The following is a 115,343-nucleotide window of genomic DNA, read 5'->3' as shown; positions in this document are numbered from 1 at the left end:
GATCGAAACCACCACCAGCAAGGACGTGGCGGGGATAATCATCCAGCACCTGGAGAAAAACGGTGGTCCGAACATGACCCGGACCAAAGGGAAAGGGTAAACGACAGCGGCAAGAGAGGACCTATGCCGCTCCTCTCTTGCCGCTTGAAGCTTGAAGCTTGAAGCTTGAAGCTGCGCCTATACCGCGTCCCGAGGCAGCATCAACCCCAACGGCAACCGCACCCGCGCTTCCAGGCCGCCACCGGAACGGTTGCGCAGCTCGACATTGCCGCCATGCATCGACGCGATGCGCTTGACGATGGCCAACCCCAACCCAGTGCCCTTGCCGCCCCGGGCACGATCGCCCCGGGTGAACGGGTTGAAGATCGCCTCCAGCTCTGCGGGGTCGATGCCGGCCCCGCGATCCATGACGCTCAGCACCACGTAAGGCGCACTGACATCCCCCGAGACGTAAGCCGCCACCTCCACATCGCTGCCCGCGTGATGCAAGGCATTGCCGATCAGGTTGTTCAGCAGGCGCTTCATCGACACCCGACGCAGCGGGAATGGCTGGATCGGCTCCAGGCGCAGGCGCACGCGTTCTTCGTTCTGGTTGTAGGGCGCCGCCACTTCACGCACCAGGTCGCTCAGGTCGACCTCCTCCACCGACTCGTCGCGACCATCACGAATGAATGCCAGGAACTGGTCGAGAATCGCGTCCATGTCCTCGATGTCGCGCACCATGTCGTCCGTCAGGTCGTTGTGGCCACCCATCAGTTCCAGCGACAGGCGCAGGCGGGTCAAGGGCGTACGCAGGTCATGGGACACTCCCGCCAGCATCAACTCACGCTCACGCCCCGCCTGCTCGACATCCTCGGCCATCTGGTTGAAGGCCCGGTACACCTCGGCCATCTCGCTGGGTGTGTCGCTGATCGGCAGCCGCACGCTGCGGCCCTGCCCCAATTGCCGGGCGGCATCCACCAGGCGCTTGAGGGGCTGGTTGAGCTGGCTGACAAAAATCCACGCCGAGGCGGTGGATAAGAGTCCGATGGCGAGGAACCAGCCCAGCACGCTCCAGATTTTCTGGCCCCGCAGCGGATGCGGGTACAGCGGCACTTTCAGCCAGCCATCGCCCAGGCTCGGCGCCCGCACCCAGAGCGCTGGCGGCGCGTGCATGCGCAGGCGCACCTCGGTGTCGCCGCCCAGTTCGGCCTGCATCTGTCGTTGGTAGATTTCACTGTAGGGCCAATGCTGCTCGCCGTCGGGCACGCCAGCGCCCACCACGCGGATCAATCCCACGGAATCGGCAATTTCAGCTCGGTTGGCTTCGTCGGCGGCCCAATACGCGCGCAGTGTCAGGGCGACACCGTGGCTGTATTGACGATCCACCAGCACGTCCTCGTTCATCAGTAGATAAACCAGGGTCAGCGCCTTGGAAAAAAGCACGACGATCAGCACCAGCCAGAGGGTGCGGGAGAAGAAACTCTGGGGGAACCACACAGGGGTTTTCATAGGAGACAGCTACACACTTTGCAGGAGCGAGAGAGACTCGCAGAGTTGCGGATCACGAATCAACCGGATAACACACTATCCGGCCGATTCGCTCCTACAAATGACAGATCACTTGGTCGCAGTGCCGTCCGGAACGAACACGTAGCCCACACCCCAGACAGTCTGGATATAACGCGGCTTGGAGGGATCAGGTTCGATCATCCGGCGCAGGCGGGAGATCTGTACATCGATGGAACGCTCCAGGGCATCCCATTCGCGGCCACGGGCCAGGTTCATCAGCTTGTCGCGGGTCAGCGGTTGGCGCGCGTTCATCACCAGCGCCTTGAGGACCGCGAACTCACCGGTGGTGAGCATGTGTACTTCATCGCCGCGCTTGAGTTCGCGGGTAGCAAGGGACAGCTCGTAGTCGCCGAAGCTCACGCTTTCGTCTTCGCTGCCCGGCGCGCCCGGCACCGGAGTCGATTGACGACGCAGGACGGCCTTGACGCGAGCCATCAGCTCGTCCGGGTTGAACGGCTTGGCCAGGTAATCATCGGCGCCCAGCTCCAGGCCCTTGATGCGGCTCAGCTCGTCGCCCTTGGCGGTGAGCATGATGATCGGGATCTGGTTGTTTGCGCCACGCAGGCGGCGGCAAGCGGTCAGGCCGTCTTCGCCGGGCAGCATCAGGTCGAGGACGACCAGGTTGAACACTTCACGGGCCAGCAGACGATCCATCTGTTCGGTGTTCGGTACGGCGCGAGCACGGTAGCCCTTGCTGACGAAAAAACGTTCCAGCAGGCTGCTGAGCCCCGGATCGTCGTCAACGATTAGAATTTTTTCGCCTTCAGCAGTTTGTGCAGTGCTGCTCATTGGATGCTCCTTTGATCTCGGCGCGCATTATGGCGTAGCTGTCGTTATACGCACCGTGTGCATTGTTAGCAGATTTTTCCTCTACCGCCAGCAATACAGGCATTGTGCCTACAGGTTGCTTTAGCCCCCGAAGCACGGAACGCTGGTTATAATGCGCGGCCTTTTGTGTCAGGCAACGTCAGATCGTTACCGTCTGCGGCGGCTTATTATTTTTCCGCGCCGGGCAGTAATTTTTCGATTTCACGGGTCAATGGGATGCCTATTGATCCAGGTAGCGGCGCAGGCCAGGCCGCTCAACCAGACTCGCCGGGCCTAGTCACTGCGCCCGCGAGCCTGCTTTCACAATTTGTCAGGTGGTTTTATGGACAGCATCAACAGCCGCATCGCCGAGGAACTCGGTGTCCGCCCACAACAGGTCGAAGCGGCCGTCGCGCTACTCGATGAAGGCTCCACAGTGCCCTTCATCGCCCGCTACCGGAAAGAAGTGACCGGCAGCCTCGATGACATCCAGTTGCGGCACCTGGAAGAGCGCCTGCGCTACCTGCGAGAACTCGACGAACGGCGCATCAGCATCCTGGCCAGCATCCAGGAGCAAGGCAAGCTGACCCCGGCACTCGAGCGTGACATCAAGCTCGCCGACACCAAGACCCGCCTCGAAGACCTGTACCTGCCGTACAAACAGAAGCGCCGCACCAAGGGCCAGATCGCCCTGGAAGCCGGCCTCGGCGAGCTGGCCGACGGCCTGTTCAACGACCCGACCCTCACGCCAGACGCCGAAGCCGCGCGCTTCGTCGATGCCGAGAAAGGCGTGGCCGACGTCAAGGCAGCCCTCGAAGGCGCCAAGTACATCCTCATGGAACGCTTTGCCGAAGACGCCAACCTGCTCGACAAGTTGCGCAGCTACCTCAAGCAGGAAGCCACCCTCAGTGCCCGCGTGATCGCCGGCAAGGAAGAGGAAGGTGCCAAGTTCCGCGATTACTTCGAACACGATGAACCCCTCAAGAGCATGCCGTCGCACCGCGCCCTGGCGATTTTCCGTGGCCGCAACGAAGGCATCCTGAGCTCGGCGCTGAAAGTCGGCGACGAACTGCCGGGCACCATGCACCCGTGCGAAGGCATGATCGGCCAGCAATTCGGCATCGCCAACCAGAACCGCCCGGCCGACAAATGGCTGGGCGAAGTGGTGCGCTGGACCTGGAAGGTCAAGCTCTACACCCACCTGGAAACCGACCTGCTGGGCGAGCTGCGTGACGGCGCCGAGACCGAAGCCATCAACGTCTTTGCCCACAACCTGCACGACCTGCTGCTGGCCGCCCCAGCCGGCCCGCGCGCCACCCTGGGCCTGGACCCGGGCCTGCGCACCGGGTGCAAGGTCGCGGTGGTCGACTCCACCGGCAAGATGCTCGACCACGCCACGGTCTACCCGCACGTGCCGCACAACAAGTGGGACCAGACCATCGCGGTGCTGGCGGCCTTGTGCGCCAAGCACTCGGTTGACCTGATCGCGATCGGCAACGGCACCGCCAGCCGGGAAACCGACAAGCTGGCCGCCGACCTGATCAAAAAATACCCAGCGATGAAAATGACCAAGGTCATGGTCTCCGAAGCGGGCGCATCGGTGTACTCGGCCTCGGAGTTGGCCTCCAAGGAATTCCCGGACCTGGACGTGTCGATCCGTGGCGCGGTGTCGATTGCCCGGCGCCTGCAGGACCCGTTGGCGGAGCTGGTGAAGATCGATCCGAAGTCGATTGGCGTCGGCCAGTACCAGCACGACGTCTCGCAGCTGAAACTGGCGCGCGGCCTGGACGCGGTGGTCGAAGACTGCGTGAACGCCGTCGGGGTCGACGTCAACACCGCCTCCGTGGCGCTGCTGGCGCGCATCTCCGGTCTCAACGCGACCCTGGCGCAGAACATCGTCAGCCACCGCGACGAACACGGCGCGTTCAAGACCCGCGCCGCACTGAAGAAGGTCGCCCGCCTGGGAGAAAAAACCTTCGAACAGGCCGCAGGTTTCCTACGCGTGATGAACGGCGACAACCCGCTGGACTCCTCGGCAGTACACCCGGAAGCCTATCCGCTGGTACAGCGCATTGCCGCTGAGACCGACCGTGATATCCGCTCGCTGATCGGCGACGCGAGCTTCCTCAAGCGCCTGGACCCGAAGAAATACACCGACGAAACCTTCGGCCTGCCGACCGTCACCGACATCCTGCAAGAGCTGGAAAAGCCTGGCCGCGACCCGCGTCCCGAGTTCAAGACCGCAGAGTTCCAGGAAGGCGTCGAAGACCTCAAGGACCTGCAGCTGGGGATGATCCTCGAAGGCGTGGTCACCAACGTGACCAACTTCGGCGCGTTTGTGGATATCGGCGTGCATCAGGACGGTTTGGTGCATATCTCCGCGCTTTCCGAGAAGTTCATCAAGGACCCACGGGAAGCGGTGAAAGCCGGTGACGTGGTCAAGGTCAAGGTCATGGAAGTCGACATCCCGCGCAAACGCGTAGGCCTGTCGATGCGCATGAGCGACACCCCGGGCGAGAAGATCGACGGCGCCCGTGGTGCACGTCCAGGCTCGGCCCCACGCCAGTCTTCGAACCCTGCACCGCGCAAGGAAACCCCGGCGGCCGCGCCAAGCAACAACGCCATGGCGTCGCTGTTTGCCAACGCCAAGCAGTTGAAGAAGCGCTGATGGAGGTCCCTGCCGGGTTGTCCGAAAGCGCCTTTTTCAAGCTCTTGGGTTGCCGTTTGCACGGCCTGGAAACCGGGGTGGCGCAAGTCGCCCTGGCCCTTGCGCCCGACCTGCGCAATCGAGGGGGCAAACTGCACGGTGGGGCTCTGTTCAGCCTGGTGGACATTGCCATGGGGCTGGCCTGTTCCAGCGTCCATGGCTTTGACCAGCAGAGCGCGACCATCGAGTGCAAGATCAACTACATCCGCGCCGTCTCAGACGGCGAGGTGCTGTGCACGGCCCGGGTGCTGCACCCGGGCCGGCGCACGTTGGTGGTCGAGGCCGACGTGATGCAAGGCGACAAACTGGTCGCAAAAGCACAAGGCACATTCGCTGTCCTATAGATGCCGCTCATCGATTTGGGTTAATTTCAGCGCAACGCAACCTGTGGGAGCGAGCTTGCTCGCTCCCACAGGGATTGTGCAGTTGCTGACTGACCGGCACATGGCCTGTGCAGCTCGAAAAACCAGGCGAAAACGCCAGTTTCCACTTCACCCTTGTAGACCGTCTTGCCCACCCCCATATTGGGGCGACTGACGCGTGAAGGAATCCAACTTGAGCGAACTTCTCAACCGCCGCCTGGCTCTGCTCGGTGAGCGCGCTAACCTCTCTCTGCTCGAACAGTGCCTTCACGGCATCGAACGTGAATGCCTGCGCGTGACCAGCGAAGGTCGCCTGGCGCAAACGCCGCACCCGGAAGAATTGGGTTCCGCGCTGACCAACGAACAAATCACCACCGACTATTCCGAATCGCTGCTGGAGTTCATCACGCCTGCCCTGCCGGACCCGGCAGATACCCTGGCGAGCCTGGACAGCATTCATCGCTTTGCCTACAGCAAGCTCGGCAACGAGTACCTGTGGAGTCCATCGATGCCGTGCCCGTTGCCGGCCGAGGAAGATATCCCGATCGCCTACTACGGCACCTCCAACATCGGTCAGCTCAAGTACGTCTACCGCAAGGGCCTGGCCCTGCGCTACGGCAAGACCATGCAGTGCATTGCCGGGATTCACTACAACTTCTCGCTGCCGGAGACACTCTGGCCGCTGCTCAAGGAATCCGAAGGGTTTGTCGGCACCGACCGCGACTATCAATCCTCGGCCTACATCGCCCTGATTCGCAACTTCCGGCGCTACAGCTGGTTGCTGATGTACCTGTTCGGGGCCTCGCCGGCACTCGACGCCGGCTTCCTGCGCGGGCGCTCGCACCAGTTGGAACAACTGGACGCCGACACCCTGTACCTGCCTTACGCCACCAGCCTGCGCATGAGCGACCTGGGTTACCAGAGCAACGCCCAGGCCGGCCTGACGCCCTGCTACAACGATCTGAACAGCTACACCGACAGCCTGCGCAAAGCCGTGGCCACGCCCTACCCACCCTACGTGGAAGTCGGCACCCACATGGACGGTGAATGGGTCCAGCTCAACACCAACATCCTGCAGATCGAAAACGAGTACTACTCCAACATTCGCCCCAAACGCGTGACCTACACCGGCGAGCGACCGATCCAGGCCCTGATGGCCCGGGGTATCCAGTACGTTGAAGTGCGCCTGCTGGACATCAACCCGTTCCTGCCGACCGGCATCGACCTGCCCGAAGCACGCTTCCTCGACGCCTTCCTGCTGTACTGCGCGCTGAACGACAGCCCGCTGCTGACCAGCAACACCTGCAGCAACGCCACCTCGAACTTCCTCAGCGTGGTCAAGGACGGTCGCCGTCCGGGCCTGCAACTGCAGCGCGATGGACAGCCGGTGGACATGAAGGAATGGGCCTTCGAGTTGCTGGAAAAAATCGCCCCCGTGGCCGCATTGCTGGACCAGAGCCATGGCGCTGACACCCACAGCAAAGCCCTCGATGCGCAACTGGCAAAGGTCAAGGACACGTCCCTGACCCCGTCCGCCCAAGTGCTGGCGGCGATGAACGAACACAAGGAAAGCTTCGCCCAGTTCTCCCTGCGCCAGAGCCAGGCCCACGCCGAGTTCTTCCGCAGCCAACCGCTGCCGGCTGCAGAGCAGACCCGTTTCGAAGCTGCGGCCCGCGCGTCCCTGGAGCAGCAAACCGAGCTGGAGCAGAACGAGGTCGGCGACTTTGATGTGTTTGTCGGCGCGTATCAGGCGAGTATTCTGGCGATCAGTAACTAAGCGACACCCCGGGAAAAAGATCGCAGCCTGCGGCAACGCCCACAGACTGCGATCTTTTGCCTCATAAGCTAATTCGAAAAAGTTATTTATTTTCGAATTCTTAGATCATTTAGTCTCATCACTCGCCGAAATCCCGGCCGCCTGATGAGGACTTGATGATGAAACTGCACTTCCCCCTACGCCTCCTGGCGGCCGCATCCCTGGCCGCGGCGAGCTTTTTCGCCCAGGCGGCCGACGTCACCGTCGCCTACCAAACCACCGTTGACCCGGCCAAAGTGGCTCAGGCCGACGGCGCCTACGAAAAAGCCACCAACGCCAAGATCGACTGGCGCAAATTCGACAACGGTGCCGACATCATCGCCGCCATCGCTTCCGGCGACGTGCAGATCGGCTACCTGGGTTCCAGCCCGCTGACTGCGGCAATCACCCGCAAAGTTCCGGTCCAGACGTTCCTTATCGCCACCCAGATCGGCGGCGCCGAAGCCCTGGTCGCCCGCGACGGTTCCGGGATCAAGACCCCACAAGACCTGGTCGGCAAAAAGATCGCCGTCCCCTTTGTCTCCACCGGTCACTACAGCCTGCTCGCCGCACTCAAGCACTGGAACATCGATCCGTCGACAGTCACCGTACTCAACCTCGCTCCGCCAGCGATCATCGCCGCGTGGAAACGGGGTGACATCGACGCCACCTACGTCTGGGACCCAGCCCTGGGCGTCGCCAAGGAAAACGGCAAGGTGCTGATCACTTCCGGCGAACTGGCCAAGTTCGGCGCTCCGACCTTCGACGCCTGGATCGTGCGCAAGGACTTCGCCGAGAAGCACCCGCAAATCGTCACCGCCTTCGCCAAAGTCACCCTCGACGCCTACGCCGACTACCGCAAAGACCCGCAAGCCTGGCTCGCCAATCAGGGCAACGTCGACAAGCTGGTGAAACTGTCCGGGGCCAAGGCCAGCGACATTCCGCTGCTGCTGCAAGGCAACGTCTACCCGCTGGCGGCTGACCAGGTGATCACCCTGGGCGCACCGACCACCAAGGCCATTACCGACACCGCCACCTTCCTCAAGGAACAAGGCAAGGTCGAAGCCGTGCTACCGGACTACGCGCCCTACGTCAGCGCCCAATACATCACCCACTGATCGGAGTGCATCGCGATGGCCTTGCTACAGCTGGAGCGCATCAGCGCACAGTACCCAGGCAGCCCGGAGCCGGTACTGGCGGATATTTCCTTGACCCTGGGGCCCCAGCAACTGCTGGTCGCCCTCGGCCCGTCCGGCAGTGGCAAGACCTCGCTGTTGAACCTGATCGCCGGTTTTGTCCAACCCAGCGCCGGGCGCATCACCCTCGACGGCGCCCCCGTCAAAGGCCCAGGTGCCGAACGCGGCGTGGTGTTCCAGGACGATGCATTACTGCCTTGGCAGGACGTGCTGGCCAACGTGGGTTTCGGCCTGGAACTGGCCGGCGTCCCCCGCGCCCAGCGTGAAGTCCGGGCGCGGGAAATGCTCGCCCTGGTCGACCTCGCCGGCTTTGACAGCCGACGCATCTGGCAGCTCTCGGGCGGCCAGAAACAGCGCGTCGGCCTGGCTCGCGCCCTCGCGGCCGACCCGCGAGTGCTGCTGATGGACGAACCCTTCGGCGCCCTCGACGCGTTCACCCGCGAACAGATGCAGGAGCTGTTGCTGCAAGTCTGGCGACGTACCGCCAAGCCGGTGTTCCTGATTACCCACGACATCGAAGAGGCAGTGTTCCTGGCCACCGACCTGATTCTGCTGGCGCCCAACCCCGGGCAAATCGTCGAACGCCTGGCATTGGATTTCGGTCAGCGGTATGCCGCCGGCGAATCGGCACGGGCGATCAAATCCGACCCGCGCTTCATCGAAACCCGCGAACACGTGCTTGCCCGTGTGTTCTCGCAACGCAGCGCCGCCCAGCGGCAGGAGCGCGCATGAGTACCTATGAGATTGCGCCTGCATCGACCAAGACATCCGGCCCGGCCAGCCCCCCGCCACTGCGGCGCCGCCTGGGCACCCGCTGGATCAGCGTCCTGACCCTGGTCAGCCTGATCACGCTGTGGTGGGCCGTGACCGCAACGGGCCTGATCGAGCCACTGTTCCTGCCGCCCCCCTCGGCGGTGCTGCAAAAGGGGTGGTTGCTGGCCACCAGCGGCTATATGGACGCAACCTTGTGGCAACACCTGGGCGCCAGCCTTGAGCGTATCGGCCTGGGCCTGGGATTTGCCGTGCTGACCGCCGTACCGGTGGGCATTGCCATCGGTCACAACCGCATCGCCCGGGGCGTGCTTGATCCGCTGATCGAGTTCTACCGGCCAATTCCACCATTGGCCTATCTGCCCCTGATCGTGATCTGGTGCGGCATCGGCGAGTTGTCCAAGGTCCTGCTGATCTACCTGGCGATCTTTGCTCCGATTGCCATCGCCACCGCCACTGGCGTACGCACCGTCGACCCGACCAAATTGCGCGCCGCGCAGTCGCTGGGCGCCACCCGGGGACAACTGATTCGCCACGTGATCTTGCCCAGCGCCTTGCCGGACATCCTCACCGGTGTACGCATCGGCCTGGGTGTGGGCTGGTCGACCCTGGTCGCCGCCGAACTGATTGCCGCCACCAGCGGCCTGGGTTTCATGGTGCAGTCGGCCGCGCAGTTCCTGGTCACCGACGTCGTGGTCCTGGGCATCCTGGTGATCGCACTGATTGCCTTTGCCATGGAGATGGGCCTGCGTGCCCTGCAACGCAAACTGGTGCCGTGGCACGGCCAGACCCATTGAATTGACTATGCCGACACGTCGGCACCCGGATTGAAGAGAGCCCCATGAGCCGCCTGACCATCACCCCTTTGAGCCATGCCCTCGGCGCGCAGATCAGTGGCGTCGATATTGCCCAGCCCCTGAACGTCGAACAGCGCGACGCCATCGAGCAAGCCCTGCTCAAGCATCAGGTGCTGTTCTTTCGCGATCAACCGATTACCCCAGAGCAACAGGCGCGTTTTGCCGCCAACTTCGGCGACCTGCACATTCACCCGATCTACCCCAACGTACCGGAACAGCCTGAAGTGCTGATCCTCGACACTGCCCAAACCGATGTGCGCGACAACGCCGTCTGGCACACCGACGTGACCTTCCTGCCGACGCCGGCCCTGGGCGCGGTACTCAGTGCCAAGCTGCTGCCAGCCTTCGGTGGCGACACCCTGTGGGCCAGCGGCATCGCGGCCTATGAGGCCCTGTCCGAGCCCCTCAAGGTCCTGTTGCAGGGATTGAGCGCCACCCACGACTTCGTCAAATCCTTCCCCCTGGAGCGCTTTGGCAACACCCCGCAAGCGCTCGAACAATGGGAAGCCACGCGCAAGAAAAACCCACCGCTGTCACACCCGGTGATCCGCACGCACCCGGTCAGCGGGCGCAAATCGCTGTTCGTCAATGAAGGTTTCACGACCCGGATCAATGAGCTCTCGGACAGCGAAAGCGAAGCCATCCTCAAGCTGCTGTTCGCCCACGCCACCCGCCCGGAATTCACCATCCGCTGGCGCTGGCAGACCGACGACGTGGCCTTCTGGGACAACCGCGTGACCCAGCACTTCGCAGTGGACGACTACCGCCCGGCCCGGCGGGTGATGCATCGGGCCACGGTGCTGGGGGATGTGCCGTTTTAACTGAATCGTTGCCGGGGCGGCAACGATTGGCTTTTTGCTCAGGCCGGCCCAGCGTTTAAACCGATAACTCACGTAAAGCCGCCGCGGCCAAAAAACCGGAACGCGAGCTGTAGCGCTGATCGCGCCTCACGGTCTGGTCGATGCGCTCAAGCAACTGCTCCGGCAACGTTGCGTTAAACCGCACTGATTTGCCGAAATACGGGGTCACGTCAAATTCCACCACCGCCCAAATCCCCCCAGCGTAATCCGGGTTCTGGAAGTGTTGGTCAATCTCATGCACCTGGGGTAACGGATCGCCATCGGCGACCAACCCTTCGTAATGCAGCGCCAGTGCCTCTTTGACGTTATCCAACGCCTGCGCAACCGTCTCACCCGCGGAGAAACAACCGCCGACATCCGGGATAATCACGCCGTAATCGGAGTCGGGATCCTTGTGTAGCACGACTGGGAATTTCATGGAGATAGCCCCTTCCAATCCGCCCTCATCGGGACTTTTATCGATAGATTGCGGGTTCATTTCAGGCCCGCCTGTTTCAAAACACTGTTAATTGTTCCCTTGGGCAGATCCGCGTCAGGGTGCTTGATCGTCACTCTCCCTGGTTTGCGCGGATGTTTGTATTGATGGTGGCTGCCTTTAGTTGCCACCCAATACCAACCGTCCTCTTCGATCATCCTGATCATTTCTCGACTGCGCATCACCTTCGCCCTTTGTCATCAGCGTCGATGACAACTGTACGCGACAGGCATACGGATCAATACACACGATACACACTAAGATATAGAACAGCCGGGCGCAAACCAGCGATTGTTTTCCAGACCACCGGCTAACGCGCCTGCGCGAACACCTCAGCCAACCAATCGACAAATACCCGAACCCGTGGCGCCATGTGTCGGTTGTGCGGGCACTGGATCAGGCTGGCGACACGCAGGTCTAAACCGCATTTGGGCGAAGCACGCCTATGCTCGATAGGACGCACAGGAGCGCACAACCATGCACAGCACCATCATTATCGCCTTCGGCCTGGCCCTGCTGGCGCTGATGCTGTTCATCGGCCAGCAGCTGGGCTTCAGCCCACAGACCCTGACCTACAGCTTTATCGTGCTGTGGCTGGCGCTGACGACGATCAACGGCGCCATCGGCGTGATGGTTGCCGGGCACTCAGTGATCCATGAGTTGATGGTGGGGTTCATGGTGTTTGCCGTGCCGGTGGCTGCCCTGGTGTTGTTCATGACCATGAGCAACACCTGAGCAGCCCGGCCCCGCTCAACGCACCAGATGCAGGAACTGCATGTGGCGCTCGTACTGGTCGAGGATGTCGTTGATGATCTGCTCCTTGGTGTAGCCCATCAGGTCGTAGTCCTGACTGCCCTCGCTCAAGTGCACTTCGGCGCGGTAGTAACGGCGGTTGCGCAGCTCCTTGGGGCCCATGCCGCCACGGGCGAACGACGGCGTGAAGTAGCCGCGCATCTGCACCTGGTAGATGAACGGGTGCTGGTCGCCATGACCGATTTCCAGGCTGACGCTGTCGTTGGCCGGGTCCGGCTGCGCGACCACGTTCACCCCTTTCTCGACGAACACCGCCGTCACTTCCTCGATCGCCGGGCGCACCGTGGTCTCGAGGAAGCGATACACCTCATCGCGGGACGGGAAGTGCACGGCCTGACTCAAGCGCTGGCGCCAGCCGCCCTTGCCACGGCGCGAGGTCGAGACCGGCGCCAGGGAGTGCATCTGCGCAATTTTCTTCTGCGACTCAAGGTAGAACGCCTTGTGCAGCCCCCACATCATCAACAGCAGAATCATCGAGAACGGCAGCGAGGTCAGGACCACCGCCGATTTCAACGAGTCGATGCTGCCGGCGAACAACAGCGCACTGGTCACCAGCGCGGTCATCGCCCCCCAGAACACCCGCAGCCATTTCGGCCCGTCTTCATCGGCATTGCCGCCCTTGGCCGACAGCGTCGAGAGCACCACGGTGCCGGAGTCGGCGGAGGTCACAAAAAACACGAAGCTGATGAACACCGTCACGGCGATCACCGTCTTGCTCCACGGGTAGGTTTCCAGCAGCAGGTACAGGGTCATCGACGGGTTTTCGATGGCCGACATGCCGAGCTCGCTCATGCCGTGGTTGAGCACCTGGTCGATGGCGCTGTTGCCGAAGATCGACATCCACGCCAGGGTGAAGCCAAGTGGAATCAGCAACACACCGAAGACAAATTCACGGATGGTCCGGCCACGGGAGATCCGCGCAATGAACAGCCCGACAAAGGGCGACCATGCAATCCACCAGGCCCAATAGAACACCGTCCAGCCGCCCAGCCAGTCGCTGGGTTTGTCGTAGGCGTAGAGGTCGAAGCTCTTCATCGGCAAGGCGCCGAGGTAGTCGCCAAGGTTCTGGATCAAGGTATTGAGCAGGTGCTGGGTGGGGCCGGCGAACAACACGAACAGCAACAGCGCGCAGGCCAGCAGCATGTTGATGTCGGACATCACCCGCACGCCCTTATCCACACCCGCGACGGCAACGATAATCGCCGCGCCCATCATCAAGGTGATCAGCCCGACCTGGACCCACTGGGTGTGCGCGACGCCAAACAGGTAATCGAGGCCGGAGTTGAGGTGCAGCACCCCAAAGCCCATGTCCGCGCCCAGGCCGAACACCGTGGCGATAATGCCAAAGCCATCCACCGCGTAGCCGATCGGGCCGTTGATGCGCTTGCCGATCAGCGGGTACAGCGCCGAACGCAGGGCCAGCGGCAGGTTGTGCCGGTAGGCGAAGTACGCCAGGGCCATGCCGACAAAGGCGAACACCCCCCAGCCGTGCAGGCCCCAGTGCAGGAACAGAATCTGCATCGCCTGGCGCGCCGCATCGGCCGTGCCGGCTTCGCCCTGGGGCGGTAGCGACAGATGCGTCAGGGGTTCGGAAACGCAGAAGAAAAACAGCGTGATACTGATCCCGGCGGCGAACAACATGCCGGCCCAGGACAGGTAACTGAATTCGGGCTCGTCGTGGTCGGCACCGAGCTTGATCTTGCCGTAGCCAGACAAGGCGGTGACCACCACGAAGACCAGATACAGGGTCATTGCCAGCATGTAGTACCAGCCGACCGTGTTGGCCGCCCAGTTTTGTGCCGCCAGGAGCCAGGCACCGGACTGCTGCGGGAAGGCGATCACCACCAGGCCGAACAGCAGGATGAAACTCGCCGCGAAATAAAACACCGGCGGATTCATGCGGATTTGACCGCTGGGAGGGGTAGCGGATGCACTCATGGACGGTGCACCTTCTGTGGGTAAAACATGGCTGTAAATTTCGGACTCAGCAAAGGCAAGCCTCCTGTTGTGAGCGGGCAGCGAACCACCGGTTTAACTTGAATGAACGTTCAAGTTAAACATGGATAGGGCACTAAGGACTAATTCCAAGGCTCGGCGGTACTGTCGTACGCTAGCTCAAGGAAGGGTATGACGTGAGGTTGAGCGGAATCGTTCAACGGATATTGAGCAAATGGCCATCCACGATTTAACGGGGATCACCCCCCCTGTGAAAGCGGGCTTGCCCGGGATGGCGGTGGGTCAGGGGTAAGGGCGGAACCCTAAGCCGCCATCACCGCAGCAGCGGATCCCCCCAAACCCAGGATCAAAAGACTCCGCAGGCTTACTTCTGCGTCCCATCATCATGCTGCAGATTGGCCTGGGTCAGGTTGCTCCCAGGCGGCACACTGCGGGTCAGCCAGACGTTGCCGCCGATGCTCGAGCCCTTGCCGATGGTGATTCGTCCAAGGATGGTCGCACCGGCGTAGATCACCACATCGTCCTCGACGATCGGGTGACGCGCATGCCCCTTCTGCAACTGGCCGTCCTCGTCCGCCGGAAAGCGCTTGGCGCCCAGGGTCACGGCCTGATAGATGCGCACGCGCTCGCCGATGATCGCGGTCTCGCCGATCACCACGCCCGTGCCGTGGTCGATGAAGAAGCTGCGGCCGATCTGCGCGCCGGGGTGGATGTCGATGCCGGTGGCCGAGTGAGCAATTTCCGAGCTGATCCGCGCCAGCAATGGCAGGCCGGCCCGGTACAGGTGATGCGCCAGGCGATGATGAATCACCGCCAGGATCCCCGGGTAGCAGAGCAATACCTCATCGACGCTGCGGGCTGCCGGGTCGCCGTGATAGGCGGCGAGCACGTCGGAGTCCAGCAGGCTGCGCAGCTCGGGCAAGGCCAGGGCGAAATCCTGGATCAGATTGATGGCCCGCGCCTCGACCTCGGTATCGACCTGGGCGGTTTGCCTGGCGACATAACGCAACTCCAGCCGCGCCTGGCCCAGCAGGGCATTCAAGGCCACATCCAGGGTGTGTCCGACGTAGAAGTCCTCGCTCTCCTCGCGCAAGTCCACCGGCCCCAGGCGCATCGGGAACAAGGCGCCACAGAGGGCTTCGAGGATCTCCGCCATCGCGGCGCGCGATGGCAGCTCACGACCACCCTGCTCACCGCTGCTGCGACCATTTTGCGCACGCCACTGGTCGCGGGCTACGCGCAGTTGGCTGACGATGGTCTGTAATTGCCAATGGCTGGAACGCTCACTCACGGTCAAAACTCCTCGCACGCAGCGGCCCCATGCCAGGCCGCCTGAATGGCAGTCACTTTACGGTATGGTCACAAACGGTAATTAAGAACGAATTGTGCGGGCCTCAGCACTTTTAGGAATAAGCGATTGGCGGTTGCCCGGGTAAAACGGCCTGCCTATAGTCCAGACACCTCTTACTACCCGTGCGGCCCCATGATCAAACAACAGCTCGCTCGCTTTCACCGACTGGATCTTCTCGTCAACGCCACCCCCCTGGAAAAGCTCGAGCGGCTGTCGACCTGGCTGGGGCGCGAGGTCTACGTCAAGCGTGACGACCTGACGCCGCTGGCCATGGGTGGCAACAAGCTGCGCAAACTCGAATACCTGGCCGCCGACGCACTGGCCCAAGGCGCCGACACCCTGATCACCGCCGGGGCCATCCAGTCCAACCATGTGCGCCAGACGGCGGCGATTGCTGCAAAGCTCGGCCTGGGCTGCGTCGCCCTGCTGGAAAACCCGATCGGCACGGATGACAGCAACTACCTGGGCAACGGCAACCGCCTGCTGCTGGACCTGTTCGATGCCAAGGTCGAGTTGGTGGACAACCTCGACAACGCCGACCAACAGTTGCAAGCCTTGGCCGAGCGCCTGCGCAGCAACGGCAAGCAGCCGTACCTGGTGCCGATTGGCGGCTCCAATGCCTTGGGTGCGCTGGGGTATGTGCGGGCGGGGCTGGAGCTGGCTGAACAGATCAAGGACACCGGCCTGCACTTTGCGGCCGTGGTCCTGGCCTCCGGCAGTGCCGGCACCCACAGCGGCCTGGCATTGGCCTTGAGTGAAGTGCTGCCGGAGCTGCCGGTGATCGGGGTCACCGTCTCGCGCACCGATGAAGACCAGCGCCCCAAGGTCCAGGGCTTGACCGAACGCACCGCCGAACTGCTGGGGATCCAGTTGCCGGCGAGTTTCAAGGTGCACCTGTGGGACGAGTACTTCGCCCCCCGTTATGGAGAGCCGAGTGCCGGCACCCTGGCTGCGGTCAAGCTGCTGGCCAGCCAGGAAGGCCTGTTGCTCGACCCGGTCTACACCGGCAAGGCCATGGCCGGTCTGCTCGACGGAATCGGCCGCCAGCGTTTCGATGAGGGTCCTATCCTGTTCCTGCACACCGGCGGCGCTCCGGCATTGTTTGCCTACACCGCATCGTTCGCCTGAAACCAGCCCCCCATCATGTAGGAGCGAGCTTGCTCGCGATCGTGCCCGACAGCCCTGCGCGAGCCAATCACATAGTTTTAAAAGGAATAACAAAGTTACTTTATATTATTTTCAAGTCTAAAAATCCCGCCCTATAGTCTCGCCGCAGGCGCAATTGGCGCGAGACGCATACGCTGCTTATAGGGCAGGATGTGGAATTCCCGATTTTGCCTGCTTCATAAAAAACGTCTTCATAAAAAACACAGGGGCTTGTCATGAATTTTTCCGCATTTCGTCGAAATCTGCTGGTGGGCTCGCTGGGCCTGGTACTCGGTGCCGGTCTGTTGGGGCAAGCGGTGGCCGGTGAGCAACTGCAAAAGATCAAGGACGCGGGCGTGATCAACGTCGGCCTGGAAGGCACCTACCCACCGTTCAGTTTTGTCGATGCCGACGGCAAGCTGGCCGGCTTTGAAGTCGAATTTTCCGAAGCCCTGGCCAAGGAGCTGGGGGTCAAGGTCAAACTGCAACCGACCAAGTGGGACGGCATCCTCGCCGCCCTGGAGTCCAAGCGCCTGGATGCGGTGATCAACCAGGTGACCATCTCTGAAGAGCGCAAGAAGAAGTACGACTTCTCCGAGCCCTACACCGTTTCCGGGATTCAGGCCCTGGTACTGACCAAGAAAGCTGCGGAACTGAACATCAACTCCGCTGCCGATCTGGGCGGCAAGAAAGTCGGCGTGGGCCTGGGCACCAACTACGAACAGTGGGTTAGAGCCAACGTGCCGACCGCTGACGTGCGCACCTACGAAGACGATCCGACCAAGTTCCAGGATCTGCGTGTCGGCCGCATCGACGCCATCCTGATCGACCGCCTTGCCGCGCTGGAATACGCCAAGAAAGCCAAGGACACCACCGCTGCCGGTGAAGCGTTCTCTCGCCAGGAAGCCGGCATCGCTCTGCGCAAAGGCGAGCCTGAGCTGCTGGCCGCAGTGAACAAGGCGATCGACAAGCTGCGTGCCGACGGTACGCTGAAGAAGCTTTCGGAAAAATACTTCAACGCTGACGTCACTCAGTAATGGGAGAGGCTTTCCAACTCGCGCTGGACTCCGCGCCCTTTCTGCTCAAGGGCGCGTATTACACGGTCATCCTCAGCCTGGGCGGGATGTTCTTTGGCCTGCTGCTGGGCTTCGGCCTGGCCTTGATGCGCCTGTCGCGCTTCACGCTGGTGAGCTGGATCGCCCGCATCTACGTGTCGTTCTTTCGCGGCACGCCGTTGCTGGTGCAACTGTTCGTGATCTATTACGGCTTGCCGCAATTGGGCGTCGAACTTGATCCGCTGCCAGCGGCCTTGATCGGCTTCTCGCTGAACATGGCCGCCTATGCCTGCGAAATCCTGCGTGCCGCCATCAGCTCGATCGAACGGGGCCAATGGGAAGCCGCGGCCAGTATCGGCATGACCCGCGCGCAGACCCTGCGCCGAGCCATCCTGCCGCAAGCTGCGCGCACCGCGCTGCCGCCCCTGGGCAACAGCTTCATCTCGCTGGTCAAGGACACCGCGCTGGCTGCGACCATCCAGGTGCCAGAGCTGTTCCGCCAGGCGCAGTTGATTACCGCCCGCACCTTCGAAATTTTCACCATGTATCTTGCCGCCGCGCTGATCTACTGGGTTCTGGCCACGGTGCTGTCGCACTTGCAGAACAAGTTGGAAGAGCGGGTCAATCGGCACGACCAGGAGTCCTGACCCCATGATTGTCGTGGAAAAACTGACAAAGCAGTTCAAGGGTCAAGTGGTGCTCAATGGCATCGACCTGGAGGTCAAGGAAGGCGAGGTGGTCGCCATCATCGGCCCCAGCGGCTCGGGCAAGACCACCTTCCTGCGCTGCCTGAACTTTCTCGAAGAGCCGAGCAGCGGCCGGATCAAGGTCGGCGACATCGAGATCGATGGCAGCCGCCCGTTGAGCCAGCAGCAGGGCCTGGTGCGCCAGTTGCGCCAGCACGTGGGCTTCGTGTTCCAGAACTTCAACCTGTTCCCTCACCGCACGGCGCTGGAAAACGTCACCGAAGGGCCGCTGGTGGTCAAGAAGATTCCCAAGGAGGAGGCCCTGGCGCTGGGCCGCAAACTCTTGGCCAAGGTCGGCCTGGCCGGCAAGGAAGATGCCTACCCGCGGCGTCTCTCAGGCGGCCAGCAACAGCGCGTGGCGATCGCCAGGGCGCTGGCCATGGAGCCGGAAGTCATCCTCTTCGACGAACCCACCTCAGCGCTGGACCCGGAACTGGTGGGCGAAGTGCTGGCGACCATTCGTGGTTTGGCGGAAGAAAAACGCACCATGGTCATCGTCACCCACGAAATGGGCTTTGCTCGCGATGTGGCCAACCGCGTGGTGTTTTTTGACAAGGGCGTGATCGTCGAACAAGGCGAAGCCAAGGCCTTGTTTGCCAACCCCAAGGAAGAGCGCACACGGCAGTTTCTCAGCAAGTTCCTTAACGCCTGAAGTTGCGCGCAACACGCAACTTCTCTTTTTTAACAGTCACTTTCCACGGAAGGAAGTGACACTTATCCAAATAACAATCGCCCTCCCCGCTGGTATTTACCCCTACGCGCACACGGAATAAATAGATACCTCCTCCCCTGTCCTCCTGTGGCGTACCTTGGCCCAGGCTCTGCGTCTCGCTGCCCGGAAAACAGCCTGTTTTATAGCTCGCGAGCGTTGATCAGCCGAGAAAAACCCCAATCACCTGTGCGCTGGAAACGCCTCTAAGGTAGGACATTTCTGATTGACCAAGGATCACCACCTTCCCAACTTTCATCTATTGACACCCCATCAGGCGCGCTCTTATCTAGACGCCAATTAACTGCACACCGGTATTAACCAATCGGCTATCACTTGAACTCGACACCCTGAATCAATGTGAACTAACGCAACTTCGAAACGGACTTCGCTGCGGTATTTCAAGGAGAACACTCATGACCTGCCTGTCGAACAAAGTAGAACTGACAGCACCGCGCCTGGCGCGATCGTCGGGATCCGCCATCAACGGCGTCTCGGCGGCTCATCTGCTGATCGAGATTGACCCCTACGCCAGCATGGACGAAGGCGACCTGATCGAGCTGTTCTGGGACAACTGCTACGTCGCCTCCAAGGTGCTGGGGGCCGATGACATCGGCGCCCCTATCCACCTGCGGGTGCCCGAGAGTTTCATCTGCAACGGCAGGTCCGGTATCCACTATCGGGTCATGCAAATCGGACAGGACCCGGCGCGCTCAGCGACCAAGCGAGTCCAGGTCAAGCTCGACTACCCCGGTGGGCAACCCCACAGCCAGTGCGCCGATGAAAACCAGGGGCTAGCGCCCTTGGGCATTCCAGAGATGATCCGCAAGCATGGGGTCAACCCGAACCAGATGAAACGCGGCGTGCCGTTGACCATCGAGCCTTACCTGAACATGGCCACTGCCGATGCAATTACCCTGCGCTGGGGCGATGTGCGCCTGGACCTGCCCAAGATCAAGCCGGGCGAGGTCGGTAAACCGATCAACCTGTGGGTGCCGCCGGCCGTGATTCTCGAGGCCGGCGAGGACAGTCGCCTGGAGGTGACCTACTGCATCCTCGATCGGGTGGGCAACAACTCACGCTGGGCGCCCGTGCGCCTGCTGCGAATCGGCTGCTGCCCCTCCGGCGCCAAGCTGCCCGCCGGCCACGAGGCAACAGGCCACAGACCTTCTATGTATATTCCTAAAAGTTAGTTTATTAATTTTTTATACGCGATTAGGGTATATGCACCGGACCACCGGACATTCTTGATTCTGATTTCGCCGCACAACGCGGCTTATCCATGAGATGTGAGGTAGGTATGGTCCGGAACACAATCACCCCAGTGCAGATCGCCAGGGCATTGCGTGCAGCCAAGGAGTGGCAGTGATGTCCAATCTGGCCGAAGCAAACATCCAGAGCGATCTGGACATCGCCCCGCCGCTGCTGCCCGCACAGGTCCTGGGCACTGACGCACAAGCCCTTGACGCCGCCCGCGAACTCGCGGCTGTCGCCCGCCAGCAGGCCGCGCGCCGCGATCAGCAACGCAAATTGCCCTGGACGGAAATCGAGCAGTTCACCCGCAGCGGTCTGGGCAGCATCACCCTGGGCAAGGCCTTTGGTGGCCCTCAGATTTCCCACGTCACCCTGGCTGAAGTCTTCGCGATCATTTCCGCGGCAGACCCGGCCCTGGGGCAGATCCCGCAGAACCAGTTCGGCATCCTCAACCTGCTGCAACACGTGGCCAGCGAGTCACAGAAACAGCAGCTGTTCCAGAGCGTGCTCAACGGCTCGCGCATCGGCAATGCCGGCCCGGAACGGGGCAGCAAGAACACCCTGGAACTCAAGGCCCGCATCACCGCCCAGGGCGATGGCTGGGTGCTCAATGGTCAGAAGTTCTACTCCACCGGCGCCCTCTTCGCACACTGGATCGCGGTCAAGGCCCTGAACGACGACGGCAAGCAGGTGATGGCGTTTGTTCGTCGCGGTACGCCGGGACTGCGGGTCGTGGACGACTGGTCGGGGTTTGGCCAGCGCACCACCGCCAGCGGCACCGTCTTGCTGAACAACGTGCAGGTCGACGCCGACCTGGTGGTGGAAAACTGGCGGCTCAACGAACACCCGAATATCCAGGGTGCCGTGTCCCAACTGATCCAGGCCGCCATCGACGCCGGCATCGCCCGCGGCGCCCTCGACGACGCCATTGAATTCGTACGCACCCGCGCCCGGCCGTGGATCGATGCCAAGGTCGACCGCGCCAGTGATGATCTGTACGTGATTGCCGACATCGGCAAATTGAAGATCGAACTGCACGCCGCCGAAGCACTGCTGCGCAAGGCCGGCAAAGTGCTGGATCAGGTCAGCGCGGCCCCCGTCACCGCCGCCTCCGCCGCCCGCGCCTCGATTGCCGTCGCCGAGGCCAAGGTGCTGACCACCGAGATCTCGCTGCTCGCCAGCGAAAAACTCTTCGAGCTGGCCGGCAGCCGCGCCACCCTCGCTGAATTCAACCTCGATCGTCACTGGCGCAACGCGCGCGTGCACACCCTGCACGACCCGGTGCGCTGGAAGTACCACGCCGTGGGCGACTACCGCCTCAACGGCACCCTGCCGAACCGGCATTCCTGGATCTGACCGACCAGACCTCTGGAGATTTACATGACGATTTCTCATTCCGTCGCGGTCATTACCAGCGATGAACAAGCCCTTATTGTCGCCAGCGACCTGGCCGAAGACTTACGCCGCGACAGCGCCCTGCGCGACCGCGAGCGCCGCCTGCCCTATCCGGAACTGGAAGTGTTTTCGCGCTCGGGCCTGTGGGGCATCAGCGTCCCCCGCGAATATGGCGGCGCCGGGGTGTCCAACGTCACCCTGGCCAAGGTCATCGCCCTGATCGCCCAGGCTGACGGCTCCCTGGGGCAGATCCCGCAGAACCATTTTTATGCCCTTGAAGTCCTGCGGGTAAACGGCAGCGAGGCGCAGAAAAAACGCCTGTACGCCGAAGTGCTCGCCGGCCAGCGATTTGGCAACGCCCTGGCGGAGCTGGGGACCAAGACCGCCCACGACCGGCTCACGCGCCTGACCCCGGAGGGCCAGGGCTACCGCATCAATGGCCGCAAGTTCTACGCCACCGGCGCCCTCTACGCCCAGCGGATTCCCACCTCGGTGGTCGATGACAACGGCGTCCAGCAACTGGTCTTCGTGCCCCGGGACAGCCAGGGCCTGACGGTGATCGACGACTGGAGCGGCTTCGGCCAGCGCACCACGGGCAGCGGCTCGGTGGTGTTCGAGGACGTCTATGTATCCGCCGACGACCTGGTGCCGTTTCAAAGTGCCTTCGAGCGGCCGACCCCAGTCGGCCCGCTGGCGCAGATTCTCCACGCCGCCATCGACACCGGCATCGCCCGCGCTGCCTACGAGGATGCGCTGCACTTCGTGCGGACCAAGACCCGCCCGTGGATCGACTCCGGCAACGACAAGGCCACCCAGGACCCGCTGACGCTCAAAAGCTTCGGCCACCTGAGCATCCGCCTGCACGCCACCGAAGCCCTGCTGGAGCGTGCCGGGGAACTCCTTGACCAGGCTCAGCACACCACCAACGCAGACACCGTGGCAGCCGCCTCGATTGCCGTGGCCGAGGCCCGCGCCATCAGCACCGAAATCTCCCTGGCGGCCGGCAGCACTCTGTTTGAACTGGCCGGCAGCCAGGCGACGCTGGCCGAGCATGGCCTGGACCGACACTGGCGCAACGCCCGCGTGCATACCTTGCATGACCCGGTGCGCTGGAAATACCACGCCGTGGGCAACTACTACCTCAACGATGAAAACCCGCCACTGCGAGGGACCATCTGATGAGCAGCCCCGTGCACGCGAAGAAAAAAATCCTCCTCAATGCCTTCAACATGAACTGCATCGGGCACATCAATCACGGCCTGTGGACCCACCCACGGGACAACTCGACCCAGTACAAGAGCGTCGAGTACTGGACTGAGCTGGCGCAGTTACTGGAACGCGGGCTGTTCGACGGGCTGTTCATCGCCGACATCGTCGGCGTCTATGACGTGTACCAGGGCTCGGTGGACGTACCGCTCAAGGAGTCAATCCAGCTGCCGGTCAACGACCCACTGCTGCTGGTTTCGGCCATGGCCGCGGTGACCCGCCACCTGGGCTTCGGTCTCACCGCCAACCTCACCTATGAACCGCCGTACCTGTTCGCCCGGCGCATGTCGACCCTCGACCACCTGAGCCGTGGTCGGGTGGGCTGGAACATCGTCACCGGCTACCTCGACAGCGCCGCCAAGGCCATGGGCCTGAGCGAGCAGGTCGAACATGACCGACGCTACGACCAGGCCGACGAGTACCTGCAGGTGCTGTACAAACTCTGGGAGGGCAGTTGGGAGACGGACGCGGTGCTCAACGACCCCAAGCAGCGCATCTACGCGCAGCCGGGCAAGGTGCACAAGGTCGAGCACCACGGCGAGTTCTACCAGGTCGAGGGTTATCACCTGTGCGAACCCTCGCCGCAACGCACCCCGGTGCTGTTCCAGGCCGGCAGTTCGAGCCGTGGCCTGCAATTCGCGGGGCAACACGCCGAGTGCGTGTTCATCAGTGGCCAGAACAAAACCTCGACCAAGGCCCAGGTCGACAAGGTGCGCGCCAGCGCCGTCAGCGCCGGGCGCAACCCGGACGACATCAAAGTGTTCATGGGCTTGAACGTGATTGTCGGGGCCAGCGAGGAGGCTGCCTGGGCCAAGCACGCCGAGTACCTGAGCTACGCCAGCGCTGAAGCCGGCGTGGCGCATTTTTCCGCCTCCACCGGTATCGATTTTTCCGAGTACGCACTGGACGAACCTATCCAGTACGTGAAAAGCAACGCCATCCAGTCCGCCACCCAGCACCTGAAAAACAATGACTGGACCCGGCGCAAACTGCTCGATCAGCACGCGTTGGGCGGGCGCTACATCACCTTGGTCGGCTCGCCCGAACAGGTGGCGGACGAGCTGGAATCCTGGATCGCCGAAACCGGCCTGGACGGCTTCAACCTGACCCGCATTGTCACCCCGGAAAGCTATGTGGATTTCATCGAGTTGGTGATTCCCGAGTTGCAGCGCCGCGGCTCGTACAAGACTGCCTATGACCACGGCACCTTGCGCGAAAAGCTGTTCCAGGGCGCCGCGCAATTGCCCGAACAGCACACCGGCTCGACGTTTCGCCGCTGACCGCTTCGCGAGCAGGCACACCCAAACACCCCACCTCTATGACTGGAAACCCATCATGAAAAACACCTTGTTCACCCACCCAGTCAAAGTACTGGCCCTGGCCCTCGGCCTCTTCAGCTCCGTGACCTTCGCCGCTGACGCGCCGCTGAAGGTCGGCACCACCGCCGCCTTCGCCATTCCCCTGGAAGCCGCGGTCGAGGAGGCCGGCAAGCAAGGCCTGAAAGTCGAGCTGGTGGAGTTCAGCGACTGGATCGCACCCAACGTCAGCCTGGCCTCGGGCGACATCGACGTGAACTACTTCCAGCACATCCCCTTCCTGGAAAACGCCAAGGCCGCCGCCGGCTTCGACCTGGTGCCGTTCGCCCCGGGGATCATCAACAACGTCGGCCTGTATTCGAAAAAATACAAAAGTTTCGCCGAGCTGCCCGAAGGCGCCAGCGTGGCCATCGCCAACGACCCGATCAACAGCGGTCGCGGCCTGCAACTGCTGGCCAAGGCCGGCTTGATCACCCTCAAGGAAGGGGTCGGCTACAAGGCCACCGAAGACGACATCGTCGCCAACCCGAAGAAGATCAAAATCCTTCAGGTCGAGGCCGTGCAACTGGTGCGCGCCTATGACGACGCCGACCTGGTGCAGGGCTACCCGGCCTACATTCGCCTGGCCAAGACCTTCGACGCCGGTTCCGCGCTGCTGTTCGACGGTCTCGACCACAAGGAATACGTGATCCAGTTCGTCATCCAGCCCACCAGCAAGACCGACCCGCGCTTGATCAAGTTCGTCGACATCTACCAGCATTCGCCTGCCGTTCGCGCCGCCCTGGATAAAGCCCACGGCAAGCTCTACCAAGCCGGTTGGGAAAGCTGAGCATGAGCGCCGCGAGCCCACTGCGACTGGAAATTCCAGAGCCCCACAACGCGGTCCGGACTGAACTGCACCCCGACCTCAATCACGCCCACGTCCGCTTCATTGGCCTGGGCAAGACCTACAACGGCCAGCAAGGTCCGGTCGCCGCGCTGCACGGCATCGACCTGGCGATCCAGCGCGGTGAGGTGTTCGGCATCATCGGCCGTAGCGGCGCCGGCAAGTCGTCGCTGATCCGCACCATCAATCGCCTCGAACAACCGACCTCGGGCCGGGTGCTGATCGATCAGGTGGACATCGGCGAGTTCGACGAAGAACGCCTGGTACACCTGCGCCGGCGCATCGGCATGATCTTCCAGCACTTCAACCTGATGTCGGCCAAGACCGTGTGGCAAAACGTCGAGTTGCCACTCAAGGTCGCCGGCGTGGCGAAACCGGCGCGCGAGCAAAAGGTCCGCGAACTGCTCGAACTGGTGGGCCTGCAGGATAAGCACAAGGCCTACCCGGCACAGCTCTCGGGCGGGCAAAAACAGCGCGTCGGCATTGCCCGCGCCCTGGTGCACGACCCGGCGATCCTGCTGTGCGACGAAGCCACTTCGGCGCTGGACCCGGAAACCACCCAATCGATCCTCGGCCTGCTGCGCGAGATCAACCGGCGCCTGGGCCTGACCATCATTCTGATCACCCACGAGATGGCGGTGATCCGCGATATCTGTGACCGGGTGGTGGTCCTCGAACACGGCAAGATCGTCGAGCAGGGCCCGGTCTGGCAAGTATTCGGCAACCCGCAGCACGAGGTCAGCAAAACCCTGCTGGCGCCGCTGCAACACAGCCTGCCGGAGGACCTGCAAGGCCGCCTGCAACCCCAACCCGCCTCAGCGCAGGACGCCGTGGTATTGCGCTTGCAGTTCACCGGCAGCCGCCAGGACGAACCGGACCTGGCCGCACTGTTCAGCGCCCTGGGTGGCCGGGTGCGTTTGCTGCAAGGCGGCGTCGAGCGAATCCAGGGGCATGCCTTGGGGCAATTGCTGCTGGCCGTGTCGGGCTCGCCTCTGGGTACCGAACAATTGCAACAACGCGCCGCGGCATGGGCGCAACAGGTCGAGGTGCTGGGTTATGTGGTTTGAACGTTTGCTGCAAGGTTTTATCGATACCTTCCTGATGGTCGGCGTGTCGTCGCTGATCGCCTTGCTGGCAGGTATTCCGTTGGCGGTGATCCTGGTCACCAGCGCCAAGGGCGGGATCTTCGAAGCCCCGGCGCTGAACCGCGCGCTGGGGGCCTTTGTGAACCTGTTCAGGTCGATCCCGTTCCTGATCCTGATGGTTGCGCTGATTCCCTTTACCCGGCTGATCGTCGGCACCACCTACGGCGTGTGGGCCGCCGTCGTACCGCTGACCATTGCCGCCACACCGTTTTTCGCGCGGATTGCCGAGGTCAGCCTGCGCGAGGTCGATCACGGCCTGATCGAAGCGGCCCAGGCCATGGGCTGCCGCCGCTGGCACATCATCTGGCACGTGTTGCTGCCTGAAGCGCTACCGGGGATTGTCGGCGGGTTCACCATCACCCTGGTGACCATGATCAATTCCTCGGCCATGGCCGGGGCCATTGGTGCCGGTGGCCTTGGGGATATCGCCTACCGTTACGGCTACCAGCGCTTTGACAGCCAGATCATGCTCACGGTGATCGTGCTGCTGGTGATTCTGGTGGCGGCGATTCAGTTGGGCGGGGATCGGTTGGCGCGAGGCTTGAACAAGCGTTGAACCCTCGGCCGCAAAGGGTATATTCGGCTCACTCCCCTTGCCTGCGCAGCCGATCATGAAACACACCCCCGACGACCTCCAACAGATCACCTCGACCACCCTGGATCACTACAACTCGGTGGCCGAAGGCTTTCGCGAAGGCACCCGCGATCACGATGTCAGCCAGAACATCGCGGCCTTGCTGCGGCACATCCAGGGGGAGGCGCCGCTGCAGATTCTCGACTTCGGCTGCGGCCCGGGACGGGATTTGCAGACGTTCACCCGCCTGGGACACACCGCGGTCGGCCTCGACGGCTCTGAGCAGTTTGCCCGGATGGCCCGCGAGGACAGCGGCTGTGAGGTCTGGCAGCAGGACTTCCTCAAGCTCGATCTACCGGCCGAACGGTTTGATGGAATTTTCGCCAATGCCGTGCTGTTTCATGTGCCGCGCCAGGAACTGCCGCGGGTGCTGCAACAACTGCACGGGACCTTGAAACCGGGGGGTGTGCTGTTCAGTTCCAATCCCCGTGGCGACAACCAAGAGGGCTGGAATGGCCCGCGATACGGGGCGTATCACGACCTTCAAGCGTGGCAACAATTGCTCACCGAGGCGGGCTTTGTCGAGCTGGAGCACTACTACCGACCCGCCGGGCTGCCGCGCGAGCAGCAGCCTTGGTTGGCGAGTGTCTGGCGTAAATCGGTGTAAACCGTTAGAACGCCATCGCGGGCAAGCCCGCTCCCACACGGATTGTGCGGTCCGCCGATCATGCCGCCTCTTTAGCCGGCTCCTGGATCTTGTACCAGGCCACGTACAGCGCTGGCAGGAACAGCAGCGTGAGCAAGGTGGCAACGATGATCCCGCCGATCATGGCGTAGGCCATCGGCCCCCAGAACACTTCCCGGGCAATCGGGATCATGCCCAGGCTCGCGGCGGCCGCCGTCAGCAGGATCGGTCGACGGCGGTGCTCGGTGGCTTGCACCACGGCATCCCAGGGGGAGTAGCCGTCGCGCTCGAAGGACTCGATCTGGGTCACCAGGATCACCGAGTTGCGAATGATGATCCCGATCAGCGCCAGGATCCCCAGGATCGCCACGAAGCCCATGGGCGTGCCCGTCGGGATCAGCGCCAGCACCACGCCAATCAGGCCCAGCGGCGCGACGCTGGCCACCAGGAACAGCTTCTGCACACTGTGCAACTGGATCATCAGGAACGTCGCCATCAGGAACAGCATCAGTGGCACGACCTTGGCAATCGGCCCCTGGGCCTTGCTGCTCTCCTCCACCGTACCGCCCGTGGCAACCTTGTAGCCCACCGGCAACGTCGCGGCGAATTTCTCGATGTCCGGCTTCAGCAGCTTGACCAGGTCCGTGGGCTGGATCTCGTCGCGCACCGCCGCCTTGATGGTGATGGTCGGCTTGCGATCGCGACGCCACACCAAGGGTTGCTCGAGTTCGTAGCGCACGGTGGCAAAGGCCAGCAGCGGGATCGAGGTCCCGCTCGGGGTGACGATCTGCAGGTTCTGCAGGGTGTTCGGCGAGCCCCGCTCGGCATCCACGGCGCGACCGACAACGTTGATCAGGTAGATGTCATCGTCGACCTGGGTCACCGTCGAGCCACTGACAATGCTGTTCATCAGCTTCGCCACGTCGGCGGACGACAGCCCGAGTTGACGCGCCTTGTCCTGGGCAATGTCGATGCGCAGGACCTTGCCCGGCTCGTTCCAGTCGAAAATGATCTCGCCGATATGCGGGTTCTTGTCCAACTCGCTGGCCAGGTCGATCGCGTGTTTGCGCACCTGATCGATGTCCTTGCCGCTGACCCGGTACTGGATCGGCCTGCCCACGGGCGGGCCCATCTCCAGCGCCTGCACATAGCTGCCGACGCCCACGAAGTCCTGGCGCAGACGTTCACGCAGGCGCTGGCTGAGGGCCGTGCGCGTTTCGAAGTCCTTGCTGACGATCACCAACTGGGCGTAGTACGGGTTCTGCAGTTGCTGGTCCAGGGGCAGGTAGAAACGAATCGCGCCCTGGCCGATATAGGTGCTCCAGCGCACGATGTCCGGGTCGCCCTTGAGGGTGGCTTCGAGACGGTCGACCACCTTGCGGGTTTCATCCAGCGAGGCGTTCTGTGGCAGGTTGAGGTCGACCAGGATCTCCGGGCGATCCGATGACGGGAAGAACTGGTTCTGCACAAACCGCATGGAGAACACCGCCAGCACGAAGCACAACACCGTGATGCCGATGGCCCACCAACGATTGCGCATGCACCACAGCAGGCCACCGTTGAAGGCCCGGCCAACGCGCCCGGGCTCCGCGGAATGCGGCTTCACCTTGCTGCTGAGGATATGCACGCCAATCACCGGGGCAAACAGCACCGCGACCACCCACGAGACCAGCATTGCCACGGCGATCACCGCGAACAGGGTGAAGGTGTATTCCCCCGCCGAGCTGCCGTTCAGGCCGATCGGCACAAAACCGGCGACGGTCACCAGGGTCCCGGTGAGCATCGGGAACGCGGTCGAGGTGTAGGCGAATGTGGCCGCCTGCTCCTTGGTCTCGCCCATTTCCAGGCGCGTGACCATCATCTCCACCGTGATCATCGCGTCATCCACCAGCAGGCCCAGGGCGATGATCAGCGCGCCCAGGGAAATCCGTTGCATGGTGATGCCGCTGTACTCCATGAACACAAAGACCATCGCCAGCACCAGCGGAATCGAGCAGGCCACCACCAGCCCCGCACGCAGCCCCAGGCTGATGAAGCTGACCACCAGGACGATGATCACGGCCTCGAACAGTGCACTGGTAAAGCCGCCAACGGCCTCCTCCACCACTTCGGCCTGATCGGAGACCTTGTGCACGCCGATGCCCACCGGCAGGTCGGCGGTGAGTTCTTCCATGCGCTGGTGCAGCGCCTTGCCGAATTCCTGGATGTTGCCACCCTTCTGCATCGCCACGGCCAGGCCAATGGCGGGCTGGCCGTTGAAACGGAACATCGGCGCGGCCGGGTCGACGTAGCCACGGGTAATTTCCGCGATGTCGGCCAGGCGGTAGAAACGATCATTGAGGCGCAGGTTGACCGTCGCCAGGTCTTTCTCCGAGGCAAACTGCCCCGAGGTCCGCACCGAAATCCGCTCCGGTCCTGCCTCGATCACCCCGGCCGGGGTCACGGCGTTCTGGGTCTGCAGGCTCTGCACCACCTGCTGTTGGTCAATGCCCAGCGCCGCCAGTTTGCGGGTGGAGAAATTCAGGTAGATGACTTCGTCCTGCTGACCGACCATCTCGATCTTGCCCAGCCCCGGCACATCACGAATCTCGGCACGGGCCTGCTCGACGTAGTCGCGCAACTGGCGCATCGACAGGCCATCGGCGGTGAAGGCGAACACCGAGCCGAACACATCACCGAACTCGTCGTTGAACGACGGGCCCTGGATGCCCTGCGGGAAGCTGCCTTGGATATCGCCGATCTTCTTGCGCACCTGGTACCAGATTTCCGGGATGTCCTTGGCGCTGGTGGTGTCGTGCAGGTACACGTAGACCGTGGATTCACCCGGACGGGTGTAGCTTTTCACGTAGTCGAGCGAGTCGAGTTCTTCGAGTTTTTTCTCGATGCGGTCGGTCACCTGCTTGAGGGTTTCCTCCTGGGTCGCACCCGGCCAGCGGGTCTGGATGACCATGGTCTTGATGGTGAACGAGGGATCTTCCTCGCGGCCCAGGTTGAGGTAGGAAAACACCCCCATCAACAAGGCGACGAACATCAGGTACCAGACAAATGACTGATGCTTGAGGGCCCATTCGGATAAGTTGAAACTCCCTTTCATCGCGGGCTGTCCTCATCGATTCTGATTTTTTGCCCCGGTTTGAGGCTGTTCACACCGGCACTGACCACACGTTCGCCATTCTTCACCCCGCCCCCCAGGATCACGCTGTCGGCACCACGGCCGAGCAGGGTGATATCCCGTGGGGAAACGGTCTGGTTCTGTGGGTCGATTACCCAGATCCGCGATTTGCCGTCGACATCCTGCACAGCGGCAAGTGGCAGCTCGATGCGCGGCTTGATGGCCGAGCTGAGGGTGACACTGATGGCCGTACCCAGGCGAAAGCCCGCTGGCGTCTCGGCCAGGGTCAGGCGTGCGCGACGAGTGCGGGTCGCGCTTTGGGCCTGGGGTTCGATTTCGCGAATGATCGCCGTGGTTTGGGTCGACGGATCGAGTTGCGCCTCGACCACAAACACCACGTCGGCCGGCAACTGCTCGGCAAGGTCCGCGGGCAAGTCGATCACCGCTTCCTTGATGTCGGGCCGGGCCAGTGTCACCACCTGCTGGCCGGCGGTCACGACTTGTCCGGCCTCGGCGTTCCAGGCCGTGACAACCGCGGGATGGTCGGTGCGCAACTCGGTGTAGGCCAATTGGTCCTGGGACTGCCTGACGGCGGCCCGGGCCTGGTCCAGTGAAGCCTGGGTGGTTTTCAGGTCGGTCTGGGCCGCGTCCAGTTGGGCTTGCGCGCCCACGCCACGGTTGAACAGTTCCTGCTGGCGCCGCGCATTGGCCTGGGCGTTGATCAGTTGCGCCTCGATCTTCGCCAGGTCGCCCTGGCTGGCGCGCAACTGGTTCTGTTGGTCGGTGGGGTCGAGGGTCGCGAGCAAGGTGCCCTTCTCCACTTCGCTGCCGACATCGACGTTGCGGCTGGCGATGCGCCCTGGTACCCGGAACCCGGTATTGCTTTCAAAACGCGCCTGGATACTCCCGGCGAAACGCCCGAGGTTTTCCTGGTCATAGGCGCGCACTTCGATCGACAGCACCGGGCGCACCGGTTCCGGCGGCGGCTCTTTCTTGGAACAGGCAGCCAGCACCACGCCGGCCGCCAGCAACATCACCAGGCGCTTCATGGCTGGGCTCCTGGCAATTGCGGTGAGCTTGCGCAAGGGGTAGCGATTTCCACCAACACATCGGGGTGCAACAACTGGCCGCCGGCGGTGACGACTTTCTCGCCATCTTTCAGACCGTCGCTGATGATCACCTTGCCGGACAGGTAGCGACCGACCGTGACGGTCTTGAGCTGGGCCTTGCCCTGGCCGTCGACCAGCCAAACAGCCGGATCGCTGAGGTTCTTGGTCAATGCCGACCACGGCAGTTCGACCGCCGCCTTGCCTGGCACATTGGCCGTGGCACTGACCACCGAGCCCAGGCGCATGCCTTCGGGCAGCTCACTGAGGGTGACCTTGACCTGCACCGTACCGGTTTGCGCCGACACCGCCGGGGTGATTTCGCGCACCGTGCCGGTGGTCTTGATCTTCGGGTTGTCGAGCAGGCTGACTTCCACCGTTCTGTCCTGCGGTGGTTCGCTCAACAGGGACTCGTAAATGTTGAACACCGCATCCCGCTCGCCATCGCGGGCCAGGCTGAAAATCGGCACCGTGGCCTGCACCACCTGGCCAACTTCGGCCTGGCGTGCGGTGATGATCCCCGGTGCGTCGGCAATCAGAGCGGTGTAGCTCAGTTGTTCACGGGCGTTGGCCAACTGCGCCTGCGCCGCGGCCAATGCGCTCTGGCTGCTGCGCAGCGCCGCCTGGGCCGTGTCATATTCGCTTTGGCTGGTGTAGGCCTTGGGCAGGAGTTTTTGCTGACGCACAAAGGCCGCAGCGGCCTGCTTGACCCGCGCCTGCTCGGCGACCACCTGGGCCTGGGCCGAATCGACGCTGGTCTGCAGGTCCTTGGGGTCGAGCCGGGCGAGCACCTGCTTGGCGGTCACCCGATCACCGACATCCACCATGCGCTGGATGATCTTGCCCGCCACCCGAAATGACAGCTCGGTCTGGACCCGCGCCTGCACGTCCCCGGTCAGGGTCACGGAAGGGGCGTGATCTGCCAGCTTGACCTCTTGCACGAACACCCTGGGGCGCTCCTTCTCGACCGCTGGCTTGTCGCCGCAGGCGGTCAGCAGCCCAAACACACTCAGGCCAACGATAAATCTCAATCCAGGACCAGCCATGCAGGCTCCTTTGCGTGTTGCGGACGAATGTGCGGTGAACGACTGCTGAGCTTAGATCAGGGTGGCTACGACGCATCCAACGGCACACATCAAATGGCGTCGCTTCCATGGACAGCTGGAAATCGGCGGGATTCAATCCATCGAATGGCGTCGGGGGCAGGCCACTTGGGCGCTAAGTGGCCGATATCCTGACACATTGTGTGGATAGTTTCGTGTCTGATCCGTCACACCCGCACACGTCCTGCACCGGCTGGCCGGCTTGCGCGATAAAGGCAAAAAAAAACGCCGACGCTGCATAAGCCGTCGGCGTTCAAACCTAGAAGGGGTTTATCGCGTGATCAGAACGCCGGCAGGACCGCGCCGCTGTACTTCTTGGCGATGAATGCCTTCACCTCAGGGCTGGTCAGGGCCTTGGCCAGTTTCTGGATCGCGACGCTGTCCTTGTTGTCTGGACGGGCCACCAGGAAGTTCACGTAAGGCGAATCCGCGCCTTCGATCACCAGGGCGTCTTTAGCCGGGTTGAGGCCCGCTTCCAGCGCGTAGTTGGTGTTGATCATGTCCAGGTCGACCTGATCCAGCACACGCGGGAGCATGGCCGATTCCAGTTCCTTGAACTTGAAGTTGTGCGGGTTCTTGGCGATGTCTTTTGGCGTGGCCAGGGCGTTTTTCGGGTCTTTCAATTCGATCAGGCCGGCTTTCTGCAGCAGGATCAGCGCACGACCGCTGTTGCTGCCTTCGTTCGGGATGGCGATGGTTGCGCCGTCCTTGAGCTCAGCCAGGGTTTTGACTTTCTTCGAGTAGCCGCCGAAAGGTTCGACGTGTACGCCGATCACGGTCACCAGGTTAGTGCCTTTGCCTTCGTTGAAGCTGTTGAGGTACGGCAGGGTCTGGAAGTAGTTGGCGTCCAGACGCTTCTGATCGACCTGTACGTTCGGTTGTACGTAATCGGTGAAGACTTTGATTTCCAGGTCCACGCCTTCTTTGGCGAGGGTTGGCTTGATCAATTCGAGAATCTCGGCGTGCGGTACCGGAGTGGCCGCAACCACCAGTTTCTCGCCGGCCTGGGCCAGGCCAGCCGTCAGGGCAGCCGCGAGTGCGGTAAACAACAGAACCTTTTTCATGCAGTGTCCTTATTTGTCGTTGTCGACAACGGCTTAAAAGTGAGGTGCCAGTAAAACGCTATTGCTGGCGTGAAGCGGACAATACCGGGATTTTTTATGCCGTAAAAATACTTTTTATCGAAGTACATATTCCTTAAGTGAATAACAAATGCGAGCCAGCCAGCAAAACACCTGCATCCGGCTGACACCCCTCGATCACACTTGCGCCAACAATTGCTTCAATCGTTCCAACGGTTCGCGGTTACCACTGTGTACCCACTGCTCCACCCAGCGCTCAATCAACTGCAACGGCGGCTCGGTGGCTGGCAGGTTCAAATGCTGCGGCGCAATCTCGTCACCGCTGCTGACCAGCAACGCAAAGTGAATGACGTTCTCCAGCTCACGGGTGTTGCCCGGCCAACTGTGTTGCTCCAGCACCTGCTGCGCCGCGTCGCTGATAAAGGGCACCGGCAGCCCCAGGCGCTGGCTGTAGATGCCGAGGAAATACTCGGCCAGCGATTGAATGTCGCCCACCCGCTCGCGCAGCGCCGGCAATTGCAACTGGCCTTCGCTGAGGTAGTGGTAGAGCCGCTCATGGAATTTGCCGGCGGCCACCGCCTGCGCCAGGTCGATGCTGGTGGCAGCCACCAGGCGCACATCGACCGGGCTTGGCTGCTGGGCACCGACCCGGGTGACTTCGTGATTCTCCAGGGCCGCCAGCAACTTGATCTGGATCGGCAACGGCAAGTCACCGATTTCATCCAGGTACAGGGTCCCGCCATTGGCCGACCCAAACCAGCCGGCGCGGCTGCTGGCCGAGCCACTGAAACTGCCACCGGCATAACCGAACAACTCGGCATCGGCATAGGTCGGACTGATGGCGCCGCAATTGACCGAGACGAACAAACCACCGCGGTCACTGGCCCGGTGAATGTGGCGTGCCAGCAACTCTTTGCCACTGCCGGTTTCCCCGTGAATCAACACCGATATCGCACGCGGTGCCAGTTGCTCAAGCTCCTGGCGCAAGGTGCGCGAACGTGGGTCGACGAACACCAGCGCCTTGGCACGAATGCTCAACGGACTTTTTTCTGCGTCGGGAAAGGTCAGCAATGGCTGACCGAAGGTTTCATGCAAACTCATGGCAGGCTCCCGCCCAAGACCGCCGGCGGACGGGGGCGTTGAATTGAAAGGGACGATCAGGCGCGACGCAGGGCGTGGTGTTCCATGCGGTTCTGCAGGCGATACAGGTAAGCGAACCCCTGCTCCCAACGATGGTGGCCGGACTTCACGTTGATGTGTCCGGCACCTGCCAGGATGCCTGCCTCGGCGCCCCAGTTACGCGCCAGCTCCAGCGCGCGCGGCGCACTCACGGCAGCGTCGTTGTCGGAGCTGACGACCTGGCTGGGAAATGGCAGCAGGTCCGTGGGAATCGGTGCGAAATTGCGCAACGCCGGCACGCACGCCGGGCGCTCGACATCGGCAGGCGCCACCAGCAGGGCCCCGCGCACCTGGCGCAGCGTCTGCAAGGGTGCGGTGGCCGCCCAATGGGCCACGGTGATGCAACCCAGGCTGTGGGCGATGAGGATCACCGGCGTGCTGTCGGCAGCAATGGCTTCGGCCAGCGCCGCCACCCAGTCTTCACGCCGAGGGGTGAGCCAATCGTCCTGCTCGACCCGTGCGCTGTTCGGCAGACTGTTCTGCCAGTGGGTCTGCCAATGATCGTCTGGCGATCCCTGCCAGCCCGGCACAATCAGGTAGCGGATTGATTCGTTGCGCATGGGGAGCTCTCCTGTGCGTGTCTGTTCCTGATCGAGTATAGGGATGAGACTTATATTCGCTAAGGAATAAGAAGCTATTTATTAAGACCGTAATGGAATATTAAATAGCGCAACGCCTGGCTCGCTGGCGTGAAGTGGCCCGACACGCCGCGATGGAGAGCGCCCAACGACCACTCAAGCCCGCACGGAACGCACCTCTTCCCCCGCCACCTGTTCCTTGCGGGTAAACCGGTTGGCGCGGCCGAAGGTCCCGAAATCATTGAACCGCACCCCCATCTCGCGCATCACCTTGTGGGCCACCGGCACGGTCATCTGGCGGATGTAGAACGGTTCCTTGACCACAAAATGGTGAATGCCGTGGCTGCTGCCGAAGTTGAAGCAGAACGCCTGCAACGGCCACATCCACCACGGGTTGAGCACCTGGGTCTGCTGGATCACGTTACCGGCCTCGATATCGCCGTAGTAGTGCATGTTCGAGCTGACGAAGTGCAGGCAGAAGGTGCGCAGCACGTTGGGGCCGATGATCACCACGGCGGCGATATCGATCATCTGCATCACCGCCAGGGTGTTCGCTGACCACGCCACCGAAGCGCCCATCAGCCAGGCGATGGCGTTGATCCCGTGAAACCCGAGGAACACATACCAGGCGCCCCAATGCAGCAGTGCCAACGGTGCATAGACCTTGAGGCTGCGCTGGACAATGCTCAGCTTGTGCGCCCAGGTCTTGGCCCGCAGCATGCGGATAAAGGCCGACATCAGGTTATCGCCGACCATCAGCAACCGGGCGATGCCCCACGGCTCACCGTTGGTGATGGCGCGCTCTTCCATGTCGGTTTCGGTGCCGGAGACCTTGTGGTGATTGAGGTGCAGGTGGCGGCGGATCCACGGGTTGATGGTGCTCGGACGCGCCAGCCAGACCAGCCCCATCATCAGGTTGTGGGGCAGGCGCTGCTTGCGAAAGTACATGCTGTGGATCAGGTCGTGCTCCAGCTCATGGGTCAGCGAGGCAAAAAACGCGTTGAGCAGCAGGCACACCCACCAGGCCATGTGCCCGCTGATGTACAGCGCCGCCGAACCGACCATCCCGGCCAGGGCAAAGGCCAGGATCCCGGCGCCCAGCGCATCCTGGTGCAGCAGGATCGGATAGCGCTGGCGCAGTTCGACGCCCTTGGCGAGCACCACTTCACGAATATGCGCCGATCGTTGTTGTGCATTCAGGCGTTCGGGACTTGCAGAAGTACCGTGCATGCTTCCATCCTCTGGTTATTGATGTTCGCATCCTGCCCTGTGCGGTCGCGTTGGGCGCTAGCTGTGAACGCCAACCCGTTGACCGGAAGCGCCAATCATCATGATTGAACCCACCTCACTCGCCAGCTGGACCCGCGCCCTGCGCAAACAACTCGATGCCCTGGGCTTCGACAGCGATGTGCTGTGCCGGCAAGCCGGGCTCGACCCGCAACTGATGGACGACCCCAACGCGCGGTATCCGCTCTCGGCCACCACGCGCCTGTGGGAACTGGCTGTCCAGGCCAGTGGCGACCCGGCGATCGGCTTGCGGGTCTCGCGGTTCGTCAGCCCGACCACCTTTCACGCACTGGGCTATGCGCTGGTGGCCAGTGGCAGCCTGCGCGAAGTGTTCGAGCGCATCGTGCGTTATCACCAGGTCGTCAGTGATGCCCTCGAACTGCACTTGAGCCGGGCAGAGGATCGCTACTGCTTCACCCTCAAAGTCCCCACCGGCAGCCCGGCACCGGCACCCGAAGCCCTCGATGCCTTCGCCGCGATCTATGTGCGCACCTGCCGCAACCGCCTGGGCCGCGAATACGCGCCGCTGGCGGTGTACCTGCGACGTGCGGAGCCGGCCGATCCCCATCCCTGGCACAAGGTGTTCCGCGCACCGGTGTACTTCGCCGCCGAAGAGGATCGCCTGGAGTTTTCCCTGGAGGATTTCGACAGTCACCTGGACGATGCCAACCCGGAACTGGCCGAGCACAACGAGACCGTGCTCAAGCGCACCCTGGCGCAACTCAAGCCGCTGACCTGGGAGCGTAAGGTGCGAGATGCCATCGAGGAGCAACTGCCCGAAGGCGAACCCAGCGCCGAACGCATCGCCCAGGCCCTGCACCTGAGCCTGCGCAGCCTGCAACGGCACCTGGCGGACGAAGGCTGTCGCTTCGACACCCTGCTCAATGAAAGCCGCGAGAACCTGGCCCTGCTGCACCTGCGTGACCCGCAGTGCTCGCTGAGCGAAATCAGTTATCTGTTGGGATTCGCCGACACCAGCAGCTTCAGCCGCGCGTTCAAGCGCTGGACCGGGATGACACCGGGGCAGTTTCGCGATGGGTTGCGCTGATCAGCCTTTCACCAGGCTGCGCTCAGTGCCAGCCTGCCATTGCTCGAGCATGGCCTTGCCTATCTCGGCAAAACCCCGATGGGTGCGGATGTAATCCCTCATCTCGACCATCGCCAACTCCATGCCATGAACCACTTGCTGCAACAGTTCATGGCAACGGCCCTCGGTCAGGTTGCAGGCCGAGCGCCCAAAGCGCATCAGCATTTTGTATTTGGGCCATGCTTTTGAGCCACCCAACAGCAACGCCATGCTATCGGTCTGGATATAGACCGAGGTGGTGACGATGTCATAGGCCGGGGCGAAGCTGATGGGAGCCGCAGCACTGCAGTCGGGATACAACACACCAAAGTTCTTCAGGTGTGCATCGCCATTTTTCAGGCCCGCCGACAACGCGACAATCTTGAAGAACGACTCCAGGGCCTGGCCCAACAAGTGCGGAGAAACGAACGCCTTGATCTGCTTGGCAGCCCCTTCATACGAGCCATCGTATTTGGCCCTGGAAGGCCAGGCGTTGAGTACACAGAAATCTTCGAAGCCCAGGTAGCCTTGGTCATTCAGATCAAAACGCTCGACGACCAGGAATTTCCCGCGCTCACTCAGTTCGAATCCAGGCACATCAAGCCCCGAATGCAGCGCTGCGCGCATGCAGAAGTACTCATTCGCCGCCAGCTCCGGGTATTCCTCCGGGCGAAAGGTCTTGACCAGATGGGTGGCCCCTCGATGGGTCAGCCGGTCTATAGGGGCAGCACTGTCGCGCAACAGCACTTTGGGCTGCACCCCGGAAACCCCCGAATACTGGCCATAAGTGTGCAACAGGTCTTCAAACAGGCCTTGGGCGCCATCATGCACCAGCAGGTCTGCAAGGCGAGTGTCTGGGAGTGGGGGAGTGGCACTGCCCATCTCGGAAAGTCCCAAGCGTCCCAACTGGTAAGGGCCAGTGATCGCCAACAGCGCGAAGTCATCAAAGCCGCGAATCGCCTTGCTGAATCGACGCACCAGTTCCTCACGCAGCGCGCCTTCCGGCAGGTTCATTTCAAACACCGGCGGCAATCCGCGCGCCCAGGCATAGCTCTCCAGGCGAACGGGCATGGTCAACGAGACGGCGTGGGTTTCCTGCGCGTCGTCGGCATAACTGAACACTGAATCATCGCGCAATTGACCGCGACCGAGGGTCCCTACCGGAGAACCGGACACACTGACATGCAAACGTTGCTTATCCAGCGCGTTACTCATGGAAGTTGACCTTTTTCAGGCTGTCCAATGTCGCACGCCGGGATTGTCTAGGTACCGCCGTGAGCTCGTAGCCAAAGCCGTTAAGGATGGCTTCGACCTTGCGGATACCGATTTCCGACAAGGAGTTGTTCTCGATGCCTGAGATAGTGGCACGGCTCATCCCGTACTGACTCGCCAGTGCCTGCTGCGTCAGTTTGCGTTCTTTGCGCAGCGATCTGATCAGTTCGCCAAGGTTTTCCATGGGCCTAACCTGCATCCTATACAGTGCATTTTTGCTAGAACTATACGTATGCATCGTATTCAATGCATTAATGAGACAGAGCTTAGCCTAATCCCTGAATAGAATGCGCCTGCCGCTGACCGGTGGCTTAACGCCCGCGATCGCGGCGCAGCAACTTGCGTACCCGCGCCACCAGGGCGCTGTGGGTAAACGGCTTGAGCAGGTAGTCATCTTCATGCAGTTCCAGGCCACGCAAACGGTCTTCGATGCCGTCTTTGGTGGTCAGGAACAACACCGGTGTCGCGCCAAGCTGGCGGATCTGTTGCAACAGTTGCCAGCCGTTCAGGCCCGGCAGCATGACGTCGAGAATGATCAGGTCGTATTCAACGGTCTCGATGAAACGCCGGCCGGCCATGCCGTTGTCGGCCACATCCACCGTGTAGCTGGCTTCGCTCAGGCCCTGGGCCAGCGCCTTGGCGATTTCCGGTTCATCTTCCACTAACAACAATCGCATGGCACACCTCGGTTATTCGTCGCTACAGGCTAGGCGCCTTGGCGGCCAAAGCCCATCACTAACGCTTATTTCGGATCAACCGGGCACGTCACGGCTGCACCAGCGCGCGCAACCGCGAGGCATCGAGGATTTCGATTTCACCGTAACCGAGGCTGAGAATGCCCTGGCTTTCCAGGTCCCGCAGGATCTGGTTGGTGGTCTGGCGCGACAGCGACAGCAGCAAGGCCAGTTGCTCCTGCGGCAATTGCAGGACCCGCCGCGCCGGCTCGATCTCGCCATAGCCATCGGCGATCATCAGCAGCCGGTGCGCCACCCGGGCCGGGGCCGCCAGCAGGGTCAATTGTTCAAGGTTGATGAAGGTCAGGCGCAGTTTGTGGCTCATCAACAGCGCCAGTTGCCGCCAGTGCTGCGGTTGCTGATCGAGATAGGCCAGCAACGCGGCCTGTGGCAACTGCAACAGGATGCAGGGACCCACCGCGTAGGCATCATGGGTGCGTGGCTGGCCATCGAACAGGCAGATTTCGCCGAACCAGTGCGGCGCTTCGATCAGGCTCAACAACGCCTCCTTGCCCTGCTCGCTCACCGCCCCCACCCGCACCGCGCCTTCGAGTACGGCGTACAGGCCACATGGCGGATCGCCACGGCCGAACAGACGCTGCCCCGCGGACAGGTGCCGCACGCGCGCCAAAGACAGCAAGCTATCCTGAAGACAGGATGGCAGGTGGCTGAACCACTGCCCCTGCATCAGGCAGGCACGCCAGGCCGCTATTTGCATGAAGTCTCCACAGTGATTGTCGTCTGGCTGACAGAGCAACGACGGGCCTCAGGGCATGATCAACATCCCTACAGGAGGAAATAACAATGAAAAGCCTGGTTGACCACCTCAGTCAATACGCCGCTTACCACCGTGACCCGCGCAATATCGCCAGCCACTTTATCGGGATTCCGTTGATTGTGGTGGCCGTCGCGGTGCTGCTGTCGCGGCCGTCCTGGTCGGTGGCCGGGCTCTGGCTGTCGCCGGCAGTGCTCGTGGCCCTGGCCTCGGCGTGGTTCTACCTACGCCTGGAAGTGCGCCTGGGCGTGCTGATGACGGTGCTGCTCGGCCTGTCCGTATGGCTGGGCCAGGTCCTGGCGGCGCAGAGCACCGGGGTGTGGCTGGGCAGCGGCATCGGCTTGTTTGTGCTGGGGTGGGTGATCCAGTTTGTCGGGCATTACTACGAAGGACGCAAACCGGCGTTTGTCGATGATGTCAGCGGGTTGATCGTCGGGCCGCTGTTCGTGGTGGCCGAACTGGCCTTCCTGCTGGGCCTGCGCCATGACCTCAAGGAGCAGATCGAGCAGCGGGCAGGCCCGGTGCGCACCCGGGCCCACGGCCGTGCCTGAAGTGGCACGGTGCCAAAGCGGATCGAAATGAACCCGCCTGCGTAGCTGTTACAGGTTGGCGACTTTTTGCCAGACCTTGGGTTTGAAGAACAGGGTCTCGCCCTTGGCCAGGCCGGTCAGGCTGTCGTGGTCCTTGACCACTTCGGCCTCGATCAACTCGCTCTGGCCTTCGACCTTCAAGGTCACCCGCGTGGTGGCGCCCAGGGGGCGAATGTCGCGCACTTCAGCGGCGTGATGGTCTTCCAGTTCATGGCGCGACAGCGACACTTCGTGGGGACGGAACAGCACATGGTTGTCTTCGCCCAGGTGCAGGCGGTTCGAGTCGCCGAGGAAGTGGTAGACAAAATCGCTGGCCGGATTTTCGTAGACCTCACCCGGTGAGCCGATCTGCTCGATCACACCCTTGTTCATCACCACGATGCGATCGGCGACTTCCATCGCCTCTTCCTGATCGTGGGTCACGAACACCGAGGTCAGGTTGATGTCTTCGTGCAAGCGGGCCAGCCAGCGGCGCAGTTCCTTGCGGACCTTGGCGTCGAGGGCCCCGAACGGCTCGTCGAGCAGCAGCACCTTGGGTTCTACCGCCAGGGCGCGAGCCAGGGCGATCCGCTGGCGTTGCCCACCGGACAACTGCTCCGGATAACGATCCGACAGCCAATCCAGTTGCACCATGCTCAGCAGTTCATGGACCTTGGCGGCGATCTGGCTTTCGCTCGGGCGCTGGTTTTTCGGTTTCATCCGCAGGCCGAACGCGACGTTGTCGAACACCGTCATGTGGCGGAACAGCGCGTAGTGCTGGAACACAAAACCGACGTTGCGATCGCGCACGTCATGGCCGGAGACGTCTTCGCCGTGGAACACGATGCTGCCCTGGTCCGGGGTTTCCAGCCCGGCGATGATCCGCAGCAGGGTGGTCTTGCCGCAGCCGGACGGGCCGAGCAAAGCCACCAGCTCGCCGCTCTGGATGTCCAGGCTGATGTTGTCCAGCGCCTTGAACGCGTTGAAATTCTTGCTGACGTTACGCACTTCGATCGACATGAATTATTCCTCCGCGGCGCTGGCGCGCAGGCGGTTAATACGGTTTTCGCTCCACTGCTTGAGCAGCAGGATGAAGAGCGCCAGGATCAGCAACAGGCTTGCGACGGCAAACGCGGCGACGTGGTTGTACTCGTTGTAGAGGATCTCGACGTGCAACGGCAAGGTGTTGGTCACCCCGCGAATGTGCCCGGAAACCACCGACACCGCACCGAACTCGCCCATCGCCCGCGCGGTACACAGCACCACGCCGTAGATCAGGCCCCATTTGATGTTCGGCACGGTGACATGCCAGAACATCTGCCAGCCGTTGGCGCCCAGCAAGCGCGCGGCTTCCTCTTCCTGCGTGCCCTGCTCCTGCATCAGCGGGATCAGCTCACGCGCGACAAAGGGCACGGTGACGAAAATCGTCGCCAGCACGATGCCCGGCAAGGCGAAGACGATCTGGATGTCATGGTCCTGCAGCCACGGCCCGAACAGGCCCTGGGCGCCGAACATCAGCACATAGACCAGGCCGGCGATCACTGGCGACACCGAGAACGGCAGGTCGATCAGGGTCACCAGCATGCTCTTGCCACGGAACGAGTACTTGCTGACGCACCAGGCGGCACTGACGCCGAACACCAGGTTCAGCGGCACCGAGATCAGCACCGCGATCACCGTGAGTTTCAACGCCGACAAGGCGTCGGGCTCGAAGATCGCAGCGAAGAACGCGCCCAGGCCAAGCTTCAGGCCCTGGGAGACCACGATGAACAGGGGCAACAACAGGAACAGGGCAAAGATCAGCCAGCCGAGGACGATCAGGATTCGTCGCGAGCTGGCACTGCCACGACGGGCAGCGTTGGCCGAGGAAGCGGCGCTAATAGACGATTGGGACATGGTTCGCGCCTCCTTATGGGGTTTCGATGCGCCGCTGCAACAGGTTGATCAGCAGCAACAGGACAAAGGAAACCACCAGCATCAACACGCCAATGGAGGTGGCACCGGTGTAATCGTACTGGTCGAGCTTGACCATGATCAGCAGCGGCAGGATTTCGGTTTTCATCGGCATGTTGCCGGCAATAAAAATCACCGAGCCGTATTCCCCGACACCTCGGGCAAACGCCAGGGCAAAACCGGTCAACCAGGCCGGCAACAAGGCCGGCAGCAGGATGTAGCGGAACACTTGCAAGGGCTTGGCCCCCAGGCATGCCGCCGCTTCTTCGATTTCACGCGGGATATCGGCCAGCACCGGCTGTACCGTACGTACCACGAATGGAAGGGTCACAAACGTCAGGGCAAGGGTGATGCCCAGGGGGGTGTAGGCGATCTTGAACCCCAGGTCCGCTGCAAACTGACCCACCAGGCCGTTGGGTGCGTACAGCGCCGTGAGCGCAATACCGGCCACGGCAGTGGGCAAGGCGAAGGGCAAGTCGATCATCGCGTCGATGATTTTGCGTCCCGGAAAGGTATAGCGCACCAGCACCCAGGCCAGCAGCGTGCCGATGATGCCGTTGATGATCGCGGCACAGAGCGCCGTGCCAAAGCTCAGCTGCAAGGCCGCCAGCACCCGTGGCGCGGTGATGATGGTCCAGAACTGCTCCCAGGTGAGTTGAGCGGCGTGGACGAACATCGCCGCCAGGGGTATGAGCACAATCAGGCTGAGGTACACCAAGGTGTAGCCCAGCGTCAGCCCGAAGCCGGGTATGACGGGGGAGATACGACGCGACATAAAAGTCCTTGGTCAAGAACACAACAAAGCCCCGAAGGTAAATCCGAGGCTCGTTGATAGCAATTTAAGATTACTGTGCCTGGTAAATCTGGTCGAACACACCGCCGTCATTGAAGAATTTCGGCTGGGCGGTTTTCCAGCCACCGAAGTCCTTGTCGATGGTGACCAGGTCCAGGGTCGGGAACTGCTTGGCGTACTTGGCAGCCACGTCCTTGTCACGTGGACGATAGAAGTTCTTCGCCGCAATTTCCTGGCCTGCCGGGCTGTACAGGTGCTTGAGGTACGCTTCGGCGATCTGCGCGTTACCCTTTTTCTCGGCGTTCTTGTCGATGACTGCGACCGGCGGCTCGGCGAGGATCGACAGCGAAGGCACGACGATTTCGAACTTGTCTGCCCCCCCCTCTTCCTTGAGCGCCAGGAAGGCTTCGTTTTCCCAGGCCAGCAACACGTCACCCTGACCATTGTTGACGAAGGTGATGGTCGAGCCGCGAGCACCGGTATCGAGCACTGGAACGTGCTTGAACAGGGTCTGTACGTATTCCTTGGCCTTGGCTTCGTCGCCACCATTGGCTTTGAGACCGTAGGCCCAGGCCGCCAGGAAGTTCCAGCGGGCGCCGCCGGAGGTTTTTGGATTCGGGGTGATGACTTCAACACCGTTCTTGGTCAGGTCGCCCCAGTCCTTGATGCCTTTGGGGTTGCCCTTGCGCACCAGGAACACGATGGTCGAGGTGTAGGGGGTGCTGGCCTCGGGCAGACGCTTCTGCCAGTCAGCAGGCAGGGTCTTGCCCAGCTTGGCGATTTCGTCGATGTCACCGGCCAGCGCCAGGGTCACTACGTCGGCCCGCAGACCATCGATCACCGCCCGCGCCTGCTTGCCGGAGCCGCCATGGGACTGCTGGATCTTCACATTGTCGCCGGCATGCTCCTGCTTCCAGAAGTTGATGAATTCTGCGTTGTAGTCCTGATACAGCTCACGCGTCGGGTCGTACGAAACGTTCAGCAACTCGTAATCCTTGGCAACCGCGGAACCGGCAAAAATGGCACTGGCCAGAGCGGCCAAAGCGTAACGGCGAATCGACGACATGGTGGAGCTCCTGAAATTTTTAGTGTTGGCTGTTCTTATGGATTTCTGGAAACGGGTTGCCCGCGACGCCGCGCCTCAGCTCGGCTTGTTGCCCGGGTTCTGCAGGCGGAATTTTTCCTTGCGCTCGATCTGAACCACCTGGGCGTTGTGCACGGTGATCTCTACCGCACCAAAGCGCAGATCACGCAGGGCGCTCTGGATCTCGCGCAAGATGGTGGCTTCGTCATGGCCGTCAACGCTACGTAGGGATGCGCTCATGGTGCTGCTCCTGAAATGAGAAGTGCCTCGCAGTGGCGGCACTGCTGGTGGCTTGGGAGCAATAGTAGATAGCCGTGGATATTCTTAAAAATACTATTTAAGAATGTTTATATAACTGAAAGGTATTTTTAGCCCGAGCAAGGACTTGCGCGGACCTGGCGGTTTTGTGGGCTGTGTTTCGAGCTGACGGCGCACACGCGTGCTGATCCGGGGCTGCAGCACAGCCCCGGACTCAGGCACCTGCGTCTTAATGGATCAGCGGTGCCCGCGCCCAATCCAACTCGGCTGCCGGCATGGGTCGCCCATACCAGTAGCCCTGGCCCAGGTCACAGCCCTGGTCGAGCAAAAACGCCGCCTGTTCGACGTGTTCGATGCCCTCGGCGTGCACCTGCATGCCCATGCTTTGCGCCAGGGCGATGATCACCCGCACGATGGCGGCGTCGTCGTCATCCCAAGGCAGTCCGGCGACAAAACCCTGGTCGATCTTGAGTTTCTGCACCGGCAAGCGCTTGAGCCGCAGCAGGGACGAGTAGCCGGTACCGAAGTCGTCGATGGCCAGGCGCACCCCCAGCTCGCGCAGCCGGTGCATCTGTTCCAGGGCCACTTCCGGGTCACCCATCACCGCACTTTCCGTCACTTCCAGCTCCAGGCAGGCCGGGTCCAGCCCGGTGTCGTGCAGCACCTGGGAGACGCGTTGGTACAGTTCGCGCCGGGCGAACAAACGCGTCGACACGTTCACCGCAATGAATGACAGCACCACGCCGGCGTCCTGCCAGGCGCACATCTGCTGACAGGCCTGGCGCATCACCCAGGCGTCGATTTCGTCGATCAGCCCGGTGCGCTCGGCAATCGGGATGAACTCGCCCGGCGGCACCAGGCCGCGCTGCGGGTGCTGCCAGCGCACCAGCGCTTCGACGCCGATCAGGCGGCGGCTGCGCAGATCGTGGACCGGTTGGTAGTAGACCCGCAGCTCCTGCTGCTCCAGCGCCCGGCGCAGCTCGAAGGCGGTCTCGACCCGATGCTGGGCATGGGCTGTCAGCTCTTCGGTGTACAGGGCGTAGTCGTTACGCCCGGCACTCTTGGCCTTGAACAAGGCCGAATCGGCGTTGCGCAGCAATTGCTCGGCGCTCAGCGCGTCGCTGGGGAACAGGCTGATGCCAACACTGGCATTGATGAACAACTGATCGGCGTCGATCACAAAGGGCTCTTTGAGGCCGTCGATGATCCGTTGCGCCAGGGCCGCGGCCTGGACCAGTTGCCCACAGCTCTCCACCAGCACGGCAAATTCGTCTCCCCCCAGGCGCGCCAGGGTCACGCCTGGGCCGAACATCTCGCGCAAGCGCGACGCCACCGCCTTGAGCAATCGATCGCCGACGTTGTGCCCCAGGCTGTCGTTGATCATCTTGAAATGATCGAGGTCGATCATCAGCAACGCACAGCCGCGCTTGTGGATTTGCGCCGACGCCAGCGCCTGCTCGACACGGTCGCCGAACAGCAGGCGATTGGGCAGGTCGGTCAGCGGGTCGTGGTGCGCCAGGTGCTTGAGCTCATGCTCGGAATCCTTGATCGCACTGATATCGGAAAACACCGCCACGTAATGGCTGAGCTGGCCGCAGTCGTCGCGGATCACCCGGATGGTTTGCCACTGGGGAAAAATCTCGCCGCTTTTGCGCCGGTTCCAGATCTCACCGCTCCACTGACCGCCTCGACCCAGATCCTGAAACATCTTCTTATAAAAATCGGGCGGATGATGACCCGACTTGAACAGGCTGGGCGTATGCCCCAACACCTCTTCAGGCTGGTAACCGGTGATTTCCATGAAGGCGCGATTGACGTGGACAATCTTGCGCTGGCGATCGGTCACCAGCACCCCCTCATGGGTGCAATCAAACACCGCCTGCGCCTGGCGCAATTGCGCACGATCCTCAGCGTGCCGGCTCAACCCGGCCCCCCGTCCGAGAAAACCCGGCCAGCCTCCCCGCACAAGAACGATCAAGCCGGCGCTGAGCACAACCCAGACGTAACCGTTGATCAGTTGCCAGCGGACAAGCTCAGGAGAATCATCGAATAAGTTGTTCAATAAACAACCAGTAATCCCCAGCCACACGCAGGAAATCACCAGATAAAGCAGCGCTGCACGCAATGCATCGCGGTAAGAGGCAAACATCCGGCTGTCCATGTCCCTAAAAAAGTTCCGGATTATAGAATAAAGAAACATCCCGCCACTCTTATCTGAAAGGGTGACTGGTTTTATCTGTGTCCTGAGTGATAATGCGCGAGCTGTTTTTTTCTTTATCGAGGGCCATATAGCCTATGTGGTACGAAGGTTTACTCGGCTTGTCGCCCTGGCAACTGGTGGCAGTCACCCTGTTAATGACCCACATCACCATCGTGGGTGTCACGGTTTATCTGCATCGCTACTCGGCCCATCGCTCGCTTGAGCTCAATGCCGGCCTGAAACACTTCTTCCGCTTCTGGCTGTGGCTGACCACGGCGCAGAACACCCGCGAGTGGACCGCTATCCACCGCAAGCACCACGCCAAGTGCGAAACCGTCGATGACCCCCACAGCCCGGTGGTCAAGGGCCTGTCCACGGTCCTGCGCAAAGGCGCCGAGCTGTACCGCGCCGAAGCCGAGAACACCGAGACGCTGCGCATCTACGGCAAGAACTGCCCCGAAGACTGGATCGAACGCAACCTGTATAGCCGCTACCCGTTGCTGGGCGTGGCGCTCATGGGGGTGATCGACCTGCTGCTGTTCGGCACCATCGGCATCACCATCTGGGCGATCCAGATGATGTGGATCCCGTTCTGGGCCGCCGGCGTGATCAACGGCCTGGGCCATGCGATCGGCTACCGCAACTTCGAATGCCGCGACGCGGCGACCAACCTGGTGCCATGGGGCATCCTGGTGGGCGGCGAAGAGCTGCACAACAACCACCACACCTACCCCAACTCGGCCAAGCTGTCGGTGAAGAAGTGGGAGTTCGACCTCGGTTGGGCCTGGATCCAGCTGTTCAGCTTCCTGCGCCTGGCCAAGGTGCAGCGCGTTGCACCCATTGCCCACCGCGTCGAAGGCAAGGGCAACCTGGACATGGACACCGCCATGGCGATTCTCAACAATCGTTTCCAGATCATGGCCCAGTACCGCAAGCTGGTGATCGGCCCGCTGGTCAAGCAAGAGCTGGAAAAGGTCGACCATTCGGTACGCCACCAATTCCATCGCGCCAAGCGCCTGCTCTCGCGGGAGACCAGCCTGCTGGATGAAAAACACCACGTGCGCATCCAGACCATGCTCGAACACAGCCAGGCACTGAAAGTCATCTACGAAAAACGCCTGGCCCTGCAGCAGATCTGGGTCAAGACCAGCTCCAACGGCCACGACATGCTGGCCGCCATCAAGGACTGGGTCCACGAAGCCGAGGCCAGCGGGATTCAATCGCTGCGCGACTTCGCCCACCAGCTCAAGACCTACTCCCTGCGCCCGGCCTGACGCCCCAAACCTGGATCCGTGGGAGTGGGCTTGCCCGCTCCCACAGGGTCTGCGCCCGATCAGGTCTTGCGCAGGCGCATCAGCTCCGGCAAACCGATCTTGAGCAAACGTGCCGTTCGGCTCTTCGCCAGCTCCTCAACGCCCTCATGCTCCGTCAGGCGCGCCAACTGGGCGGCCATGTTCATCACCAGGGCTTCCCTGGAATAAACCCCACCACCGAGCCGATACACCGCGGCAATCAGCTCTCGCAACTCCAGCGGCAGCCGCCAGCGGGTGCGCAGTGCCGAACCGTAGGCCGCTGCAAACGTCACCAGCGCTTCACCCACCTCCTGCTCGTCATCCAACTCGCCGCCGGCCTGCTTCCACTCCTGCAAACAGCGCAGCAACGCCAGGTCGCCCAGGCAATGGAGCATGCCGGCGCAGTAGCAACGCTCCTGATCCAGGTCGAGTAACCGTGCGAGCGTGCGGCCGTATTCAGCGGTGTGCAACGACAGCTCCCAGTAGCGCTCGGCGTAGTCGGCCAGGCACGGGTCGCTCAACTTCGCACTGCGCTTGAGAGCCAGGCCCAGCACCAGGTTCATGCTTTGCCCGGTGCCAAGTCGATGCAGGGCCTGGGACAGGGTCTGCACCCCCTCCCCCAGGTGCTGTGCCGCGCTGTTGGCCGCAGCGATCAGCACGGCGGTGATTTGCGGGTCCGTGCGCACTTCCTCTTCCAGCAGCCTCAAGTCGAGGCCATTGGGGTTCAGGCTGCGCTTGACCGCCAGCTGCACATCGGTCAGCAGAGGGGCGCCGTCTGCCAGCTCGCGTCGCCGCTCAAGAAAGGTCGCCAGGGTCATGCCTGGGGCCAGCGTCGGCACCTCGCAGGAAACCGTCTGCCCGGCGCTCAGCAACAGGCCCTGCAGGCGCAGCGTCAGGCCCTGCATGTTCAATGGCTTGGTCAGGTACGCCGTGGGCGCCAGCTGGACCGCCTCTCGCACGCTGGCACTGTCATTGCGGTGACTCATCAGGATAAACGGCAACGGCGGATGACGGCGGCGCTGGCGCACACTGCGCAGCAAGCCCAGGCCATCGACACCGGGCAGCTCACCATCGGCAATCACCAGGTCGTAGGACTGCTCGGCCAGCAGCTGCAGGGCCTCCTGACCATCGGCACACAGGTCCAGCCGTGCGTCGCAGCGCACGTTCAACAACACCTGCTTGAGCAGGTCCCGCGACCAGGGATCGGCTTCGGCAATCAGCACGCGCGGCACGGCAGGTAAATCAACAGTGCTCATCAGGACACTCCGGGACAATCCTTGCACCATAGACAATGCAGCTGATTCGATACAGGCCAAAAGCCAGCGATGTGTTGGCAACGACAAAAAAAACCCGCCTAGGCGGGTTTTTTTGTGGACCAATTCACACTCGGTGATCAGAGCTCAGAGAAGCATTCTTCAATGATCGCCAGGCCTTTGTCCAGTTGCTCGTCCGGCGCAGTCAGCGGAACCAGCACGCGCAGCACGTTGCCGTAGGTGCCGCAGGACAGCAGGATCAGCCCCTTCTCGCGCGCCTTGGCCACGACAGCAGCAACGGCAGCGGCGTTAGGCTTGTGGACGTCGCCGTCGTCGAACAGCTCGACCGCGATCATCGCGCCCAGGGCACGCACTTCACCGATCACCGGGTACTTGGCCTGGATAGCCTTCAGGCCAGTCACCAGACGCTCGCCCACTGCCTTGCAGCGGTCCAGCAGGTGCTCTTCTTCGAACACTTCCATCACGGCCAGGGCCGCGGCGCAAGCGATCGGGCTACCGGCGTAGGTGCCGCCCAGGCCACCTGGCGCGATGGCATCCATGTATTCAGCCTTGCCGCACACACCGGCCAGCGGGAAGCCGCCAGCAATGGATTTGGCGAAGGTGGTCAGGTCGGCAGCAACGCCCATCTGTTCCATGGCGAAGAAGGTGCCGGTACGGCCAGCGCCAGTTTGTACTTCGTCAGCGATCAGCAGGATGCCGTGCTTGTCGCACAGCTCGCGCAGGCGGGCCATGAACGCTTTAGGCGCGACGTAGAAACCGCCTTCGCCCTGCACCGGCTCGATGATGATGGCAGCGATGTCACGCGGCTCGGCGTCGTTCTTGAAGATGCGCTCGATGCTGGCGATCGAGTCGTCGATGCTCACACCGTGCAGTTCGTTCGGGTACAAGGCGCGGAACACACCGCCTGGCATCAGGCCCATGCCGGCCGAGTAAGGCACGACCTTGCCGGTCAGGCCCAGGGTCATCATGGTGCGACCGTGGTACGCGCCGGTGAAGGCGATCACGCCAGCACGGCCAGTGGCGGCACGGGCGATTTTCACGGCGTTTTCCACCGCTTCGGAACCGGTGGTGACCAGCAGGGTTTTCTTGGCGAAATCGCCTGGAACCTTGGCGTTCACTTTTTCACACACTTCAACGTACGGTTCGTAGGCCAGTACCTGGAAGCAGGTGTGAGTCAGCTTGTTCAGTTGCTCGGTCACTGCCGCGATGATTTTCGGGTGCACGTGACCGGTGTTCAGCACGGCGATACCGCCGGCGAAGTCGATGAACTCGCGACCTTCAACGTCGGTCACGGTGGCGTTCTTCGCGTGGTCGGCGAAGATCGGGTGAATCTGGCCAACACCGCGCGGTACAGCGGCTTCGCGGCGTTTCATCAGGGATGCGTTAGTCTTGCTCATGGTGTCCTCATTCACCGCTCATCGGGCGGCGTGGTTCAAGGAAAATGCGGCGGGGAGGCAACTGGGCAGCATGCGATGATCGACTGCCGCAGCTTTCCCGGCCACAGAGAAAATTGCGTGTGAAGCACGCAAAGGGACAGCGCTCTCGTGCCCTTTGCGGTTGAAGCAATGCCTTGCCGGGCTTAGATGCCCAGGCAGAGGTATTTGATTTCCAGGTAGTCTTCGATGCCGTACTTGGAGCCTTCACGGCCCAGGCCCGAGGCCTTGATGCCGCCGAATGGCGCGACTTCGTTGGAGATCAGCCCGGTGTTGACGCCGACCATACCGTACTCCAGGGCTTCAGCCACACGGAATACACGACCCAGGTCGCGAGCATAGAAGTACGAGGCCAGGCCGAACTCGGTGTCGTTGGACATGGCGATCACTTCGGCTTCGTCTTTGAAGCGGAACAGTGGCGCCAATGGACCGAAGGTTTCTTCCTTGGCCACGGCAGCGTTCTTCGGCACGTTGGTCAGGATGGTCGGCTCGAAGAAGTTGCCTTCCATGACCTTGCCACCGGCCAGGACGGTGGCGCCTTTGGCGATCGCGTCAGCAATGTGTTCCTGGACCTTGGCCACGGCCTTGCCATCGATCAGCGGGCCAGTGGTGGTGCCTTCTTCCAGACCGTTGCCGATCTTGAGCTTGGCCACGGCCACTTTCAGCTTCTCGGCGAACGCGTCGTAGACCGAATCCTGAATGTACAGGCGGTTGGCGCAGACGCAGGTCTGGCCGTTGTTGCGGTATTTGGAAATGATCGCGCCTTCAACGGCCTTATCCAGGTCCGCGTCATCGAACACGATGAACGGTGCGTTGCCGCCCAGCTCCAGGGACACTTTCTTGATGTCCTTGGCGCACTCAGCCATCAGCTGGCGACCGATTTCGGTCGAGCCGGTGAAGGACAGCTTGCGCACGATCGGGTTGCTGGTCAGTTCGCTGCCGATGTCGCCGGCGCTGCCGGACACCACGCTGAACACACCGGCCGGAATGCCGGCACGCTGGGCCAGTTCGGCCAGGGCGAATGCCGAGAACGGGGTTTGCGAAGCCGGCTTGAGCACCATGGTGCAACCGGCAGCCAATGCCGGGCCGGCTTTACGGGTGATCATCGCGGCCGGGAAGTTCCACGGGGTAATGGCAGCGGTCACGCCAATGGGCTGCTTGATCACGATCAAGCGCTTGTCGGGCTGGTGGCCTGGAATCACGTCACCGTAGATGCGCTTGGCTTCTTCGGCGAACCATTCGATGAAAGAGGCGGCGTAGACGATTTCGCCCTTGGCTTCGGCCAACGGCTTGCCCTGCTCGAGGGTCATCAGGCGGGCCAGGTCGTCCTGGTTTTCGATAATCAGTTCAAACCAGCGACGCAGCTTGTTCGCGCGGTCCTTGGCGGTCAGTGCACGCCAGGCCGGCAGCGCTTTGTCTGCAGCTTCGATCGCACGACGAGTTTCGGCAGCACCCATTTTCGGCACGGTGCCCAGAATTTCGCCCGTTGCCGGGTTGTTGACGTTGATCGTCTGACCATTGTCCGCATCAACCCAAGCGCCATCAATGAAGGCTTGCTGGCGGAACAACAGGGTGTCTTTAAGCTGCATGTCGGCTTTCCTTAACAGCACCGCGCGCGCGCGGAGCGAATTATGATTGTAGAAAGGCGCCTTGGAGGCTGCCGTCAGGGAAATCATTCACCGGGCTGAAGCACATAAATAACGCACTGATTGAAGCTCGTGCGGTTCAGCACCCAGACAAGAGCGTTTGAAATCTCAAACGAATCCTAGGATCAAAGGGGGTAAAGGACAATAGGTTGTTCGAAAAAAAGAACGAAAACCCCGTTTAACCTGAGGTTTTCTGATCAACGTCGCGAACACCCTCTTAACCGGCTGAAAACACCAGGCTATTCAGCAGCATGGACGCACGCTGTGCTTATGAGTATTATGGCGCCCGCATTGCACCAGTAGCTCAGCTGGATAGAGTACTGCCCTCCGAAGGCAGGGGTCGTGGGTTCGAATCCCGCCTGGTGCACCATATAAAACGAAAGGCCCGGGTGAAAACCCGGGCCTTTCGTCGTTTCAGGCATCCACTTCGTCGCCAGGGCTCGGCGCCCCATGCCTGGAATTTTGCACCAGTTGCTCAATGAAGAACTCCACGTGCCCGCCAGGGTGAGCCGGCAGTGGCCAGGCGTCGATTTTTTGCGCCATGTCGCGAAAGGCGTTGGCGAACCTGGAACGCGGATACGCCTCGACCACCACCTGCCGCTTGCGTAAGGCCCTGGGCACTGACTCGTCGTTCGGCACCGCGCCCAAGTAATGTAAGTGCACGTCGAGAAGCCGATCGGTGACCTTCTCCAGCTCGGCAAACAGCTTGCGCCCCTCCCGCGCACTCGCTGCCTTGTTGGCCAGTACCCGAAAGCGGTGAATGCCGTATTGCTGATGAAGCAATTGGATCAGGTTGCAGGTACCACGAAACGCTGCCGGCTCATCACACGCCACCACGATCACTTCCTGGGCGGCACGCAGAAAACTCATCACCGTCTCACCGATACCCGCCGCCGTATCGATGACCAGAACATCCAGCTCATCACCAATACTGCTGAAGGCATGGATCAGCGCATGAAATTGCGCCGGTTGCAGGTGGGCCATGTCCGGCGAACCGGAACTTGCCGCGGCGACACGAATGCCTCCAGGTCCACGCACCAACGCATCCGCCAGTTCGCAACGCCCGGCAATGACATCCGCCAGGCGGTACTTGGGGGTCAGCCCCAGCAAGGCATCAATGCTGGCCAGGCCGAGGTCGGCATCCAGCAATACCACCCGCCGACCAGCCCTCGCCAAGGCCAGGGACAGATTGACCGCCACCGTGGTCTTGCCGACGCCACCCTTGCCGCCACTCACGGCAATAACGCGCACACGATGCACACTATTCATCTATTTTTCTCTTGCACACGCCGCATGCACCCGCCCGTCAAAAAACAGTGCCTGACACGCGCAGGCCAACAACCTGGCCAACGCGGCCCTACGCCGAAGGTTATGAATGCTTAGTCTCTGTATGTTGGCGACCATCTAATGAACTGCCGAAGTACGCCGCGAGAAACCAACGAAAAAACGGCGAAACTTTCACAGTGAAGTTAATGCCATGAGGCGACACAACCTGACTGGGTAGATCACTCGCTTACTTTGCCAATGAGTTAGACCTAAGTACAGCGTTACAGGCCCACTCGCCGCCTGTTAGTCCACAAAGCCCAGTCAACCACCGACAAAAAACAGCGGATCAGACCCACGCCAAGTAGAAAACAAACAATGCTCCGCCGCGCCACCAATCCTACAGGCTACCGACACATGAAAAGTTGATTACTTAGGCCAAATTATAATTATCACTAAAGCATTAGCCTATGCTGATTTCATCCGAAAGGATGACCACCCGAACACCTAACTATCCGACTAATACAATGTTAATAAGATGTGCGCTGCATTATAACGTCAGCCTAGGAAGCCTTCTCCAGAGCCAGAAAGGCGAGCATGAGAGACCGTGATATTTTTTTGCCGCTAAAGTAGAAAAAGTTCATCAGTTGAATTAGAGTCCCTAGTGAGCTTTGGAGCCACCCTCTAAAGCCTTATATTTTATCGGGATATTGGAGAACCGTTCGCTGCAGAAGTAACAGCGGCGGAAGAGAAGGATCGCATATGCACAAGAAAACCGCGCGCCTAACTATATTGATCGATCTTCCGACTAAAAAGAAATTAGAGGACCTCTCTGAGACTGTCGATCTAACCGTGTCGCAGATTCTCAGAAAATTAATCAAGAACCACCTGAGCGAGTTCGACCAACCGATCAGCTTTTCACCGGAAGAAATAACCCGCGACGACACTTTCCCGCTCAATTAGAACGAAAGTACCAGTGTAAGTGTGACGCAGTTCACGCCAGCACTCCCTTATTACACCGCCCCTGCCGGGCGCGGGAAAACTGGATGAATTGCGTAGTGTTCGGTGACCGGACACAACAACGCTCATCCCCGGAATTCTGTGTTCATCTGACGTTGACAATGGATTTTCTTATGTCTTTGAAACAGCAATTAATCGCCTGTTACAACTTTTTTAAAGATCAGACAGCAGAGCCCATTGCCAGCACGGACACGCCGGCACCGTGCACCTTGTTTTTCTCCCTCAGCAACGGCACACAACGGGCGCGGGTGTTCCACAGCAGCGCCGACACCTTCGAGGCGGCGTGGAATCACGCACTGCTGAACTTCCCGCCACTATCGGCCGCGCCCCAGCAGGCTCAACCGCCCGAGCGGCTCTGGCTCAGGGTCGAGCGCGCGACCCAGGTGACGACGCTGTCGTGGGCCCAATTGCAGGAGCGCCTGCAGCGCCACAAACGCAATTACTTTCGCTACGGCATCGCCTTCGATCCGCAACTGAAGACCGCCCTGACCGAACAGGAAATCAACGCCAACGCGATCCTGTATGGCGGCTCCACCGTGCCGCTGGCCCGTTTCAACCTGGGCAATTTTTCGGTGTACGTGAAGAAACGCTTTGCCGATTCAGCAGCACTGGAGGCCGTCCAGCAGGCCCAATCCGACCCCCAGACCCCGGTGTACCTGTTCCAGACCCAGGGCGTTTTTTGTGCCGAAGACGGCGTCGCCCACGCCCTCACCAGCAGCGGGCCGGATGTCGGGCGACGCAAGACCTCGGCGCTGGACGCGGGCGAGATACGCGACAAAGTCGTCAGCGCCTCGGACTTTCTCGCCCGCCAGGTCAAGGCCAGCGGGGAATTTGTCTACGGCCAGTTCCCCTGTTTTAACCGCACCATCGAGAACTACAACGCCCTGCGCCACGCCAGCACGACCTATTCGATGGTCGAAGCCTGGGCGCTGACCAGGGACGACGCCCTCCTGGCATCGATAAAACGCGCCCTCGACCACCTCACCCTTACGCTGATCAGGCCCTACACCTTGCCCGACGGCAGCGCTGCCGCGTTCCTGGTGGACGTCGGCGACGAAATCAAACTGGGCGGTAACGCGGTCTGCCTGTTGGCCTTGGTGAAATACAGCGAAGTCACTGGCAATCGCGACTATCTGCCGCTGCTGGCGGCGCTGGCCAACGGCATTGCCTGGATGCAGGATCCGCAGACCGGCGGCTTCAACCACGTCCTGCACGCCCACGATCTGAGCGTCAAAGCGCCGTTCCGGATTATTTACTACGACGGCGAAGCCGCCTTCGGCCTGATGCGTCTCTATGGCTTGAGTGGCGAAGAACGCTGGCTGCACGTGGTCGAGAAAGCCTTCGACTATTTCATCGCCAAGGAACACTGGCGCGAGCACGACCACTGGCTGAGCTACTGCGTCAATGAGCTAAGCCGCTATCGGCCCGAAGAAAAATATTTCCGTTTCGGCCTGAACAACTTCATCGACTACCTGGGATTTGTGCAGCAGCGCATCACCACCTTCCCCACCCTGCTGGAGTTGATGATGGCCGCTCAGCAGATGCTGCAGCGCATCGAGCAAATGCCGGCGCTGCGCCACCTGCTCAACGAGGTCGACCTGCAGGCGTTCTATCGTGCCTTGCACCACCGCGCCGGACACTTGCTCAACGGCTACTTCTGGCCGGAAATGGCCATGTTCTTTGGGCATCCGGCGCGCATCGTCGGCTCGTTTTTCATCCGCCATCACGCCTTTCGCGTGCGCATCGACGATGTCGAACACTATCTCTCGGGACTGATTGCCTATCACCGCTACCTGCTCGACGGCGCACCGCAGGTCCGCGCCGTCCGGCCAGACGTGCAGCAGGATGGCGCCGGCTGGCAGTGGGATGCGGCCAAAGTGCTGCAGGCCACCGGCGGCACCTGGGCGGTCGCGCCCGAGGCGGATTGGACAGCCAGCGGGCTGGCCCCGTCCATGGCCTACTTCAAGGCGCAACGCATGTTGAGCCGCCACCCAAGTAAGGTTGGCGCCAACGAGGCCCGGCTTGCACGCCTGTGGGCCAAGGCCGATCCGCAGCAGCGCCCCTCGGCCCTGGTCTGCGTCGACCCCACGCCTTACCTGGGCAGTGGCCTGCCGGTGCTGCAAGTGCCGGACACCGCAGATGCCATGCTGCAAATGGGCCGTTACGCCCGGCAAGCCTTTGGCGGCCAGGTGTTCGGAGTCACCGGCAGCGCCGGCAAGACCACGGTTTGCGCCATGCTCACCCATGCCCTGGCGCAACTGGGCAGCGTGGCGCAGACCGAGGGCAACGCCAACCTGCCCCACGGGATAGCCTGGAACCTGGCCTGCATGACCGATCCGGCACGCTTCTGGGTCCTGGAAATGGCCGTCGGCCGGATGCCCATCAACTCCGAGCTGGTGCGCCCCCACGTCGCGGTCGTCACCAGCCTGGCCCCGGCACACCTGGAGTACCACGGCACCCTGGAGAACCTCGCGCGCAAGAAAAGCGCGATCTTCCGCTCCATGGCACCCGGCGGGCATGCGGTGCTGAACCATGACATGCCGTACTTCCAGGTGTTCGCCAATGCCGCCCGGCGCGCGCAATTGACGGTGCTCAGCTACGGCGAGCACGAGCACGCCGATCTGCGGCTGCTGGACTGCTGCACGACCCCTTCGTACCTGCAGGTCAATGCCAGCCTGCGCGGCACGCCCGTGCACTTCAAGTTGCGCGCCCGCGGCCACCACATGGTGCTCAACGCCCTGTCGGTGCTGGCTTCGCTGGTGTGTGCCGGCTTGCCCACGGCCCAAGCCCTGGCCGCGCTGGAGACATTCGCCGCAGTGGATGGCCGCGGCAATACACTGACCATCCCTTGCGGCGACGGTGACTACCAACTGATCAACGACGCCTACAACGCCAACCCGGGCTCGATGGGGGCGTCGCTGAAAATGCTCGCCGAACTGCCCGGCCGGGCCGATCAGCGCGTCGCCGTACTGGGGGATATGCTCGAACTGGGCCCCGACACCCAACGTTATCACCTGGAACTGGCCGAATCCCTGCTGGCCGCGGCCCCACGCCAGACCCTGCTCTGCGGACCGCTGATGCACGGCTTGTATGTGCAACTGCGCGATCAGTTGCCCATCGAGTGGTTCGAAGACGTCAAGGCCCTGCAGCAGCAACTGCCCCAACACGCCGCACGCTGGTTCCGCCCCGGTGATTGGGTACTGGTGAAAAGTTCGGGGGGCACCGGATTGTCCCAGGTGGTCGACTCACTGATGGCTAGCGAGCCCGCCGTCGCGGCGCTCTGACGCCATCCGGACTACGACTCGCTGACCCCAGCGAGTCGTCCCTTCAAGGTTGCGCGCACTGCGCCGCCGTCTTCAGCCCGATATCGTTGCGCAACTGATGAAACGCCGGTGCGATCGCCGGCGCTTCGATCAGTTGCGCCTGCAACCCGGCATCACGCAGCGCCTGGTAGAACTGCGCCTGCAACACAAAGGGGGCGACCTGGTCGTCGCGATTGCCCACCACAAACAAGCGCCGATCGGCCACCTGGGCAATACCGGCGACATGCTCCAGCGGATCATACGGGTGCAGCAGGCCATTGGTGTCGCGCCCCTCGCGGGACGGCAGGCCTTTGCTGCGACGAATCATCTGGGCCCGTTCGAGCAAGGCAAAGGCCCCCGAGGTCATGACCGCGCACTGCACATCGTTGCGCCCCAGCGTGAGCAGGGCCGCCACCACCGTCGCCCCGCCGCTGTGCCCGAGCAACACAAAACGGCCGATGCCGTAGCGCTGGCGCAACTGGTCGAGCGCCGCGTCCAGCGCCTGGAACTCGGCGGGCTGACGCCGCTGGCCGTGGTTGCCGCTGGAACCGTAGGTCCCCGGGCGCGCAACGATCACCACCGGCATCCCGGCCCGCCGACTCAGGGCCGCCGCCTGCCGATCCTTGGCGCGCAGGGTATTGCCGGCGATGGCTGCAGGCGCGCGGTGCATTTCGATATTGCGGTCACCATGAAACATCACGATCACCACTGGCGCGTGCGCAAGCGGCACGGCACTGAAGTAGCGGATGCAGGCCTGGCCGTTGGCGTACTCGACCCACAGGGCCGAGTCCTGATCGGTGCAGGCAGCCGGGTCTGCCGGGGTATTCCACGGCAGTGGCAGGTCCTCCGAGCCCCGGGCCCACAAGGGCGCACTGACCGCCAGAGCCGCGCACGCCAGCCACCTGGCGACGCTCACCGAGCGCATGCCTAGCGCTCGCGCAAGGCTTCGCGCGCCCGGTTCATCGGCTTGATCAGGTAATCGAGCACGGTCTTCTGGCCGGTCTTGATATCCGCCGCCGCGATCATCCCCGGCACAATGGAAAACGCCTTGCCGGCCTTGTTGTGCAGCTCATTGTCATTGGTGCGAATGAACACGCGGTAGTAGAAGACCTCGGGTTTGACTTCATCCTGAATGGTGTCCGGGGAAATGGTCACCACCTTGCCATCCATGCTGCCGTAGATGGAGTAGTCATAGGCCGTGATCTTGACCTTGGCGTCCTGGTCGGGATGGATAAAGGCGATGTCCCGCGGGGAAATGCGCGCCTCGATCAACAGCTGGTCGTCCATCGGCACGATCTGCATCAAGCGGCCATTGGGTGGAATGATCCCGCCGATGGTGGTGACCTCGATGTCCTTGACGATCCCCCGCACCGGCGAGCGCAACGTCAGGCGCGTGACCGAGTCGGAACGGCCCTTGAGCACCGAGGACAGGGTCTGCACATCGGAGTTGGCCTTGGCCAGCTCTTCGCCGGCCCGCACCATGTATTCGGAGCGCGACTGGGTGAGCTTCAGCTCCAACTCGGACTTCTGGCGCTTCAGGCGCAGGACCTCGACGTTACTCGCGGCGCCGACCCGGGCCAGGTTCTCGGTGATCTCCAGCTCACTGCGCACCAGCCCCAGGGAGGCCCGCACCCCCGCCTGCGACTCTTCCAGCCCCTTGCGCCGGGTCTGGTACAAGTCGGTTTCGGCGCTCATCAGCGCCGGGTAGGCCTTGAGCTCGGGCGGAAAGGCCAGCGCGGTGCCGTTCACTTCCGCCTGCAACCGCGCCACGCTGGCCAGGGAGGCGCGGTACTTGGCGGCGCTCTCGCCGAAGTTGGACTCGGTCTTGGTCGGGTCCAGCTTGGCGAGGATTTCCCCCTGCTTGACGATATCCCCCTCAGCCACATTGAGCTCGGCGACGATGCCGCCCTCCAGCGACTGAATGACCTGCTCACGGGAGGTCGGGATCACCTTGCCGGTGCCGGTCGACACTTCATCGATTTCAAACAGGTAGGCCCACACCCCGAACGCCAGCAGCATCAGCGCCACACACCAGACGACCCGCGTCGAGCGCACGACCGTGACGTCATCCAGGCTGTCGTCGGCGTTCGAGTGGTCACCCTGGGTATGGCTGGAGCCTGCCAGTGGCACCCGTGTCGGGTCCGGGTTCGACCCTGGGGAACGATTGTTGTTTTCCATCTGAGCTATCCTTTTGTGCAGTCAGTGGCTGGGAACAGCCGGCTCACTGCGCCGGGTTCCGAGGTTTGGAAAGACGGGCAATGGCGTTGTCCTTGGTGTCATCGATGACCACCGCGCCGTTGTCGACGACGATGATCCGATCCACCAGGCTCAACACACTCATGCGGTGCGTGGCGATGATCAGCGTGCGCTGCGCGCCCCACTGGCCCAGGCTCTGGATCAGCTTGCGTTCGCTGGCGTCGTCGAGGGCCGCAGTCGGCTCGTCCAGCAGCACAATCTGCGGCTGGCGAATGATCAACCGCGACAGCAGCAGCGCCTGGCGCTGGCCACCGGACAGACCGAGGCCACCCTCCAGAATCATGTGGTCCATGCCCAGTGCGAACTTACTGATGAACTCCAGCGCACCAGTCAGCGCCAGCGCTTCGAGCAGGTCCTGGTCGCTGGCGTGTGCCGCCCCCAGCATCAGGTTTTCCCGCAGGGTGCCGTGGAACAGCCGGGAGTTCTGGGTCAGCAGGCCAACATCGCGGCGCACATCGGCCGGATCGATATGGCTCAGGCCGACACCGTCCAGGGTCAGGGAACCCGAACTGAGGTCGATCATCCCGGCCATGGCCTGCAGCAGCGTCGACTTGCCCGCGCCGTTGCGCCCCAGCACCGCGATGCGCTCACCCGGGGCAATCTTCAAGTCCTTGACCGTGAGGGCCGGCATCGGCGCATCTTCGGCGTACTTGAACTGCGCCTGCTTGAACTCATAGTCGCCGCGCACCAGCGGCAAGTGCACACGCTTGCTGCCTTCGGCCTGGTCGACCGGCATCTGCATGATCCGGTGCAAGCCCTGCAAGGCCACTTTGGCCTGTTGCCAGCGGGTCAGCACCAGCGTGATCTGCGACATCGGCGCCATCATGCGTGAAGCCAGGATCGACGCGGCCACCAGGCTGCCGGTGGTCATGTCGCCCGCCATCACCATTGGCGCACCGAACACCACCACCACCGCAAAGACGCCGCCCTGCACGCTCTGGGTCCAGGTCACCAACCCGCTGGTCAGCGTGCGCGAACGCAGACTGGCCTCGGCGGCGGTCGCGTTGTAGTGGTTCCATTGCTGCTGGAAACGCTGTTCGGCCTGCAGCATCTTGATGTCGTCCAGGCCCTGCACGGTCTCCACCAGCATGGCGCTACGCAGCGAACTTTCGCGCATCGACTGGTTGGCCAGCCTGGCCAGTTTTCGTTGCGACAACAGCCCCGGGATGATCAGGAACAGCACCGCGCCCAGCGGCACGGCCACCAGTGGCCCGGCGATAAACCAGTAGATCACCACGAACATCAGGAAAAACGGCAGGTCGGCCAAGGCACTGGCGGTGCTTGAGGTGATCAGCTCACGCAGCTGTTCCAGTTCGCGCAACTGGGAAATGAACGAGCCGGTGGATTTCGGCCGGGCGCTGTTGCGCAGACGAATGGCATGGCCGAAGACCAGGTCCGAGACCCGCATGTCGGCGCGCTTGCCGAGCAGATCGGTGATCCGCACGCGCATCACCCGCAGGACAAAATCGAAAAACAGCGCCAGCATCACCCCGCCGAACAACACGTACAGGGTCGGCATCGACTCGGCCGGAATCACCCGGTCGTACACCTGCATGGAAAACAGCACCCCGGCCAGGCCGAGGATGTTGGCCGCCAGCGACGCCAACATGACATGGCCGTAAGGGCGCAGGTCGCGCAGGACGATGTTCCTGAACCAGCTTTTCTCGTAGGGCTTGATGTAGTCGTCGACCCGCGAGTCCCGCGCCGCCTGCACGGGGCGCAGAATCAGCGCCTTGCGCGCCGACAGCAGCAGCTCGGCACGGCTGATGCGGCTTTGCAGGCCTTGGTCGCCGCTGTAGACAATGCCCAGCTCATCATCGTCGCTGAGGGTCTGCAGCACACCGATTTGCCCATCGTCGAACTGCAGCACCAGGGGCAGGCGCCGCTGCACCAAGAGCGCGGGGCTGAAATCGACGACTTTCAGGCTCAGCCCGGCCTGGCGGGCCATTTGCCGCAGTACCTCGTCGACCCCGGTGCCCTTGCTCCACTGGGCGGCAATGCGCACATTCTGCGCCGAGCAATCCAGGCGATGGTGTCGGGCGACGGTGAGGATCGCTTCCAGCCAGCCTTCGTAATCGAGTGCACTGGCCGCCTCCAGGGTCTGGGGTTCGGTGGCGCCCTGGGGATCCAGGTTCACGGCGTCGTTCATGGTCGAATCTCCACACCTTGGATGGTGCCACTGTCCAGATTGAACGCCGTGCGCAAGGCGCTGCTGTTGTACAGGCAATCGATTTCCAGACGGTGCAGATCCGCGGCGGTGTTGGCCCGGTCCATGGCAGCCTGGTGGATTTCCTGCTCGGCGTTCAACAGATCGAGCAGTGGCCGCGTGCCCAACTCAAGGTATTGCTGGCGATACAAATCGCGGGTTTCAGAAATGCTGCGTTCACGAAAATCCAGGGTGGTCAGGCGCTGTTCGAGGCTGGAGGTCTGGTCCCGCGCCTCGAGCAAGCCCTGGCGTACCGCCAGGCGCGCGGCGTCGTTGGCCGCCTCGGCCGCCCGTAACGCCTGGGCCGCTGCCGATTTACGGGCATTGATCGCGCCGCCCTGGTACAGCGGCATCTCGACGTTGAGGAAGATCCCGTAGCGCGTGCGGTCGCGCCCGCCCACGCTGCCATCCTCGTCATTGCTGTCCAGGTACTGGGTGGCCGACGGATCCAGCGACACCGTTGGCATCGCTTCGGCCCGGGCCTGGGCGATCTGCGCCTGGGCGTCGACCTGCTGCGCCTGGGCGATCAACAACGAAGGCGTCAACACTTCATCGGCATTGATGCCTTGGCAGGACTGGCGCAGCGTGCTCGGCACCTCGGGGGCGACACTGACCGGCGTGCGCGCGCCGAGCAGACTGCCCAGGCTGCTGCGCCAGCGGTTGTACAGCGCGGTGTATTGCAACTGCGTGGCAACGGCAGCCTCGACCCGCGAGCGCGCCTGGATCAGGTCGGAACGGGTGCTGGCGCCCATGTCGCTGCGCTTTTGCGCCAGGTCGGCAATGGCCGTCAAGCCCTTGACCTGCGCGCGGGAGATGTTGAGCAACGCCTGATAGCGTTGCAGTTCGATCACCGCAAAGGCGGTATCGCGCGCCACCTGGTCGATGGCCAGCAACACCGAAGCCTGCTTGCCATTGACCCGGGCCACGGCACTGTCCACCGCACTGTCCACTTTGCCGAAGTCATACAGCATCTGCTTAGCCGACAGGGTGAAGGCCTGGCTTTGGCCGTTACCGGTCAGGCCGCTGTCGTACCCGGAGTTGAACCCGCCACGAATCTGCGGGTAATAACCGGCACGGGCCACGGTGACATTGTCGTGTTGCTGGTACAGCTGGCCGATCGACTCGGCGATCGCGGGATGCCAGGCGACAGCCAGTTGAATGGCGCGCGGCATGTCGAGGTTGTCGGGGACTGCGCGACTGGGGGCCGCCGGCTGGCTGGCACCGAACGAATCACCCGGTAAATTCTTGCCCACATCGTTGGGGCTGATGGTGTTAATACTTTCGGGTTCGTAGTCGCGTGTCAGCGCTACGGCCCGCTCTATCGTCAATGGCTGTACGGCGACGGCCAACAACGCCACAAACAGGAACTCGAACCGATCCTTAGGTCTCAAGTAATGCTCCACATCAGCTTGTGATGAAAAAGATAGACGCATATTTGCCCTGCTGCCGACTCAATTTCAGCGACCTGCACGGCTCACTCGAATTCGTGGTGTAACGCCAGGGCGGCGCAAGACTGCGCCGCCTGGATCGTTACGATTAATGGATGGAGGATCAAAGGAGAACGCCGGGCGCTGCGGCCCGACGCTCCCCGCCAGCAACGTGGTTAAACCACGTTGACCCCGCTTTGCACCCAGAGTTGATGGGTCTCATCTTCCTGGCTGGTGTACACCACGTACTCCTGCCCGTTCTCCAGTTGCGTACTCCCCACCGACCAGTTGCCCGTCAGGTGGACACTGTCCTGCTCGTCGCCCTGGATAAACAATCTATCCGTCTCGGGTGATGTCACAGCCACCAGGTCTTCCAGGCTCACGGTCAGGTCGACCGCACTGAAGTCGTTCAGGTCGATGCTCTCGATATCGCTGACTTTACCGACCAGCAAGCTCAAGTTAATCGCCGCATCGCCACCGTCCCAGACCAGGGTGTCGAAGCCGTCCCCGCCATCCACCGCTGCAAACTCGGTGTCATGGATCGCGATATGGTCAGCACCGTCGGCACCTTCGGTGATCGTGGCCGAAGACGGTTCCTGCTCGAACGAAGCTGCGGCGAAGCCTGGGGCTTCGGTGGCAGGATCGCCCGGGTTGGCATCGTCCCAGACCAGATCGAGATCCGGCGAGTCAAGGCGTATGTACAGCGTGGCGGTGTCCTCCTGGCCACCAGGGGTGGTGAGTTTGTAGCTGAAGCTGTCCACTTGGCCGACATCCGCCAGCGCCAGACCCGGGGTCGGCGTGTAGCTGTAGTCACCGTCTGCGTGCAACGTCAGCGTGCCGTATTGCCCTTGCACCACTGCTCCGGTTTGCCCCGGGATGACGTAGACCCCGTTGATCAACACACTCAGTACCGTCAACGTCGACGGAATACTGTCTGCCACGGAGTGATCGCTGATCAGCAGGACATTGCCCGTTGCGGCGGTCGCAGCACCCGTGACGAACTCCGTCGGATAGGTGGTGCTCAGCGTCTGCGTAACGGTCACTTCGGTACCCACCAGCGCCTTGGCCGTCGATGACGACAGTCGGTACTGACCTTCACCCAGCGTGAAGGTATGAGAGGCCGCGGTGGTGCTTTGCCCCGGCACGTTCACCCAATCAGTCCCATCGAACGTCTGCAGGACAATGGTTGTGACTGCAGTCGATCCAGAGCTATTGACCACAAGCTCTGCCGTCGTGCCACTGGCGACCGTGACGGTCTCCCCGACATGCGGGGTAACCGTGCCGAGCAACCCTGGCCCGAAGTACTGGATTGCCTCCAGGTCATCAACAACCACCCGGATATCGACATCTATCTGGGCAGTGCCGATGTCGTCGGTGGCAACCAGCGCCACCGTACCCGGTGCCGACGGATCCACCGCACTCCAGGTAACCCCCGAGTCGGCGCTGTCGATGCGCACGTACAGGTTGGCCGAAGCCGTCCCGCCCGCCGCTGTCGTCAGTTGATAGGCGAAGGTATCGACCTTGCCGATGTTCGCCGCATCGCCATTTGGCGTGTAGCTGTAATCGCCATTGGCAAAGATCGTCAGCACACCGTACAGGCCGATTATTTCGGTGCCGAGCACAGGATCGACAGTGATCCCGTTGACTTCCTCGACCGTCGCATCCGCGGCGGTACCAGGAGCGTCCGGCAGACCTGACACGCCCTCATCGGTAATCACATTGCCGGTGATGTCAGCCCCTTCTACGACAAACTCAGTCAGGCTCTCCTGCGTGACGTTGACAACTGCTGTCGCGCTGGAGAGTACTGCGACCAGGTTAGGGTCCAGGGTCAGCGTGACGCGGTACTCACCCGCCGCCAGGCCTTCGACCTTCGCCGTGGTAGTGGTCCCCATCAACCCAAGCAGATCGAGCAGACCGGAACCGTTGCTACCTTGCGCCACCGTGGTCCAGCCGCCAGCACCATCACTGACTTCAAGCTTGGCGGTAACCCCACCGCCGATCAGGGAGAGCAAGTCACCCTGGCTGAACGTCAGGCTCAACGTGCCTTCGGAGTTCTCAGCCACCGTGAAACTGCGCACCGCCGGAGGCGAGCCAATCGCGATACCCAGCACATCCAGGAGCCTTGAGACCTGCATATCCTGAAGTTGGGTCTCGGTGGTAACGGGTTTAAGGGTCAGATTTGCCGTGGTCAGATCGTCGTAGGCGGTTAGGTCGGCGTCAGCGTCAGCGTCAGCATCCGCATCCGCATCAGCGTCGGCATCCGCGTCAGCGTCGGCATCGGCATCGGCATCGGCGTCGGCATCCGCATCCGCATCCGCATCCGCATCGGCGTCAGCATCGGCATCAGCATCGGCGTCGGCATCCGCATCCGCATCCGCATCAGCATCAGCATCAGCATCAGCATCAGCATCCGCGTCAGCATCCGCGTCAGCATCCGCGTCGGCATCAGCATCAGCATCAGCATCAGCATCAGCATCAGCATCAGCATCAGCGTCGGCATCAGCATCAGCATCAGCATCGGCATCCGCATCGGCATCCGCGTCGGCGTCGGCGTCGGCGTCGGCGTCAGCATCCGCGTCGGCATCGGCATCGGCATCGGCATCGGCATCGGCATCGGCATCGGCATCAGCGTCGGCATCCGCATCCGCATCCGCATCCGCATCCGCATCGGCGTCGGCATCAGCATCAGCATCAGCATCAGCATCAGCATCAGCATCAGCATCAGCGTCGGCATCCGCATCCGCATCCGCGTCGGCATCCGCGTCAGCATCAGCATCAGCATCAGCATCAGCATCAGCGTCGGCATCGGCATCCGCATCCGCATCGGCATCGGCATCGGCATCGGCATCAGCATCAGCATCAGCATCAGCGTCGGCATCGGCGTCCGCATCCGCATCGGCGTCGGCGTCGGCGTCGGCATCAGCATCAGCATCAGCATCAGCGTCCGCATCAGCATCGGCATCGGCATCGGCATCGGCATCGGCGTCGGCGTCGGCGTCGGCGTCAGCATCCGCGTCAGCATCAGCATCAGCATCAGCATCAGCGTCGGCATCGGCGTCCGCATCCGCATCGGCATCCGCATCCGCATCGGCATCGGCATCGGCATCGGCATCAGCATCAGCGTCGGCGTCCGCATCCGCATCGGCGTCGGCGTCGGCATCAGCATCAGCATCAGCATCAGCATCAGCGTCCGCATCAGCATCGGCATCGGCATCGGCATCCGCATCCGCATCCGCATCGGCATCAGCATCGGCATCGGCATCGGCGTCGGCGTCCGCATCGGCGTCCGCATCGGCGTCAGCATCAGCGTCGGCATCAGCATCAGCATCGGCATCGGCATCGGCATCGGCATCGGCGTCAGCATCGGCATCAGCATCGGCATCGGCATCGGCGTCGGCATCGGCATCAGCATCGGCATCGGCATCCGCATCCGCATCCGCATCCGCATCCGCATCCGCATCCGCATCCCCATCAGCATCGGCATCGGCATCGGCATCGGCATCAGCATCAGCATCGGCATCGGCATCGGCGTCGGCATCGGCATCAGCGTCCGCATCGGCATCGGCATCGGCATCAGCGTCGGCATCGGCATCGGCATCGGCATCAGCATCAGCATCAGCATCAGCATCAGCATCGGCATCGGCATCGGCATCAGCGTCGGCGTCGGCGTCGGCGTCGGCATCGGCATCGGCGTCCGCGTCCGCATCGGCGTCAGCGTCGGCATCGGCATCAGCGTCCGCATCGGCATCCGCATCGGCATCGGCATCGGCATCGGCGTCAGCATCAGCATCAGCATCAGCATCAGCATCAGCATCCGCATCGGCGTCGGCATCCGCATCAGCATCAGCGTCGGCATCAGCATCAGCGTCGGCATCAGCGTCGGCATCGGCATCCGCATCCGCATCGGCATCCGCATCCGCATCCGCATCCGCATCGGCGTCGGCATCGGCATCGGCATCGGCGTCGGCGTCGGCGTCGGCGTCAGCGTCAGCGTCGGCATCGGCATCGGCATCCGCATCCGCATCGGCGTCGGCGTCAGCATCGGCATCGGCATCCGCATCCGCATCGGCATCGGCATCCGCATCGGCGTCGGCGTCGGCGTCCGCATCAGCATCGGCATCGGCATCGGCATCGGCATCGGCATCGGCGTCAGCATCGGCATCGGCATCGGCGTCGGCGTCGGCGTCGGCATCAGCGTCAGCATCGGCATCGGCATCGGCATCGGCATCAGCGTCGGCATCGGCGTCGGCGTCCGCATCGGCATCGGCATCGGCATCAGCGTCGGCATCGGCGTCCGCATCCGCATCGGCGTCGGCGTCGGCGTCGGCGTCGGCGTCGGCGTCAGCATCGGCATCGGCGTCAGCATCGGCATCGGCATCGGCATCGGCATCGGCATCAGCGTCCGCATCGGCATCGGCATCGGCGTCAGCATCCGCGTCGGCATCCGCATCCGCATCGGCATCCGCGTCCGCATCCGCATCCGCATCCGCATCAGCATCAGCATCAGCATCAGCATCAGCATCAGCATCAGCATCAGCATCAGCATCAGCATCAGCATCGGCGTCGGCATCCGCATCCGCATCCGCATCCGCATCGGCATCCGCGTCGGCGTCGGCATCGGCATCGGCGTCCGCATCGGCGTCGGCGTCGGCGTCGGCGTCGGCATCAGCATCAGCATCCGCGTCAGCATCAGCGTCAGCATCAGCATCAGCATCAGCATCAGCATCAGCGTCCGTATCATCGATATCCGGAGCAGTTACCTGGGACGGGCCTGAGACGTTTTCTGCAGCATCGGTCAGCGTTACCGTGATGGTTTCGCCGTTGACTTGAGGGGTGGTCAGTACGACTTCGAAGGTGCCATCGGTGCCAACCGTGCCGGTGCCAATGACGTTGCCGTCGGCATCCTTGAGGGTGACCGTGGTTTCTGGCTCGCCTTTACCGGTGACGGTGGTGCCATCGGCACTGACGACCAGGTCGGTGGGGGGCGCAGGAGCGGTGGAGTCGTGCGCGTCGACAGTCGCCGGGGCAGAGACGTTGCCGGCGCTGTCGGTGAGTGTTGCGGTCAGGGTTTCGCCGTTGGTTTGCGGCGTGGTCAGCACAACTTCGAAGGTGCCATCGGCGCCGACCGTGCCGGTACCAATGATGTTGCCGTCAGCATCCTTGAGGGTGACGGTGGTTCTAGGTTCACCTTTACCGGTGACGGTGGTGCCATCGGCACTGACCGCCAGGTCAGTCGGAGCATCGGGCGGGGTGATGTCCCGCTCTTCGACGACGATGCCGGGGGCATTGACGTCCGCTGGCGCGGACACATTGCCGGCGGCATCGGTCAGCGTCGCGGTGAGGGTTTCACCGTGGGTTTTCGGGGTGTCGAGCGTGACCACGAAGGTGCCATCGGCGCCGACTGTACCGGTACCGATCACGTTACCGTCGGCATCCTTGATGGTGACGGTGGTGTTGGGTTCGCCTTTGCCGCTGACAGTGCTGCCGTCGGTGCTGACGGCAAGATCGGTCGCGGCCGCCGGCGCGGTGGTGTCGCTGGCGTCGACGCTGGCCGGTGCCGAGACGTTGCCCGCCGCGTCGGTCAAGGTGGCCGTCAGGGTTTCGCCGTTGGTTTGTGCTGGGTTCAAGGTGACGACGAAGGTGCCATCGGCGCCGACCGTGCCGGTACCAATCACATTGCCGTTGGCATCCTTGATGGTGACCGTGGTGTTGGGCTCACCCTTGCCGCTGATGGTGCTGCCATCGGCACTGACGGCCAGATCGCTCGGTGCGGCGGGAGCCGTGGTGTCGCCAGCGGTGATGGTACCGGGAGCGGAGACATTGCCCGACGCGTCAGTGAGGCTGACCTCGACTGTTTCGCCGTTGGTTTGCGGGGTGTCCAGGTTGACCTGGAAGTTGCCATCAGCGCCTACGGTGCCCGTGCCGATGACGCGACCATTGGCGTCCTTGACCGTCACCGTCGAACCCGGCTCCCCACGACCACTGAGTAGCGTACCCGTGGGATCAAAAGCCAGGTCGGTAGGGGCGTCTGGAGGCGTCGAGTCGACGTCACTGCCGCCGCCACCGCTGCCCCCATGACCACCAAAGAATATTGCTGCAGCACCGCCGACTCCCAGCAGGCTCAGCCCCCACGCCAGCCAGTCTGGTGTGGTGCTGCCCGCCGCCGTGGCGGCCATCAGGTCTTCCAGGGTGCCGATTTCGCCAAAGGTAAAACCGGAATACGGCGAGGAGTAACTCCCCAGGAACAGGGTCCCGTCGTTGTCTTCCAGTACCAGTTGGTTGGGTTCGCCATCGCTGCCGACCACAAAGAAGTTCTGGACCGTGACCGTGCCACCGGACTTCAGGGTGATGACCAGATTCTTGCCCGATTGCTGCATCGACTGGACGCTGCTCGGGCTAATGGGCACTTTTACAATACTGGTTCCGTTCAGGGCGACATTACCGAACGCTTGTTCGGTCGCCGCCCCCGTCGCCTTATCGACAATTACAATATTCTTCATCGCACACCTGTTTTTTATTTCAGCTAGTCGAATCCCATAACAAAATCGACTCGAACGCGTGCGCAGCTTCTTAAACAGAGGCTGAGCATTCGAATAAGCGAAAGTTATGTAAAAGTTTTAATCCAGAAGTAGTAGTCAACCCACGCCGGAGCGCTCACTGGGTGCAAGGTGTTTAACCTGGCCCACACGTGGGAAGTTGGACTTGCACAGAGGAGTTGCAGCGCCATGCTGCAAAGACGTCAAGCGGAGGAACCAGCGCTTGCGGAGGGCTTTGATCACCGTAGACGCTCCCTGTCGTATGCCCGTCATCGGGGTTCGCATCCTTTCGTCAAACGTATCGAGCACGCCTGTGAAAAGCTGCAAGAAGTAAGCAAAAACCGTCGTGATAGAACTTCCCAACACACTGAAAACGGTTCGCTTACAAGGATACTAACCAGCAAAAAGTTGGCGTCAAAGAAAAAAGTTAACGCCGTCAATACCCACATTAAAACAACGGCAAAGAAGATTGGGCGCGGATGTTAGATGAATTGAAAACAGAACGTATCGGATGATAATTTCATTATCATAAAAGAATACTGAAGGCGGTTTTCAACACCTTTGAAGAGCAAAAGCATGTACAAAGCATTAAGCATTTAGGCTTGTTACATTTGGAAATATATTTGCCGAGAGATTCCCGGACAACACCGGACATACACTCGACCGTGCTGGCCGATCAGACCTCGAGCCGACTCACCGCGCCCGCCAAAAAAACCTTTCAAGCGGCACACGGAACAAAAACCGTTCGGCGACCACCAACACTAGAAGGGCTGCGCAGCTCAATGGAAGTAGCCGTCAAGCGCAGCAACAGGCGTCGTTTGCTTCGACCCTGGCCATGGAGTGCCCCAAGGGGCGACATGTCGGGGGCCATTCCCTGTATGGAGATAGAGAAACCATGAGAGTTCTGTCGTTGTTCGGCACCCGCCCCGAAGGCATCAAAATGGCCCCTTTGGTCCATGGCCTGGCCGGTACCAAAGGCATCGAGAGCATTGTCTGCACCACCGGCCAACACCGGCACATGCTCGACCAAGTACTGCAGTTGTTCGACATCAAGGTCCACCACGACCTGGACGTGATGCTCCCGGGGCAAACCCTCAATGGCCTGTTTGCGCGCTTGATGACGCGGGTCGATACCCTGCTCGAAGAGGTCAAGCCCGACTGTGTGCTGGTGCACGGCGATACCTCCACGGCAACCGCTTGCAGCCTGGCCGCGTTCCACCGGCGCATCCCGATCGGGCATGTCGAGGCAGGCTTGCGCACCGGCGACCTGACCCAGCCGTTTCCCGAGGAAATGAACCGCCGCGTGGTCGACGTCATGGGCAAATGGCTGTTCGCGCCCACCGTGACCTCGCGCAACAACCTGCTCAAGGAAAACCTCGAGGGCCGTATCTACGTCACCGGCAACACGGTGATCGATGCCCTGGAGCTGACGCTGCGCAAACTCGACCACAACCCGGACATGGAGGCCAACCTGGCCGCGCGTTATGCCTGGGTCGACCCGGCACAACGCCTGGTGTTGGTGACCGGTCACCGCCGCGAGAATTTCGGCGATGGTTTCATCCAGATCTGCTCGGCCCTGGCGGAGCTGGCCAAGCGTGAAGATGTGCAGATCGTCTACCCGGTGCACTTGAATCCACAGGTGCGCGACGTCGTGATGGCGACCCTTTCTGGCCTGCCCAACATCCACCTCATCGAGCCGCTCGATTACCTGGATTTCGTCTGGTTCATGCGGCGCGCCTACCTGATCCTCACCGATTCCGGCGGTGTTCAGGAGGAGGCCCCGCACCTGGGTAAACCGGTGCTGGTCATGCGCGACACCACTGAGCGCCCGGAAGCGGTAAGTGCTGGAACGGTGACGCTGGTTGGGACCCGCAATGAGCGCATCGTCAACGCCGTGCAAACCTTCCTCGACGACGCCGAGCACTATCAGCGGGTGGCCCACAGCGTCAATCCGTACGGGGATGGACACGCCACGACGCGGATCATTTCGGCCCTCACTGGCCGCCAATTTACCGAGTTTGATCCACCCATCCCGGCAATCCGCCCGTCCATCGGCTAAACTGAATAGTCAAAATTACGGCGCGCCAAAGCCAAGGCGCGCAAAAAGATAAAAATTACACCAAAATATTGACACATGACGCTGAGGCACTCCAAAGTGTGGGTGCCAATGCGGGGATGGATCCAAAGTTGCCACAGGGAAAGCTGATGGCTATTTGCCCCTCCTCCACTGTCAGTCATTGTTCGAGCTCATGCCGGCCCGTTTGTCAGGTCTGTATCCAGCTTGTGTCCAAGCTGAGCACCGTCACTGAGTTCGTGTACTTCGCCTGACCAGCACTCACGCACCTCCCCGAGGCCGTGAATGTGCAGGGCAGTCGTGAACTTTCACTTTTCAGATGCGGCCGATAACCACGCATGAATACTCTCTCGAATCGCCAGCAGTGCCTCACCCTCCTCAAGCAGGTCGTACTCGTCGCGCCTTTGGCCGCGCCGCTGTTCGCCATGGCGTCGCCAGGCAGCGATGCGTTGCGCACACTGGCCCAGGACGACTGGGTGCAACGCAGCGTTTCGCTGGCCGACATGGGCATCACCAACCCGGTGGTGCTGCAGGAAAGCGACAACCACCAGTCGTTCTTCCTGCCCGTGCCCAAAGGCGTTGCACTGGATGCGGCTTCGATCAACATCCAGGGCAATTTCATCAAGGGCGAAGCGGCACCCGCCGCTCTGCGCCTGTCCGTCGACGGGCGCCCGCTGTATGCCCAGAGCGTGACCGAGCGTACCGGAGACCTGGCCCGGATACTGCCAGTCGAAGCCCGGCGCCATGCGTCCGGGTTTGTCGATTTCACCATCGACTGGAGTTCGCCCAGCGGCCAACACTTGTGCGAACCCACTCGCCAGAGCAGCAATGTGCTGACCCTGTCGCCCGACACCGCGCTAACGTATCGCTATTCGATGCGCGGCCTGAACACCTTGGCCGATGCCTGGAGCACGCTGCCAGGCAAACCGGTGATCCTGATCGCCGCCGGCAAGCTGGAGCACGCGAGCTTCGACAGCGCCTGGCGCCTGGGCGTGGCCCTGGAACGCAATGCCAAACGGGCTCAGGTCAAGGCCTTCCCAGCCGTGGGTGACGTGGTTGCCGTCGATCAACTGAACATGCCTGCAGCCTTGAGCAGCGTCGCGCCGTTCTCCGCGCTGACCGGCAAAGACCGCCACACCCTGGCCAGCGCCGCCGAGGTGGGTGCCTTGCTGGTGCTCGACGCCCCTGCGACCCGGGCTGACCTGGCCATCGCCGACGCCGCGCTGGTCGGCCAGATCAACGCCGCACTGGATGCCCTGCGCGATCAATTGCAGAACGATGACGACGCGGTCAAGGCCCTGGGAGAGTGGCGTGGCCGGCATGCCAGCGCCGCCCAGAAAGTCCCCGGCAGCCAGCAGATTCAACTGGCCAGCCTCGGCCATCAGGCCGTGATCAGCGTGGCCGCCGACGCCGGGGCCAAGGCCGCCGGCGTGTTCGACTCACATTGGCGCAACGTGCTTGTTTCCTCCGAGGCAACCATTCACCAGGCCGGTGAAACCGGGGAAGGCAGCGACCGCGAATTGCGTGTCGGCACGCTCGGCGGCTCGACCACCGCGTTTGATGTGGTGACCCGTGGCGAGTGGAATGCCGTATTCCCACTGAGCGCGGTGGCCGTCCAGGGCCGGATGCCAGGCGAGCTGATCCTGGATGTGGCCGCCGCACCCGGTGCGTCGATCACCCTGCCGGTGGCTTCGGTGCTGTGGAACGGGGTCCTGCTCAGCGCCAAGCAACTGAGGGCCGACGGCAAGCCCGAGCGCCTGACCGCCCGCGTCCCAGGCTATGCCCTGGGGGTGACCAACAACCTGCAGGTACGTTTCCAGCGCCAACCGGTCTCGCCCAACTGCGCCGAAATCCCCCAGGGGTATCCGGTCAATGTGTTGCCGAGCAGCTACCTGCGCTCCTCCGATGCCGAGCCGGACGGCACCTTCGTCGGCCTGCTGCCATTGCTGGCAGGCAACGCACAGGTGATCGTGCCCAAGACCGTCCTCGATACCCCGGCGGCCAACCTGCGCCAGATCATTCGCCTGGCCAGCGCCGCGTCGATATCACCGGTCAATGCCGAACTGACCCTGGCCGACAGCAGCCAGCCGTTCAAGCCAAGCAAGCCGTTCCTGTCACTGGATGTGCCGCTGGAAGGGGCCAAGCCGCTGATCGATGTCAAAGACCTGCAGCGCCTGCGTGCCGGTGGTGACGACAAGCGCCTGCTCGACCTGACGGGCCCACAACCGCTGAGCGCAGCCTCGGTGGTCGATTCGAACAGCCAGCATGGGGTGATCTGGTATGCCCTCGGCGACCCAGTGTTGACCCCCGGGGTGCCGTTCGTATTCAACCAGGGCAATGCCGTGGTGCTGGGTGTGGAGGGTCCGCTGACCTGGGTCGATACCTCCGAGCCTGGCCTGATCGCATCGATGGGCCTTGGTGAAACGCCGTTCCATGAGTGGCGCAAGTACCTGGCGTGGGCCCTGCCGATGCTTGCTGCAGCCCTGCTCGGCTTGCTGGTGCTGGGTGTTCTGGCGCGTCGCCACAAAAAGAAAAAAGGCTTGTAACGACCTGGGGAACAGCTCATGTCCTCGCTCTACCTGCCGTATCTGCTTGCGGACTACTATCACATCCTGGAGATCGTGACGGTCATCGTGGGCGTGCTGATCATGTTCTCCAGCCTCGATGACCTGTTCATCGATGGCTGGTACTGGGCACGCCAGGCGTACCGTTCGCTGATGGTCAAGCGCCGCTACAAGGCGCTGACGGCCGAACAACTGCGCTCCAAGCGCGAGCAACCGCTGGCGATCATGATCCCGGCCTGGCTCGAGTACGACGTGATCGCGCCGATGCTCGAGAACATGGTCGGCTCCCTGGAGTACAAGAACTACTACATCTTCGTCGGCACCTACTGCAACGACGCACGCACCATTGAAGAAGTGGAACGCATGCGCCGGCGCTACAAACAGTTGATCCGCGTCGAAGTCCCCCACGATGGCCCGACCTGCAAGGCCGACTGCCTCAACTGGATCATCCAGGCGATCTTCGCCCAGGACCTGCGCCAGCCCGAGCCGTTTGCCGGGGTCGTCCTGCATGACAGCGAAGACGTGCTGCACCACCTGGAGCTGCACTACTTCAACTACCTGCTGCCGCGAATCGACTTCATCCAGCTGCCGGTCACGTCCCTGGAACGGGACTGGTATGAGCTGGTGGCCGGCACCTACATGGATGAATTCGCCGAGTGGCACACCAAGGACCTGGTGGTGCGGGAAAGCATGTCGAAAATGGTCCCCTCAGCGGGCGTCGGCACCTGTTTCTCGCGCAAGGCCCTGCTCCAGCTCTCGGCAGAAACCAACAACCAGCCGTTCAACACCGCCACCCTCACCGAGGACTACGACATCGGTGCGCGGCTGGCGCGGCGCGGCATGAAGCAGATCTTCGGCAAGTTCCCGGTCGACTACATCGCCAAACGCGCCAAGTGGTTCGGCCAAGGCGAAGCGAACATGGTCGCGATACACATGCCCCTCGGTGTACGCGAATACTTCCCCGACACCTTCCGCACCGCCTATCGGCAGAAGGCCCGCTGGACCCTGGGTATCGGCCTGCAGGGCTGGAGCCAGGTCGGCTGGGAAGGCTCGCTGGCCACCAAGTACCTGTTGTTTCGCGACCGCAAAGGCCTGGTCACCTCCTTTGTGGCGATTGTTGCCTACATCCTGCTCGCCCAGCATCTGCTGTTCATGGTGATGACCTCGATGGACTGGTGGACGACCTACTACCCCTCGGTGTTCAGCCCCCACAGCGGGCTGATGCAGTTGATGTGGGCCAACGGCATCCTGTTGAGCCTGCGGGTGCTGCAGCGCGGGTATTTTGTCGGCCGCCTGTATGGCTGGGAACACGCACTGCTGTCGGCGCCCCGGATGATCATCGGCAACTTCATCAATGCCATGGCCGCCGCACGCGCCTGGCGCCTGTACCTGGGCCACCTGTTCCTTGGCAAGCCACTGGTCTGGGACAAGACCATGCACGACTTCCCGTCCGCCGACCAACTGGTCCAGCAACGCCTGCGCCTGGGGGATCTGTTGATGTCCTGGCGAGCGATCGACCAGGAGTCCCTGAACAAGGCACTGCAAGCCCAGGCCGCCGAGCACAAGCCCTTGGGGCAGATCCTGCTCGAGCATGGCTACCTCGACCAGGCCACCCTGAGCGAAGCGATCTCCTTCCAGAACGACACGGGTCAGCCAACGGCTGCCAGCCCCACTGAACAACGCTCCTCAGAGACGCCATGACCCCTACTTCGCGCTTACTTGTGCTCACCGCAGCGTTGCTCTGCAGCTCGACGCTCCTGCCGCTGCCGGTGTCGGCCGCCGCCTATGAAGCGCCCCTGGAGGGCGAGGCCTGGCAACAGGCGGACCTGGCGTACAAGAGTTACCAGGCCGGCCGTTACCGCGATGCGCTGGAGCAGGTGAATGCCGCGCTGAAACTGCGGCCCGAGGTCGTGCGCCTGAATCTGCTGCAGGTCTATACCCTGCAAAAACTCGGACGCATCACGCAGGCCCGCCAGGCCGCACAGGCGGCAATCAAACGCGGCGTAGACGACCCGGCGCTGCGCGCCACCGTGAAAAACCTGCAACCCCAGGCAGCCGCCGCCACCGGCCGTGGACCGTCGGCGGCCTATCAGCGCGGTTTCCCGCTGGCGACCAAGGGGTATGCCGCCTACAACGCCGGCGACATGCCCGCCGCCGCCCGGGATGGCGAGCAAGCCTTCCGCGCCGACCCCAGCCAGGGCGCGTGGGCACTGCTTTGGCTCGACGCGCTGGAGGCCCAGGAAAAATGGCCCGAGGCAGTGAGCGCGGCCGACCAGGTGATCGCCCTGAACCCGCCGAACAAAAGTGACATCGAGGCCCGCCGCGCCATGTTGAAGCGGCGCATGGCCGTCCGGCCAACCCAACTGGCCTACCAGGCACTGATCACCAACCAGCCCGCCGAAGCGTCCAGGCTGGCCCGCGAGGCCGTGAACCTCGCGCCGGACCTCGACAGCCAGCGCCTGCTGCTGGTCACCGCACTGCTCCAGGATAAACAGCCCGCCGCCGCCGAGCAGGCGGCCACCGAGGCCCTGGAACAGAACGACGAAAACACCGTGATGCTGGTGATGCGTGCCTACCTGCGCCAGCTCCAGGGCAAGAAAGACGCGGCGCGTGGCGACTTCGACGAGGCCATCGCCCAGGACTGGCTCGACGACGATCAACGGCGCAACGTGCGCCTGATCGCGATCGACGGGGCGCTGGCCTCCGGTGACACGGCCCGCGCCGAACAACTGCTCGGGCCATTGGACGCCGCCGACGAAGCCGTGCTCAAGCGCCGGGAAATCCTCGCCGAGGACAACAAACCCGCGGCCAAGCTGACCACCACGCTTTACCCCGCGCCCGCCCAGTCGTGCCATGACACACCCTATGGCACCCAGTGCGAATTGTTGCCCTCCGATCAAGTCACCGGTCCGGCCGGCCCTGCCACCGAAGCCTATGCCGCCTATGGCCGGCAGGACTACCAGGAAGCGATCAAGCAATCGCGCCTGGCCGTGGAACAAGCACCGGACAACCCCGACTACCAGCGCCTGCTGACCACATCCCTGGCCTCGGGCAACGCGGCCCAGACCGCCGAGGCCGAGCAGCGCCTGACCCGCGCCCTCGCCGCCTCGCCAAACGACGCCGACCTGTTCATGCAGCGCGGCTACGTGCGCCAGCGCAATCGCCAGCCGGACCTCGCGCTCCAGGACTTCAGCGCCGCACGGGCCACCGGCAAGGCACCGCCCACGGTGATCCTCAACGAGGCCTATGCCCAGTCGGCCATGGGCGACAACCCAGGGGCCGTGAAAAAACTCAAGAAAGCCATCGACATGGCCGACGCCAACCAGCTCGAACTGGATGACCAGCAGCGCTACAACACCCGTGGCGCGATTGCCGGGATGGACCGTGAATGGGGCGCGACCGTGTCGCTTGGCTACCGTGGGGCACAGCCCACCACCAACAGCAGCGGTGCCGGCTTGAGTACCGCGGGTGATTCGGTTTTCAGCACCTCCGAACTGTACTGGCGGCCAACCCAGTTCAATGACCAGAACGGCATTCTCGAAGTCTACGGACGGCTGACCAACACCCTGTATGACGAGGGCAGCGAGTTCAAATCGGACCGATTTGTCGATCCCTGCAGTGGCCAACCTGCCCAGGAAACGGTTGAGAGTGATGATCGAACCAACGGTTCTAGTTCCGTGACCGGATTTCCTAGCACCATTGGCTCGCTGGGCGTTCGCTACATGCTGGCCGACACAGGCATTACCTTTGGCTTGGAGCGAAGATTTTTTCTCGGCACTGCGACACGCGAAGGTACTGCCTACCCCACCTCCCGTGATGATCAATGCCGGATTCAACAAGCGGTTGAGGCCGCGAACAACGCCAGTGGCCCCAACAACCCTTTGATCAACGGCATCCTCACGCGCTATCAACTCGACAGTGACGCCGGCGGTTGGCTCTCATACATCACCTACGGTTTCTACAAGGGCACCGAGTTGCGCATCAATGAATCCAACTGGTTCACCATGGATGGCTACGCACAGCTTGGTTATGCCTGGGAGGACAACAACGCTACTTTCACTGCCTATGACGTCGACAGTCAGGGTAAGTCTACCCGGCAACTGGCCAAGACCGATGGCCAGCTCAAGCGCCAGCAGGTATTCGCCAGCAGTGAAGTACGAGTCGGCCGCAGCCTGCGGTTCGACGAACTGGGGCCCAACGTGGTGGTGTTCCCGCACATCGTCGGGGCCGTGGACTGGATCTGGCAGAAGGACCAGGCCACCGGCCTGGATTTCGGCAAGAACGATCAGATCGACCTGAGCAACGTCAGCCAGGACTGGTCACTGACCAATGACGCCACCTCCTGGTCCATGGGGGTCGGCCCCGGCGTCGCGGTTCGCTACTGGTTCCGCGAAGACCACTACAACGCTCCACGCTCCTCCCTGAGTTGGTCCATGCAGTACCGCTACCCGATTGGCGGCGGTGCTACGGAACGGGCCAAAGGGCTGTTCATGAACCTGATTTTTTCCTATTGAGCCCACTCGTCATAAGGACCTTTGCCATGTCACTTGCACGCCTGGTCACCCACCCACTCAAACGCCTGGGCGCCCCCCTGCTCGGCATGACGCTGGCTCTGTCGATGGCCGGCGCGCACGCCGAAGACTCCACGCTGGTGATTCGCGGCAGCGACGGCTGGTTGTTTCCCGGCTGGGGCAGCCTGACGGTGGTCGATACCAAGGCCATCGACGCCAACACCGCGCTGATCAACGATGCACGCCAGGCCCTGGCCGCCCGAGGCGTGCATTTGCAGGTACTGCTGCTGCCGGACAAGACCCTGTTCTATCAGGACAAGCTGCCGGCCGACAAAGCCCTGAGCCCGCCAGTCAAACAGCGCTACCAGACGATTCTCGGCAAGCTCAAGCAGGCGGGTATCTCGACGTTCGACGACGCCGCCGTACTGAGCCAACTGAAAAACTCGGGCAAGGACGTGTTCTACCGCACCGACCAGCACTGGACCCAGCCGGCCGCCGACGCCACCGCCGTGGCCACCGCCGAGCAGATCAAGCGCGACGTGCCGAACCTCAAGGGCAATCCCGGCACCGGCATGGCCCTGGGCAGTGAGTTCAAGGAGCGCCGCTATGGCGACCTCGCCGAGCGCTTCCTGACCGAAGAGCAACGCAAGGCCACCGGCCGCGAAACCTTTGTCGTGCGCCGCCAGGACACCACCGGCGGCCTGCTGGATGCCACACCGGCACCGGTGCATGTCACCGGGCACAGCATGGTGCAGCCGTACTTCGGCTTCCCGCAGAAACTGTCCAATGCCCTAGACCGCCCGGTGTCGGTGAACTGGAAGCCGGGCAACATCGGCCACTGGACCATGCTCCTGGAATACCTGGAATCAGCCGATTTCAAGAAAAACCCACCCCAGGTGCTGGTGTGGCAAATGTTCGAGCCGAGCTATTCCTATGGCCCGCAAGCGTCGGGCATGTGGGACAACGCCTCGATCATGAGCGACAGCGCCTGGCGCCAACGCCTGCATGGCGCACTGGGACGCTGATCGATGGCAAACGAGCAAAAGCCGGTCTCGCACCGCATGAGCGCTGCCGCGATCATCGGCCTGTTAGTGGTCGGGCAGGCGGTCGGCATCTGGATGCTGCTGCACGCCAAGCTCGAACCAGGGCAACTCAAGCCCTCGGCCTGGGTCGACGGTTCGGCCGGGCAGGTGCTGGGGCACGTGATGAAACTGCCGCTGCAGGACGAGGCCGACACCCTCAGCTCGGCGGTACGTTATCGCTTCTTCGGTGACCTGGGTGCGCAGGTGGTCCAGGGCTGTCCGAACTGGTTGTTCTATCGCGATGGCCTGCGCGCACAACCCGGGGTACACGACGCCTATGAAGCCCGGGTGCGCCTGATGCAGCACTGGGTCGGCGACCTGCGCGCGCACGACCTGCAAGTGCTGGTGGTGACGGTGCCGGACAAGTCGCGGGTGCAGACCGAAGGCCTGTGCGGCCTGCAACAAAGCGCCCAACTGCAGGCTCGCCTGCAGGGTTGGCAAACCCGCCTGGCACAGGCCGGCGTGCCCCACAGCGACCTGTATCCCGCACTGGCCCAAGGCAACGAGCCGCGCTTTTTCCACACGGATGTCCACATGACGGCAGTCGGCGCTCAAGCGGCCGCCGAAGTGGTCGGGGCCCAGGCCGTGGCGTTGCTGGGCAGCAAGGGCAGCCAGGCGTTCAACGTCTCGCCCCCCGGCACCGCCGTGCCGCGCATGGGCGACCTGATCAGCCTGGCCGGCCTGGAAAAGGCCAGCCCGGCCTGGCGCCCCGCTCTCGACATGGCGCAACCCGTGAGTATCGAGCCGCTGCGCAGTGGCGGCCTGCTGGATGACACGCCGCCTGTGGAAGTGCTGCTGGCCGGTAGCTCCAACGGCCGGCGCAGTGAGTTTGCCGAACGCCTGGGGATGACCCTGGGGCGCCAGGTGTGGAACCAGAGCATGGACGGCGGCCAGTTTTCCGGCGCGTTGCTCGCCGCCCTGAAAAAACGCGACAAATGGCCTTCCAGCCTCAAGCTGGTCATTTGGGAGTTTTCCGAGATGGCCCTATCCCTGCCGCTGACGGCCGACGAACGCGCCGTGCTGGCCACATTGCCGAAGCAACAGGACGACCATGCTCTTTAACTCCTATCTTTTCCTCTTTCTGTTTCTACCGGTCACCCTGGCGGCCCACTACCTGTTCAGCGCCATCAGCCCGCGCATGGCCGCGGTGTGGTTGTGCATCACCTCGCTGGTGTTCTACGGCTGGTGGAACCCGCAATTTGTGATGCTGCTGATCGGCTCGATCGCCTTCAACTATGCGATCAGCCAGGTCATCCTCAGCACCGCCCACCGCCCGCGCCTGCAACTGGCGGTGGCCACAATCGGGGTGGCGGCGGACATCGCCCTGCTGATCCACTACAAGTACTTCGTCACCCTGATGAACTTCGCCCATGACTGGGGGTTTGGCAGCGGTCGCCTGGACGACATCATCCTGCCGCTGGGCATCTCGTTCTTCACCTTCACCCAGATCGGCTTCCTCCTCGATTGCCGCGCCGGCATCGTCAAGGAACGCAGCCTGCTCAGCTACGTGCTGTTCGTCACCTTCTTCCCGCACCTGATCGCCGGGCCGATCCTGCATCACAAGGAAATGATGCCGCAGTTCGCCAAGCGCGAAACCTACCGCTTCAACGCCGAGAACCTCAGTGTCGGCGGCATGCTGTTCGTCATCGGCCTGGCCAAGAAAGTGCTGTTGGCCGACCCGATCGCGCCCTATGCCGATGCCGGCTTCGCTCAACCCGGCGAGCTGCAGTTCTGGGCCGCCTGGGGCACGGGCCTGGCCTATGCGCTGCAGCTGTACTTCGACTTTTCCGGCTACTCGGACATGGCCCTGGGGTTGGCGAAGATGTTCGGCATCCGTTTCCCGCTGAACTTCAACTCGCCGTACAAGGCCAGCAGCATCATCGAATTCTGGGCGCGCTGGCACATGACCCTGACCCGCTACCTGACGGCCTACCTCTACTATCCGGTGGCCATGGCGGTGTCGCGCTACCGCACCCAACGCAACTTGCCGGTGGGCACCCAGGGCGTGTCGAGCCTGGGCGGGTTTGCGGCCACGATCGTCCTGCCGACCGCCTTCACCATGGGCCTGGCCGGCATCTGGCACGGCGCCGGGTTGCAGTACCTGATCTTCGGCTTGATGCACGCTGCCTACCTGTCGATCAACCACGCCTGGCGCATCTTCGTGGTGGGCCGCACACCGGTTGCCGAGCGCAAGAACAACCGCCTCAAGGAAGCCGGCTACGTCCTGTTGACCTTCGCCGTGGTGATCATCGCCCAGGCGTTCTTCCGCGCCGCCGACACCCAGGATGCGCTGCGGCTGGTAGAGGGCATGCTGGGTCTGCGCGGGTTCGACAGCCTGCCGAACGTGGTGTATCCGGCGCAGATTGCCTGGGGCGACGCCTGGCGGATGTTCATGGGCCGCCACCTTGATATCTTCCATATCATCGCCCTGCTGTGCGTGGTCTGGTTCCTGCCCAACTCGCACCAGATCATGGGCACGTTCTCGCCGGCACTGGCCAAGGCGCAGCCGACCGGACCGGCATTCCTGCGCTGGGCTCCAACGTTCAAATGGCTGGTAATCCTGGCCGCGTTGCTGTTCCTGTGCCTGATGAACCTGCACAAGGAAGCGCGCTTCCTGTACTTCCAATTCTGATCAATGACTAGCGGAGCATGACCTCGTGAGCACACCCAATGCAGCACTCGTAGCCAAACTCGGCGAGATCGTCGCCAACGTTATCCAGACCACTGTTGAGCCGGACGATCTGCTGATCGAGTCCGGCATGGTCGACTCGCTGACGGCCGTGGATATCGTGCTGGCCGTGCAGGCCGCCTTCGGTTGCAAGGTTCCACCGACCGAAATCGAAGAACACCTGGAGTCGGTCAACGCGCTGGCCGCCTTTGTCGAGGACAACCAGAAAGCCTGACGGCCCGCGCCGTCCCTCAATACTCAGGGGGCTGTATGTATTTTGACTTTGATCGATGTGATTTCGCCGAACAGGATCAGGCCACCACGGCGCCCGCGCTGAGCGACGCCCAGCGCCAGATCAGTTGGGCCGGGTTGCTGGCGGCCACCGATGCCTGGCAGGCGCGCGCACTGGCGGCTGGCGTGCTGCCGGGCCACGCGCTGGTGATCAGCGGACACAAGGAGATCGAGTTTGTGGTGGCCATGCTCGGCTGCCTGCGCCTGGGCATCACCTACGTGCCCGTCGACAGCATCAACCCACCTGAGCGCCTGAAGCTGATCACCGAACGGGTCGCCGCCGCCCGGTGCTACAACGCCACCCTCAATCGTTTCGAAGACGGCGCCGCCGTCTGCGCGCCGCTGGCGGAGCCGGGCATCGCCTACATCATGTTCACCTCGGGCAGTACGGGCGAACCCAAGGGCGTACAGATCGGTCGCGACAGCGTCGCACTGTTCGCCAGCTGGATCCGCGACTGCCTGGCACTGGGTCCGCGTCCGGCGTTCATGAACCAGATGCTGTTCAGCTTCGACTTCTCGCTGTTCGACCTGTGTGGCGCCCTGGCCCTGGGTGGCGCCTGCGTCCTCTGCCCACGGGAGACCATTGCCGCGCCCGACGCCTTCGTGCGTTACCTGGCCGATACCGGGGTGCAGGTCTGGGCCTCGACGCCGGCCTTCGTCCGCCAGCAGTTCCTCAATGACGATTTCAACCAGGCCCACCTGCCACAGCTGGGGGTCTTCGTGTTCGGCGCCGAGTCGCTGTCGCCGGCCATGGCCGAGCAGCTCTGGGCGCGCTTTCCCGACGCGCGCATCATCAACTCCTATGGCCCGACCGAAGCGACCTGCTCGACCACCTGGGTGGAAATCAAGCGCCCCCTGGACGGCGCACGCAATCCGCTGTCGATCGGCCGTGCCAAGCCTTATGCCGAGGTGTTCCTCGACGACGGGGAGATCTGCATCGCCGGCGACCACGTCATGCGTGGCTACCTCGGACGACCTGACCTGACCGCCAAGAGCCTGTTCCTGCACAACGGCAAGCGCGCCTATCGCACCGGCGACATTGGCGAAATCGACGAGCAGGGCCTGGTGTACTTCCATGGCCGGCGCGACGACCAGATCAAGCTCAACGGCTACCGCATCGAGCTGGGTGAAATCGATGCCGCGCTGGCCAGCCTGCCTGGCGTCCACGCGGCCGCCACCATTGCCCTGCGCCGTCCCGATGGCAGCCTGGTGCGCATGATCGGCTTCGTCTCCTCCCCCGAGACCCTGGCGCCGGGAGTGATCGGCCCCTTGCCGGAGCAGTTGCACAACTGGAAACAAGCCCTCGGCGAACGCCTGCCGCACTACATGGTGCCCTCGGAGCTGGTGGCCTGCGGACTGTTCCCCACCAACGTGTCCGACAAGGTCGACCGCAAGCGCCTGGAATCCCAATACCGGGAAACGCGCATGAAACCCACCAAGGAGCAACCATGAACCCGCGTGCCCTTACCCTTCGCGCCACCCTGCTGCTGGGCACTTGCCTGGCAGGTCCGGCCATGGCCGAAGGCGTCCTGGCCCAGCTGTACGCCCCCCGCCCTCCGGCGGGCTCGGCCTTTGTCCGGGTGGTCAACCCGAGCGCCGACAGCCTCAAGGTGCAAATCAGCAACGGTACCGTGCAAGCGATCGGCCCAAGCCAATTGGCCAGCAGCTATGCCACCGTCAAGGGCAACGAAACCTTCAGCGTGACCCTCGACGGCAAACCCGCCGGCCAACTGCAAGTGGCGCCGGACAGCTTCAACACCCTGGTGCCGCAAGACGGCAAGTTGCAGGTGCTGGACGACAGCGCCGGCAGCGATGACGCCCTCAAAGCCGAACTGCGCTTCTACAACCTGGCGAGCGATTGCCCCAAAGGCAGCCTGGCCGTGGCTGACGGCGGCCCGGTACTGTTTGCCGATGTCGCCGCCCACAGCACCACCGCGCGAGCCATCAACCCGGTGAGCGCATCACTGAGCGCCGGCTGCGGCAAGGCCACGGCCGAGAAACTGGCGTTGCCACAACTCAAGCCCGGCGATCACTACAGCCTGTTCCTCACCGGCAGCGCCACGGCCCCCGTGCTGCGCGGGCAACTGAGCAGCACCGACCTCTACGCGAAATAGGCCTCCCCATGCGCAAGATATTCCGCGAAGACCACCTGCAGTTCCGCGACCAGGTGCAACGCTTCATCGCCGAGCGCATCCTGCCGCGCTACGACCAATGGGAAACCGCCGGGGTGACCCCGCGGGAACTGTGGCGTGAGGCTGGCGAGCAAGGCCTGCTCAATTCAGCGCTGCCGGCCCCCTATGGCGCCGACGGTGACTTCGGCCACGCCGTGGTGGTCATCGAGGAACTGGCGCGGGCCAATTGCCTGGGTATCGGCTTCTCGATTCACTCGGACATGGTCTCGCCTTATCTCTGGAATCTCGGCACCCAGGCACAGAAAGACCGCTGGCTACCGGCGATGGCCAGCGGCGAGGTCATCGGCGCGATTGCCATGACCGAGCCCGGCGCCGGCAGCGACGTCAAGGCGATCCGCACCCGCGCGGTACGCGATGGCGAGGACTTTGTGCTCAGCGGGCAGAAGACCTTCATCACCAACGGGGTCAACGCCGGCCTGGTGATCGTCCTGGCCTGCACCGACCCCGAACTGGGCGCCCGCGGCCTGTCGCTGTTCTGTGTCGAAGAAGGCCTGCCCGGTTTCAGCAAGGGCCCGGCCATGCGCAAGATCGGCCAGCACGCCCAGGACACCTGCGAGCTGTTCTTCGATGAGGTGCGAGTCCCGGCTGACTGCCTGCTGGGCGAGCTGAATGCCGGCTTCGAATACATGAGCCACGAACTGTCCCGTGAGCGCCTGGCCATCGCCCTGCGGGCCGCAGCGTCGACCGAGGGCATGCTGGAACAGACCAAGGAATACACCCGGGGTCGCAAGGTGTTCGGCAAGCGCGTCATCGACTACCAGAACAACCGCTTTGTCCTGGCCGATGCCAAGGCACGCCTGACCATGCTGCGGGTATTTCTCGACGACTGCGCGCTGAAGCTGATGGAGGGCAACCTGGACCCGGTGATCGCAGCCATGGCCAAGCTCAATGCCACTGAAATGCAGGGGCAGATTCTCGATGAGTTGCTGCAGTTGTATGGCGGCTATGGCTACAGCGCCGAGTACGGCATTGGCCGCGCCTGGGCCGATGCACGGGCTCTGCGGATCTTCGGTGGCACCAGCGAAATCATGCGCGAGATTATCGGGCGCTCACTCTGAATCCGGATAGCGCCCACCTCAGGAGCGCGCCTTGAGCCACTGCTGGCGCAAGCGTTGCGCCTGAGGGTCGGTGCCGGTCGCCCAGGGGTCGACGGCAAACGCGATGATGCGTTCCGCGCCCGTGGTCTGGGCCCACTCCAGCTGGCGCTGGACCCGAGGGTAGTCCGCAGAGACGGCCTTGAAGTCCGTGCCGTCGTTACGCGCTGACGGCAGTTGCTCGAACAATTCGACAATCACCTCGAACTTCACCCCACGCTGGCGCAGGTACTGCAACAGCGGCTCGATCGCCTTGAGGTTGTTCCAGCCCGCCACGCCCACGCCATCCTGCACCATGGGCCGCAGTTGGGTGCGCGACAGCAGCGATTGCCACAGTTGCACCAGGCTGCCGTCGGTCTGCAGGGTGCTGTAGTAGGTGGAAATGGCCGGGACGCCATGGCCGGCGTTCTGCGACACCCCCGACAAGGCCGTCAGCCATTTGCCCAGCCGCTCCTGGCGGGCGGGTTCGGTCCAGTGGTACTGCTCGATCTCGTAAGGGATGTACCAGCCGGCAAACTGTTCATGGGCGGACCACGGCGCCTCGCGCATGTAGCGACTCGCCCCCTGCAACGACCCGCTGAAGAATGCCGCCTGGGTCGACTGGTCGGTCGCCGACAACGCCTTCCACCAGCCATTGTCGTAAGGCAGGCCGATGCGCACTTTCATTCCGTGCTCGCCGGCGGTGTCCAGCAGGTTCTGCATCACCGGGTCCGGCAGCATCCAGTCCGGCTCGTCCCCGCCCAGCAGCCCGACCCATTGCAGCACCAGCTCAGCGCAGCCCAGCTCAGCCATGGCCGCCATGCGCGTGGCCCACTGATCGCGACTGAGTTCGGCGTGGCTTTTCCAGATCTGCAGGAAAGTGGCGTCCATCTGCGGCTTGCGTGAGCAGCCTGCCAGCGGACCGAGCAAGGCCAACACCGGAGCACACGCCGCCAGCCGCAAGAGCTGCCGCCGACCCTGGCATGGCGGGTTCAATGGATTGGACATTGAGGTCTCATTGACTGGGACTGTAAATGCACTTGTATGCAGGGGGAGTCATCATAGCGTCTATCAGGCGGTTATGATTGGCCATCGCCAGACTTGCCAAGGGGCCAGGCAATCATCGCGCCTGAACCAGAACATGATGGTGAATCAGACACCTTTCAACCAAGAAGGATTGGCTAAGCGCCAATTGAGTGATTTTTGCACGGACGGTTTTTCGCAGTACTCATGGCCCTGACCTTGCTGGCCGGCTGTTCGACCACGCCGCCGCGGGACCAGGGCAACATTTGCAGCATCTACCGCCAGTACCCCGACTGGTATGAAGACACGCTGAAGATGGAGCAAGCCTGGGGCCTGCCGCCTCATGTGGCGATGGCGATCATCAAGCAGGAAAGCAGCTTCGTGGAGGACGCCCTGCCCCCTCGCGACTATTTCCTGTGGGTGATTCCCTGGGGTCGGGTCAGCTCGGCCTATGGCTATGCCCAGGCGCAGGATCCGGTGTGGGGCGAGTACAAGAGCGCCACCGGCAATGGCGGCTCGCGGGACAATTTTGACGACGCGGTGATGTTTGTTGGCTGGTACGCCGCCGGCACTCAGCGCCAGCTGGGGATTTCCAAGTGGGACACCTACAGCCAGTACCTGGCCTACCATGAGGGGCGCGGCGGGTTCAGCCGCCAGAGCTACCTGCAAAAACCCTGGCTGATGCAGGTGGCGCGCAAGGTCGAGCAGCAGGCGAAAAACTACGGCTGGCAACTCAAGCAATGTCGGTCCGAACTGGAGAACAATCGCGGCTGGTGGTAGGGCTCAAGCCTGGGGATCGGGATCATCGCCAGCGTCCGACTCGCAGGATGACTCGTCGTCATCCTCTTCATCGTCATCCAGCAGAGAGTCCTTGCGGGCTTCAGTAATTGCCCGGCGCATTTCTTCGCCCTTGACCGGGCAATTGAGCAATTGGGCAATGCGGTCGATACGTTGTGTCACAGCTGGCCTCCAACTCGCCAGGATTTGCCTCGATAGTGCGCGCTTTCACTGGTCGACGCCAATCCCTGTGCGCCCCAGTGCCGTAGCAGCGGCAGGCAACCCGGCCCTGGGTCAGTGCAGGCCGGGTGTTTTGCGTTGGCGGTGACGCTGATTTACTGAAGTTCGCCCGTGGCGCCCAGCTTGCTCATGACGAAGGCGACAAACTGTTCGACGGTCATTTTCTGGCCGTTGAACTCCACCTGGTTATTGGCGTAGTGCAGCTTGGACACGATGTTGTCGCCTTCCAGCGTCGCCAGTTGGGTGCCAACCGCCATGCTGCTGAACATATCGCTGGTGGCCAGGGCTTCTTCGGCAATGGCCTTGGCGTCTGTCTGGCCGTCGACCAGGGCCTGCACACTGACCAGGTCCGTGATCATCGGCTTGGAGACCTGCAGGTTGAAGTCCAGCAGGGCAATCAGCTCGCGCACCACTTGGTCGCTCGGCTGGTCCATCGACTTCGGCTTGGTCAGGTCGAGCACCAGGCTGACCTTGCTTTCACCGTTGGCGGTGGTGAACGAGAGATTTTCCAGGGCGATTTGTGGCTGGGCGGCCAGCAGTTTTTCCAGGTCGGCCTTGACCTGGGTTTCCTCGGCTTCGCTCAGTTTCAGCTCCGGCACGGGTTGCCCGGCCTCGGCAGCGGCGGCGGCAGCCTCTTCGTACGGCTGCAGTTTGGTTTGATAGATCTGCACCAGCGACAGCGTCGACGGGATGTCGAGGTTCTTCATGCTCCAGGCCATTTTGGCCGAGCCGAGCGCCTTGTCGTTGAGGGTGATCTCGGCAATCTTGTAGTCGGCACGGCCCGCCGCGTTGCTCCCGGATTCGCTGGTGGCGGTCTTCATTTCCAGTTTCTTCAGGTGCAGCACCGCCTGTTTGTCACCAAAGGTGGTTTTGCTGCTGCTGACCTCGACGGTGTTATCGCCCAGGTAATAGCCGTAGCTGCTTTTGGTCAGGTTGCTGGCCAGGGTCAGGCCGTTGATCTCGACTTTGACCGGCGACTGGTCCTCGGCGACGCTGGTCAGCGTCAGGCTGTCCATGTAGCCGTTGGCCTTGACCTTCTGGGCCTCGGCGCTGGCCGAGACCTCAAGGTTGAGACCGGAAAACTTCAGCGTCGACTGGTCGTCGAGCACCGTGTCGACGGGCGCCAACTCAAGGGTGCCGCTGGCGGCGCGGTCATAGCCAAGGTTGATCACACCCTTGAGCGGCGACACGTCCTTGGTGGCGGCGAACCATTTGGCGGTCAGCGGGGTTTTTTCCAGGGAGTAATGACTGGTGGCCATGACCGGCAGCCATTTCAGCGATACCAGTCGGGAGAATGGCAGCGGGCCGTGTTCGATACGGTCGGTGAACAGCAGTTCTACGCCATCGGCGTGTTCGCCAAACATCTCGCCCTGGCCCTTGAGGCGGTAATGGGCGGTGCTGCTGAACAGCTGGCGATCCAGCGACACCAGTTCCAGGGTCGCGGTGCCGTTGGAGCCAACCATGGCGGCTTGCAACTGCTGGTTGGCGTCGGCGATGGACGTCTGCAATACCCCTTCCAGCTTGGTGCCGGTGTACCACGCGCCACCGGCACTGATTGCACCCATGGCCACTACGATTCCAAGAAGCACACCTGCTGATTTATTCATGAATTACCTGATCATTGTCCGTGGTTGAAAGGGTCGTCTTCCCTGAACCCATGACAGGCCGTGGCGCGACTTCGTTCAAATTGCGCAGCAGATTAGCATTAGCGGTCGATGGCAACCCAATGAATAAGGGTTAAAGAGTGTCCAGTGACCACGACAAGGCGCGGCCACGCCCGCCCCGTTGAGGAGCGGTTTGCACCTCAGGAGTATTCCATTTCCATCTCGTCGAGCTGATGATCGAAACTTTTCAGGCGCGCGGTCCAGGTGTACACCAGCACCTCGAAGTCGCGATTGATCACCGTGCCGTCGGGTGAATCGAAACGTGGGTCGCAGACGTCCAGCTGGTAACGCTCACGGGCCATGGCAGTGGCAACGTCAGCCAGTTCCCGGGCGTTGTTCAGCCAATGCCAGCCTTCTCCGGTCACCTGCTGGTCGAGGGCCCGGCATTGCACCTTGAGCGCTTCGAGGCTTTTTTCCAGCGGGGTGCCGGTCAGCTCGCCCATGACTTCCTGGAACGTGCGGCCCGGCTGCCAGTAGCTGCCCCAGAAATACCGGTCGAACACCGTTTCGACCCGGCGCAGCGCCACCTTGGTGTCCCAGATCTGCACCAGGGTCTTACCTTGTTCGAGTTGTTTTTTCTTGATCCGCTGGCCTTGCAGCGAGGCCCAGGCGACCACCGCGATCGACAGCACGCCGATCATCGCGCTGGCACTGTCGAGAAAGAGCAGCGCCTTGTCGAGCTGGTGAGTCAGCATGACGCCATAAAAGTAGGTTGCAGACAGCAGTACCAGTGCGACGATCGCGCACCAGAAGCCGGGAGCATAAGGGTTTTTCATTATTGGAATCCCCATGACCTGTGCGAGCCTTGATCACCGGACCCGCCCGCGTGGATCCGACATGTCAAAGCATAGCAACGGCCTCAGGGTTTCGTCGGTTTTGCCGCTTGCGTTCGTCCGCTTTCCCAGCCGCCGCCCAGGGCCAGGAACAGATCGATCTGGCTCATGGCAACCTGGGTGTTGGCCAGGGCCACTTGCGCCCGTACGTCGGTGTAGGTGCGGGTGGCTTGCAGGTCGGCGAGGAACGATGCCCGACCGGCCTGGAAGAAGCGGTGTGTCTGGTCGGCCGCCACTTGCGCCGACTGCTCGGCGTCGGCCAGGGCATCGCGGCGCTGCAACAGCGCAGCGTACTGCGTGAGGCCGGTCTGGGTTTCGCGAATGGCGTTGAGCACCACGCCGTCGAAGTGCGCCAGTGCCCCCTGGCTCACCGCTTCGGCCTCATGCACCCGTGCCCGGGCACCGTTGGTCGGCACGCTCCAGGTCAGCAACGGGCCGAAGCCCCAGCGATTGGTCTGGGACTCGCCCAGGTGATCGAGGATGCCGACGGTGCCGACGGTCGCCCCGATGCTGATGTCCGGGTACAACTGACCGGTGGCCACGCCAATCTCCGCGGTCGCCGCCGCCAGCCGGCGCTCGGCCTGGCGCACGTCCGGCCGCCGCTTGAGCAGGGTGGCACCGTCGCCCACCGGCAGCAGTTGGGCGATCCTGGGCAGTTCATGGCAACTGGCAGTGCCGGCCGGCAACTGGTCCACCGGCTTGGCCAGCAGCATCGACAGGCGGAACAATCCGGCCTGGCGCGCCGCTTCATAGCGCGGCATTTCCGCGCGCAAGGACTTGAACTGGGTCAACGAGCGGGTGACCTGGGTTTCGTCGCCGCGCCCGGCATCGCGCAGGCGCTGGATCAACTGGGTGCTCTGGCTTTGCAGCTCGAGGGAATGCTCGGCGATCTCGCGCTCTTCGTTGGCCGCGCACACCTGGGTGTAGGCACGCACCACAGCGGCGACCACGGTGATGCGCGCCGTATCGGCCGCCGCCTGGGTAGCATCGGCATTGGCCTTGGCCGCTTCGATACCGCGCTGCAAGGTGCCGAACAGATCGAACTGATAGGACGTGGTCAAGGCCACGTCACCGACGTTGGCCACCGGGACTTTTTCCGGCAACAGGAAAGCTTCCCCGGATTCCTGCAAGCGTTGGGCGCCAAGCTTGACCCCGCCACTCCAGCCACCGGCCGATTCGGCCTGCTCGACTTGCGTACGGGCACGGGACAGGTTGGCCGCCGCCACCCGCAAGTCGGTGTTGGAGGCCATGGCCTGTTGCACCAACTGATCCAGGCGCGGGTCCCGGTACAGGCGCCACCAATCCGCCGGTACGGGCGCCGACACCACGTTGTGAGCATCGATCGGCAGCTCGCCCTGCAAGTCCGCACGCTGCACCGCCGCGTCCTTGGGCACCTGGTAATCCGGGCCAACCACCTGGCAGGCCGACAGCAGCAGGCCCAGGCCCACCGTGACCAATCCGCCAGCCGCCTTCATTGGGCCGGCTCCTGGGCGGGCTGGTCGGCGATGATCGACACGGTGGCGGTACGCCCGGCGATCATGCGGAAGTCCTCTGGCACCTCGTCAAAGGCAATGCGCACGGGAATCCGCTGGGCCAGCCGCACCCAGCTGAACGCCGGGTTGACGTTGGGCAGCAGGTTGGCGCCGCTGCTGCGGTCGCGGTCCTCGATCCCGGCGACGATGCTTTCGACGTGCCCACGCAGGCGCGCGTTGTCACCGATCACCCGGATGTCGACGCGCTGGCCAACATGAATGCCACCCAACTTGGTCTCTTCAAAATAACCGTCGATGTGGAACGAGTTGCCGTCGACCACCGACAACACCGGGCGCCCGGCCGTGACGAACTCCTGCACCCGTGGCGCGCGGTCGTTGACGTAACCGTCGACGGGGCTGCGGATCACCGAGCGGTCGAGGTTGAGCTGGGCACTGTCCACCGCGACCTGGGCCTCCATCAGCGCCACCTCGGCACGGGCCACGCGCGACTGGCTTTCTTCCAGTTGCTCAGCCGGCACCAGGTTGCCCAGGCCGCGGTTGCGCTTGGCTTCGCGCTGGGCCTGGGCCAGGGTTTCCTGACGGTCGGCAACAGCCGCCTTGGCCTGGCGCAGCGCCAGCTTGAAGCGGTCCGGATCAATGGCGAACAACACCTGGCCGCGCTTGACCGGCTGGTTGTCGCGCACGTCGACCTGCTGGATCAGCCCGGAAACGTCCGGGGCGATCTGCACGATGTCGGCGCGAATGTGGCCGTCACGGGTCCATGGGGCAAACATGTAGTACGCCACCATGCGCCACACCACGAACGCGGCCAGCGTCACGATCAGCAGCGTCAACACCACACGGCCGAGGGTCAAAAAAGGTTTTTTCATGTCATCAGGTATCGACTGAGTGAATCCACGGCGCCGAGCAGCAAGGCGTACAGACCCACGTTGAACAACGCCCGGTGCCAGACCAGGCGATAAAAGTGCAGGCGCGTCAGCACCCCGTGCACCAGCAGGTACAACACATAGGTAATGCCCATCAGCACCAGCAGGGTGGGCAGGAATACCCCGCTGACGTCCAGGTCACCGATCATAGAGGCGCTCCATCAATGCCATGGGGTAGCGGTTCTTCCTGCTCGCCCGCGCCGAGGAATTCCACGCCCGGCAGCAGCGCCAGGCGCAAGCCACTGAGGGCATGCAACAGGTTCAGGCGGGTGTCATCGTCGCCTTGCAGGCCCTGGCCATTGAGCGCGCGCCGGGCGCGGTCCATGGTCATCTGCAACGAGGCGGGCGCCGGCAAGCGTTCGCCGGCCTTCAGGCACGCCTTGAAGTACTCGCCGACTTCAGCCACCACCTGACGCAACAGCACATTGGGCACTCCCAGCACCCGTGGCGCGTAGGCCAGGATGTCCAGCAGATTGAGCCCCACCCGCACTTCGCGCAGGGCGATGCCGGTGTCCTGGCCGGTGATGGCCAGGCGTGGCAGGTGCTGCATCAGGCGGTCGAGCATTTGCACCCCCAGCTTGCGGCTTTCGGCCAGGTTGGCCGGCTCCGTCATGCCGACGATGTCGTGCCAACTGAAGCGGGTCAGGCGCTTGGCCGCCAGCTCCGAACCGAATGGCCGCGCCACCAGGGTCCAGACAAAGGCAAACAACAAGCCGATGGGGCCGGCCAGGTTGGAGTTGACGAAGCTCAGGAAGTCCGCGTCGTAGGCGCCTTGCAGGCTGATGAACGACGAGGTGTTGACGATGGTCAGCAGCATGCCCAGGTAAAACGCCGGCTGCACCGTCAGGGTACCGACGACGATGTAGGGCACGGCGAACGCCAGCACCAGCATCGGGAAGTCATGCAGGTTGGGCAGGATCAGGAACAGGTAGAGGCTGGCGAACACCACTGACAATGCGGTCCAGAAAAAGAACCGGTAGATCTGTGGCGCCGGGTCGTCCATCGCCGCAAAGAAGCTGCACGCCACCGCCGCGAGGATCACCGCGCTGCCGCCGTCGGGCCAGCCCAGCGCAATCCACAGCACCGAGGCCACGATGATCGCCAGCACGGTGGAGGTCGCCGAGTACAGCATCAGCCCCCGGTCGAGGAAGGGCGTCAGGCGACCGAGACGCCAGTGCCGGTAAACCGCCCGCCAGTTGTCCTGGTTGTCGGTGTGAATCGCGTATTGCAGGCTGCGCAGGTCCTGCCACAGGTCGATCCACTCGCCCAGGCGGTACAGCGCATTGGAAAACAGCAGTTGCTTGCGATCATCCAGGGCTTCGGCGTTGGGTTGCATGGCCTGCAGTTGCGCGCGCAAGGCCTCCCAGCGCTCGACCGAGGCATCGCTGTATTGGAGCCATTGCAGGGATGCGGTGAGGATCGGCGTAAACCGCTCGACCCACTCCGGGGTACGTCGCTGCAAGGCGTACAGCGCATCGTCCAGGGCATCGATCACCGGCAGCAGGTGGATCATTCGCCCGCGCAGTTCCTTGATGTTGCGCACGGTTTGCGGCCGGGACCCTTCATGGGGCAGTTGGCCGATCATCAGCTCCAGGGAATTGAAGGTGGCCACCATCGAAGCCTGCAGCGCGCTGATTTCCCCAGGCTCGACCTCACGGCTGAGGAAGCGCTGGCTGTAGGTCACGGCGCTACCGAACCACTTGCTCACCGCGTCATCGAACACCGGGGCCAGGCGCCGGGGCCAGAACAGACTGCCCACCACCGCCGCGCAGACAATGCCGAGAAAGATTTCCTCGGTACGCGCCTCTGCCACATCCCACACCGCCAGCGGGTTATCCACCACCGGCAGGGCGATCAGCGGCAAGGTGTAACCGGCGAGCATCAGCGCGTAGCTGTTGGCGGTACGCAGGTGCATGGAGAGGAACAACAGGGTGCCGGTCCACAACGCAATGACCACCACCAGCACATAGGGGCTCTGCACAAACATCGGCACGAACAGCAAGGCCGCCGCCGCGCCGGTAAAGGTACCGATGGCACGGTACAGGGCCTTGGAGCTGGTAGGCCCGACAAACGGGCTGGAAACGATGTAGACCGTGGCCATCGCCCAGTACGGCCGAGGCATCTGCATGAGCATGGCGATGTACAGCGCAATCATCGACGCCGAGAACGTCCGTACCCCGTAGAACCAGTCGCGAGCTGGCGGCATGCCAGAAAAAAATCCGCTCAAGATGGGCTCACCGCGGCCTGCTCGGCGGTCTCGAACGCGCGAATCACCCGCAGCGCCGCTTCCAGGTCCGCCGCATCGATCCCTTCGAGCACCTCGCGGCGCAGGCGCACCAACTCCACCTCCACTGCCTGCACCAGCTCGCGACCGGCATCGGTCAGGCTCAGGCATTTGGCGCGCCGGTCGTAGGCATCTTCGGTCCGGCAGACATACCCGGCATGGCACAACTGATCGAGCAGGCGCACCAGCGAAGGACTCTCCATCCCCGCGGCCTGGGCCACGGTCACCTGGCGCACGCCCTCACCCAGGCGCCCGATCATCAGCAACGGGACTGCACAGGCTTCGGAGATACCAAAGTTGACCAGCGTGGTCTGGCAGATTTTTCGCCAATGCCGCGCGGCCACCACCATGGCACTGCTGATGTTCATTTGAAGGGCGTCGAGGGTCTGGGGCACGGGAGCATTCGCACACTGTTAGTTTGCTAACTATCAATATCGCACCGGAAGGGAAATCCAGTCAAGTTTTGAAACAATTTGCTGATCGGCAGCGAATTCACTCGTCCGGCGCCCCCCCTCACCCTCACCTTTGCGTTCGCCTGTAGCAGCTGCCGAGCCCGCGAGGCGGCGTCCGAGGACAACGTCCTCGCGAGCCCTCAAACCTCGCTTTGTTTGTAGCTACACCTTAGTCGACTTCTGCGACGGCTTCGCGGGCTCGGCAGCTGCTACAGGGCTATACCCCGCGGCCTTTGCGCAACAGCACATTCAACTGGTCAACCACTTCTGCCCAGTCGGCGTCCTCGCGAATTTCTTCGCGCAGGAACTGCGCCTGGCTTTTGCTCCAGAAAAACGCGTCGGCCAGGTGCAGTTCGGGCTTGAGCGGGGAATGGGTGGCGATGAATTTGTCGATGCTCTCGGCGTCATGCGCCAGGCCAAGTTGCTTGAACAGGTTGGGCAGGCTGTGGGTCGGTGCTTCCATGGGGACTCTCCTGGTGAAAGGGGTTAATGGCTCAGTTCGCAGATTTGCGCATGGGGCACCATTTTCAGGTACTGCTCCATGCTCATGTGCAGCAGGTTGTTGTGGTTGCCGGCTTCAACGTAGATCTCTTTCTGGCGAGTCAACAAAGGGTCGATGACCATGTCCAGGCCGTAGGATTCGCCCAGGGCCGGCACGGCGCCGCGCTCACAATCGTTGAACAGGTGAGCCAGGGTACTTTCGCGGGTCACCTGCCATTCGCCGCTGCCACGCACTTTGCTCAGGTCCAGGTGGCGGCTGGCCGGCAATACCGCCATCAGATAGTGCCCATGGTGGTCGTCGAGGATCACTGACTTGGCCACGCGCTCGGCCGGAATCCCCGAGACCCGGGCGGTTTCCAGGCTGCTGGCCGAATGCGGGTGAGCCACCACGTCAAATTCACAGCGCGCCTCTTCCAGGCTGCGCTGTACGGTTCTTGCCATACGCATGATGCACCTCGGTGTCCGCAGCCCAGGCTGGCGGACCATGGTTAAACCTTCTGCTGTCACCTCAAAGTCTAGGTCGGCTACCAGGTGGCGAAGGAAAATCTGCCCACTGGAACAGTCGACCTGCACTGATCAAATTTCGTTCAACCCCAAGCTCAACTAGACTGTAGACAGGGCCTGAGTGTGGCTCACGAGCGGACGACTCTCCCGGAGGGTCAAGTGAACATCGGTGGCGCGTGTGCGGTTGTGCTGTTGTCGGGTGTGAGCGCTTCAGTGTTCGCGGCGGACACGGTCATGCTGCTGGCGACCAACCCGTTCGCGGTCTGGCTGATGATGTTCGGCATCGCCTTTCTGGTGGCCGAAGCCCTGCTGCCCAATTACGGTGTGATCGGCCTGGGCGGCATCCTGATGTTCGTCATCGGCGCGGTGATGCTGGGCAACAACGATGTGCCGACGCCACTGCTCGTCGGCCTGGCACTGGTCAGCGCCCTGCTATTGCTTACCTTGCTGATCCACGCCCTGAAAACCCGACCGCGGCACACGATCAGCGGCGATACCGAACTGTTTGGCAGCATCACCCAGGTGCTTGCCCTGCAGCCCGGCAGCGTCTACCACGGCTGGGTCCATCTGCAGGGCGAGCGCTGGCAGGTGCGCAGCACGACGCCGCTGCAACCGGGGCAGAGGGTACAGGTGGTGGCGCGCAAGGGGCTGATGCTGGAAGTGGCCGCGACTGACGCCGCGCCGCAGGGAGAATGACCATGGGCCTGCAACTGGGTTTTGCCGCGCTGCTGGTGCTACTGATTGCATTGGCGGGGTCGACTTTTCGCATCCTGCGTGAATACGAACGCGGGGTAGTGTTCCAGCTGGGACGCTTCTGGCAGGTCAAGGGGCCGGGGCTGATCCTGCTGATTCCGGTGGTGCAGCAGATGGTCCGCGTGGACCTGCGCACCGTGGTGCTCGATGTGCCCGCGCAAGATGTGATCACCCGGGACAACGTCTCGGTGAAGGTCAACGCGGTCCTGTACTTTCGTGTGCTCGACCCACAGAAAGCCATCATCCAGGTCGAAGACTTCCTCATGGCCACCAGCCAACTGGCCCAGACCACCTTGCGCGCGGTGCTGGGCAAGCATGAGCTGGACGAGTTGCTGGCCGAGCGCGAGCGCTTGAACGTCGACATCCAGCAGGTACTGGACGCGCAAACCGATGCCTGGGGCATCAAGGTGGCCAATGTCGAGATCAAGCACGTCGACCTCAACGAATCGATGATCCGCGCCATCGCCAAGCAGGCCGAAGCCGAGCGGGAGCGCCGGGCCAAGGTGATCCACGCCGAAGGCGAACTGCAGGCCTCGGAAAAACTCATGCAGGCCGCCGAAATGCTCGGCCGCCAGCCGGGTGCCATGCAGTTGCGCTACATGCAGACCCTGAGTTCGATTGCCGGGGACAAGAGTTCGACCATTGTTTTCCCGCTGCCGATCGAGTTGCTCAAGGGCATGGCGGATTTGTCTTCAAGAGGCTGAGGGCAACCCGCGTGCACTCAACCACGCCCCTGTGCGGCAGCCTCGACCTGCGCCAGCGGATACACCGACTGCCAACCACCGCCCAGCGCCTTGTACAGGCCGACCATGGCCAGTGACACGCTGGTGGCGCTGTCCACCAGTTGTTCCTGGGTCGCCAGCAACTCGCCTTGCACGGTCAGGACGTTGACGAAGTCCACCACCCCTTCGACGTACTGCTGTTGGGCGGTGCGCAGGGCGATCTGGTTCTGCCGTACCGCTTCGGCGAGGCTGTCGCGGCGCAGTTGGCTGGCGTTGTAGCGGGTCAGCTGATCGTCGATTTCATGCCAGGCGCGCAGCACGGTTTGCTGGTAGGCCAGCGCCGCTTCCTGTTGTTGTGCCTCGCGCAACTCAAGCATGCCGCGCAGGCGACCGCCATCGAACAGCGGCACGCTGAACTGCGGCCCGATGCCGAACTGGCGTGAGCCCCAGGAGCCAAAATCACTCAATTGCATGGCCTGGGAGCCGAAGTTGCCGGACAGGGTGATGCGTGGGTAAAAATCGCCCTTGGCCACGCCGATGCTGGCCGTGGCGGCGTGCAGGCGGGCCTCGGCCTGGCGGATGTCGGGGCGCCGCTCGGCCAGTTGCGACGGCAAGCCGATCGCCACCTGACGCGGCGTCTGCGGCACCGGGCCGTCCTGCGCCAACTCGGCCTGCAGCGCCTGCGGCCGCTCGCCCAGCAACAGGCTCAAGGCGTTGATCAGTTGCGCCTGGCGCTGCTGCAACGCCGGCAGGCGCGCCTCGATCGCGGCCACCTGGGCGGCCGCTTCGGCGACGTCCAGGTCGGTGGCCACGCCGTCGGCCAGGCGCAGTTGCGACAACTTCAAGCTATGCCGGGCCACCTCAAGGTTTTGCTCGGTGACCGCGCGGGTGCTCTGCACGCCACGCAACTGGATGTAGTCCTGGGCGGTTTGCGCCAGCACCGAGAGCAGCACGCCACGGCGATCGTTTTGCGCCACTTCCAGGGTGGCGTCGGCGGCTTCGGTCTGCCGCCGCACGCGGCCCCAGAAGTCCAGCTCCCAGGAGGCGGAGAACCCCGCCTCCCACAAACTGAACGCTGAATTACCGTTGCGCCCGGACGGATCGCTCAGTCCTTCGCCGCTGTTGCGTTTACGGGCATAACTACCCGTGGCAGCGGTGCTGGGGTACTGCTCGGCCGTGACCACCTGCCGTACCGCCAGGCTTTGTTGCAGGCGACTGCTGGCCAGTTGCAGGTCGAGGTTGTCGGTCAACGCGCGGCGGCTGAGGGCGGACAGTTGCGGGTCCGCAAACACCTCCCACCAGCGCTCATCCATTTGCGTGCTGACGGCCTCGCTGGCCGCCGCCTTTTGCGCTTTCGACCACTGCTCGACCTGGGGGGCCTTCGGCCGGACAAAGTCCGGGCCCAGGGTACAAGCGCTCAATGCCAGCAGGCCCAGGGCGAGCAACAGGTGTCTGTGGGGAGTGCCACGGCTCATCGCTGCGTCACCTCGCGCACGCTGCTCTGTGAGTGGGTGGTGTCAATGCTGGCTTCCACCGACATGCCGACACGCAACCGCTGGGCCAGGGGCTGGCCCGGGTCGAGGATGATTTTCACCGGAATGCGCTGCACCACCTTGGTGAAGTTGCCGGTGGCGTTGTCCGGCTTGACGGCGGCAAAGGTCACCCCGGTGGCCGGGGCAATGCTCTGGACCCGGCCGGTCAAGGCTTCGCCGCCCAGGCTGTCGACGCGCACCACCACGTCCTGCCCCGGTTGCACATCGGTCAGTTGGGTTTCCTGGAAGTTGCCCAGCACATAGGCCTGCGCCAACGGCACCACGGCGAGGATCTTGCTGCCCGGGGTGACGTAGGCGCCAACCCGCACCGCACGCTCGCCGACCATGCCGTCCACGGGGGCGACGATGCGCGTATAGGAGAGCTGGAAGCTGGCCATTTCCTGGGCCGCCTGCGCCCGCTTGAGCCCGCCTTCGGCGGCGTCGCGCTGGGCCGTGAGGATCTCCACCTGCTTGCGTTCCGCCGCCAGCACCGCCGTGGCATTGGCCAAACGGGCGCCGGCCTGGTCGATCCGAGTGCGCGCCTGCTGGGCGTTCTGCACCGTGCCGGCGCCGACACCCGCCAGGTGGTTGTAGCGGTTCAGTTCATGCTCGGCGAAGGCCTGCTCCGCCTTGGCGGCCACCACCGTGGCCTGGGCCTGGGCGATCACCGACGCCTGGCGTTCGAGGGTCGCCCGGGCGTTTTGCAGTTGCGCCCTGGCCACCAGCGTATCGGCATCGGCGGCTTGCGCGGCGGCGCGAAAGTCGCGGTCATCGATCAACGCGAGCAATTGCCCGGCCTGGACCCGCTGGTTGTCCTCGACCAGCACCTCCTTGATGAATCCGGCCACGCGCGGCGCCACCAGGGTGAAGTCGGCACTGACAAACGCGTCGTTGGTGCTCTGCTGCGGCTTCTTGCCGAATACTTCGGGGGCCAGCAGGTAGACCAGTACGCCCACCGCCAACACGGCAGCGGTGGCACCGGTGAGTTTTTGCTTGCTAGAGATCGTCATAAAAACCTTCTGTTTCAGTCAGCATTCAAGTCGGCGCGCGCGGCGGATACATCCGCGTCGGCAGCCAGAAAATCAGCAGGATCAGCGCCAGCGCGATCCCGGCCATGCACAGGTACAAGTCCGAGGAGGTCAGCACCACGGCCTGCTGGTGCAGACGTCGCGCAAGGTCTGCGCTATCGCCACTGACCAGCGGCGAGTTGCCGAGGCTGTCGACCAGCATCGTCGAGTGGAAATGCAGGCGCACCGTGGTCAGGGTTTCCAGCAAGCCGGTGGCGAGCACCGCCGAGAGGCCCTTGACCGTGTTGAACCAGGCCGAGGCGTACGGCCCTTCCAGCGGACTGATGCTGCCGGTGGAGAGCATCAGCAACGGCAGCACCGACATCGGCTGGCCGAAAATCTGCAGCAGTTGCAGCACGTAGAAGTCGTCGCGAATCCATACCGAGGTCAGGTGCGAGCCGCCGATGCACGACAGCGCCAGCATGCTCAGGCCGATCCCCAGCACCCAGCGGCAATCGACCCAGCGCAGGTTGCACAGGGCAGCGACCAAGGGCAGCGCGATGAGCTGCGGGGCGGCCATCAGCAGCATGATCGGCGCGGTCTGGATCGGCCGATAACCCTGCACCTGCGCCAGGTAGCTGGAAGGAATGATGATCACCGCCAGCAACACCACCAGCACCCCGGCCAGGGTCATCAAGGCGAAGCTAAGGTTGCGGATACCGAGCATCTGCAACTTGAAAAACGGCACCGGCTGCGACCATTCGTTGCACAGGAACAGCACCAGCAACAGCAGGCCGCCGCCCAGCAGCCAACAGATCAGGCTCGACTCGAACCAGTCCAGGCGATTGCCCTGCAGGATGCCGATCACCAGCATGCAGATCGCCGGAAAACCCAACAGCAGGCCACGCCAGTTGAACTGCTTGAAGCGCTCCAGGCGCAGCGGGTCCTGTGGCAGACCGTAGGCCACCGCCGCCATTGCCAGCAGGCTCGGCACGATGATCTGCCAGAAGGTCCAGTGCCAGCTCACATACTCGGTCCACAGGCCCGCCAGCGGCGTGCCCAGGCCAGGGCCGAAGGTGGCCGTCAGGGCGTAACCGGCCAGGCCGTAGAGTTTGACGTTGGCCGGCAGGAACCGCAGGGCGACGGTCATCAACATCGGCGGCAGGGCACCACCGGCCAGGCCTTGCACGGTGCGCAGCACCAGCAGGCTTTCATAAGTGGGCGCGAAGGGGGTCAGCAACCCCAACAGGGTGAACAGGCCAATGGCACACAAGGTGAAGCGGCGCAGCGAGAAAGTCACCGAGCACCAGGGGGCGAATGCCATCGCCGCCACGGAGGTCGCGGCGTAACAGGCGACGAGCCAGGTGCCCTCGTCGTAACCGATCGCCATGGCGCCCCGGATATCGGCCAGGGCGACCTTGGTCACCATTTCATTCAGGCCCGAGACCAGCACGGCCAGCAACACGCCGACCAGGCCGATGATGATGCGTGGCCCGAACGTCGGCGGCGCCGCGACCTTGGGGGTGCTGGCCGCCTCGAGCGGGGCAGGGACAGCGAGGGAAGTCATGGCAGGAACAGCTCCGGATAACAGAAACACCGGAGCAGTTTAGAAACACCGACAGCTGACGAAAACTGACTTATCGACAGCTTATAAGTGCGTCAGACGCAACAATCAGGTATCCGATGGGGGCTGGGACGCCCGCCAGGTGTCGGCACAACTGGCCCTCACCGTCTCGCGCAACCAGCGATGGGCCGGGTCTTTGTCGTAGCGCGGGTGCCAGGCCTGAGTCAGCATCAGGGTCGGCAGCGCGATCGGCAGGGTAAACGAGCGCAGGCGCAAGCCCAGGCGCGAGATGCTGAGCAAGGCTTCCTTGGGCACCGGCAGAATCAGGTCGGAATCGGGCAGCACAAACATTGCCGCGTGGAAGCTCGGCGCAATCAACGCCACCCGTCGCTCCAACCCCAGGGCGTTGAGCGCGGTATCGATCGGCCCGCGGGCAATCCCTCGCCGGGACATGCTGATGTGGGAAAAACTGGCGTAGCGCTCGGCAGTGATCTCACCCTCCAGCAGCGGATGACCTTCACGCACCAGCCCGACAAAGTGCGTGGTGAACAGGTTCTGCACCTTCACTTCCGGGGTGCGCGGGCGGGTATTGCTGATCATCAGGTCGATCCGCCCTTCGCGCAGCGCTTCGTCGTCGCCGTCGCCCTCCGGCACAAACCGCAACTCGCAGTGGGGTGCCTGGCGGTTCAGGGTATCGATCAGGCGACCGCCATAGACCCCGACGAAAAAGTCGTTGGCGCGCACGCTGAACCGCCGGCGCAAGGTGCCAAGGTCCACCTCATCGGCCGAGCGGAACAGCAGCGCTGCCTGCTCGACCAGGTCCCGCACCTGGGCCCGCAACTCCAGGGCCTTGGGGGTCGGCACCAGACCACGTCCGGCACGCACCAGGATCGGGTCGCCGAGCGCTTCGCGGACCCGGGTCAGGGTCCGGCTCATGGCCGCCGGGCTCAGGTTCATCCGCCGCGCGGCGCCCACCACGCTGCCTTCGTCGAGCAGGGCATCGAGGGCGACCAACAGGTTCATGTCCGGTAGCTGCATGCTGAGCACTCATGGCTGATCAGAATTGAGTCAGACGCAATGCTAGCAGCCTTTACTACCCGGGTATGCCGAAGGCCTTTTGCAGATCTTTGGGCAGCACACTGCTGTACATCCTTGCCGGCTGCTCTTGGCAGCGCCGGGCGATATCCGGCAATGCATCGATCAACTGGTGATTGAGCGTCATGCCCTTTTGCGAATCGGGCTGGCTGGCGAACACCGGCAACAGCAGCGCGGCACTGGTCTTGGCGAACGTCGGGGCGCTGCTCAACGGCTGCTTGGGATAGCGCTTGCGGAACAGCGCCAACTCCTCGTTCAGCGCGCTGCACGGCTGGAACAGCATGTTGTGCACGACGCTCTGGGCGTCGAGGAACGGATTCTTGGCAGCCGCGGGCGAGAAGATCATGGTGTTCTGCGCGTCGACCACTGCCGGCGCGTCCGCCGTGACCTTCCAGGGCTCGAACCGCCAGTGCTCGGCCGCCGCTTGCGCCGCCACGCCAAACGCTTCATGGGTGGCGCTGAGGACTTTTACGTCGGTGACGGAGCCATCGTTATGAATGTTCAGACTGATGCGCGCATCCCCCACCACATCGACCAGTTCCGCCGGATACGCGGGTTTGGGCATATAGGCCGTGTCTTTGGATGGAGGGTATGCCGCCACCGCGTTGAACGAGCACAGCAGGGCTGCACCGAGCAGGAGTAGACGCATGGAAAGTCCTTTTAAAGGCGCCGAAACAGGGGGCGAAGATTGTCGCGCATCGCATCGACAAAGAACAATCATTCTCATTTCATACTGGCAGTTCTGCTAGTTCCAAACTTCACAGCAGCCGTGTAGAACATCTGACCAATACCGACTTCGACCTTATCCTTGCAGAGGCCCGCTCATGACTTCTTCCAGCGCTGATCATCCGCGTCATACCACTCGACAACGCACTGTGTTGCTGGCAACAGACCGCAACCAGTCGATCATCGCTGAAATCGCAGATGGCAAGCACACGCGCATCGCCTACACCACGTACGGCGAGCAGTCCGCACAAGAGCCCGTCGCCACGGCATTGGGTTTCAACGGCCAATTGCGCGAAAGGCGCATCGACGTGTACATCCTGGGTAACGGCTATCGCCCGTATAACCCAACACTGATGCGTTTCCACAGTCCGGACAGTTGGAGCCCGTTTGGTCGGGGTGGGTTGAATGCCTATATGTACTGCGTGGGGGATCCGGTGAATCGAGTGGATCCCACAGGGCATTTTTCATGGAGGAAGGCTGCGATCAATACTTTCAACTTCTTCTTCGGCGGCCCAGAGCGAACGGGGCCGCATACCCCCACACTCACACAAGGCATGGCGGAACGGAGTCTGGGTGGACTGCGGCCGGAAAGAGCGGGTGAAGGCAAGGCACTTGCCACTATCGGCACCGCTGTTGCGGTGGGCGCACCCGTGCATAGGTCGGAAGGTTTGTATCCAGGAGGAGAAATAAACACTTCAGCACGGTGGGGTACCGATAAACACTTTGTTGGCTCGACAACTGCTATGACCCGACCGGCGCAAAACCCCAGCTCATCGAATATGCACTCATCAGTACAACAGTACGCTGGCCCGTCTGGCTACAATCCAAGAAGAGAGCAGAATCATTTACAAGGAGGAGAAGCACATCCGCGACGAGACTACTTCAAAAATAGTGAAAGCTCTCTTTCCAGCATAGGTTCTGACTGGACCCGAGCATCCAGTACTAACCCCGCATCAAGTATTAGCAGTGGCAGGCTGTCACTCGCCTCAGCTGAAGTCAGAAACCTGGAGGAATCCCGTCAGCGATTGAATGCAATGCCGCGAGAAGATGTGCTGCATCACCCACGGCATCTAGCAAACCGGGAGGCCTTGCGGAGGGCCCGCCTCAACCGTACGCCCTCCCCCTGACTCGATCCGTCGTTACTTCAAAGGCTCCAACTCACTTGATGCCCCCTGCCCGAGGTGAAGCATTTCGCCCTCCCCTAGCAGCTCTGACAGATCTCATGCAAGGTCCGGCGCGTAACAGTAAGAACCCGCATTCACCTCGGCCCCACCCACAGCAGAGGTCCGCTCATGACCCCATGCTCCCCTTTTGCTCAGCGAGACCCGACTTGGCAACGCACTGTGTTGCTGGCATCCGACAACAGCCAGTCGATCATCGCTGAAATCGCAGATGGCAAGACTAACGCCCTCGCTTATTCCATCTACGGTGAGCAGTCAGCGCAACGGAAGATCGTCACGCGCCTGGGTTTCAATGGTCAACTGCGCGAACCGAAGATCGGCTGGTACTTGCTGGGTCACGGCTACCGCGCCTACAACCCGCGACTGATGCGTTTCCACAGTCCGGACAGTTGGAGCCCGTTTGGTCGGGGTGGGTTGAATGCCTATATGTACTGCGTGGGGGATCCGGTGAATCGGTCGGATCCGACCGGGCATTCTTGGTTGAGATTGTTCGCTGGACTGCTGGACGATGCTGGCGTGGTAATGCCCTGGACCCGCCCAATTGATCATGTTCCTTTCCTTCAAAGAACGGGTAAATCATTCAATGCCTTGAATTTACCGAATGTCAGTGATGCCGCATTGAACATTACGATCGGGATGAGACCCGAGAGGAGCGCAGAACTGACTGGAATACTAAGCGCCGGCGTCCCTGTTTTCGCCCAGAAACCCAAGGTCCGATGGATAGGAAAAGATTCTGGCGGGGATAGGCACTCGACAGCACAGCGGGGCAATGACCGACATCTTGCGTCTGGTACAAGGGGTCGATCAACACCAAACGGCTTCACCCCTGCGATCGGAGCAACCCGCACAACCAAGCCGCCTCACGGCATGGATCTGGGCCCTGAAGAAACATGGACACTCACTGTTCATTCGAGCAAAGGGGTGATTCTGGCTCTTCACGTAGCTCCAGCTCTTCATCGCGGGTGCGCCGGAGTTAAAGAAAGTACCGATGAGGACAGTCGCGCAAGCCGCGACGGTGGCACACACCCTTCGCACACAACCCGGCGCCTACAGGCAACATTGTCTGTAGGCGCCGGTCTGCGAATAGGACAACCTCCCATCAACGCTCGTGCAACGCCTCGGCCCGGGCCTTGATGATTGGCTTGAGCAGGTAGCTGAGGATGGATTTCTTGCCGGTGATGATGTCCACCGAGGCCACCATGCCGGGGATGATCAGCAAGGGCTTTTCATCGGTGCCCAGATGGCTGCGGTCGGTGCGCAGGGTGATCATGTAGTAGGTGGTTTTCTTGTCTTCGTCGGTGATGGTGTCGGCACCGATCTGTTCCAGCTTGGCCTTGAGGCCACCGTAGATGGTGTAGTCATAGGCGGTGAACTTGACGATGGCTTCCTGGCCGGGGTGCAGGAACGCAATGTCTTGCGGGCGAATCTTCGCCTCGACCAGCAGGGTGTCGTCCAGCGGGACGATTTCCACCATGTCGCTGCCGGGCTGGATCACGCCACCGATGGTGTTGACCAGCAATTGCTTGACGATGCCCCGCACCGGCGAGGTCACCAGGGTGCGGCTGACACGGTCTTCCAGGGCCTTGCCGGTTGCCTGGGCCTTGTTCAGGTCGGTGCGCGCTTCGTTGAGCTGGGTCAGCGCCTCACTGCGGAATTTACCGCGGGTTTCGTCGATCTTGCGTTGTACTTCCTTGATCGCCGACTCGGCACGGGGGATCGCCAGGGTGGTGGCATCCAGTTGGCCACGGGTTTCGACTTCCGCCCGCTTGAGTCGCAACACTTCCACCGGAGACACCGCGCCCTGGGCCACCAGCGGCTCGGACATGTTGATTTCCTGGCGCTGCAAGCCCAGGGCCTGGCGGTACTGCGCTTGTTTGGAGGTGAACTCGCGCAGCTCTTGCTGACGCTGGATCAGTTGCTCCTTCAAGCCGCCGATTTCATCGTTCAGTTGCTGGCGGCGGCTGATGTACAAGGACTCTTCGCTGGCAGCTTGCACCGGCACGGCTTTCATCACGTCTTCCGGGAAGGCCAGCGGCCGGTCATCGACCTCGGCGCTCAAGCGTTCCACACGCAGCAGCATCGACAGCCGATCCGCTTCGGTTTCGCCGACGTTGGACACAAATCGCGTGTCGTCCAGGCGAATCAGCGGCGCGCCGGCTTCGACGATCTGCCCTTCGCGAACGAACAACTCGGCCACGATCCCGCCTTCGAGGTTCTGGATCTTCTGCAACTTGGACGAGGGAATCGCCTTGCCGTCGCCACGGGTGACCTCGTCGATCACCGCAAAATTGGCCCATACCAGCATGAACACGAAGAAGCCGATGATGCCCCAGATGGTCAATCGCACCACGCGCGGGGCGTCTTCGATCAGCGCCTTCTTGACCTCGGGCAGGGGTTGCCCATCGAGTGAGTCGGAGCCTTTGAAATAACGACGGATCGAGTCGCGCATACCGGACTTAAGCAACACTGATCTGCCCCTTCTTCAACGCTTCCATGACCACGGCTTTTGGACCGTCGGCGAGAATTTGCCCACGATCGATGACCAGCAACCGATCGACCAGCGACAGCAGTGAGGCGCGGTGCGTGACCAGCAACACGGTCTTGTTCTCGATCACGGCTTGCAGGCGTTGTTTCAAGCGTTCTTCACCGGTGTTGTCCATGGCGCTGGTCGGTTCGTCGAGCAGCATGATCGGCGGATTGAGCAGCAGCGCACGGGCCATGGCCACGTTCTGCCGCTGGCCACCGGAAAGGTTTTGCCCACGCTCGCCCACTTGCAGCTCGTAACCTTGCGGGTGCAGACGGGCAAATTCATGCACGCCCGCCAGTTCGGCCGCCTGCAGCACCATCTCGTCCTCCACGTAGCGAGCACCGGAGACCAGGTTGTCGCGCAGGGTCCCGGCCAACAGCTGGATGTCCTGCGGCACGTAGCCGATGTTGTGGCGCAGCTCGCTGACGTCGATCTGGCGGATGTCCACGCCATCGACCAGCAAGGCGCCGTCATCTGGCTGGTACAGGCCGACCAGCAGCTTGGCCAGGGAGCTTTTGCCCGAGCCGCTGCGGCCGATGATGCCGATCTTCTCGCCCGGCTTGATCACCAGGTTGATGTTCTTCAACGCCGGGTTCTGCTGCCCCGGGTAGGTGAAGTTCAACTGACGGCACTCGATAGCGCCTTGCACCACGCGGCGGCTCAGCGGACGCTCATCGAAGTTGCGCTCTTGTGGCAGCTCCATCATGTGGTCGACCGAACCCATGGTGACCTTCGCCTGTTGATAGCGGGTCAGCAGGCCGGACAGCGAGGCCAGCGGGCTAAGCGCGCGGCCACTGAGCATGTAGCAAGCGATCAGGCCGCCCATGCTCAGGTTGCCGGCGATGATCTGGTACACACCGAAGGCGATCATGATCACCCCGGCCAGTTGCTGGATCAGCAAGGTGATGTTGATCGACAACCCGGAGAGCATTTTTACCCGCAGTTCCAGGCGGCTGAGGGTGCCGATGGTCTGCTCCCACTGATACTGGCGTTCGCTCTCGGCGTTGTTGACCTTGACTGCGTCCAGGCCGGCGAGGGTTTCGATCAGGCTCGACTGGCGCTCTGCGCCCAGGGCCATGGTGCGTTCCATGGTCGCCTGCAGCGGCTTCTGCAAGACATAGCCGATCAACAGGGCGATCGGGAAGGCCAGCATCGGAATCCACACCAGGTGTCCGCCCAGCAAGGCGATGACCAGGAAAATCAGCAGGGTGAACGGCAGGTCGATCAGGCTGGTGAGTGTCAGCGAGGCGAGGAAGTCGCGCAGGCTCTGGAACTCATGGATGTTCTGCGCAAAGCTGCCGACCCGGGCCGGTCGGTATTTCATCGACATGCCGACGATCCGCTCGAACAGGGTGGCCGAGATGATCAGGTCGGTTTTCTTGCCGGCCAGGTCCAGGCACAGGCTGCGCAGGCTCTTGAGGATCAGGTCGAACAGGTAGGCGCCGGTGATACCGATGACCAGCACCCACAGGGTGGCTTCGGCCTGGTTGGGCACGACACGGTCGTAGACGTTCATCACAAACAGCGGCGCGGCCATGGCGATGATGTTGATCAGGAAACTGGCGGCGATGGCGTCGGCGTACAGCCAGCGCGAACGCTTGAGGGTGTCGCGGAACCAGGAGCGTGCACGCGGGATCAGCGTGCCGTGGTTCACATCGAATTTATGCTGGGGCTGGGCGAAGAACGCCTGCCCGGTGTAATCGTCCGCGAGCATTTCGCGGCTGACCAAGATTTCGCCACCGTCGCTTTCGCTAAGCAGCAAGCGCGCCTGGTCGTCGCCCTGCCAGCCCAGGAGGACCGCACTGCGGTCATCCTTGAGCAGCAACAGCGCCGGCATGGCAATCGCGGGGATCTTGTCCAGCTTGCGTTGCAGCACCCGCCCTTGTAGGCCGGCACGCGCCGCTGCACGCGGCAGCAACTCGACACTCAGGCGCTGCTTGGGCAATGGTAACCCGGTCGTCAGCATTGCCGCGCTGGCGGGTTTCTGGTGCAAGGCGCATAGCGCCAATAATCCGTCGAGCAACGGATCATCGTGCATCGCGCGTGGATCATGACTGAGATGAACTCGACTGGCTTCTGATTCCACGCTCGGTACTCTTGGCTATCAATTGAACATTAAATAAAGCTCAATTCATGCCAGGTAGCTGGACTTTTGGCTTCACGTCGTTCTGCACGACGGAGGCCATTGGTGCGACCACTCCCTGGCTCTTGAGCAACTCGCCCATGGTCGCCTTGATTCGATACTGAGTAAATAACTGAATGTTCTTGATTTCCGCCAGGCGGCGGGAAGCGCTGAACAATTCGTTTTCACTGTCGAGCAAGTCGAGCAGGGTCCGCTCGCCAAGACTGAACTGCTGCTGGTAGGCACTGCGCACGCTGGTGCTGTAGTCGACATACTTCTGGGCAATCGGCACCTGGGCATTGGCGTTGTTCAAGGCGTTCCAGGCCAGGCCCAGCTCCTCGTTCAGCACCCGCAGGGCATTGTTGCGGATATCCAGGGCCTGGTTGGACTGGTAGGCCTTGGATTCCAGGTCAGCCTTGTTGCTGCCGCCGGCATACAGATTGAAGCGCATGCGCAACATTGCCTGCCATTCATTGCTGTGACCGTTCTGGCCGTCCAGGTCGTTGTCGGCGCTACGACCCAGCTCGGCATCAAAACGCGGGTAGAACGCCGACTTGGCGGTGTCGTACTGCTTCTCGGCGGCAACGATGTCCGACTCTGCGGAACGCAGGATAGGGCTGTTGTCCAGCATCTGCTGGCGCGCTTCATTAAGGTCGGCTGGCAGCATTGCCAGGAACGGCGCAGGACGCTCCAGTTGGTCCGGCAACTGGCCCACGGCGCTCAGGTAATTGGTCTGGGCATCGGCCAGGTTGGTCTGCTCGGTGATCAGGTTGTTGCGGGCCTGGGCCAGGCGCGCCTCTGCCTGGTCACGGTCGGCGGTACGGCCAACACCGCGCTCGGTGCGCAGTTTGATCTGATCGAAGATGCGTTCGTGATTGCGCAGGTTGTCTTCGGCCAGTTGCACGAACTCGCGACGGGTCAACACATCGAGGTAAACCTGGGCCACGGTCAGCGCGGTGCGCTCGGAGGTCCCCAGCAAGGAATAGGCACGGGAATTGACGGTGGCTTGTTGACGCCCTACTTCGCTGGACGTCGCAAAACCGTCAAAAACCATTTGTTGCAGGCGCAGGCTCGACTCGCCACGGCTCAAGGTTTCCCAATCGTTCCTGCCAGTACCCGCGCGGGTGGTCGGGCTGTCAGTGCCTTCGCGACCATAACCACCGAGCAGATCGACCTTGGGCAGGTATCCACCTTCTGCAGCTCTGAGTTGATAATCCGCAGCCAGGCGGTTGTTCACGCCGGCCTGGATTTCCGGATGGACATCCAGTGCCTGTTGCATGGCTTGAGGCAGGGTTTGGGCGTTTACAAAACTGGCGGCGAGGGCGAACGGTAGAGCCTTGAACATGTGCGAAAGCATAAAAGAATTTCCCAGGACTTCATGTCTCAAATCACAGCAAAAGAAGCTGCTGCGGCGGAAAATGGCAACCGAAATGGCCGTATGTCAGATAGCTCGAAACAGGAACTGGATCACACGCTGCAGGACAGGTCGCCGCGTAAATATCAATGTGACATTACCGGGGCAATTGTTTAGGATGCCCTTAAGAAGGTCAATAGTTTGGCATTAAGTTAATCGCGAAAAGTTATAGCCAAATTATTGACTAAAAAACGCGTCATTTGTACGTCTATTTTTTAATGTACGTCCAGGCTGAATCGGCAAAACGCCCTTTCAGGTCTATGGAAGCCTACCGAACGGAACACCGGAGAGTCCTTAATGAGCAGTGTTGTTGCCATCGTCAAAAGCATTGTCGGTCAAGTTTTCGCGGTGTCCCCAGAGGGCATCCGACGCATTTTGGTTGAAGGTGATCGACTGTTCGTAGGCGACCAGCTGGATACAGGCCCGGCAGGCGCCGTGACCCTGGAACTGGCTGACGGCCGCCTGCTGGACCTGGGCCGCGACAGCCAATGGAGCGGCAGCGCTCCGGACTCCAGTACCGATCTGGCACAAGCCACCGCGCAGGCCGCACCGTCGGTAGAAGAACTGCAGCAAGCCATTGTCGCGGGCGCCGACCCGACCACCGAACTGGAAGCCACTGCCGCCGGCCAAAGCGCCGCAGGTACCGGGGGCGCCGCCGGAGGTGGTCACAGCTTTGTGATGCTGGACGCGACTGCTGGCCGGGTTGACCCGACCATTGGTTTCCCGACGGCGGGCATCGATTCAGCCGTCACCGCCGTGGAAGACACCACCGGCGGCCAGGACAACCGCAATAACGACAACCTGCTGCGCGGCTCGAGCCTGACCCTGAGCGCCACGCCGACCATCACCGAAGCGGGCGGCGTACTGGTCTACACCGCGAACGTGACCCAGGCGCCGCTGAGCGACCTGACCATTACCCTGTCCAATGGCGCGATCATTGTCATCCCTGCCGGCCAGGTCACTGGCAGCGTCAACGTTCCCCTGGCCCCGAACGACAGCGTCTACACCGACCCGTCGCAAATTACCGTCACCGTCACTGGCACCACCGGTGGTGGCGGCCTGGTATTGACCGTCGACCCGACGCCTGCCGTCACCCAGATCACCGACACCATCGACACCACCACGGTCACACTGACCGCGCAACCGACGATCAGCGAAGGCGGCCAGATCACCTACACCGCCACCTTGACCAACCCGGCGCAGACGCCGGTGACCGTGACCTTGAGCAACGGCTCGGTCATCACTATCGAAGCCGGTAAATCCACCGGCACCGTGGTAATCGATACTCCGGTCAATGACGTCTACAACAATGGCAGTACTGTCACTACCACCATTACCGGCGCTACCGGTGGCAACTTCGAAAACCTGGTGCCTAGCCCTACTCCGGCGGTCACCACCATTACCGATTCGCCTGACACTACCGGTCTGACCTTGACCGCTACCGGCGGCATCACCGAAGGCGGCCAGATCACTTACACCGCGACCCTGACCAATCCGGCGGGCACGCCGATGACTGTGACCTTGAGCAACGGCTCGGTCATCGTTATCGAAGCGGGTAAAACCAGCGGTACTGTGCTGGTCGATACCCCGGCCAACGATGTGTATATCAACGGCAGCACCGTTAGCACCACCATTACCGGCACCACTGGCGGCAACTTCGAGAACCTGGTGCCAGACACCACGCCTGCTGTCACTACTATCAGCGATTCGCCTGACGCCACTGGCCTGACGTTGACCGCTACCGGCGGCATCACCGAAGGCGGCCAGATCACTTACACCGCGACCCTGACCAATCCGGCGGGTACGCCGATGACTGTGACCTTGAGCAACGGCTCGGTCATCGTTATCGAAGCGGGTAAAACCAGCGGTACTGTGCTGGTCGATACCCCGGCTAACGATGTGTATGTCAATGGCAGCACCGTGAGCACGGCGATCACGGGTACCACTGGCGGCAACTTTGAGAACCTGGTGCCAGACACCACGCCTGCTGTCACCACCATCAGCGATTCGACTGACGCCACTGGCCTGACCCTCACCGCCACTGGCGGCATCACCGAAGGCGGG

94 protein-coding genes, 1 tRNA gene and 1 pseudogene (1 of these 96 running past the window's edge) are annotated in these 115,343 nt (G+C 62.4%); 45 read left to right on the top strand and 51 right to left on the bottom strand.

Annotation, left to right across the window (positions count from 1 at the left end):
- Window positions 1-100, top strand: partial view of a 30S ribosomal protein S6--L-glutamate ligase gene (rimK, locus tag H7995_RS08110; protein WP_166590293.1) — the 3' end only. 806 nt of this gene lie to the left of the window's left edge; the window shows 100 of its 906 coding nt (coding positions 807-906); the start codon falls outside the window, past its left edge; its stop codon occupies window positions 98-100.
- A gap of 77 nt (window positions 101-177) precedes the next feature.
- Here the strand turns inward: rimK and H7995_RS08105 are convergent, their stop codons facing one another.
- Together H7995_RS08105 and ompR are read right to left on the bottom strand one after the other, a co-directional pair.
- On the bottom strand, window positions 178-1,491 hold the full coding sequence (locus H7995_RS08105) for an ATP-binding protein (protein ID WP_166590292.1): 1,314 nt from the start codon (window positions 1,489-1,491) through the stop codon (window positions 178-180).
- Between the two features lie 108 nt (window positions 1,492-1,599).
- Window positions 1,600-2,340, bottom strand: a complete 741-nt coding sequence (gene ompR, locus H7995_RS08100; RefSeq protein ID WP_095167476.1) for an osmolarity response regulator transcription factor OmpR — start codon at window positions 2,338-2,340, stop codon at window positions 1,600-1,602.
- A gap of 361 nt (window positions 2,341-2,701) precedes the next feature.
- Between ompR and H7995_RS08095 the strand changes: the two genes are divergently transcribed.
- From H7995_RS08095 to tauD, 7 genes are all read left to right on the top strand, one after another.
- Window positions 2,702-5,026 (top strand): Tex family protein, encoded by a 2,325-nt coding sequence (locus H7995_RS08095; protein ID WP_166590291.1) that lies wholly within the window; start codon window positions 2,702-2,704, stop codon window positions 5,024-5,026.
- Window positions 5,026-5,409 carry a PaaI family thioesterase gene (locus H7995_RS08090; protein WP_182343087.1) on the top strand — a complete coding sequence of 128 codons (384 nt, stop codon included), beginning with the start codon at window positions 5,026-5,028 and terminating at the stop codon, window positions 5,407-5,409. The genes H7995_RS08095 and H7995_RS08090 overlap by 1 nt, the downstream gene beginning before the upstream one ends.
- Before the next feature lie 211 nt (window positions 5,410-5,620).
- Window positions 5,621-7,204 (top strand): glutamate--cysteine ligase, encoded by a 1,584-nt coding sequence (gene gshA, locus H7995_RS08085; protein ID WP_185818216.1) that lies wholly within the window; start codon window positions 5,621-5,623, stop codon window positions 7,202-7,204.
- 158 nt (window positions 7,205-7,362) lie between these two features.
- The gene (gene tauA / locus H7995_RS08080) at window positions 7,363-8,340 is read left to right on the top strand and encodes a taurine ABC transporter substrate-binding protein (RefSeq protein WP_166590288.1); all 978 of its coding nucleotides are present in this window, start codon (window positions 7,363-7,365) and stop codon (window positions 8,338-8,340) included.
- Window positions 8,341-8,355: 15 nt separating this feature from the next.
- Complete coding sequence (gene tauB / locus H7995_RS08075; protein WP_166590287.1) at window positions 8,356-9,150, top strand: taurine ABC transporter ATP-binding subunit; 795 nt, start codon at window positions 8,356-8,358, stop codon at window positions 9,148-9,150.
- A complete protein-coding gene (gene tauC / locus H7995_RS08070) occupies window positions 9,147-9,986 on the top strand; it encodes a taurine ABC transporter permease TauC (RefSeq protein WP_166590286.1) in 840 nt (279 codons plus the stop codon). Before tauB ends, tauC begins: the two co-directional genes overlap by 4 nt.
- Window positions 9,987-10,030: 44 nt before the next feature.
- Window positions 10,031-10,867, top strand: coding sequence for a taurine dioxygenase (tauD, locus tag H7995_RS08065; RefSeq protein WP_166590285.1), 837 nt, complete (start codon window positions 10,031-10,033; stop codon window positions 10,865-10,867).
- Between the two features lie 55 nt (window positions 10,868-10,922).
- Here the strand turns inward: tauD and H7995_RS08060 are convergent, their stop codons facing one another.
- Together H7995_RS08060 and H7995_RS08055 are read right to left on the bottom strand one after the other, a co-directional pair.
- Window positions 10,923-11,324, bottom strand: a complete 402-nt coding sequence (locus H7995_RS08060) for a type II toxin-antitoxin system HicB family antitoxin (RefSeq protein ID WP_095167490.1) — start codon at window positions 11,322-11,324, stop codon at window positions 10,923-10,925.
- Between the two features lie 56 nt (window positions 11,325-11,380).
- Window positions 11,381-11,563 (bottom strand): type II toxin-antitoxin system HicA family toxin, encoded by a 183-nt coding sequence (locus H7995_RS08055; protein WP_166590284.1) that lies wholly within the window; start codon window positions 11,561-11,563, stop codon window positions 11,381-11,383.
- Between the two features lie 295 nt (window positions 11,564-11,858).
- Here H7995_RS08055 and H7995_RS08050 point away from each other — a divergent pair, with 295 nt between their 5' ends.
- Window positions 11,859-12,116 carry a hypothetical protein gene (locus H7995_RS08050; protein ID WP_166590283.1) on the top strand — a complete coding sequence of 86 codons (258 nt, stop codon included), beginning with the start codon at window positions 11,859-11,861 and terminating at the stop codon, window positions 12,114-12,116.
- Between the two features lie 15 nt (window positions 12,117-12,131).
- Here the strand turns inward: H7995_RS08050 and betT are convergent, their stop codons facing one another.
- Window positions 12,132-14,093: a choline transporter BetT gene (gene betT, locus H7995_RS08045; protein WP_166590325.1), complete on the bottom strand. Its 1,962-nt coding sequence runs from the start codon at window positions 14,091-14,093 to the stop codon at window positions 12,132-12,134.
- A gap of 421 nt (window positions 14,094-14,514) precedes the next feature.
- Entirely contained in the window at window positions 14,515-15,441 is a 927-nt protein-coding gene (epsC, locus tag H7995_RS08040) for a serine O-acetyltransferase EpsC (protein ID WP_166590282.1), read from the bottom strand.
- Between the two features lie 192 nt (window positions 15,442-15,633).
- On the opposite strand from epsC, the gene H7995_RS08035 reads away from it, so the two are divergent.
- The 12 genes from H7995_RS08035 (at window position 15,634) to H7995_RS07980 (ending at window position 27,660) form a co-directional block, all read left to right on the top strand.
- Complete coding sequence (locus tag H7995_RS08035) at window positions 15,634-16,629, top strand: D-cysteine desulfhydrase (RefSeq protein ID WP_166590281.1); 996 nt, start codon at window positions 15,634-15,636, stop codon at window positions 16,627-16,629.
- A gap of 254 nt (window positions 16,630-16,883) precedes the next feature.
- Window positions 16,884-17,684: a cystine ABC transporter substrate-binding protein gene (gene tcyJ, locus H7995_RS08030; protein WP_166590280.1), complete on the top strand. Its 801-nt coding sequence runs from the start codon at window positions 16,884-16,886 to the stop codon at window positions 17,682-17,684.
- Window positions 17,684-18,349, top strand: a complete 666-nt coding sequence (gene tcyL / locus H7995_RS08025) for a cystine ABC transporter permease (RefSeq protein WP_166590279.1) — start codon at window positions 17,684-17,686, stop codon at window positions 18,347-18,349. Before tcyJ ends, tcyL begins: the two co-directional genes overlap by 1 nt.
- 4 nt (window positions 18,350-18,353) lie before the next feature.
- Window positions 18,354-19,100 (top strand): L-cystine ABC transporter ATP-binding protein TcyN, encoded by a 747-nt coding sequence (gene tcyN, locus H7995_RS08020; protein WP_166590278.1) that lies wholly within the window; start codon window positions 18,354-18,356, stop codon window positions 19,098-19,100.
- Window positions 19,101-19,573: 473 nt separating this feature from the next.
- Window positions 19,574-20,350, top strand: coding sequence for a hypothetical protein (locus tag H7995_RS08015; protein WP_232534574.1), 777 nt, complete (start codon window positions 19,574-19,576; stop codon window positions 20,348-20,350).
- Window positions 20,351-20,525: 175 nt separating this feature from the next.
- The gene (locus H7995_RS08010) at window positions 20,526-21,767 is read left to right on the top strand and encodes an SfnB family sulfur acquisition oxidoreductase (protein WP_166590277.1); all 1,242 of its coding nucleotides are present in this window, start codon (window positions 20,526-20,528) and stop codon (window positions 21,765-21,767) included.
- Window positions 21,768-21,791: 24 nt separating this feature from the next.
- The gene (locus tag H7995_RS08005; protein WP_182343069.1) at window positions 21,792-22,985 is read left to right on the top strand and encodes an SfnB family sulfur acquisition oxidoreductase; all 1,194 of its coding nucleotides are present in this window, start codon (window positions 21,792-21,794) and stop codon (window positions 22,983-22,985) included.
- Window positions 22,985-24,352, top strand: coding sequence for an LLM class flavin-dependent oxidoreductase (locus H7995_RS08000; protein ID WP_182343067.1), 1,368 nt, complete (start codon window positions 22,985-22,987; stop codon window positions 24,350-24,352). The genes H7995_RS08005 and H7995_RS08000 overlap by 1 nt, the downstream gene beginning before the upstream one ends.
- A 55-nt stretch (window positions 24,353-24,407) precedes the next feature.
- Window positions 24,408-25,217: a MetQ/NlpA family ABC transporter substrate-binding protein gene (locus tag H7995_RS07995; RefSeq protein WP_185818215.1), complete on the top strand. Its 810-nt coding sequence runs from the start codon at window positions 24,408-24,410 to the stop codon at window positions 25,215-25,217.
- Window positions 25,218-25,219: 2 nt separating this feature from the next.
- Window positions 25,220-26,341, top strand: a complete 1,122-nt coding sequence (locus H7995_RS07990) for a methionine ABC transporter ATP-binding protein (RefSeq protein WP_185818214.1) — start codon at window positions 25,220-25,222, stop codon at window positions 26,339-26,341.
- On the top strand, window positions 26,331-26,975 hold the full coding sequence (locus tag H7995_RS07985; RefSeq protein ID WP_182343061.1) for a methionine ABC transporter permease: 645 nt from the start codon (window positions 26,331-26,333) through the stop codon (window positions 26,973-26,975). The genes H7995_RS07990 and H7995_RS07985 overlap by 11 nt, the downstream gene beginning before the upstream one ends.
- A 55-nt stretch (window positions 26,976-27,030) precedes the next feature.
- Window positions 27,031-27,660, top strand: coding sequence for a class I SAM-dependent methyltransferase (locus tag H7995_RS07980; protein ID WP_166590271.1), 630 nt, complete (start codon window positions 27,031-27,033; stop codon window positions 27,658-27,660).
- Between the two features lie 58 nt (window positions 27,661-27,718).
- Here H7995_RS07980 and H7995_RS07975 read toward each other — a convergent pair whose 3' ends face one another.
- From H7995_RS07975 to H7995_RS07945, 7 genes are all read right to left on the bottom strand, one after another.
- Window positions 27,719-30,772 (bottom strand): efflux RND transporter permease subunit, encoded by a 3,054-nt coding sequence (locus H7995_RS07975; RefSeq protein ID WP_166590270.1) that lies wholly within the window; start codon window positions 30,770-30,772, stop codon window positions 27,719-27,721.
- Window positions 30,769-31,839 carry an efflux RND transporter periplasmic adaptor subunit gene (locus tag H7995_RS07970; protein ID WP_185818213.1) on the bottom strand — a complete coding sequence of 357 codons (1,071 nt, stop codon included), beginning with the start codon at window positions 31,837-31,839 and terminating at the stop codon, window positions 30,769-30,771. Before H7995_RS07970 ends, H7995_RS07975 begins: the two co-directional genes overlap by 4 nt.
- The gene (locus H7995_RS07965; protein WP_182343057.1) at window positions 31,836-32,942 is read right to left on the bottom strand and encodes an efflux RND transporter periplasmic adaptor subunit; all 1,107 of its coding nucleotides are present in this window, start codon (window positions 32,940-32,942) and stop codon (window positions 31,836-31,838) included. The genes H7995_RS07970 and H7995_RS07965 overlap by 4 nt, the downstream gene beginning before the upstream one ends.
- Before the next feature lie 338 nt (window positions 32,943-33,280).
- Complete coding sequence (locus H7995_RS07960; RefSeq protein ID WP_166590267.1) at window positions 33,281-34,063, bottom strand: MetQ/NlpA family ABC transporter substrate-binding protein; 783 nt, start codon at window positions 34,061-34,063, stop codon at window positions 33,281-33,283.
- Between the two features lie 195 nt (window positions 34,064-34,258).
- Window positions 34,259-35,182 (bottom strand): sigma 54-interacting transcriptional regulator, encoded by a 924-nt coding sequence (locus tag H7995_RS07955; RefSeq protein WP_182343056.1) that lies wholly within the window; start codon window positions 35,180-35,182, stop codon window positions 34,259-34,261.
- 56 nt (window positions 35,183-35,238) lie between these two features.
- Window positions 35,239-35,820, bottom strand: coding sequence for an alpha/beta hydrolase (locus H7995_RS07950; protein WP_182343054.1), 582 nt, complete (start codon window positions 35,818-35,820; stop codon window positions 35,239-35,241).
- 174 nt (window positions 35,821-35,994) lie between these two features.
- Complete coding sequence (locus tag H7995_RS07945) at window positions 35,995-37,068, bottom strand: fatty acid desaturase (protein ID WP_185818212.1); 1,074 nt, start codon at window positions 37,066-37,068, stop codon at window positions 35,995-35,997.
- A gap of 100 nt (window positions 37,069-37,168) precedes the next feature.
- Here H7995_RS07945 and H7995_RS07940 point away from each other — a divergent pair, with 100 nt between their 5' ends.
- A complete protein-coding gene (locus H7995_RS07940; RefSeq protein ID WP_182343050.1) occupies window positions 37,169-38,173 on the top strand; it encodes an AraC family transcriptional regulator in 1,005 nt (334 codons plus the stop codon).
- Here the strand turns inward: H7995_RS07940 and H7995_RS07935 are convergent, their stop codons facing one another.
- From H7995_RS07935 to H7995_RS07920, 4 genes are all read right to left on the bottom strand, one after another.
- Entirely contained in the window at window positions 38,174-39,406 is a 1,233-nt protein-coding gene (locus H7995_RS07935) for a type II toxin-antitoxin system HipA family toxin (protein WP_166590262.1), read from the bottom strand.
- Window positions 39,399-39,647 (bottom strand): helix-turn-helix domain-containing protein, encoded by a 249-nt coding sequence (locus tag H7995_RS07930; RefSeq protein WP_166590261.1) that lies wholly within the window; start codon window positions 39,645-39,647, stop codon window positions 39,399-39,401. Before H7995_RS07930 ends, H7995_RS07935 begins: the two co-directional genes overlap by 8 nt.
- A gap of 127 nt (window positions 39,648-39,774) precedes the next feature.
- Window positions 39,775-40,140: a response regulator gene (locus H7995_RS07925; protein WP_166590260.1), complete on the bottom strand. Its 366-nt coding sequence runs from the start codon at window positions 40,138-40,140 to the stop codon at window positions 39,775-39,777.
- Between the two features lie 88 nt (window positions 40,141-40,228).
- Window positions 40,229-40,915: a Crp/Fnr family transcriptional regulator gene (locus tag H7995_RS07920; RefSeq protein WP_166590259.1), complete on the bottom strand. Its 687-nt coding sequence runs from the start codon at window positions 40,913-40,915 to the stop codon at window positions 40,229-40,231.
- A gap of 86 nt (window positions 40,916-41,001) precedes the next feature.
- Between H7995_RS07920 and H7995_RS07915 the strand changes: the two genes are divergently transcribed.
- Window positions 41,002-41,523, top strand: coding sequence for an Mpo1 family 2-hydroxy fatty acid dioxygenase (locus tag H7995_RS07915; protein ID WP_185818211.1), 522 nt, complete (start codon window positions 41,002-41,004; stop codon window positions 41,521-41,523).
- A gap of 48 nt (window positions 41,524-41,571) precedes the next feature.
- Here the strand turns inward: H7995_RS07915 and H7995_RS07910 are convergent, their stop codons facing one another.
- From H7995_RS07910 to dibA, 6 genes are all read right to left on the bottom strand, one after another.
- Window positions 41,572-42,561: a sulfate/molybdate ABC transporter ATP-binding protein gene (locus H7995_RS07910; RefSeq protein ID WP_185818210.1), complete on the bottom strand. Its 990-nt coding sequence runs from the start codon at window positions 42,559-42,561 to the stop codon at window positions 41,572-41,574.
- A 3-nt stretch (window positions 42,562-42,564) separates the two neighbouring features.
- Window positions 42,565-43,437 (bottom strand): sulfate ABC transporter permease subunit CysW, encoded by an 873-nt coding sequence (gene cysW / locus H7995_RS07905; protein WP_159993088.1) that lies wholly within the window; start codon window positions 43,435-43,437, stop codon window positions 42,565-42,567.
- Between the two features lie 13 nt (window positions 43,438-43,450).
- Window positions 43,451-44,269 (bottom strand): sulfate ABC transporter permease subunit CysT, encoded by an 819-nt coding sequence (gene cysT / locus H7995_RS07900; protein WP_166590256.1) that lies wholly within the window; start codon window positions 44,267-44,269, stop codon window positions 43,451-43,453.
- A gap of 70 nt (window positions 44,270-44,339) precedes the next feature.
- Window positions 44,340-45,353, bottom strand: a complete 1,014-nt coding sequence (locus H7995_RS07895) for a sulfate ABC transporter substrate-binding protein (protein ID WP_166590255.1) — start codon at window positions 45,351-45,353, stop codon at window positions 44,340-44,342.
- A gap of 75 nt (window positions 45,354-45,428) precedes the next feature.
- Window positions 45,429-45,611: a sulfur starvation response protein OscA gene (gene oscA, locus H7995_RS07890; RefSeq protein WP_182343040.1), complete on the bottom strand. Its 183-nt coding sequence runs from the start codon at window positions 45,609-45,611 to the stop codon at window positions 45,429-45,431.
- Between the two features lie 247 nt (window positions 45,612-45,858).
- The gene (gene dibA / locus H7995_RS07885) at window positions 45,859-47,778 is read right to left on the bottom strand and encodes a phosphodiesterase DibA (protein WP_185818209.1); all 1,920 of its coding nucleotides are present in this window, start codon (window positions 47,776-47,778) and stop codon (window positions 45,859-45,861) included.
- A 146-nt stretch (window positions 47,779-47,924) separates the two neighbouring features.
- Here dibA and desA point away from each other — a divergent pair, with 146 nt between their 5' ends.
- Window positions 47,925-49,103, top strand: coding sequence for a delta-9 fatty acid desaturase DesA (desA, locus tag H7995_RS07880; protein WP_185818208.1), 1,179 nt, complete (start codon window positions 47,925-47,927; stop codon window positions 49,101-49,103).
- 59 nt (window positions 49,104-49,162) lie between these two features.
- On the opposite strand, the gene H7995_RS07875 is transcribed toward desA, so the two are convergent.
- The 3 genes from H7995_RS07875 to gabD all read right to left on the bottom strand — a co-directional run bounded on the left by H7995_RS07875 (window position 49,163) and on the right by gabD (window position 53,417).
- Window positions 49,163-50,377 (bottom strand): response regulator, encoded by a 1,215-nt coding sequence (locus tag H7995_RS07875; RefSeq protein ID WP_166590251.1) that lies wholly within the window; start codon window positions 50,375-50,377, stop codon window positions 49,163-49,165.
- 137 nt (window positions 50,378-50,514) lie between these two features.
- Entirely contained in the window at window positions 50,515-51,792 is a 1,278-nt protein-coding gene (gene gabT, locus H7995_RS07870) for a 4-aminobutyrate--2-oxoglutarate transaminase (protein ID WP_166590250.1), read from the bottom strand.
- Window positions 51,793-51,974: 182 nt separating this feature from the next.
- The gene (gene gabD, locus H7995_RS07865; RefSeq protein ID WP_095170691.1) at window positions 51,975-53,417 is read right to left on the bottom strand and encodes an NADP-dependent succinate-semialdehyde dehydrogenase; all 1,443 of its coding nucleotides are present in this window, start codon (window positions 53,415-53,417) and stop codon (window positions 51,975-51,977) included.
- Between the two features lie 350 nt (window positions 53,418-53,767).
- Between gabD and H7995_RS07860 the strand changes: the two genes are divergently transcribed.
- Window positions 53,768-53,844, top strand: a tRNA-Arg gene (locus tag H7995_RS07860).
- 44 nt (window positions 53,845-53,888) lie between these two features.
- On the opposite strand, the gene H7995_RS07855 is transcribed toward H7995_RS07860, so the two are convergent.
- Window positions 53,889-54,743 (bottom strand): MinD/ParA family ATP-binding protein, encoded by an 855-nt coding sequence (locus H7995_RS07855; RefSeq protein ID WP_166590239.1) that lies wholly within the window; start codon window positions 54,741-54,743, stop codon window positions 53,889-53,891.
- 756 nt (window positions 54,744-55,499) lie between these two features.
- On the opposite strand from H7995_RS07855, the gene H7995_RS07850 reads away from it, so the two are divergent.
- The gene (locus H7995_RS07850) at window positions 55,500-55,700 is read left to right on the top strand and encodes a hypothetical protein (RefSeq protein WP_166590238.1); all 201 of its coding nucleotides are present in this window, start codon (window positions 55,500-55,502) and stop codon (window positions 55,698-55,700) included.
- Between the two features lie 170 nt (window positions 55,701-55,870).
- Complete coding sequence (locus tag H7995_RS07845) at window positions 55,871-59,041, top strand: UDP-N-acetylmuramoyl-tripeptide--D-alanyl-D-alanine ligase (RefSeq protein WP_185818207.1); 3,171 nt, start codon at window positions 55,871-55,873, stop codon at window positions 59,039-59,041.
- Between the two features lie 43 nt (window positions 59,042-59,084).
- On the opposite strand, the gene H7995_RS07840 is transcribed toward H7995_RS07845, so the two are convergent.
- The 5 genes from H7995_RS07840 to H7995_RS28300 all read right to left on the bottom strand — a co-directional run bounded on the left by H7995_RS07840 (window position 59,085) and on the right by H7995_RS28300 (window position 71,448).
- Complete coding sequence (locus tag H7995_RS07840; protein WP_342345329.1) at window positions 59,085-59,975, bottom strand: alpha/beta hydrolase family protein; 891 nt, start codon at window positions 59,973-59,975, stop codon at window positions 59,085-59,087.
- An 11-nt stretch (window positions 59,976-59,986) separates the two neighbouring features.
- Entirely contained in the window at window positions 59,987-61,237 is a 1,251-nt protein-coding gene (locus H7995_RS07835) for an HlyD family type I secretion periplasmic adaptor subunit (protein WP_371927833.1), read from the bottom strand.
- Window positions 61,238-61,280: 43 nt separating this feature from the next.
- Window positions 61,281-63,464 (bottom strand): type I secretion system permease/ATPase, encoded by a 2,184-nt coding sequence (locus H7995_RS07830; RefSeq protein ID WP_166590236.1) that lies wholly within the window; start codon window positions 63,462-63,464, stop codon window positions 61,281-61,283.
- Window positions 63,461-64,879, bottom strand: a complete 1,419-nt coding sequence (locus tag H7995_RS07825; RefSeq protein WP_166590321.1) for a TolC family outer membrane protein — start codon at window positions 64,877-64,879, stop codon at window positions 63,461-63,463. The genes H7995_RS07830 and H7995_RS07825 overlap by 4 nt, the downstream gene beginning before the upstream one ends.
- Window positions 64,880-65,124: 245 nt before the next feature.
- Complete coding sequence (locus H7995_RS28300; RefSeq protein WP_206684504.1) at window positions 65,125-71,448, bottom strand: BapA/Bap/LapF family large adhesin; 6,324 nt, start codon at window positions 71,446-71,448, stop codon at window positions 65,125-65,127.
- Window positions 71,449-71,673: 225 nt separating this feature from the next.
- Between H7995_RS28300 and H7995_RS07800 the strand changes: the two genes are divergently transcribed.
- The 12 genes and pseudogenes from H7995_RS07800 (at window position 71,674) to H7995_RS07745 (ending at window position 87,924) form a co-directional block, all read left to right on the top strand.
- Window positions 71,674-71,970, top strand: coding sequence for a hypothetical protein (locus H7995_RS07800; RefSeq protein ID WP_185818205.1), 297 nt, complete (start codon window positions 71,674-71,676; stop codon window positions 71,968-71,970).
- A gap of 409 nt (window positions 71,971-72,379) precedes the next feature.
- Complete coding sequence (gene wecB / locus H7995_RS07795; RefSeq protein WP_166592221.1) at window positions 72,380-73,543, top strand: non-hydrolyzing UDP-N-acetylglucosamine 2-epimerase; 1,164 nt, start codon at window positions 72,380-72,382, stop codon at window positions 73,541-73,543.
- 353 nt (window positions 73,544-73,896) lie between these two features.
- Complete coding sequence (locus H7995_RS07790; protein WP_182343028.1) at window positions 73,897-76,104, top strand: hypothetical protein; 2,208 nt, start codon at window positions 73,897-73,899, stop codon at window positions 76,102-76,104.
- 18 nt (window positions 76,105-76,122) lie between these two features.
- Window positions 76,123-77,766: pseudogene (locus tag H7995_RS07785) on the top strand (glycosyl transferase family protein); the annotation flags it as partial.
- 53 nt (window positions 77,767-77,819) lie between these two features.
- Window positions 77,820-80,636 carry an NfrA family protein gene (locus H7995_RS07780; RefSeq protein ID WP_185818204.1) on the top strand — a complete coding sequence of 939 codons (2,817 nt, stop codon included), beginning with the start codon at window positions 77,820-77,822 and terminating at the stop codon, window positions 80,634-80,636.
- A gap of 26 nt (window positions 80,637-80,662) precedes the next feature.
- On the top strand, window positions 80,663-81,658 hold the full coding sequence (locus tag H7995_RS07775; protein ID WP_185818203.1) for an alginate O-acetyltransferase AlgX-related protein: 996 nt from the start codon (window positions 80,663-80,665) through the stop codon (window positions 81,656-81,658).
- A gap of 3 nt (window positions 81,659-81,661) precedes the next feature.
- The gene (locus tag H7995_RS07770) at window positions 81,662-82,777 is read left to right on the top strand and encodes an alginate O-acetyltransferase AlgX-related protein (protein WP_185818202.1); all 1,116 of its coding nucleotides are present in this window, start codon (window positions 81,662-81,664) and stop codon (window positions 82,775-82,777) included.
- A complete protein-coding gene (locus tag H7995_RS07765; RefSeq protein ID WP_166592227.1) occupies window positions 82,767-84,347 on the top strand; it encodes an MBOAT family O-acyltransferase in 1,581 nt (526 codons plus the stop codon). Before H7995_RS07770 ends, H7995_RS07765 begins: the two co-directional genes overlap by 11 nt.
- A gap of 25 nt (window positions 84,348-84,372) precedes the next feature.
- Complete coding sequence (locus tag H7995_RS28450; protein ID WP_166592228.1) at window positions 84,373-84,618, top strand: acyl carrier protein; 246 nt, start codon at window positions 84,373-84,375, stop codon at window positions 84,616-84,618.
- 35 nt (window positions 84,619-84,653) lie between these two features.
- Window positions 84,654-86,126 carry an AMP-binding protein gene (locus H7995_RS07755; protein ID WP_166592229.1) on the top strand — a complete coding sequence of 491 codons (1,473 nt, stop codon included), beginning with the start codon at window positions 84,654-84,656 and terminating at the stop codon, window positions 86,124-86,126.
- Window positions 86,123-86,788: an alginate O-acetyltransferase AlgF gene (locus H7995_RS07750; protein ID WP_185818201.1), complete on the top strand. Its 666-nt coding sequence runs from the start codon at window positions 86,123-86,125 to the stop codon at window positions 86,786-86,788. The genes H7995_RS07755 and H7995_RS07750 overlap by 4 nt, the downstream gene beginning before the upstream one ends.
- An 8-nt stretch (window positions 86,789-86,796) precedes the next feature.
- A complete protein-coding gene (locus H7995_RS07745) occupies window positions 86,797-87,924 on the top strand; it encodes an acyl-CoA dehydrogenase family protein (protein ID WP_185818200.1) in 1,128 nt (375 codons plus the stop codon).
- 18 nt (window positions 87,925-87,942) lie between these two features.
- Here H7995_RS07745 and H7995_RS07740 read toward each other — a convergent pair whose 3' ends face one another.
- Window positions 87,943-88,947 (bottom strand): DUF4434 domain-containing protein, encoded by a 1,005-nt coding sequence (locus tag H7995_RS07740; RefSeq protein WP_182343015.1) that lies wholly within the window; start codon window positions 88,945-88,947, stop codon window positions 87,943-87,945.
- A gap of 222 nt (window positions 88,948-89,169) precedes the next feature.
- Here H7995_RS07740 and H7995_RS07735 point away from each other — a divergent pair, with 222 nt between their 5' ends.
- Entirely contained in the window at window positions 89,170-89,742 is a 573-nt protein-coding gene (locus H7995_RS07735) for a transglycosylase SLT domain-containing protein (RefSeq protein ID WP_166592233.1), read from the top strand.
- A 3-nt stretch (window positions 89,743-89,745) separates the two neighbouring features.
- Here H7995_RS07735 and H7995_RS07730 read toward each other — a convergent pair whose 3' ends face one another.
- The 10 genes from H7995_RS07730 to H7995_RS07685 all read right to left on the bottom strand — a co-directional run bounded on the left by H7995_RS07730 (window position 89,746) and on the right by H7995_RS07685 (window position 98,579).
- On the bottom strand, window positions 89,746-89,922 hold the full coding sequence (locus tag H7995_RS07730) for a hypothetical protein (protein WP_182343013.1): 177 nt from the start codon (window positions 89,920-89,922) through the stop codon (window positions 89,746-89,748).
- A gap of 152 nt (window positions 89,923-90,074) precedes the next feature.
- Complete coding sequence (locus H7995_RS07725) at window positions 90,075-91,586, bottom strand: YdgA family protein (protein WP_166592235.1); 1,512 nt, start codon at window positions 91,584-91,586, stop codon at window positions 90,075-90,077.
- 197 nt (window positions 91,587-91,783) lie between these two features.
- Window positions 91,784-92,419, bottom strand: a complete 636-nt coding sequence (locus H7995_RS07720) for an NADH:ubiquinone oxidoreductase subunit N (protein ID WP_166592236.1) — start codon at window positions 92,417-92,419, stop codon at window positions 91,784-91,786.
- An 83-nt stretch (window positions 92,420-92,502) separates the two neighbouring features.
- Window positions 92,503-93,951, bottom strand: a complete 1,449-nt coding sequence (locus H7995_RS07715) for an efflux transporter outer membrane subunit (protein WP_185818199.1) — start codon at window positions 93,949-93,951, stop codon at window positions 92,503-92,505.
- Complete coding sequence (locus tag H7995_RS07710) at window positions 93,948-94,838, bottom strand: efflux RND transporter periplasmic adaptor subunit (RefSeq protein ID WP_166592238.1); 891 nt, start codon at window positions 94,836-94,838, stop codon at window positions 93,948-93,950. Before H7995_RS07710 ends, H7995_RS07715 begins: the two co-directional genes overlap by 4 nt.
- Window positions 94,835-95,044 carry a DUF1656 domain-containing protein gene (locus H7995_RS07705; RefSeq protein ID WP_093426042.1) on the bottom strand — a complete coding sequence of 70 codons (210 nt, stop codon included), beginning with the start codon at window positions 95,042-95,044 and terminating at the stop codon, window positions 94,835-94,837. The genes H7995_RS07710 and H7995_RS07705 overlap by 4 nt, the downstream gene beginning before the upstream one ends.
- On the bottom strand, window positions 95,041-97,122 hold the full coding sequence (locus H7995_RS07700; RefSeq protein ID WP_185818198.1) for an FUSC family protein: 2,082 nt from the start codon (window positions 97,120-97,122) through the stop codon (window positions 95,041-95,043). The genes H7995_RS07705 and H7995_RS07700 overlap by 4 nt, the downstream gene beginning before the upstream one ends.
- Window positions 97,119-97,547, bottom strand: coding sequence for a MarR family winged helix-turn-helix transcriptional regulator (locus H7995_RS07695; protein ID WP_185818246.1), 429 nt, complete (start codon window positions 97,545-97,547; stop codon window positions 97,119-97,121). The genes H7995_RS07700 and H7995_RS07695 overlap by 4 nt, the downstream gene beginning before the upstream one ends.
- 301 nt (window positions 97,548-97,848) lie before the next feature.
- Window positions 97,849-98,094 (bottom strand): DUF2789 domain-containing protein, encoded by a 246-nt coding sequence (locus H7995_RS07690; protein ID WP_166592241.1) that lies wholly within the window; start codon window positions 98,092-98,094, stop codon window positions 97,849-97,851.
- Window positions 98,095-98,117: 23 nt separating this feature from the next.
- The gene (locus tag H7995_RS07685; RefSeq protein ID WP_166592242.1) at window positions 98,118-98,579 is read right to left on the bottom strand and encodes an aminoacyl-tRNA deacylase; all 462 of its coding nucleotides are present in this window, start codon (window positions 98,577-98,579) and stop codon (window positions 98,118-98,120) included.
- Between the two features lie 216 nt (window positions 98,580-98,795).
- Here H7995_RS07685 and H7995_RS07680 point away from each other — a divergent pair, with 216 nt between their 5' ends.
- Window positions 98,796-99,332, top strand: coding sequence for an NfeD family protein (locus H7995_RS07680; RefSeq protein WP_232534573.1), 537 nt, complete (start codon window positions 98,796-98,798; stop codon window positions 99,330-99,332).
- A gap of 2 nt (window positions 99,333-99,334) precedes the next feature.
- The gene (locus tag H7995_RS07675) at window positions 99,335-100,093 is read left to right on the top strand and encodes a slipin family protein (RefSeq protein ID WP_159993048.1); all 759 of its coding nucleotides are present in this window, start codon (window positions 99,335-99,337) and stop codon (window positions 100,091-100,093) included.
- A gap of 17 nt (window positions 100,094-100,110) precedes the next feature.
- Here H7995_RS07675 and H7995_RS07670 read toward each other — a convergent pair whose 3' ends face one another.
- The 5 genes from H7995_RS07670 to H7995_RS07650 all read right to left on the bottom strand — a co-directional run bounded on the left by H7995_RS07670 (window position 100,111) and on the right by H7995_RS07650 (window position 105,958).
- Window positions 100,111-101,586: an efflux transporter outer membrane subunit gene (locus H7995_RS07670; RefSeq protein WP_182343007.1), complete on the bottom strand. Its 1,476-nt coding sequence runs from the start codon at window positions 101,584-101,586 to the stop codon at window positions 100,111-100,113.
- Window positions 101,583-102,653 (bottom strand): HlyD family secretion protein, encoded by a 1,071-nt coding sequence (locus tag H7995_RS07665; RefSeq protein ID WP_185818197.1) that lies wholly within the window; start codon window positions 102,651-102,653, stop codon window positions 101,583-101,585. Before H7995_RS07665 ends, H7995_RS07670 begins: the two co-directional genes overlap by 4 nt.
- 25 nt (window positions 102,654-102,678) lie before the next feature.
- The gene (locus H7995_RS07660) at window positions 102,679-104,217 is read right to left on the bottom strand and encodes an MFS transporter (RefSeq protein ID WP_185818196.1); all 1,539 of its coding nucleotides are present in this window, start codon (window positions 104,215-104,217) and stop codon (window positions 102,679-102,681) included.
- 105 nt (window positions 104,218-104,322) lie between these two features.
- Window positions 104,323-105,252, bottom strand: a complete 930-nt coding sequence (locus H7995_RS07655) for a LysR family transcriptional regulator (protein ID WP_182343002.1) — start codon at window positions 105,250-105,252, stop codon at window positions 104,323-104,325.
- A gap of 55 nt (window positions 105,253-105,307) precedes the next feature.
- Window positions 105,308-105,958, bottom strand: coding sequence for a TonB family protein (locus H7995_RS07650; protein WP_166592247.1), 651 nt, complete (start codon window positions 105,956-105,958; stop codon window positions 105,308-105,310).
- A 175-nt stretch (window positions 105,959-106,133) separates the two neighbouring features.
- Here H7995_RS07650 and H7995_RS07645 point away from each other — a divergent pair, with 175 nt between their 5' ends.
- Together H7995_RS07645 and H7995_RS07640 are read left to right on the top strand one after the other, a co-directional pair.
- Window positions 106,134-107,162 carry an RHS repeat-associated core domain-containing protein gene (locus H7995_RS07645; protein ID WP_182343000.1) on the top strand — a complete coding sequence of 343 codons (1,029 nt, stop codon included), beginning with the start codon at window positions 106,134-106,136 and terminating at the stop codon, window positions 107,160-107,162.
- Between the two features lie 165 nt (window positions 107,163-107,327).
- Window positions 107,328-108,350 (top strand): RHS repeat-associated core domain-containing protein, encoded by a 1,023-nt coding sequence (locus tag H7995_RS07640; RefSeq protein WP_185818195.1) that lies wholly within the window; start codon window positions 107,328-107,330, stop codon window positions 108,348-108,350.
- Here the strand turns inward: H7995_RS07640 and H7995_RS07635 are convergent.
- From H7995_RS07635 to H7995_RS07625, 3 genes are read right to left on the bottom strand one after another with little or no spacing between them, the layout of a single operon-like run.
- Window positions 108,316-109,683 (bottom strand): HlyD family type I secretion periplasmic adaptor subunit, encoded by a 1,368-nt coding sequence (locus H7995_RS07635; protein WP_166592249.1) that lies wholly within the window; start codon window positions 109,681-109,683, stop codon window positions 108,316-108,318. The two genes, H7995_RS07640 and H7995_RS07635, sit on opposite strands and share 35 nt — an antisense overlap.
- Entirely contained in the window at window positions 109,673-111,829 is a 2,157-nt protein-coding gene (locus tag H7995_RS07630; RefSeq protein ID WP_166592250.1) for a type I secretion system permease/ATPase, read from the bottom strand. Before H7995_RS07630 ends, H7995_RS07635 begins: the two co-directional genes overlap by 11 nt.
- A 40-nt stretch (window positions 111,830-111,869) precedes the next feature.
- On the bottom strand, window positions 111,870-113,222 hold the full coding sequence (locus H7995_RS07625) for a TolC family outer membrane protein (RefSeq protein WP_166592251.1): 1,353 nt from the start codon (window positions 113,220-113,222) through the stop codon (window positions 111,870-111,872).
- A gap of 354 nt (window positions 113,223-113,576) precedes the next feature.
- Between H7995_RS07625 and H7995_RS07620 the strand changes: the two genes are divergently transcribed.
- Window positions 113,577-115,343, top strand: a 1,767-nt coding sequence (locus H7995_RS07620) for a retention module-containing protein (protein WP_185818194.1), incomplete at its 3' end; no start/stop codon positions are given.

This window comes from Pseudomonas kielensis (genome assembly GCF_014236655.1).
In the GTDB taxonomy this organism is placed as follows: domain Bacteria; phylum Pseudomonadota; class Gammaproteobacteria; order Pseudomonadales; family Pseudomonadaceae; genus Aquipseudomonas; species Aquipseudomonas kielensis.
Note: the sequence above shows the minus strand (reverse complement) of the source record. Positions and strands in the feature narration are given on the sequence as shown.

Excerpts from the sequence above, each read along its gene's own strand:
- H7995_RS08105 (WP_166590292.1), bottom strand. The coding sequence starts at position 1,491 with ATGAAAACCCCTGTGTGGTTCCCCCAGAGTTTCTTCTCCCGCACCCTC.
- ompR (WP_095167476.1), bottom strand. The coding sequence starts at position 2,340 with ATGAGCAGCACTGCACAAACTGCTGAAGGCGAAAAAATTCTAATCGTT.
- H7995_RS08095 (WP_166590291.1), top strand. The coding sequence starts at position 2,702 with ATGGACAGCATCAACAGCCGCATCGCCGAGGAACTCGGTGTCCGCCCA.
- H7995_RS08090 (WP_182343087.1), top strand. The coding sequence starts at position 5,026 with ATGGAGGTCCCTGCCGGGTTGTCCGAAAGCGCCTTTTTCAAGCTCTTG.
- tauA (WP_166590288.1), top strand. The coding sequence starts at position 7,363 with ATGAAACTGCACTTCCCCCTACGCCTCCTGGCGGCCGCATCCCTGGCC.
- tauB (WP_166590287.1), top strand. The coding sequence starts at position 8,356 with ATGGCCTTGCTACAGCTGGAGCGCATCAGCGCACAGTACCCAGGCAGC.
- tauC (WP_166590286.1), top strand. The coding sequence starts at position 9,147 with ATGAGTACCTATGAGATTGCGCCTGCATCGACCAAGACATCCGGCCCG.
- tauD (WP_166590285.1), top strand. The coding sequence starts at position 10,031 with ATGAGCCGCCTGACCATCACCCCTTTGAGCCATGCCCTCGGCGCGCAG.
- H7995_RS08060 (WP_095167490.1), bottom strand. The coding sequence starts at position 11,324 with ATGAAATTCCCAGTCGTGCTACACAAGGATCCCGACTCCGATTACGGC.
- H7995_RS08055 (WP_166590284.1), bottom strand. The coding sequence starts at position 11,563 with ATGCGCAGTCGAGAAATGATCAGGATGATCGAAGAGGACGGTTGGTAT.
- H7995_RS08050 (WP_166590283.1), top strand. The coding sequence starts at position 11,859 with ATGCACAGCACCATCATTATCGCCTTCGGCCTGGCCCTGCTGGCGCTG.
- betT (WP_166590325.1), bottom strand. The coding sequence starts at position 14,093 with ATGAATCCGCCGGTGTTTTATTTCGCGGCGAGTTTCATCCTGCTGTTC.
- H7995_RS08035 (WP_166590281.1), top strand. The coding sequence starts at position 15,634 with ATGATCAAACAACAGCTCGCTCGCTTTCACCGACTGGATCTTCTCGTC.
- tcyJ (WP_166590280.1), top strand. The coding sequence starts at position 16,884 with ATGAATTTTTCCGCATTTCGTCGAAATCTGCTGGTGGGCTCGCTGGGC.
- tcyL (WP_166590279.1), top strand. The coding sequence starts at position 17,684 with ATGGGAGAGGCTTTCCAACTCGCGCTGGACTCCGCGCCCTTTCTGCTC.
- tcyN (WP_166590278.1), top strand. The coding sequence starts at position 18,354 with ATGATTGTCGTGGAAAAACTGACAAAGCAGTTCAAGGGTCAAGTGGTG.
- H7995_RS08015 (WP_232534574.1), top strand. The coding sequence starts at position 19,574 with ATGACCTGCCTGTCGAACAAAGTAGAACTGACAGCACCGCGCCTGGCG.
- H7995_RS08010 (WP_166590277.1), top strand. The coding sequence starts at position 20,526 with ATGTCCAATCTGGCCGAAGCAAACATCCAGAGCGATCTGGACATCGCC.
- H7995_RS08005 (WP_182343069.1), top strand. The coding sequence starts at position 21,792 with ATGACGATTTCTCATTCCGTCGCGGTCATTACCAGCGATGAACAAGCC.
- H7995_RS08000 (WP_182343067.1), top strand. The coding sequence starts at position 22,985 with ATGAGCAGCCCCGTGCACGCGAAGAAAAAAATCCTCCTCAATGCCTTC.
- H7995_RS07995 (WP_185818215.1), top strand. The coding sequence starts at position 24,408 with ATGAAAAACACCTTGTTCACCCACCCAGTCAAAGTACTGGCCCTGGCC.
- H7995_RS07990 (WP_185818214.1), top strand. The coding sequence starts at position 25,220 with ATGAGCGCCGCGAGCCCACTGCGACTGGAAATTCCAGAGCCCCACAAC.
- H7995_RS07985 (WP_182343061.1), top strand. The coding sequence starts at position 26,331 with ATGTGGTTTGAACGTTTGCTGCAAGGTTTTATCGATACCTTCCTGATG.
- H7995_RS07980 (WP_166590271.1), top strand. The coding sequence starts at position 27,031 with ATGAAACACACCCCCGACGACCTCCAACAGATCACCTCGACCACCCTG.
- H7995_RS07975 (WP_166590270.1), bottom strand. The coding sequence starts at position 30,772 with ATGAAAGGGAGTTTCAACTTATCCGAATGGGCCCTCAAGCATCAGTCA.
- H7995_RS07970 (WP_185818213.1), bottom strand. The coding sequence starts at position 31,839 with ATGAAGCGCCTGGTGATGTTGCTGGCGGCCGGCGTGGTGCTGGCTGCC.
- H7995_RS07965 (WP_182343057.1), bottom strand. The coding sequence starts at position 32,942 with ATGGCTGGTCCTGGATTGAGATTTATCGTTGGCCTGAGTGTGTTTGGG.
- H7995_RS07960 (WP_166590267.1), bottom strand. The coding sequence starts at position 34,063 with ATGAAAAAGGTTCTGTTGTTTACCGCACTCGCGGCTGCCCTGACGGCT.
- H7995_RS07955 (WP_182343056.1), bottom strand. The coding sequence starts at position 35,182 with ATGAGTTTGCATGAAACCTTCGGTCAGCCATTGCTGACCTTTCCCGAC.
- H7995_RS07950 (WP_182343054.1), bottom strand. The coding sequence starts at position 35,820 with ATGCGCAACGAATCAATCCGCTACCTGATTGTGCCGGGCTGGCAGGGA.
- H7995_RS07945 (WP_185818212.1), bottom strand. The coding sequence starts at position 37,068 with ATGCACGGTACTTCTGCAAGTCCCGAACGCCTGAATGCACAACAACGA.
- H7995_RS07940 (WP_182343050.1), top strand. The coding sequence starts at position 37,169 with ATGATTGAACCCACCTCACTCGCCAGCTGGACCCGCGCCCTGCGCAAA.
- H7995_RS07935 (WP_166590262.1), bottom strand. The coding sequence starts at position 39,406 with ATGAGTAACGCGCTGGATAAGCAACGTTTGCATGTCAGTGTGTCCGGT.
- H7995_RS07930 (WP_166590261.1), bottom strand. The coding sequence starts at position 39,647 with ATGGAAAACCTTGGCGAACTGATCAGATCGCTGCGCAAAGAACGCAAA.
- H7995_RS07925 (WP_166590260.1), bottom strand. The coding sequence starts at position 40,140 with ATGCGATTGTTGTTAGTGGAAGATGAACCGGAAATCGCCAAGGCGCTG.
- H7995_RS07920 (WP_166590259.1), bottom strand. The coding sequence starts at position 40,915 with ATGCAAATAGCGGCCTGGCGTGCCTGCCTGATGCAGGGGCAGTGGTTC.
- H7995_RS07915 (WP_185818211.1), top strand. The coding sequence starts at position 41,002 with ATGAAAAGCCTGGTTGACCACCTCAGTCAATACGCCGCTTACCACCGT.
- H7995_RS07910 (WP_185818210.1), bottom strand. The coding sequence starts at position 42,561 with ATGTCGATCGAAGTGCGTAACGTCAGCAAGAATTTCAACGCGTTCAAG.
- cysW (WP_159993088.1), bottom strand. The coding sequence starts at position 43,437 with ATGTCCCAATCGTCTATTAGCGCCGCTTCCTCGGCCAACGCTGCCCGT.
- cysT (WP_166590256.1), bottom strand. The coding sequence starts at position 44,269 with ATGTCGCGTCGTATCTCCCCCGTCATACCCGGCTTCGGGCTGACGCTG.
- H7995_RS07895 (WP_166590255.1), bottom strand. The coding sequence starts at position 45,353 with ATGTCGTCGATTCGCCGTTACGCTTTGGCCGCTCTGGCCAGTGCCATT.
- oscA (WP_182343040.1), bottom strand. The coding sequence starts at position 45,611 with ATGAGCGCATCCCTACGTAGCGTTGACGGCCATGACGAAGCCACCATC.
- dibA (WP_185818209.1), bottom strand. The coding sequence starts at position 47,778 with ATGTTTGCCTCTTACCGCGATGCATTGCGTGCAGCGCTGCTTTATCTG.
- desA (WP_185818208.1), top strand. The coding sequence starts at position 47,925 with ATGTGGTACGAAGGTTTACTCGGCTTGTCGCCCTGGCAACTGGTGGCA.
- H7995_RS07875 (WP_166590251.1), bottom strand. The coding sequence starts at position 50,377 with ATGAGCACTGTTGATTTACCTGCCGTGCCGCGCGTGCTGATTGCCGAA.
- gabT (WP_166590250.1), bottom strand. The coding sequence starts at position 51,792 with ATGAGCAAGACTAACGCATCCCTGATGAAACGCCGCGAAGCCGCTGTA.
- gabD (WP_095170691.1), bottom strand. The coding sequence starts at position 53,417 with ATGCAGCTTAAAGACACCCTGTTGTTCCGCCAGCAAGCCTTCATTGAT.
- H7995_RS07855 (WP_166590239.1), bottom strand. The coding sequence starts at position 54,743 with ATGAATAGTGTGCATCGTGTGCGCGTTATTGCCGTGAGTGGCGGCAAG.
- H7995_RS07850 (WP_166590238.1), top strand. The coding sequence starts at position 55,500 with ATGCACAAGAAAACCGCGCGCCTAACTATATTGATCGATCTTCCGACT.
- H7995_RS07845 (WP_185818207.1), top strand. The coding sequence starts at position 55,871 with ATGTCTTTGAAACAGCAATTAATCGCCTGTTACAACTTTTTTAAAGAT.
- H7995_RS07835 (WP_371927833.1), bottom strand. The coding sequence starts at position 61,237 with ATGGAAAACAACAATCGTTCCCCAGGGTCGAACCCGGACCCGACACGG.
- H7995_RS07830 (WP_166590236.1), bottom strand. The coding sequence starts at position 63,464 with ATGAACGACGCCGTGAACCTGGATCCCCAGGGCGCCACCGAACCCCAG.
- H7995_RS28300 (WP_206684504.1), bottom strand. The coding sequence starts at position 71,448 with ATGAAGAATATTGTAATTGTCGATAAGGCGACGGGGGCGGCGACCGAA.
- H7995_RS07800 (WP_185818205.1), top strand. The coding sequence starts at position 71,674 with ATGCTGCAAAGACGTCAAGCGGAGGAACCAGCGCTTGCGGAGGGCTTT.
- wecB (WP_166592221.1), top strand. The coding sequence starts at position 72,380 with ATGAGAGTTCTGTCGTTGTTCGGCACCCGCCCCGAAGGCATCAAAATG.
- H7995_RS07790 (WP_182343028.1), top strand. The coding sequence starts at position 73,897 with ATGAATACTCTCTCGAATCGCCAGCAGTGCCTCACCCTCCTCAAGCAG.
- H7995_RS07780 (WP_185818204.1), top strand. The coding sequence starts at position 77,820 with ATGACCCCTACTTCGCGCTTACTTGTGCTCACCGCAGCGTTGCTCTGC.
- H7995_RS07775 (WP_185818203.1), top strand. The coding sequence starts at position 80,663 with ATGTCACTTGCACGCCTGGTCACCCACCCACTCAAACGCCTGGGCGCC.
- H7995_RS07770 (WP_185818202.1), top strand. The coding sequence starts at position 81,662 with ATGGCAAACGAGCAAAAGCCGGTCTCGCACCGCATGAGCGCTGCCGCG.
- H7995_RS07765 (WP_166592227.1), top strand. The coding sequence starts at position 82,767 with ATGCTCTTTAACTCCTATCTTTTCCTCTTTCTGTTTCTACCGGTCACC.
- H7995_RS07755 (WP_166592229.1), top strand. The coding sequence starts at position 84,654 with ATGTATTTTGACTTTGATCGATGTGATTTCGCCGAACAGGATCAGGCC.
- H7995_RS07750 (WP_185818201.1), top strand. The coding sequence starts at position 86,123 with ATGAACCCGCGTGCCCTTACCCTTCGCGCCACCCTGCTGCTGGGCACT.
- H7995_RS07745 (WP_185818200.1), top strand. The coding sequence starts at position 86,797 with ATGCGCAAGATATTCCGCGAAGACCACCTGCAGTTCCGCGACCAGGTG.
- H7995_RS07740 (WP_182343015.1), bottom strand. The coding sequence starts at position 88,947 with ATGTCCAATCCATTGAACCCGCCATGCCAGGGTCGGCGGCAGCTCTTG.
- H7995_RS07735 (WP_166592233.1), top strand. The coding sequence starts at position 89,170 with ATGGCCCTGACCTTGCTGGCCGGCTGTTCGACCACGCCGCCGCGGGAC.
- H7995_RS07725 (WP_166592235.1), bottom strand. The coding sequence starts at position 91,586 with ATGAATAAATCAGCAGGTGTGCTTCTTGGAATCGTAGTGGCCATGGGT.
- H7995_RS07720 (WP_166592236.1), bottom strand. The coding sequence starts at position 92,419 with ATGAAAAACCCTTATGCTCCCGGCTTCTGGTGCGCGATCGTCGCACTG.
- H7995_RS07715 (WP_185818199.1), bottom strand. The coding sequence starts at position 93,951 with ATGAAGGCGGCTGGCGGATTGGTCACGGTGGGCCTGGGCCTGCTGCTG.
- H7995_RS07710 (WP_166592238.1), bottom strand. The coding sequence starts at position 94,838 with ATGAAAAAACCTTTTTTGACCCTCGGCCGTGTGGTGTTGACGCTGCTG.
- H7995_RS07705 (WP_093426042.1), bottom strand. The coding sequence starts at position 95,044 with ATGATCGGTGACCTGGACGTCAGCGGGGTATTCCTGCCCACCCTGCTG.
- H7995_RS07695 (WP_185818246.1), bottom strand. The coding sequence starts at position 97,547 with ATGAACATCAGCAGTGCCATGGTGGTGGCCGCGCGGCATTGGCGAAAA.
- H7995_RS07690 (WP_166592241.1), bottom strand. The coding sequence starts at position 98,094 with ATGGAAGCACCGACCCACAGCCTGCCCAACCTGTTCAAGCAACTTGGC.
- H7995_RS07685 (WP_166592242.1), bottom strand. The coding sequence starts at position 98,579 with ATGCGTATGGCAAGAACCGTACAGCGCAGCCTGGAAGAGGCGCGCTGT.
- H7995_RS07675 (WP_159993048.1), top strand. The coding sequence starts at position 99,335 with ATGGGCCTGCAACTGGGTTTTGCCGCGCTGCTGGTGCTACTGATTGCA.
- H7995_RS07670 (WP_182343007.1), bottom strand. The coding sequence starts at position 101,586 with ATGAGCCGTGGCACTCCCCACAGACACCTGTTGCTCGCCCTGGGCCTG.
- H7995_RS07665 (WP_185818197.1), bottom strand. The coding sequence starts at position 102,653 with ATGACGATCTCTAGCAAGCAAAAACTCACCGGTGCCACCGCTGCCGTG.
- H7995_RS07660 (WP_185818196.1), bottom strand. The coding sequence starts at position 104,217 with ATGACTTCCCTCGCTGTCCCTGCCCCGCTCGAGGCGGCCAGCACCCCC.
- H7995_RS07655 (WP_182343002.1), bottom strand. The coding sequence starts at position 105,252 with ATGCAGCTACCGGACATGAACCTGTTGGTCGCCCTCGATGCCCTGCTC.
- H7995_RS07650 (WP_166592247.1), bottom strand. The coding sequence starts at position 105,958 with ATGCGTCTACTCCTGCTCGGTGCAGCCCTGCTGTGCTCGTTCAACGCG.
- H7995_RS07645 (WP_182343000.1), top strand. The coding sequence starts at position 106,134 with ATGACTTCTTCCAGCGCTGATCATCCGCGTCATACCACTCGACAACGC.
- H7995_RS07640 (WP_185818195.1), top strand. The coding sequence starts at position 107,328 with ATGACCCCATGCTCCCCTTTTGCTCAGCGAGACCCGACTTGGCAACGC.
- H7995_RS07625 (WP_166592251.1), bottom strand. The coding sequence starts at position 113,222 with ATGCTTTCGCACATGTTCAAGGCTCTACCGTTCGCCCTCGCCGCCAGT.